Genomic DNA, 110,461 nt, shown 5'->3' with positions numbered 1-110,461 from the left:
GATTCGAACCTCTGACCGCTCGGTTCGTAGCCGAGTACTCTATCCAGCTGAGCTACGGGTGCATAACGATAATTCCAGTCTTTTTTACTCAGAAAGGATAGCTTCTGATAAAGACATACTTGAATGGCGGAGAGTGAGGGATTCGAACCCTCGATGAGTTTCACCCCATACTCCCTTAGCAGGGGAGCGCCTTCGGCCACTCGGCCAACTCTCCAAACAAGTGCGGCGTAGTATATACTGCCAAAAAAACATGTAAAGACTTTTTGAGATTTTTTTTAAAAAAATTACTCTTCGGTATCTTGTCCGTCTTGCTCTTTCTGAATACGAAGATAAATTTCTTCACGATGAACAGAAACATCTTTAGGTGCATTAATACCTATACGAACTTGATTACCTTTCACACCCAATACGGTGACAGATACTTCATCACCAACCATTAATGTTTCACCAACACGACGAGTTAAAATAAGCATAATAATATTTTCCCTGAAATAGCTTCCAACATTTATTTAGATGAATTGCCCTACATGCTATGTAGGGCAATTCCTACAAAATCAATTATAGCTTCTGAATATATATTAAACCATCTCCAAAGACAGGATTTTATGTGTCCAATTGTTACGTCTCGCTCACATCATTTACACAATCACCCAACTTAAAGGCGGAATGTAACGCACGAACGGCCAATTCCATATATTTCTCATCAATAATCACAGACACTTTAATTTCCGATGTAGAAATAAGTTGGATATTTATAGACTCCGCTGCAAGAGCTCTAAACATACTACTCGCCACACCTGCATGTGAACGCATACCCACACCCACAATGGATACCTTCGCTATCTTAGCATCGGAAAGCACTTCAGTAGCGCCCAACTCTTCAGAGATACTATTAAGCGTAGATAAAGCCTGATCATATTCATTACGATGCACAGTAAAAGTAAAGTCCGTTGTGCCATCTACAGAAGATATATTCTGAACGATCATATCGACTTCAATATTAGCATCACTAATAGGCCCTAGAATGCGCGAAGCGATCCCAGGAAGATCAGGAACACCTTTCAATGTTAATTTTGCTTCATCTCTATTGAACGCAATACCAGAAACAGCTGGCTGTTCCATACTTTTATTCCCCTCAGTCGTAATTAACGTGCCTTCACCTTCAACAAAACTCGACAACACCCTTAATGGCACTTGATATTTACCAGCAAACTCCACTGAACGAATTTGTAATATTTTTGAGCCTAAGCTCGCCATTTCCAACATCTCTTCGAAAGTAATTTTATCTAAACGTCGCGCACTGTCGACAACACGAGGATCTGTTGTATAAACACCGTCAACGTCTGTATAAATCTGACACTCATCCGCTTTTAAAGCTGCCGCCAAAGCAACCCCTGTTGTATCAGAGCCACCTCGGCCTAACGTTGTAATATTGCCAAACTCATCCGCTCCCTGAAAACCTGCCGCCACAATAACTCGACCAGCATCCAAATCAGCCCTCATTGCTTCGGTATCTATTTTCTGAATACGAGCTTTACCATGAGCGTTATCAGTCGTAATACGAATTTGCGACCCAGTATAAGAGCGTGCGTCAAGACCGCGCCTCATCAACGCCATAGACAATAGAGCGATGGTTACTTGCTCACCCGTCGACAGCAAAACATCCATCTCTCGAGCACTTGGTGAAGTCGTCACACTTTTCGCAAGATCAATTAGCTTGTTTGTCTCGCCACTCATGGCAGATACAACAACAACGATATCATCGCCCTGCTGTTTATGTTTAAACACCCTATCCGCAACAGCTTCAATACGCTCAACCGTACCAACAGAAGTGCCACCATATTTTTGAACTAACAACGCCATAATCTATCTATTACCTAAATCAAAGCTCAATTAGAGCTGGTCAAGTTAAACTCTTTCAGCAACCCAATCAGGAACTAAAGCAAGCGCTTCTGGCAAGCCATCTGGATTATTACCACCCGCTTGAGCCATATCTGGTCGACCACCGCCCTTACCCTCAACCAAAGGCGCAACCATCTTAATAAGATCGCCTGCTTTTACTTTCTTCGTTAACTCTTTTGTCACACCGGCAATAAGGCTCACTTTACCGTCATGAACTGAAGCTAATAAAACAACTGCAGACTCTAACTTACTTTTCAGCTCATCCAGCAAATCACGTAACTCTTTTGGATCTGCCACATCAACCTGAGCAACCAATAGCTTACCGCCTTCAATATCGACAGCCTGAGACGCCAAATCAGCACCTGCAAGCGCGGCCATTTTACCTTTCAAAAAGTCTAATTCTTTTTGCAAACTACGAGCATGATCATTCAAAGCAATCACTTTATCGAAAGCGTTTTCTTTATTGCCTTTAACCAAGCCTGCAACACCGCCAAGTAAAGATTCAATATGACGAACACTGTCAATTGCCGCTTTACCCGTTAACGCCTCAATTCGACGCACACCAGCAGCAATACCGCTTTCAGCAACTATTTTGAACAAACCTATATCACCTGTACGCTTAACATGCGTACCACCACAAAGCTCAATAGAATAATCCGCACCCATTGTTAGGACACGGACTTCACTGTCGTACTTTTCACCAAACAATGCCATCGCGCCTTTGGCCTTTGCGGATTCAACATCCATAAGGTCAGTTTCAACAGGGCGATTCAAACGAATCTGCTCATTCACCATGTCTTCAATCTGCTCAATCTCAGCTGGCGTTACACCTTCAAAATGAGAGAAATCAAAACGTAAACGTTCAGGATCTACTAAAGACCCTTTCTGAGTCACATGATCACCCAGAATACGACGAAGGGCTTCGTGCATTAAATGCGTGGCAGAGTGATTTAGAGTTGTTGCCATGCGCAAAGAGCGATCGACTTCGCCAGTAACCAAACCACCAACAGAAAGACGACCTTCTTTTAATTCACCCTGATGTAAATGGGCTTTTGCTTGCTTCGTAGTATTCGACACTTTAAAAGCACCTGTTCCACGCAACCAGCCCTTGTCACCAACTTGACCACCTGATTCACCATAGAAAGGCGTGCTTTTCAAAACAACAGCAGCAAACTGACCAGCTTCAATAGAATCGACAGCAACACCGTCAACTAAAATAGATTCAACTTCACACTGAGCATTTAAATTATCGTAACCAGTGAATTCAGTTACGCTATCAATCGTGATGCCGCCAGACATATCCATTGAGAAGTTACTCGCAGAACGCGCACGATTTCGCTGCTCTTCCATGGCTTTATCAAAACCGACTTCATCTATCTCAAGATTATTTTCACGAGCAACATCATTGGTTAAATCCGCTGGAAAACCAAAAGTGTCATACAGCTTGAAAACGGTTTCGCCAGGGATGATTTTTTTATCACCTAGCTGAGAAATCGCTTCCTCAAGGATTTTCATACCTTGATCAAGGGTCTTAGCAAATTGTTCTTCTTCTTTTAGAAGTATAGAGGTCACACGATCTTTAAGCTTACGTAATTCTGGATACGCATCCCCCATTTCAATATCAAGCGCTTCCACCAACTTATGAAAGAAGACTCCTTTTTGCCCCAACTTATTACCGTGACGAACCGCACGACGAATAATACGACGCAATACATAACCACGGCCTTCGTTTGACGGAATCACACCATCCACAATCATGAAAGAACATGAACGAATATGATCGGCAATTACTTTTAATGACTGAGAAGCTAGATCATCTGTACCAACCGCTTTTGCAGAAGCTGCGATTAAATTTTGGAACAAATCGATTTCGTAGTTACTGTGCACATTTTGCAAAATGGCAGCAATTCGCTCTAGCCCCATACCAGTATCGACAGAAGGCTTAGGCAAAGGCGCCATAGTGCCGTCAACAGAACGGTTAAACTGCATGAAAACGACATTCCAGATTTCGATAAAACGGTCGCCATCTTCTTCAGGTGAACCTGGAGGCCCGCCCCAAATATGTTCACCATGATCGTAAAACACTTCAGAACAAGGACCACAAGGGCCGGTATCACCCATCGCCCAGAAATTATCTGACTGGTAACGACCGCCTTTGTTATCACCTATACGAATGATTTTTTCTTTCGGCACACCAATCATTTCATGCCAAAAATCAAAAGCTTCATCGTCGTCTGCATAAACAGTCACAAGAAGCTTCTCTTTTGGTAGTTTCAAAACATCTGTTAGAAACTCCCAAGCATAAGTAATGGCTTCTTTTTTAAAGTAATCGCCAAAGCTGAAGTTACCCAACATTTCAAAGAAAGTATGGTGCCGCGCCGTGTAACCAACATTCTCAAGATCATTGTGTTTACCGCCCGCACGAACACAACGCTGAGACGTCGTTGCACGCGTGTAGGGACGCTGATCTTCACCTAAAAACACATCCTTAAACTGAACCATCCCGGCGTTTGTAAACAGCAAGGTTGGATCATTACCAGGAATCAGAGAGCTAGATTCTACAATCTGATGCTGCTTACTTTCGAAATACGATAAAAATGACTGGCGTAACTCAGAACTCTTCATAATAAGGTGCGTCTCTATCTCTATTTGTCAGGACGAATGGAATTGCGTGAACGGCATATTAACAAGAGCCAATTCTGTGCAACGAAAAGCACAAAATAGTACACTCAAAGGATAGGTGTTTTCAAAAGAAACCGTAGGAATTTAAGGTTATTTTGTACAATTCTTAAACTAAAGCCTCTTTTCCTAATGAATCGAGGCTTTATAAAGAATTATTATTTAATTTCGTGAAGAGTTTGATAACAATAATGAGGGCGAGAAGTCATTCTTGTCACCAACTCATAACCGATTGTACTGGCAAAATCAGCCACCTCTTCTACAGGAACACCTTCTCCCCATAAAACAACCTCTTGACCAATCTCAAGCTGTTGATCTGAGTTTGCCAATTTCACTGTAATCATGTCCATCGAAACTCGCCCAGCCAAAACAGCAGGCATGCCATTTATTTTAAGCGGCGTTCCACCTTGTGCATGGCGAGGATAACCATCACCATAGCCAACGGCAACCGTTGCCAATTGATGACCTTCCGTTGCCACGTAAGATAAACCGTAACCAACCTTGTCTCCCTCTTTTAAGGAACGTACAGAAATAACTTTCGATGACAAAGTCATTGCAGGAACCAAGCCTAGCTGTTGACCCGTCAATTCTGCAAAAGGTGAAATACCATAGAGCATAATTCCTGGACGAATCCACCCACCTTCAGGAACAGACCACTTCATAATGGCTGCAGAGTTCGCAACACTTGCTTCAATTCCACCAATCGCATGACGAGTCCGTTCAAAATACGTTAACTGCTCCATAGTCGTAATATCAGACAAATCATCAGCACAAGCAAAATGAGTCATCAACAACACTTCATCAACTTGACCACTTGCTTTTAGTTTTTCCACCAGCACTTGCGCGCCATCTTTGTCGACGCCCAAACGTCGCATACCAGTATCAAGTTTGACAAAAATCTTTTCAATCTTTGCCTTGCTAGCAAACAACCATTCAAGCTGAATGTCGTTTTCTATTGCTGCCCAAAAACCATGCTGTTCGCACAAAGCCCATTCATCCGCTTCAAAAACCCCTTCGAGCATCATGACAGAAGAAGTAACATTCGAATCACGAAGAGCTATCGCCTCTTCGATTGCCGCAACAGCAAAAGCATCGACTTCATCATCAAGGTGTTGAGCAACTTCAATGGCACCGTGCCCATAAGCATTACTTTTAACAACAGCAAACGCTTTGCAAGTTGGCTGAAGTTTTTTCGCATAACGATAGTTTTGTAAAATCGCATTAAGATCTATCGTTGCGGTTAGTGGTCTTGCCATTTCTAATCCTTACTTCTTATAACGTTCAACAGATAGATCTTGAGAATCAATACCTGTTTTATCGCCTGCTATGATATCTGCAATCACCGCTGCAGAACCACAACTCATTGTCCAACCTAATGTTCCATGCCCTGTATTCAAATACAAACCACCAATACCACTCGCACCAACAACTGGCGTTCCATCGGGTGTCATCGGACGTAATCCTGTCCAATATTCCGCTTCAGCCAAATCACAACCCTGACCAAACAAATCACCTACGACATGGCTAATGGTTTCCGTTCTAGACTTAGGAAGATCTAAATTATAACCCGCCAACTCTGCCGTTCCTGCAGATCGAATACGATCACCAAGACGCGTAACAGCTACTTTGTATGTTTCATCCATAACGGTAGAAATTGGAGCATAGTTAGTATCAGAAATAGGCACAGTCAATGAATAGCCTTTTACAGGGTAAACCGGAATATCAATATCACAGGCTTTTAACAACTCTTTTGAATAACTACCTAAACAAACCAAAACTTTATCAAATTCTTGAAGACCCAATTGAGTCACAACGCCTTCAATCTTATTCGATTTAACACTCAAAGATTTAATGTCCGAATTAAATTGGAAGACAACACCCAGCTCTTCACACGTTTTCTTAAGAGACTGACAAAACAAATAACAGTCGCCTGTTTCATCACCAGTAAGACGCAAACCGCCTTGAAACTTGTCAATCACCGAACTTAACCCTGGTTCAACTTGTGCGATCTGTTCAGGCGTCAACAACTCATGAGGCACACCCAACGCTTTAAGTACCTTGATGTCTTTTTCAGCAGCGTCAACCTGCTCTGCCTTTCTGAACAATTGCAACGTACCACCTTGACCATCTTGATACTGAATACCGATATCTTTTCTCAGCTCAATAAATTGATCTCTGCTATATTCCGCCAACATCATCATTCTGGATTTATTTGTGTTGTAGGCACCATTCGTACACTGGCCCAACATCTTAATCATCCATTCTATTTTCTTAAGCTCAGGTTCTGCACTAATTCTTAATGGAGCGTGCTTTTGCATTAACCATTTAACAGCTTTTAAAGGAACGCCTGGCGCAGCCCAAGGTGCAGAGTAGCCTGGAGAGATTTGCCCAGCATTAGCAAAGCTTGTCTCTAGTGCTACTCCAGCCTGACGATCAACCACCGTCACCTGATACCCCTTTTTAGCCAAATAGTACGCAGAAGTAAGACCAACAACACCAGCCCCTAGCACGCAAATACGCATAACAACGCTCCAAAATTATGTAAAAGTCATATCACCTATATTCACATAAGATATTTAGTTTTATCATCTTATTTATTTAGATATGTTAGAATAAAAAACCACAAAAATAAAAAAATATAGATTTATATAAAATAAATGTAAGTGCGTAATTCAATTGCTAAAATAGCAACATCAAAAAACGCCAAAGGATTAAATATGAAGAGGCAAACATTCTCTATTTTCGACCAAGCCTTGTCATTACTAAGCCATAGAGAACATGCGACAAAAGAACTCGCCAACAAGCTAAAAGTTAAAGGCCATACTGAAGAAGAGATAGCATCAACAATAGAACGACTTCAGGAAATCAATTACCTTAACGATGAACGCTTCGCGGAAATTTTTGTCAGAAGTAGAATAAGCAAACCGCTTGGGGCTAACCGCATTCTACAAGAGCTGATACAAAAAGGCGTAAATAGTACTCTAGCAAAAGAAGCGGTAAATAATGCTGAGGCAGATTGGTTTGAACTGGCAAAACAATTAAAAGAAAGGAGGTTTGGCGAAGAAGCCACCAAAGATTTCAAAGAAAAAGGTAAACAGTCGCGCTACCTTCAATACAGAGGGTTTAACTTTGATGAAATTAAATACGCAATGTCCCCAAAAGACGAATACTAAACTTGGTCCACATAAACTACTTATCTTCTTTTGACATCAGTGCAGTTAAATAACGTTCTTCCATCTCAACGTATTGTTCCTGAATATTTGCAATCTTATCGTCTAATTCATCAACTTTTTTCTGTAATTCAATGAGTTCTTCCGACTGAGTGACACCATCACGTAACTCAGCGTCTAAGCGTTTTCGTTCTGCTTCTAGCTCTTCATTCACTTCTCGTAAGTTTTCAATTTCTTCCAAGTCTCGGTGCTCCATAGCAGTAAAACTGTCATCTATTGACACTTCCGCCAGCTCATTAGTATCAAGCAATCGCCGCTCCAGACTTTCACGTAAAACATGTGCTTTGTCCAAATCTCTTTCTAGCATTTCAACATAGAGCTCAGACTCATTCACCATTAAACGTAAAGCTCCAAGTTTAGATGACTGCTCATTAGCAAAAGCATCTGTTTCTTCTGTAAAAGACTCTTGATGTAATAAATCTTCCATATTCTTCATCGTGCTGCGCTCTGCATCAAACACGCCGTAAATATCTATACCTTGAGCCGCCCTTTCTTCATTTTCTCCGACTTCCAATAAAGCTTCTTTTGTTTTCAGTGCTTTATCACGCTTGGCGATATCAATATTAAGGTTATATTTGATTGTTTGTAGACTCTCTAACTTTCTTTCTAAACGCTTCACGACTCGACCACTTTCCAGTAACGACTTTTCTAACCTGACGATAAAAACATCATAAATACCGACGTGTTTTTCATCCTTTTGACTGTCTTTCGCGTTACGTACTTGTTCTTTTAAGTCAACTATGATGTTTTTTTGGTAAGCGGCTAACTGCTTCAGGTCTAAGACCTTATCATCTAATTCCAAACTCATAGAATCCAAGAAAATAGATTGATCTGTTTCATTTAAAAATGCACTCAAAGTATCTGCATAAGCGCTGCTTTCTCCCTCTTCTTTTACCTCGTCTAGATGCAATTTAAGCCTTTCTGAAAACTCGCACATACTCGCCATTTCTGCACGTAAAGCTGCCAACGATTGATCCAATTCAGGCTCTTGCGCTAACTGCTCTTGAATCTCATTTAGGTGATCATTTAATTCTGACCTAGTATCAACTTGGGAGGAGGCTTTATCTTCAACTTGTTGAATAACACCATTCAACTCATCCAATAAAGATTGATTCACTTTTAATGATTTAAATAGCTCGTCGATCTCTTGAGCTCGATCGATTTTAGCAAGAATTTTTTTGAATGCCTCTAATAACGCAAGCACTTTTGAATCTGGAACAGAGTGCTCAATAATATGAATCTCAACATCTAAAAAAATCGACCAGCATGACAAAGATGCTTTTCCTTGAAAGTCGGAGTTTGGTGAACCTTTCAATAATTCAACGCATATCTTTTTCTGCTGTCGTAACAAGACAAGCCATTGCTCTTTTTCTTCAGAGGAAACGCCTAGTAATTCATCGCCATCACTGTCATCAGTACTCAAAGTGGCGCCTAGGTCAACAGCCGCTTTTCTTACGGATAAATAACGAAAGAAAACCAACATAAAAACTAAGAAGAAAAACACACTTGATGCAATAAGTGCCCATTGCCATAACAACATTTTAGGTAGATCCTATTTAATATTTATACAAAACATCTCAACTCATTTCATTCAATATACTCAATAAAACGTAAAAAGCTATTTAGAACGCAACCAGAAACATCCCAACAATTGCCGCGATGAAACCATACACAATCATAGGAAGAATAGTCTGCTTGATAATATAACCCTCTTTGTTAGCGATACCTAAAATAGTAGAAACAGCGATAATATTGTTGATACACACCATATTACCCATAGCTGCCCCAGCAGATTGCAGAGCTAATATCGCAGATATTGGCAAACCAACTTGTACTGCAATACTTTGCTGAATAGCACCAAATGTTAAATTAGAAACCGTAGCTGAGCCTGAAAAGAAACTTCCTAATGCGCCTAAAAAAGCAGAAAAATAAGACCAATTATCGCCAGTTACACTTGAAAACGCATTGGCGATCAAGAAAATAGGCGAATGCTCGCCACCCAACATCATAAAGTTCACCATGATGAGTGCTGCAGCCAAAGAAACCAACGGCAATTTAATTCGACGACCAGTATCAGAAAACGCCTCAACCACATTACTTCGAGACATTTTCAATAAAGGAATGGAAATAAGCACAACCAATAAAAATGGAATCAAGGCAGGCACATACAAGGCTTTATACGACCAACTGACCGATGTTTGTAAAATATTCTCCACAGACAAAACAAGCGCTTGGCTGACACTAAAATACGTTCCACCAATATCAAAACCAAACCAAACGCTCATGTCGGTTAACAAGCCCTTTATGCCAAGCTGACTAATTCGAGTTACGATTAAAATAACAATCAATAAAACCAATGGAAGCAAGGCAAAAATAAGTGTTTTGAAAGGCACGATTGCCTCTTTATACAGGCCGTTTTCATCACTCTCTTCTTGAGTTTTCTGTAGTCCAATACCTCGTTTGGCCAAAACGATACTAACCATCAAACCAATCGCCCCACCAATCAATGAAGGGAACTCATAATTCCAAGTCGCAATCCAATAATATGGAATAGTACAAGACAAAATACTCAAAAGAATAAACACAATATTCTGACGAATCATCTGCCAACTAACGACAAATTTTAAAGCCAAAACAGGTATAACAAACGCAGCCATTGAATTAATTAATGCCGTTTGCGTTGCGACTTCAAAAATCTGCTCTTGATCTAAATTCAGTGCTTCGAGGCCAAACCAAATAGGCGTACCGACGGCACCAAACGATACAGGCACAGAATTCATAATAAGAGCGAGAATCGCTATTTTTAAAGGATGAAAACCCAAACCCACTAACATAGGTGCTGCAATTGCAGCAGGTGTACCAAAACCAGAAGCCCCTTCCAGCATAAATGCAAACGCCCAACCAATGATCATCAACTGAGCGATGGCATTTGTACTAATGGATTTCAGCCATCTAGCGATAACACTTTCAGCACCTGAAATAGCCAAAACTCGGTTCAATAAAATCGCACCAGCAATAATTGAAATCGGAGTAATAACAGACAACACACCAGAAATAATATTGGCGGCCAATAAACGTCCATCTGCCTGAAAATAAAAAAGCTGAATAACGCCAACCAATAATGCCGATATAGGCAACGCTATATGAGACGGTAACGCTTCTTTTTTGGTCATTAACCAAATAAGCAAAAGAATCGGAAAGGCCGAAATAAGCGTGCCAAAAAATGCCATTAATTTACCCTTAATCTATTTGTAGTATTAATCCAAATTATAAACCTAACTCGGACCAATATGATCGTCTTAGGCATAAATAACTATTTCTTATGACCAAACTCAATAAAAAAGGGATGACTATTGCGATTCGTCATCCCTTTTCAAGTAACACAGAAATTATAAGGCTATTAGGATAAATTCAGTCATCTAAATCGGAGCGGTCAGCTACTTTAAAAAGCATCACCTCAAATACGATTAACCGAGATACCACGCTGAACAGCAGGACGCTGTTCGATCTCTTTCGCCCAGCGTAATAGATGTGTATAACTCGCTACATCAAGAAACTCTGCGGCTTCGTATAAATTGCCCAGCACCAGACTTCCATACCAAGGCCAAATCGCGATATCGGCAATTGAATATTCGTCACCTGCCATATAAAGATTTTTCGCCAAATGCTTATCCAGCACATCTAATTCACGCTTCACCTCTATTGTGAAACGATCAACTGGATACTTCATTCTTACCGATGAATAAAAATAGAAATGACCAAAACCACCACCGAGATAAGGTGCGCAACCCATTTGCCAGAATAACCAGTTACGACACTCTGTTTTCCCGGCATGATCTTTGGGCACTAACGCTTCAAACTTATCGGCAAGATATTGCAGAATAGAACCAGACTCAAACACTCGTGTTGGCGGTGTTGTATCGTGATCCATCAAGGCTGGGGTTTTCGAGTTAGGGTTAATCTCAACAAAACCAGAAGAGAGCTGCTCACCTTTTCTAATGTTAATCAAATGAGCATCGTATTCAGCGTTACTAATACCCTGTTCCAAAAGCTCTTCCAACATGATTGCCACTTTCTGGCCATTTGGCGTTGACATTGAATAAAGCTGTAATGAGCGCTCACCAACAGTTAAAGCTTTTTCATGGGTCGAACCAGAAAAAGGACGATTAACAACCGACAAATTACCAACATTTTCTGGATTCCACTCCCACACCTTTGGTGGAACGTAGTTTTCGTCTGGATTCGTATCTGAACTCATTATTTATTCTCTCTTTTGAAATTCATTGTAAGAAATCTAAGACAAAGCACGTCTAAAGATCAAATGGCGATATTTATCTTAGATAGTACTGCTTACGCCACAATATCATAAGGATAAAATCATTCGTCAACACCCTATTCTTCTATGATGAATGTCTAAAGTAATAGACGACATTAAAAGCACAGAATTAAAGGACAAACCTCTAAACATGGCACATAAAAAGGCACTAAACATGACAAACAATACCTTATTAAAACGTACTTTAGGGTTAGCGACTATTGTGAGCGCCAGCTTATTTACCCATGCAACACTGGCTGCGCCACAAACTTTGATCGTCGCTGGAGGCTGTTTCTGGTGTGTAGAATCCGATTTCGAAGCGGTTGATGGTGTTACCAGTGCGGTATCTGGCTATATTGGCGGTCACGTAAAAAATCCAACTTACCGACAAGTTGCTGCAAAAGGCACAGGACATTTTGAAGCGGTTGAAATCACCTTCGATGATGAAATCGTTTCACTCAAAACCTTAGCAGATTACTTTTGGAAAACCATCGATCCAACGGACGCATACGGACAATTTTGTGATAAAGGCGCGCCTTATAAAACCGCGATGTTTTACCAAAATGAAGAACAAAAAGCTGTATTCGACGCATCACTAAAAAATGTCGAAGAGACAAAACCTTTCACAGATGCAATTGTGACAGAAATACTCCCTGCCAGTGAATTTTACATTGCTGAGGAATACCATCAGAGCTACTACACAAAGAACCCAGCACGATATGGGTTTTACCGTTTAAGCTGTGGACGAGATAGTAGAATTGAAAGCCTATGGGGCGAAGTGGCCAGCAAAGATCATCACTAAAATACACTTTTAAACTTTTTTACCCCCTTATCAAAGGCATCCGTTTTTCCCTTTACGGATGCCTTTCTTTTGCACACACCTTCTCATCAAACTCTCATTTCATTGTAGTGATTCTCTCTAATCGATTTCAGAGAAGACTCTAATTCGAGTATCAACAAAGTCTTTTTTATCTAGATTAAACGCATAGAAGATGAAGAAAATCAGCAACTCCTGCTCAAAACCTAGCCATTTTAAACGCTACCCTCCACAGTGAAAACACGTTTCAAGACGTTCTCGAAAAAGTAACTAAAAGGAGTAATAACATGAAGTTTTTCATTCCCGTCATCGCAGGTAGCATTGCTTTAGCCTCTTTCAGCGTAGCAGTACAAGCAGACAGTTCAATCGATTCAACCGAGAATAACAGCGGCTTTTATGTTGGCGGTAACTATGGTTACCTCAAAGTAGAAAGCGACGACGACTTTGATGATAGCAACGACGTATCACAAGGTATCATCGGTTATCGTCTGAACCCTTTCATTGCACTAGAAAGTAGCTATATCAACTTTGGTCGTTATGGCAGTGATTTGGCAAATGCTGAGACAACAGGTTATACCGCAGCGGTTAAAGGTACGATTCCACTAAGCCAAACCGTAGAAGTCTTTGCGAAAGCAGGTCAGCTTTGGCACGAAACAGATTATAACGTGACGTCCTTTTCCGGCAGCTCAGACGATAAAAGTCTATTTGCAGGCGCCGGCGTTAATTTCAAAGTCACTGAGAACTTCTTAGTGAATGCCCAATACACCTGGTACGACGTAGATTTAGAAGCCGATAATGTTTCATCTGACAGCAAATTTGAAACTGACTTCAATCAAGCAAGTGTCGGGGCGGAGTATCGCTTCTAACACGTTTACTAGTTAGATTTTTCACTTTCAGTCATTCCCTTATGATGACTCCCATTAAGAAGACTTTCTGCCCTTAGGAAGTCTTCTCTTTTTTACGAGTGATAACCACCATCATGTTTGTCATCCTCAAATATTCCACAATAGCGCTTTGACCCTTTAACATGAACTCACTACTATCTATACTTCTTGATTTTAAAAACTTTATTTTCAACAGGCGCTTATTATGAATCCTATTTTGCAAGCCCAAACCGCCCATAAATCCATTCGACAATATACAGATCAGGCCATTGATGAATCATTACTAAAGCAGCTGATTCAATCTGCGCAAGGTGCGGCATCGTCCAGTTTTATCCAGGCGTATTCATTAGTACAAGTGACGAACAAAGACAACCGTCAAAAGCTCGCAACATTAGCAGGCGGACAAAAATGGGTTGAATCTGCAGCCGAATTTCTCGTAATCTGTGCCGACTTAACGCGTGTAGAGCATTGCAGTTTACAACAAGGTTTAGGAAAACTAGAAGGCAACACAGAACATTTTATTGCCGCAACGACAGACGCGACTTTCATGGCGCAAAACCTTATGCTAGGGGCAGAATCGGTTGGATTAGGCGCTGTTTTTATTGGTGGTATTCGTAATGACCCTGCACAGGTAGCTGAACTATTAAACCTGCCAGATCAAGTGTACCCAATCTTCGGACTTTGCCTTGGTTACCCAGATGCTGAACCAGATTTGAAACCACGTTTGCCAGTGGATGTTGTTTTACATATAGACCGTTATGACAACACACGTTGCGCAAGTGACGTAAAAGCTTATGACTCACAAATGCAGGCCTATTATCAGAGCCGTGGCGATAATCAGAAAAGCAGTAATTGGTCTGAACAAACTGCGAATGCTGTACAGAAAAAGACACGCGAACATATGCTAGACTTCTTGCAACAGCGTGGCTTTTTAAAATGCTAAAACCACATTACTTTTTATTTATCTTTAATAGGAAAAAAAATGATAACTAACGTCCCTAATATCACTTTTAAAACACGCGTTCGTAACGATGCTCTTGGTGGTACAAATCCATTTGAATGGAAAGACGTAACAACAGACGATTTATTCAAAAACAAAAAAGTGGTTGTTTTCTCTTTACCTGGCGCCTTCACGCCAACTTGTTCAACATCTCATTTGCCACGTTATGAAGAACTTTACAGCGAATTCAAAGCCCAAGGCGTAGACGCCGTGATTTGTATCTCTGTAAATGACGCTTTTGTTATGTATCAGTGGGGCAAAAGCCAAAACGCTGAAAACGTTTTCCTATTACCTGATGGCAACGGTGACTTCACTCGTCAAATGGGCATGTTAGTGAAAAAAGACAACCTAGGATTTGGCATGCGTAGCTGGCGTTACGGTATGTATGTTGAAAATGGCGTGATTCAGAAAATGTTCACTGAAGCCGGCTACCAAGACAACGCTCCAAGCGACCCATTCGAAGTATCTGATGCTGATACAATGCTGAACTACCTAAAATCTCGTTAATATTTTCTAGCTAGTACTTTCTCTCTCAGACAGTAGCGAGAAAATACGATACAAAAAAAGGATAAGTAGTGAATGCTACTTATCCTTTTTTATGCTCTATTTTTTGGATGCCTCATCCTAAAAAAGGCTAACCGTTAATGTGCCCATCATCTAACACCGCTTTATCTAGCATGCCTTTTTCAACCAAGGAGGTTAATAAGGCTTTCGACCGTTCTCTAAACAAATCTCGTAAAAGACGAACGGTTGGTGTAATGGATTGGCGACTTGGACATACTAACCAAAGTTCACCTTGCTGAATATCGTACTCTGAGAGCAATGGCACAATCCGGCCTTTCAGCAAATCACTGGCGATATCCAGACAAGATTTAATGGCAACGCCTTTTCCGGCAACACACCAGCGCCGAACTAAGTCTCCATCATTCGCAGCGCAGTTCGCTTTCGGTTTCACTTTATGTGATTGATCGCCTTCTGAAAGTAGCCAGGTATCGTTCAATATGCCTTGAAGTTGATAAAACAACCCTTTGTGATTCACCAGATCTTTTGGATGTAAAGGAATTCCATGTTGCTCGATGTATTCTGGGCTGGCTCCGATAATTCTTGGCACATTACAAATTTTGAAGCCATATAAGTTGGAATCTGATGGTGGTCCATAACGCAACGCCATGTCTAAAGCATCGCGATAGAAGTCGACATTGCTGTCACTAATATGCGCTCTTAACGTGACATCTGGATGATGCTCCATAAATTCGTTAATCCATGGAATCGCCAAATTTCGGCCTAAATCGGATGACACAGCAATTCGGATTTCACCGCTGATAATGTCCAAATCATTTCGCATCGTTTGTTTTGCTTGATCCAACATAGACAAAGCGGCTTCACATTGTGGCAAATATCGTTCACCCGCACTGGAAAGACGAAGATGACGCGTGGTTCTGACAAACAACTCAACACCCAATGCTGACTCAACACGCTTTACCGCGGCACTGGCCGTCGCCATTTGCATATCAAGATGCCTTGCGGCTGCGGTAATACTGCGAAACTCTGCCACTTTTAACACAACCTGGAGATCTTCGAGCTGCATTCCTTAAACCTCGTAGAAAATAACAGCCCTATTATCAATTATTTTTTGATAATAATTCAATGAAAGACATGTTTTTTGTTTGATAAAGAATCAATAAGATAACGCCATTCTCTTATTGAAGAGCAAATCTTAAAATTATTTTATATGGAATAAAAAATGACGCACCCAATTATTACTGATCTAGAAAACCGCCACACTGTAAAACATTATGATGCTTCTAAGCCTATATCTGCGGAAGATTTAGAAGTAATCTACGAAGTGTTACGCCTTTCACCTTCTTCAATAAACTCTCAACCTTGGAAGTTTATTGTGATTGAAAGTGACGAAGCGAAACAACGCCTTCATGATACTTTTGAAAATAAATTTCAGTTCAACCAAAAACACGCTAAAACAGCATCGCACACTATTTTGTTCGCTCATAAAACAAACTACGTTCGCGCAGATTATGAAAAAGTCATCGATAAAGACATTCAAGTTGGTCGAACTCAGCCAGAAAATAAAGAACAAGCTTTTGGTGCTTTTGCGTTTGTTGATATGAATACTGACGAGAACGGCAACAACGCAGCTTGGACAAAGGCTCAAACCTACATAGCCTTAGGCAATACAATGAGTGCACTGGCTCGTCTAGGTATTGATTCGACTCCAATGGAAGGCGTAGATCACGAGTTAATCAGCGAATTATTCTCTGAGGAATTAGGCGGTTATCAGTGTGATGTTGCACTGGCTATGGGCTACAACGATAAAGTTCAAGACTATAATGCAGCACTGCCTAAGTCTCGCCTTACAACAAAAGACGTCATCGCAGTACTGTAACGACGCTAGAAAAGTATCAGATTTATAGGTTCAGTCATTATCTAATGCTGAGCTTTAGAGTAAACATGCTTTCCAATAAAAGGGTGCCTTATCCATTCAAGTTTTATTGACTGAATGTGAAAGGCTCTCTTTTTTTGGCATTTAAAAAAACAAAAAAAAGCGACACCTCAATTGAGATATCGCCTAAAAAAAGGAAGTACAAGAATGAATCTTTCACAATTAAAAGAAACATTGGCGCCCTTAAAAAGGACTACTGCCTCTGTCCATCCGACAGAGTAAACACAGATTAATTTTCGAGTGATAATTTCTTATCAAACTCGCGAAAAAAGTACAGCATGAAAATTGCCGCTAACATAGGCCAAGCAGCGAAGAATAAAAGATTTGAAGGCCCCCAAGGGTCCATATAACGTCCAAAAGACACAAATGTTGAAGCAAAATGCATAACCAAAATGATCAATGTTACCCAACGTTTTTGAAAACCTATTAAAAAACTAAGAACAAGAATCAGCTGTAAGCCTCCTAATAGATAAGAGATGCCAGAACTTAACCCAGAAATAGAATAGAACGCTTTGAATATGACTGCGACATGTTCAGGATTAAAAAACTTATCTAATGTCCACATAACCAAGACAATAAATACACCTAAACGTAAACCAAATAAACTCCACTCTAATTTTTCACGTGGTACTGCAACATTGTTGTTCATTCATAAAAGCCTTTTTAAAAGATAAGTGATTTTAAAAAGAAAAATTATGTAAAACAATTGGCTAAGGCTCTCATGACCATTCTTACCATGTTCATGCCTTTATGAATAAATTGATGACTATAAGGAGGAATATGTCATATACATTAAAAAATATATTTGAAAAATACCGATAAGGGAAAGTACAAGTTCGTTTTTAATGCCTCTACTTTTACAAATTCAAAATAATACCATTGAACATAAATGGTCTACCGATCAAGCATTAACGATCTACGGCTAGTACTCGTAATGCAACACCAGCTGCAGACGTTCGATTCTCAACACCCAGTTTTGGAAAAATTTGCTCTAAGTGTTTGTTGACAGTACGCGGGCTCATTTCCAGAATTTCAGCCACTTCTCGATTGGTTTTACCATTTGCAATCCAATGTAAAACCTCAGACTCTCGATCCGTTAAATTCAATTCTATTTTTAGCAATACCGGCCCTTTAGGCTTATCACCGTCTTCAAGCTTTAAAAGCACTTCTTTTTGCTCTGTAAGCCCCATCATTTTTAAAGACAAAGGATAGTCCAATCCTGTCAGCTTCAATACATTACCAACTTCTGGCTCATGGGTTAACCAAAGACGAACTTGTAACGCCAGCTCAACACGTTGCCATTCCGGACTCACACGAGCTTTTGCAAGTAAGGCATAAGTTTGTGGCGTCGCCCACGCAATCGCTCCAGCATCCGTTGTCGTCATCAAATGCTGGCCCATACTATCCAATGCAGACTGCGCATTATTACTTAATCGAGCATTCGACAGATGCACTTTCATGCGAGCAATCAATTCATTTGGCTGGATCGGCTTAGTTAGATAGTCCACACCTCCGGCTTCCAAGCCTCGAACAATGTCATTGGTATCACTCAAGCCTGTCATAAAAATAACAGGAATAGATGCAAGACTTGGGTCAGTTTTTAGCTCACGACACGTCTCGAAACCATCCATGTTAGGCATAATGGCATCAAGTAAAATAATGTCAGGCCGAATTCGCTTTGCAATTGTTAAGGCCTGCTTTCCTTCTAGAGCAACGAGCACATCCATATTAGCCGCTTCCAATGTATCGTGAATCAAACTTAATGCATCTGGCGAGTCATCAACAACCAATACTATGTCGCTCTTATTGCTGGGTTTCATCATGACGTTTTCCATTTTATAAAGCACATCACAAAGAGTGCTGTTTTAAGTACTGAACAATGCCATCGAACTGAAAGTTCTGATATAAACTTTCTAACTGCTGCCTATGCACTGGTGCAATAACATCCGTTTTATCAAGTTGGTCCAGTACACTACGCACACCTTTTTTGTAACCCATTTCAGCGAACGCCATTAATTCACGAACACTTTCATGATCTGGAATCAACGGTATTTCTTGCTTACTATTATTTGAGTTCTTCTCTTCTGAATCATTGTCGTCTGAATCATTACATAGGTTTCGAGCTAAAATTGGTGCATAGGCGGGTGCATGGGATTCCGTTTCTTGATACCCCCACTCCAAATTCAATAAACTCCTAACAGCCTCTAACAGAATGCTGTTATTAATAGGTTTTACCAAATATTGATTAAATGCCGCCTGCTCATCTGGCTCTCGTTGGTTTTCTTGTGCATCCGCTGACAACATAACAATAGGCATCCCTAAACCTCGATCTCGCAGTGTTTTTGCGAGTGTTAACCCATCCATTCCCGGCATAGAAACATCCAAAACAAACAAATCTGGCGAACAAGAATCAAGTTGTTCCAAACAAACTTGGGCATCGTTGGCTTCCAATACATTGAATCCAAGCGGCGCTAAAATATCAGATAACAAACCACGCACCACAGGGTCATCATCAACCACCATTAATGTACGCTGATAACCTCGATAGCTCACTATTCGTTTGTATTCATGAGCTACCACATCACCTTGGCTCACCCATGGCAACATCAGGCTCACCCGAAATTCACTACCTTCTCCAACAACCGATTTTGCTTGCAAATCACCGCCCATAATATCTGTCAGCAATTTCACAATCGTCAGCCCTAAACCTGTGCCGGGTAAATTGCCTGTGCTGATATCGCGCACGCGTTCGAATGGATCAAAGATGCGTTTCAAATGTTCATTCTTGATGCCAAGTCCAGTATCACGAATTACAAATTCAGCGACTTGGTTACGGTAATTTACTTCGAATAAAATTGAGCCTTGAGGTGTATATTTCACTGCATTTGATAGCAAATTAATCAAAATTTGTCGTAGTCGTTTTTCATCGGTCACCACATGCTGTGGCAAAGGTGCAATGATTTTAGATTGAAATTGAACCCCTTTGGCGCGTGCTTGCATCGCAAACATACTGTTTAATTGATCAATCAATTTCGGAAAATCCACTGTATTTCGATACAGATCAAACCGTCCCGCTTCAATTTTAGAAATGTCTAACAGACCTTCAATCAAATCCGCCAAATACAAACCACTGCGATGAATAATGTCTAAACCATTTTGATGACCAGAAGGTGTATTGGCTTTTTCAGATAAAAGTTGGGCATAACCAATAATAGATTGCAGCGGCGTGCGTAATTCATGACTGATACCGGTAAGATAACGACTTTTCGCTTCATTTGCTTGCTCTGCTTGCTCTTTCGCACTTTGTAACGCTCGGTCTGTTTCTTGGTGTGCATCAACCTCACGAATCAATTTTCGTGTTTGACGATTAGATTCCTTTTGCGCCACCACACGGCTTTCATGAGCAAGTAGAAATAGCCAAGACAACACCCCAGAAACGATCAATAATGTAAAAAACAAAGCAAACATGGTGTCTTGTAACAAAGTTTCGCCTTCGATTGAACTGGGTGCCATTTGTCGATAGATCAACATCATCAAGGCGGCATTAATGATATTAATCACAGTCAAAAGAGATAAGAAACGCCCGAATCGTGAATTCAATGCTTTGACTAAACGCTTGGGTAAAAACAATTTAAAGAAATAATCACTTTGTTGGCTAATACTGGCTTGCGGTTTACAGCTGTCTAAGCAGCGAACATCCAGAGAGCAACATAAGGAGCAAATCGGCAGCATATAAGCAGGGCAAAAACTCATATCCTCTGTTTCCAAATTATTCTCACAAATACCACAGGTCAAGGTGACATAACGCGGCTGAGTTTGCTTAGCCAGCTCTATCATTGGCACCAATTCTGGGCTTTGACGGGCAATATAGTATTTCCCTTTCGTGATCCAAGCGATTAAAGGAACGAATACAAAGCAGCTACCAAGCGAAATAAAATGGCACATGCTTTTTGCTACTTCGCCAAAAACACCTAAATAACTCACTAAACCCAATGTTGTGGCAATCAACATAGAACCGGTACCAACAGGATTTATATCGTATAAATGGGCACGTTTGAACTCCACATAATTTGGGCTTAAACCGAGTGGTTTATTAATCAATAAATCAGCCGACAAACTGCCTAGCCAGCTCACCGCACTAATGGCAAAGACACTTAATATGGCACCAAGCGCTTGATAAATCCCTAACTCCATCAGCAACAAGGCAATGGTCACATTGAATACTAACCACACCACTCGCCCAGGATGGGAATGAGTCAAACGAGAAAAGAAGTTAGACCAAGCAATCGAGCCTGCATAAGCGTTTGTTAGATTGATTTTCATCTGGCAGATAAAAACAAATATTGCCGCTAATACCAAAGCCGATGTCGGTGAGTTAGTCAAAAATAAAAAGACTCGCTGATATAAATACGTTGGGTCTGTCGCCTGTATCGTTGTTGCACCATCCGAGATTGCTAAATAGGCTAAGAAAGACCCTAAAAGCATCTTAATCGCGCCAATAAAAACCCAGCCAGGCCCAGCTAAAATCAACCAAAACCACCAACGCTTACGGTTTTGTTTGGTTTTTTCAGGGAGAAATCGTAGGTAATCAACCTGCTCACCAATTTGCGCCATCAATGCAAACAACACAGAAGCCGCCGTACCAAACAACACCCAATCAAAACCGATATTGGCAGGCAAATGCGCAGGAGTGTATTCCGTCCAACCTTCAAACTGCTGATACTCTTGAATAACCTGAGAAATAACAACACCCACCGCCGCAAATTGCAGCACGAGCCAAATCCACTGGGTGCCATTTTGGAATCGACTGATCGCCCGAATACCGTGAGTCACAATCGGAATCACAAAAAAAGCAGACAGTGCATAGCCAATCTGCAAAGGAATACCGAGCAAAACCTCCATAGCAGAAGCCAATATAGCGGCTTCAATAGCAAAAAATATAAAAGTGAAAGAGGCGTAAATCAGCGAAGTAATGGTTGAACCAAGATAACCAAAACCGGCACCACGAGTCAGTAAATCAATGTCTAAACCATGTTTGGCAGAATAGTAAGCAATCGGAAAACCTGTAACAAAGAACAGCGCAAGCACAGTAAGAATGGCTGCAACCGCATTGGTAAAACCATAGCCTAACGTGATAACCGCGGCCAAACCTTCTAAAGCCAAAAACGCCGCCGCACCAAGAGCCGTATGCCCGACACGGTCGATGCTCATAGTACGACCCTGTTTGGAGGTATAGCGTAATGCGTAATCCTCCATTGTTTGGTCGGCGACCCACTTATTATAGTGACGTCGTACTTTAAAAATCTTTTGGGCAGCGGACATACTTACTCGCGGTTACGGATTAAAGCTAAAAAAATCTAACTCCAGAGTTAGATTAAGCAATACTTAGAAAAAGTCCTGCAACAGCAATCATTGATCCGCTAATACGAACCATCAAAGGTGAAGCAAAACGTGTCATTAACTGCCCTAAACCAAGACCAAGGGTATGCAATCCAGCAGTGGCAAATACAAACCCCGATACATAGTGAACACTGTTCGCATTTATTGGCATTTCCATACCATGAGCCGCGCCATGAAATACGGCAAAACCACCAGCAATAACCACAGTAGCTAGAATAGGCAAACGTTTCGCACCGAATACCAAGGCACCCAATACAACAACAGAGAGTAAAATACCCTGCTCGACAAAAGGAACACTCAACCCAGCAACAGCCAAACTACCACCAACCAACATAGTCAGCACAAATGCAGTAGGAACTGCCCATAGAGCACGACCGCCAATACTGGATGCCCAAAGGCCAATCGCAAGCATCGCCAATAAATGATCTAAACCACCCAAAGGATGAGAAAAACCACTCATAAAACTGGAAACATCTTCGTGCCCTGGATGGGCAAACGCCATACCAGAGATCAATATAGACACCGTAGCCGTTAAACCTTTCAAAATAGATAAAGCCATTTTCTTCTCCTAATCATTATTTTCTTAAACGCTACTTTCTTACGGTTACTTTCTTACGGTTACTTTCTTACAGTTAAAGAAAATGGTTTACACCACTGCTTTTGCAGGAGGAAGCTCTTTTGTATCAAGCATGCCTTCCGTGACAATAAACTGGATAATGTCATCCAAACCTTGTGCTTTTTTAAGATTTGAAAATACGAATGGTCGTTCGCCACGCATCATTTTTGCATCACGATCCATCACTTCTAACGACGCGCCAACCAAAGGTGCCAAGTCTGTTTTATTAATAATCAACAGGTCTGATTTCGTAATGCCCGGTCCACCTTTACGAGGAATCTTATCGCCTGCTGAGACATCAATCACATAGATCGTCAGGTCGGACAATTCAGGACTGAAAGTGGCACTCAAGTTATCACCACCGGATTCAACAAACACGATATCTAATTCACCATGACGCGCTAATAACTGATCAATCGCAGCCAAGTTCATCGATGCATCTTCACGAATTGCGGTATGAGGACAACCGCCCGTTTCAACCCCTAAAATACGATCCGCGTCCAAAGCCTGATGCTCTGTTAAAAACTTCGCATCTTCTTGTGTGTAAATATCATTGGTCACAACCGCAATGTTGTAATGTTCACGAAGCGCTGAGCATAAAGAGCGCAGTAACGCCGTTTTCCCTGAACCAACGGGGCCACCCACACCAATACGTAATGTTTGTTTCTTACTCATACTATTTTCCTTAAAAAACTAACCCCGCTTTCTGCTCCTCCCCTTTTTTCTTTTAAAGGAGAGTCTGGAAGAGGGTTAAAAGTCACGAACGAAATAACCTTGAATACTGTGTTTCATGTTGTGCACTGCCAATGGCAATCATAGGTAAGCCAGCGCCAATGCGATCTTCTTCAATCGTCAACGACAGAGAAATGGCTTGATTAATATCACTCTGTAATTCGCCTAATAATTCTTGTGCTTGCGTCTGTCCTAACGGCACTAATTTAGTGGCGGCGGCGATTTGATTTTCTAACCAAGACCAAGCAAAACCCAACGCCGCCACATCAAACCCTATCTTCCAATGGGCCGCAGCAATCGCAAACAAGGGAACAAAACTCATCACATCACCACGTTCAAATGGCGTATTGATGCCTAAACTTCCCATCAAACGAAACAGTGCCTCTCCCATCGCCGTATCGTTTAGGCGCAACTCTTTGGTTTCTCGACAGGCTAATGCTAAGTCGTTTAACTCCACTAACCTTGCTGACCGCGCTACTGAACCTTGTTGTTCAGCTGCCATCATGCAAAGACGTAAAATAGGCAAATCCACCCGCGCGACAGATTGCTGAAGTTGCAAACCAACCCAATCTGAAACATCGGTTTTACGTGCCACCCAGCCTTTATCAATGGCGTATTCCATGCCTTGCGAAAACGCATAACCACCAACGGGCAAGCTCACACTGCTCAACTGCAACAGACGTAATAAACTGGCTTCAGTGGTGACTATGGCCATGGCTATAGGCTCCAGATTCAGGAATAAACACCGCTTCTTCGTGGCTTACAACCAGGCCAAGCAAATGCAGCATATCTTCTAAAACGTGGTCAGGCTTGATTCGTAACCAGCGCTCGCCTACTTGAATCTTGGTATGACGATTTCCTAAGTGATAGCAGGCCTTAGAAAATGCGACCCAATCTTCACAACTGGCATGAGCAACCGCTTCGACAGCACCTACAATCTGAATTGTTTTACCGCATTCAGAACGTAAAAATTCACCTACTAACAACGGCTTACCACGTTCTAAAAAGACACGAATTTCTTCGCCATTTTCACCTTCTAACTTTAAACGACCACGTTCACGCTGCTCATGTGTCAAGATGACCGTGGTATACACCTCATCGTGGCAATGGGTGCCAAGACGCGTATAAATATCTAACATAATTTTTCCACCATAATCTGCTCAAAAGGCTTCTTTAGAATAAATTGTAAAGCTGAGCGAGCGGTAAAGATTCCGCTGGCTCACAGGTTAATAACTCACCGTCTGCATGCACTTCATAGGTCTGTGGATCTACTGTAATATCTGGCATCCAGGCATTATGAATCATGTCTTTTTTGGTTAAGTTGCGCGTATTTTTACAAGCCACTAAAGTACGATCCAAACCTAAGCTTTCTTTGAGGCCATTTTTTAATGCGGCCTTAGAAACAAACGTCACAGACGTCGCTGCTGCCGCTTTGCCAAAAGAGCCAAACATAGGTCGATAATGCACTGGCTGAGGCGTTGGAATAGAGGCATTAGGATCGCCCATTGGCGCGTTCGCAATCATCCCACCTTTAATAATCATCGACGGTTTCACCGCAAAGAAAGCCGGCTTCCACAACACTAAATCGGCCAATTTACCCGGTTCAATCGAACCCACTTCATGACTGATTCCATGGGTAATTGCAGGGTTAATCGTGTACTTGGCAATGTAACGTTTCGCTCGAAAGTTATCCGCACCCAGCGCTTTGTCTTCTGGTAACAAGCCAAACTGTTGCTTCATTTTGTGAGCTGTTTGCCATGTCCGCGTGACCACTTCTCCGACTCGCCCCATGGCTTGGGAGTCAGAAGAAATCATCGAAAACGCACCGCGATCATGGAAAATATCTTCCGCAGCAATGGTTTCCTTACGAATGCGCGAATCCGCAAACGCCACGTCTTCGGCAATATTGCTATCAAGATGATGACAAACCATCAGCATGTCTAAATGCTCATCCACTGTGTTGTGAGTATAAGGACGCGTTGGATTTGTCGACGATGGCAATACATTTGAAAAGCCTGCGGCACGAATAATATCCGGAGCATGTCCGCCGCCCGCGCCTTCTGTATGATAAGTATGGATAACGCGATTTTTGAAAGCCGCTAACGTACTGTCGACAAAACCCGACTCATTCAAGGTATCCGTGTGAATCGCCACCTGCACATCGTATTCTTCGGCAACCGACAAACAACAATCAATACTCGCTGGCGTCGTTCCCCAGTCTTCATGAAGTTTCAAGCCACAGGCACCGGCTTCTAGTTGCTCTTCCAAGGCTTCGGGTAAACTGGCGTTGCCTTTTCCTAGAAAACCCAAGTTCATCGGCATGCTGTCAGTGGCTTGTAACATTTTCTCAAGATACCAAGGCCCCGGCGTACAAGTCGTTGCTTTGGTTCCGGTCGCTGGTCCTGTTCCACCGCCAATCATGGTGGTCACACCGGAAGTAAGTGCTTCTTCAATTTGTTGCGGACAGATAAAGTGAATGTGTGCATCAATGCCGCCAGCCGTAAGAATCGAGCCTTCACCCGCAATGACTTCGGTTCCGGGACCAATAATGATGTCGACATTATCTTGCACATCAGGATTACCGGCTTTACCAACTTTCGTTATCCGGCCATTTTTAACACCCACATCCCCTTTGACGATGCCCCAATGATCTAACACAAGCGCGTTGGTAATCACCAAGTCCACAGCGAATTCATTGGTTACTTGGCTTTGCCCCATGCCATCACGGATCACCTTGCCGCCACCGAATTTCACTTCATCCCCATAGGTAGTGAAATCTTTTTCTACCTGAATCCAGATATCCGTATCGCCTAAACGAACTCGATCACCTGTTGTCGGACCAAACATTTGTGCATAACTATTCCTGTCTATTTTAATCGTGCTCATTGTCCGCCCTCCATTCTCAGTGTTCCCATCACCTCGCCACGGAATCCATAAATGGTTTTAGTACCCGCGTATTCCACCAACTCCACTTCGCGACCTTGACCAGGTTCAAAACGAACCGCTGTACCGGAAGCGATGTTTAAGCGAAAGCCTTTGGTTGGCTCACGTTCAAATGTCAGTGCAGGATTCACTTCATAAAAATGATAGTGGGAACCTATTTGCACAGGACGATCGCCCATATTTTCGACACGGACTTTCAGTGTTTTACGACCTAGGTTCAGCTCAATATCGCCTTCAGCAACCTGTATTTCACCTGGAATCATGATGTTTCTCCTTCCCTCAGGATAAATGAAAAAGGAATTAGTTGATCGGATTATGAACTGTCACCAACTTAGTGCCGTCTGGAAACGTCGCTTCGACTTGCACTTCATGAATCAAATCCACAACGCCGTCCATTACTTGGTCTGCACTCAACAAAGTTTTGCCGTAGCTCATCAATTCCGCCACGGTTTTGCCGTCACGAGCACCTTCAATAATTTCCATCGTGATAAACGCCATGGCTTCAGGGTAATTCAATTTAAGACCACGATTTAATCGACGCTCTGCTAACAACGCTGCCGTAAATACCAATAACTTGTCTTTTTCTCTTGGAAGCAATTCCATATTCTTACCTTTTAAAAATCGTTTTTTAAAGATTACGTTTTAAAACCGAGCTAGGTTGCCCAAATTCTGGGAACACAGGCATTTTTGTTCATTAATGCTGGACGAATATCACGCCAACACTGGATAAATAACTGTTTCATTTGTTCTGAATCATCATGCACACTTCGCACCACAATGTATTCATCCACTAAACTCACACCACTTAAAGAAGAATGGTCACTACAATGCTGGCGGAGTGTGTCAATTAACTCATCCTGATGACTATTCAGATCAAATGGTCCAGCAATCATCAAGCCATTAATCGGCTGACCATCCAAACCGGCTTTGGCGTGAAAAATAGAATGACTGTTATCATCAATAACCAAACGTTCACGAACTTTTAAACGACCATTTTGACGAATCTGAAAACCTTGCTCTGCATGGCCTTCTCCAAAACTTTCTTTGTTGGCAGGCAATCCAAAACACGTTATTTCCCAGCCAATAAATTTAGCGTCATCAGCCAGCTCGATACAGTTTTCGAGGCGAGTGTGAGCATTAGGATAAAGAATGGTTTCCTGTGGAAGCCATTCCATCAGACTATTTTTAGCCACATTTAATTGCGTTATTTGATGTTGTAAGGTTTTATCTTTTCGGGCTCGGTAGACTCGGCCAGCCCCTGGAGTGGTAATTAGAACATGAGTATTTTCAGCCAAATTGGCGGTAATGATTAATTGATCACCAGAGACTAAACCACCTGGCGGATGTAACAAATACACATGCGCTGTCTCTGCACCTTCTGGATAAAAGGGCTTTTGGACATACAAAGGCCCTTTGTGATCGCAGGTTTTCAATACCGTTCCACGAACGGTTTTACTGAATCCTAATGTAAGGAAAGCATGCCAATAAGACGATTCGTCTGCCTTTATTTCTTCTTGTAAGGCTAGGTTTTGTGTTTTCATTTACTTCCTAAAAACATGTCAAAAGAACCTTAAAGCTATACTGCTAAGTACTGTTTAATCAAGCTATCATCAAGGTTTTCCATTTTATCAGATGCCACAACACGGCCTTTTTCCATTAATCGAAACTCTTTTCCAACTCGACGAGCAAAGCCCAGTTTTTGCTCGACCAAGATAACCGTCAACCCTTCTTCTTTATTTAATTTAAGAATCACGTCACCAATTTGCTTAACAATGTTCGGCTGAATACCTTCATTTGGCTCGTCTAAAATCAACACTTTAGGTTCTAATACTAAAGCTCGACCAATGGCGAGTTGCTGCTGCTGACCACCAGACAAATCACCACCTCGTCGATGCAACATGTCTTTCAATACAGGGAACAATTCGAAAATTTTCTCTGGAATGTCTTTTGGGGAATCGGTGGTTCGCTTACTACGAACAGGCAAACCAATACGCAGATTCTCTTCTACAGTAAGCATAGGGAAAATATCACGACCCTGAGGCACATAACCGATACCAGAATAGGCACGTTTCTCAGCACTTTGTTTATTAAGCGCTTGCCCATCCATGGTGATTTCTCCGCTTTTAATGGGCAACAATCCCATGATGGCTTTCAGTAAGGTGGTTTTCCCCACACCATTACGACCCATGATGCAGGTGATCGATCCGGGCACAATGTCTAAATCCAATTCCCAAAGGATCTGGGTACCGCCGTAAAGTTGATCCACTTTGTTAATTGAAATCATGCGTTTTCCCCTTCCACAGCGTCTTCTCCAACTTCACTTTCTCCTGCTTCTTCTCCAAGGTAAACTTCAATCACATCTTTGTTACTTTGAATTTGATCCATTGTCCCTTCCGCCAAGACAGAACCTTGATGCAATACGGTCACGGTTCGCGCAATACTGCGAACAAACTCCATATCATGCTCCACAACAATAACCGTCCTTTCACCCGCTAATGACGTGAGCAATTCAGCAGTTTTTTCGGTTTCTTGTGGCGTCATACCAGCGACAGGTTCATCGATTAATAACAAACGTGGATCCGCCGCCAATAACATGCCGATTTCCAGCCATTGTTTTTGACCATGAGACAAGGCCCCCGCTAACATAAAGCGATGTTTCGCCAAACCAATGATCTTCAAAACTTCATCTATCCGATCAATCTGCGTTGGCGTTAAACGTGAAAATAAAGTCGGCAATACACCTTTGTCGGTTTTTAGAGACAGTTCCAAGTTATCAAACACCGTTTGTTCTTCAAATACCGTTGGCTTTTGGAATTTACGACCAATCCCAAGCTGCGCAATTTCGGCCTCGTCTTTGTTTAATAAATTATGATTTTGACCGAAGAAAACGGTCCCTGAATCACATTGCGTTTTACCAGTGATCACATCCATTAAGGTGGTTTTACCTGCGCCGTTAGCGCCGATCAAACAGCGTAATTCACCGTCATTCACATACAGATTTAAATTATTCAGCGCTTTAAAACCATCAAAGCTGAGATTCAAACCTTCCACGTATAAGATCATTTGATTGTCTACGTTCACCTTAGTTTGAGTGGGCGCAAGAAAAGGCCAAACCTGATCACGACGAAATGTCTCACGTAAGTTTTCTACCGTATTTTCAATGGCACTCATACTTCAGACTCCTTTGTCGCTGATTCTTTGACGGCTGATTCCTCTAAAATACGAGGACGACGTTTTGCCATCATTTGTGCGTATAACCCCATCAAGCCTTTTGGCAAATATAAGGTCACCAAGACAAACATAGCGCCCAAAGCAAATAGCCAAGCATCAGGTAAAATCGCGGTAAATCGCGTTTTCGCGTAGTTCACTAAAATCGCACCAATCACCGCGCCAATTAATGTACCGCGTCCACCAACGGCAACCCAAATCACCATCTCAATGGAGTTAATCGGCGAGAATTCACCGGGGTTTATAATCCCTACTTGTGGTACATACAAAGCACCCGCAATACCGGCAATGACAGCCGAATAGACAAACAACCAAACTTTATAACGATCTGTGCGGTAGCCAATAAAACGCGAACGCGCTTCAGCATCACGAATCGCCAACACCACCTTGCCAAAGCGAGAAGATAAAATACGCTGACTCACCACAAACAATACCGCGAGCAAAAACGCCGTAATCATAAACAAGCTGACACGGGTGGAATCGGCCTGCAAATCAAAACCAAGAATCTCTTTAAAATCAGTTAATCCATTGTTACCGCCAAAGCCCATTTCGTTACGGAAGAAAGCCAACAACAAAGCGTAGGTCAAAGCTTGCGTCATAATGGACAAATATACGCCCGTCACACGGGAACGAAATGCCAACCAACCAAACACAAAAGCCAGCAAACCAGGCACCACCACTGCCATCAACATGGCGAACCCAAAATTGTCCATACCGAGCCAAAACCAAGGCAATTCTTTCCAATCCAAAAACACCATAAAGTCAGGCAATAATGGATCGCCATAGACACCACGATCACCGATTTGACGCATCAAATACATGCCCATGGCATAACCGCCTAACGCGAAAAATGCCCCGTGACCTAAACTTAAAATTCCGCAATAGCCCCAAATAATATCGACCGCCAAAGCGAGCATGGCGTAGCACAAATATTTGCCTAACAAGGTAATAGTATAAGTACTCACATACAGCGCGGAATCTTCAGGTAAAAGCAGATTCGCCCCAGACGCCAACAAAGAAACCACCAAAAGTATCACCACAAATGGCAATGTGTGTTTGCCAGATGAGCGCCCAGCGGAAAACCATTCTGTAAGACGTGTCATTCTGCCGCCCTCCCTTTTTGTGGAAAGAGTCCTTTAGGACGTTTTTGTATAAAGAGAATAATAAACACTAAGACGATAATCGCCGCCAATACCGCACCCGTTGTCGGCTCCAAAAACTTGGTCGCAATCCCTAAAGAGAACGCTGCCACTAAGGTGCCTAATAAATTCCCTACGCCACCAAACACCACGACCATAAACGAATCAATAATATAGGCTTGGCCCAAATTTGGTCCCACGTTGGTTAATTGGCTCAAGGCCACGCCTGCAATCCCTGCGATACCCGATCCAAGACCAAAAGTCATGGCGTCGACCCAATGGGTTTTTACTCCCATGGCTTTTGCCATGTTGCGGTTTTGTGAGACAGCTCGAACATTCAATCCTAACGAGGTTTTTCTCAATACGATGACTAAAGCAAAAAACACCAACAAGGCAAATGCCAATATATACAGACGATTCAATGTCAGAGACAACACAGGGTTAATTTCCCATGAACCGCTCATCCAACTTGGCGTCGACACTTGACGATTCAATGGCGAGAAAATGGAACGTACCAGTTGCTGCAAGATCAAACTGATACCAAAAGTCGCTAATAAGGTTTCCAATGGACGGCCATGCAAATGACGAATGACCAAGCGCTCAATCAAAATACCCATCAAACCAGAGACTAAGAACGCGGCAGGAATCGCTACCCAAATAGAATAATCAATGTAATTCGGCATCATCAGCTGAACCACATAAGTCGTGTAAGCGCCCAGCATGATCATTTCACCGTGCGCCATATTTATAACACCCATCACACCAAAGGTAATCGCCAAACCAATCGATGCCAGCAAAAGCACAGAACCTAGACTTAAGCCAAAAAAGAGTTGATCAATAAACGCAAAACGATTGGCCCGTTGGGCTATTTTCTCTAAGGCGCTAGTCGCCGCTTTTACAATGGCAGGATTTTCGTCTTTCGTTAACGTGGTTAAAAGATTACGAGCGTCACCTTCTAGACTGGAAGACAAACGTTCAATAGCAACCAATCGATTAGGCAGTGTTAATTCAGTAGAAGACGCGGTATGCATAGACAAAGCCAAGCCCATTGCTTCCTTTACCTTGTTATTGGTTTCTTTCGCATACAAGGATTCGATCAGAGCTACTGTGTCTGCATCCAATTTTGATAACAGCTCTCGAACGGCGGACTCACGTACTTTAGGTGACTTCGCTGTCAGTTGAATTTGTGCAATCGCATTTCGTAAATAGCCACGTAAGGTATTATTCACGCGAATTTTTTTCACATCTCGTTTACTTAAATTTGGCACAAGGGTCTGGTTAAAAACGTCTTTATAAACGGTGGCGCCTTGTTCATCAAATTGGCCGACTAAGGATTTATCGGCTTTTATATAATAAAGATCGCCACCTAATAAGGTATGAAAAAGTGGCAGTATCGCTTCACCTTGGATCTCGGCAAGCTGATCTAAAATAGGCACCATGTCTTTAAATTTTGCGCCAGCAAGCTCAGTGAGAAAAGGATCTTGTTGGCTAGATTCAGCGGCTTGTACTGAAAAGGATAAGAGCCCAAAAAGACAGCAGCACAGTGCAATTAAATGTCTCAAGGTCATACTCCAATATTGAAAGGTGTATTGCAAAGAACGCTAAGATCACCGTGTTCTTTAAACGTGTTGTAAAAAATAACGTTAAAAAATTGCGTTAAAATAAGTAGTCTTTAAAAAATCAGATCAAGTTAAAAAGGCTCTCTGACTAAAATAGACAGAGAGCCGATATCAACTCGGGGAAAGAATCAAATTAATAATTCTGACCAGAACACGCTTTTGTTTTCGTGTTGTAGTTACCGCACTTGATAGGTGCTGTCCAATCAGAGATTAAGTCTTTAGAACCTGGCAAGAAATCAGACCAAGCATCACCAGCCACTACGCCGTCTGTTTCCCAAACCACTTCAAACTGACCATCATCTTGGATTTCGCCAATCAGAACAGGTTTGCTCAAGTGATGGTTTTTGTTCATCACCGCAATACCGCCTGTTAGGTTTTCCGTTTCTTGACCAATCATTGCTTGTTCAACCGCATCAACATCCGTAGTACCAGCATCTGTAACTGCATTTGCCCACATTTTGAAACCGATGTAAGTCGCTTCCATTGGATCATTGGTGACGCGATTAGAATCTTTTGTGAAGGCTTTCCACTGAGTAATGAACTCATCATTCGCATCACTCTCTACGCTTTGGAAGTAGTTCCATGCCGCCAAGTGACCAACAAGAGGCGTTGTATCTAGACCAGATAATTCTTCTTCACCAACAGAAAAGGCCACTACTGGAATGTCTTCTGCTGAAATACCTTGGTTACCCAATTCTTTGTAGAAAGGAACATTGGCGTCACCATTGATAGTAGAAACAACCGCGGTTTTCTTACCTTCGCCACCGAATTTTTTCACATCAGAAACAATAGACTGCCAATCAGAATGACCGAATGGTGTGTAATTGATCATGATGTCTTGCGCTGCAACGCCTTTCGCTTTTAGGTAAGCTTCAAGAATTTTATTCGTAGTACGTGGGTAAACATAATCTGTTCCCGCAAGAACGAAACGTTCAACACCCAAATCATTCATCAAATAATCAACTGCAGGAATCGCTTGCTGGTTTGGCGCTGCGCCTGTGTAGAAAACATTTTTAGACGATTCTTCACCTTCATACTGAACCGGGTAGAACATCAAACCGTTTAACTCTTCCAATACAGGCAAAACAGACTTACGAGAAACCGATGTCCAGCTACCAAAAATAACGTCTACTTTTTCTTGAGTTAAAAGCTCACGACCTTTCTCAGCAAACAAAGGCCAGTTTGACGCAGGGTCAACCACAACCGCTTCTAGTTTTTTACCTAGCAAGCCACCTTTTTTATTTTGCTCTTCCACCATCATAAGAACAGTGTCTTTTAGAGTCGTTTCAGAAATCGCCATGGTGCCGGACAAAGAATGCAATACACCAACTTTGATCGTGTCCGCTGCCATTGAAGGAAGCGCGATAAGCGTTGCACCAGAAAGCGCAATCGCAGATACAAGCGTTTTGATTTTCATTTTTAAGCCGTCCTATTGTGATTTTGAATGAGTTTTACGTTGTAATAAGAAACGTTGAAACAAGACGCTTTAAGAAAAGTGATTCCCAAAGCTTCCTATCAGTCACTTCAGTATTCAAAAATTACGGCGGCAAAGGTATGCGCGAAACACCCTAGAGAGGTACGTCATTTGACGTATAGATAACCCCTAAACACAAAGAGAGGCAAACATGGAGTCTGTGCGTTTAAACAAGATTGTCCCGAAGTAAGATATCGATGAAGTTTCACACGATTATTTGTAAGCCATTTTTGTCCTATTTCACACCTCAATGAAATAGATATATATGTCTCTTTAAAAACAATAGACAAAATTGTCTACTTCTGCCAACATACAAATAAATAGAGGTGTATATGAATAAAAAACGACAGCAACTCATTGATATCGCTTCCATGCTTTTTTATAAAAATGGCATTAATTCCATTGGCATCAATGAAATTTTAAACGTCTCTGGCATTGCGAAAAAGACCCTATACAATCACTTCGAAAGCAAAGAAGCCTTGATCATGGCGGTGCTTGAGCAGAGACATAACCATTTTATTAGTTGGATAGAAGAAAAGCTGGAAGGCGTTAACTCAAATAAAGAGTTAGTGAACTGTTTATTCATTGCACTGGAGAGTTGGTTTTTGAATTCTGAGCCCACGCTTGGGGATTTTCATGGTTGTTTTTTCATTAACAGTACCGCCGAATTTAGCGGTTCAAACCATCGTATTTCTATCTTTTGTAGAAAACATAAACATCAAGTAAGACAAGTAATTGCTCGGTCAATGATCAACAAGAGCCCTCTTTTACTCGATGCGATTTGCATCATAAAAGAAGGCGTCATTACGTCAGCGTATGTAGAAAATGACACTAGCACAGCGAGAAAGGGCATCAGTGTGCTTGAGAAATTTGTGTGACCTATCGTATTTTTTCACACTAAGACTTATGACTATCAAATTATGATCGGTCAAAGGATAATACGGTTAATTACATTAATGAAAAAACTAAGTCGTTAATAATTTAAGGGGAAAAATGTTAAATCAAGTTGTCAGTATTTTATTTCCAATACTAGGATTAACATTTGCAGGCTTATGTGTTGGACTTTGGATCAAACCCGACTTTCGACCAATTAACCGAGTTAACATGGACGTTTTCGTCCCTGCGTTAACGTTTTCCTCTCTTGTCATTATGCCACTTGATGCTGGGCAAATCCCTTTATTAAGCGCCGCTCTTTTGGCTGTTTTCATTCCAGCATTACTCATGTTTCCTATTTGTTATTTTTTCAAACTCAAATACAAAGTATGGGCGCCACCACAGATGTTTCGTAACGCTGGTAATCTTGCCATTCCACTGTTTACTTATTCGTTTGGTGACACAGCTATCGCACCAGCTGTGTTGTTGTTTGTCGTATCGTCTTGTCTACACTTTAGTATTGGGTTGGCAATCATCAGTAAGGGCAATCCTTTTAAACAAATTATCCGTATGCCCATCTTTTTAGCTGCAGCATCAGCATTAACGTTAAACCTAATGGGTGTTGGTATTTGGGAGCCATTATATAATGCGACGTCTTTGCTTGGACAAGCGGCGATTCCTATTATGCTTGTGTCTCTGGGCGCTCAGATGTGCAATATGCGCTTGAGTGGCATGAGAACCGGATTATTATGTACTGGGTTATCACTTCTTACTGGCGCTATCGCGTTTACGTTTATTTATCTATTTATCCCTTTATCTACTCTACATCTACAAATGATGTTGTTATTCACCATGTTCCCACCAGCTGTACTAAACTACATGTTTGCGGAACATTTTGATTTAGAGCCAGAAAAAGTCGCGTCAATGGTACTTTTCAGCAACTTCCTTTGTATTGTAACCTTACCAATTATGCTCGCGGTTGCACTGTCATTTAGTTGAATTTTAAAAAAATTTGTTCGTTTTCGAATTACCAAAACTTAATTAGGCGCACCTTCAAACATTCTATTCCGAGCACTGTTAAGGTGATTTCTCATGGCTTCTCTCGCTGCTGAGGGGTTACCTTCTTTAATCGCCATAACAATCTCATTGTGTTCTTTTTGCACTAATTGCAAACGGGACTCTGGGTGTAATAGCGACAAATTCCGCGTTATGTTTATTCCTTCCTTTATACTTTTTCGCAACAGTGATAACACTGTGCTATAAAAATGGTTATTAGCTGCATTCGTAATCGCAATATGAAAATCAAAGTCTTCATCAGTCGCTAACTTATTTGACGCGTTAGCCACATTCATTTTTTCATACGCCCTAACAATTATATCCAACTGAGCGCTAGTCCGACGAACCGCAGCCAACGCAGCGGCTTCAGACTCTAAATTAGAGCGAAATTCAAAACAGCGCTGAATGTCGGCAATGCTGGATAATGGAGAAAATTGTAAAACAAGATTATCTGGTTGCTTAATAACATAGCTACCCGAACCACGACGGGATGCAATCAATTCATCTTCACGTAACCGAGCCAACGCCTCACGCAACACTGGGCGAGACACTTGAAATTCTTGGCACAATACGGTTTCTGCTGGCAATTTTGTATTTAGCCCATATGTGCCGCTCATAATTAACGTCAATATTTGTTCATAAACCACAGCGCCAAGAGACTGCTTAGTTTCTTTGGTTCGAGTAGGAACTTCACTCATAGTGTGCCACCAACTTAATAATAAAAGTGATTTTCAAATCTGGAATGGAGAGAAATGCTCTTTAAAAACTAACTTATTTTAACTTATTTAATTACTAATAGTAGACAACTTCCTCTTAAAAAACCAAAAAAAATGAGAAAAACCACCTATTCAATCAATAATTCATAAGGAATTAGTAAAAAGTTGTAATAATTAGTTTGATTTGTAAAAAATCCACGTGTATTGTTTTTAGGCGTTTCTTATTCAACGGAGATCAAGGTTCATGACTAATAAATATAAAAAATTAGATGAAGCGGTTATCGCTCAACTTCGAAAAGTATCAACTGCAACATTGAATACCGCCCTCTTTAAAAGAGGGCTTCGCAATACCTACATCCAAGGTGTTGGTCGAGTTAACAATGAAAAAATCAAAATGGTTGGACAGGCATTCACGCTGCGCTACATACCTGCACGCGAAGATCTGGATACTGTCGCTGCTTTTAAAGACCCAAAACACCCTCAGCGCCTAGCAGTCGAATCCGTGCCAGAAGGTATGATTATGGTATCTGATTGTCGTCAAGACGCTTCTGCAGCAAGTGCTGGCAGTATTCTTCTTACGCGGTTAGAAGTTCGAAAATGTGCGGGGTTTGTATCTGACGCAGGAATTAGAGACTTTGATAGTGCAGCCGCTATGGACATGCCTATTTTCTGTGCCAAAGAAAGTGCGCCAACAAACCTAACCAAACACCACGGCGTCGATCTTGAAGTGGCAATTGGTTGCGGTGGTGTCGCGGTTTATCCAGGAGATGTTTTGGTTGGTGACGGTGACGGTATTATCGTCATTCCATTAGAAATATCGGAAGAAATCGCAGAAGAAGCAATAAAAATGGAACAATTTGAAGATTATGTAATTCGCAAAGTTCGTTCCGGTAGTCGTGTCATTGGTCTTTACCCACCAAGTGATGAAGCACAAAAGGAATACAACGATTTTGTCGCAAGCTAAATAGAGGACATTAATTACCAAAAAGACTCACGGTTCTATTCAGTACGACTGATTTCAATAAAAATCTTAGTACTTTACTAAGCGTAACTCTCACTAAAAATAAAAAAGAGAAATAGCTATGTTAACTAAAAAAATTAAAAACACATTAATCTGTGCAGTAAGTGCATGCATCCTCAGTTCATCTGTTATCGCAGCAGATTTTCCATCAAAAGACATTCGCTTAATCGTACCTTGGCCTGCCGGTGGCGGTGCCGATGCCATTTCTCGAAAAATCAGTAACATTGCCGAACAATCTTTGCCTAAATCCATCTACGTTGAAAATATCAGCGGTGCGGTAACGGCGACAGGTTTGATGCAAATGACTCGTTCACGTCCAGACGGTCATACCATTGGCGTATTGACTTATGACAGCGTCATTACGCTACCTCGTGGTAAAATGGTGCCTGGCTATTCACTAGAAAAAATGGCGCCTATTGCCCGTATAACGCGAGAAGCTGATGCAATTGTGGTGTCTAAACATTCTGGCTATAACTCCTTTGAAGAGCTAATCAGCGCGGCAAAAGCCAAGCCAAATAGTGTTCGAGTCGGTGTCGCGCCAAAAGGTTCAGGTCCTTATCTTGCTGTTCGCCGTTTAGAGAAAGAAATCAATGTGAAATTTAACGTCATCACTTACCCTGGTTCTTCTAGCGCCGAAGCAGAAGCTTTGCTATCTGGTGAGCTTGATGCGGCAATATCAAGTTTAGGGGATTTCAGTGGCATTCTTAGTTCTGGCGACGCAAAAGGCGTAGTAGAACTGTCTTCTGAGCAAAACCCATCCTACCCTGGCGTTCCACCAATCAAGTCGTTGGGTTATGAGTTAGAAACAGGCAGTTTTATTTTGTTAGCCGCTCCTAAAAACACACCAAAAGACAAAATATCAGCACTTGAAACGGCCTTTAAAACGGCCTTTGATAGCAAAGAGTTTCAAAGCTGGGTCACTACTATTGGTGTGACTCCAAGCTGGTTAGGCTCTACTGATGTTCAAGCTTGGATAGATGAATTGCAATCCAGTACATTTAAAGTAATGGACGATTTAAATCTATAACTCTTAGCGTGCAATAACTGGCTATAACACGCCCCGATATAGTGTCGGGGCGTTTATAAGGTAGATGATGATGTTTTCCAAAAAAAATCCTGTGTTCTTTTTCTTGGTTTTTGTCTTTTCGATTGGCTATCTCGTTACCGCGATAAATCTAGGTAACCCTATTTCCAACAATAGACTAGAACCTTCTTTCTTCCCGTTACTATTGGGTTTTTTCGCCGTCTTATTTAGCAGTATTTTGCTATTAAGAGAGATCACTGCGAATAAAAAACAAACCGAAGATGAAACGTTAAATACAAAAAATCTAGACTCAACGACAGAAACAGAATCCACAACCGACAAAGCAAGCACTGCGCCATCTAAATACGCACCTCTTTTGATTATGTTCTCAATACTGTCGTATATCTTGGCGTTTGCTTTTATTGGTTATTTCATTTCTTCGTTTCTGTTTGTTCTGTCTATTATTATTATTTTTTCCTCTCTGGAAAAAATCATTCAAAAATCAATTATATCTATTGCCATCGTCTTGGTTGGGTATCTGGTATTTGACCAGCTATTCGGCGTTAGACTACCGGCCTTGTGGGGTTAAGTGATGGAATTTATTAGTCTCGTTGCGAGTAGTTTTTCTTTACTGTTCGATCCTTTGATCCTCGCCTATGTCATTTCAGGTTTTATTATTGGAACTATCTTTGCTGCAATACCAGGTTTAACAGCCACTTTGGCGCTGGCGTTGCTTCTCCCGTTGACATACACCTTGGACGTCACAACCGCCCTCATGGCTTGTGCAAGTATTTATATGGCCGGTATGTGTGGCGGTAGCATCACGGCGACTACCATTAACATTCCTGGTGCGCCTTCGTCGATGATGACAGCGCTCGACGGTTATCCATTACAACAACAAGGCAAAGGTGCGTTAGCCCTTGGCCATGCTGCGATCGGTTCTATGATCGGTGGTGCATTAGGTGCCTTATTGCTCATTGCCGTTGCGCCTTTTGTAGCTGAAGCCTCTTTATTAGTAAAAACCACAGGAAAATTTTCCCTGCTGGCCTTTGCCATTGTGGTCATCATTGTTGCTCAACGAGGAAAAATGATTAAAGCTGCCATGGCCGCATGCATTGGTTTAATGCTTGCAACTGTTGGACTGGATGCAATGCAACCCGTTACACGTTTTACGTTTGGATTAAGCGACTTAACCGCTGGACTAGACTTAATGCCAGTAATAATTGGTACCTTTGCAATCAGTGAAATCCTCATTCAAACCAGTTCATCCACCGATGCTAAAAAAGCCGCCGAAGCATTTAGTAAGGTTGCTATAAAACGACGCGACTTTATCCCGCCGCTATCTGCCATTAGAGAAATTGGTGTGGTTTGCTATGTCAAATCCAGCTTGATTGGTTACTTTGTTGGTACTTTGCCGGGAGCAGGCGGCTCTATGGGTAGCTTCCTTGCTTATGCTGAAACAGTACGCACATCTTCTGAGCCTGAAACGTTTGGAAAAGGCAATCCAAAAGGCATAGCTGCATCAGAAAGTGCTAATAATGCAGTTTGTGGTGGTGCATTAGTCCCCATGCTCACCTTTGGTATACCGGGAGACCCAATTACAGCAATCATGCTTGGCGTGTTGGTGATCAACGGAATTCAACCTGGCCCACAACTAATGTCTGGCCAAGCAGAATTAATCGCACCTATGTTGGCTGCCTTACTGTTTAGTGCATTGGTATTGATTCCGTTAACTCTATTTTTACTTGGACCTTACTTCATTAAAATTGTCGCTATTCGCAAAGATATTTTATATGGCGCCATCGCTTTACTTGCGGTCGTCGGTACATATGTCGCAACGTATTCATTTTTTCAAATGATGATGGCGTTAATGATGGGAATATTGGCTTATTACTTAAGAAAGCATGAATTTCCTATTATCACACTGTTATTAGGCTTTATTTTAGGGCCAAATTTAGAAGAGTTTTTACGTCGCTCTCTTGCCCTTTCTAACGGCAATCCAATGACATTTTTTACGAATTTAGACAGTCTATTCTTTATTCTTTTGACTTTAATGTTTGTCTATTTTTTAGCCATTAGAAAACCGCTAAAAAGCCCAATCACCAAGAAAAAATAACACTCACTTTATACAGAGTGTAAGACTCTGACTGAAACATTTCTTAGGAGAAAAGAATGAAATTAACAGGACAACAACTAATTGGACAAGGCAATTTTGATGCTTCAGGTTCTGTGGTCTGGGCGATTAATCCAAGCTCTGGAGAAAAGCTTCAACCAGGCTACCTAAGCGGTGGAAAAGCTGAAGTTGTCCATGCCTGTGAATTAGCAGAAGCGGCCAGCGTCGCCTTTCGCACCACATCACTAGAGGAACGAGCTACTTTTTTAGAAACTATCGCAGAAGAAATCGAAGCAATCGGCGACTCGTTGATAGAACGCTGCACTCAAGAAACAGGATTGCCTGCAGCGCGCATTCAAGGCGAACGCGGCCGGACCTGTGGACAACTACGTTTGTTCGCCTCTGTTGTGCGTTCTGGTGAATGGTTAGATGTTCGTATTGACCCTGCTCTACCAGAAAGACAACCTCTACCACGCGCTGACCTACGTCACCAAAATATCGCGTTGGGCCCAGTTGCAGTATTTGGAGCCAGTAATTTCCCATTAGCCTTTAGTGTTGCTGGCGGTGATACAGCGTCAGCTTTAGCCGCAGGTTGTCCTGTCATTGTGAAAGCACATTCTGCTCATCCAGGCACATCTGAAATGGTTGGACGTGCAATACAAAACGCAATCGCTAAATGCAATCTACCCGAAGGCGTATTCTCACTGTTATATGGTTCAGGCAACGAACTAGGTCAGGCATTGGTGTCTGACCCACGCATTAAAGCCGTTGGTTTTACAGGGTCTCGCAGTGGTGGGACAGCTTTGATGGCGACAGCGCAAGCACGTAAACAACCTATTCCTGTTTACGCAGAGATGAGCAGTATCAACCCTGTTTTTTTGCTACCAACAGCACTAAAAACACGTACTGACCAGCTTGCAGAAAGCTTTATTGCTTCACTCGCTATGGGTGCTGGTCAATTCTGTACCAATCCAGGTTTAGTGTTAGCTGTGCGCGGAACAGCGCTTAATAACTTTTTGAAAACAGCAGAGCAAGCCATTACCAAAGTAGCTGCACAAACGATGCTGACACCTGGTATTTATAAAGCTTACTCTGATGGCATTATTTCTTTGACTAATAACGACGCCGTGCATTCACAGGGTAGTGGCGAACAAGGAGAACAACCGAACCTTTGTCAGAGCCATTTATTCGTGACGCAAGCTAACCACTTCTTAAACGACGAACGTCTTCTCGAAGAAGTATTTGGATCTTGCTCTTTGGTTATCGAGTGCGATGATATTGAGCAAATGCTTTTGGTAACAAGGCAGCTTGAAGGTCAACTAACAGCAACATTACAAATGGACGATGGGGATCTTAAGACTGCAAAAGCTTTATTACCCATTCTGGAAGAAAAAGCCGGGCGCATATTGGTCAATGGTTGGCCAACAGGCGTTGAAGTATGCCATGCGATGGTTCACGGTGGGCCATTTCCAGCGACATCGGATTCACGCAGCACTTCGGTAGGTAGCGCCGCTATTTTTCGTTTTTTACGTCCTGTGTGCTACCAAAATCTACCGCAAACATTATTACCAAATGCTCTTCGTGATAATAACCCAGCGGGTATATCGCACTTATTTGATGGTAAGCGAATGAGCTAACATTAATGTAAAAAGCTAAACTAAAAATCTGACGCCAGTTAGATTTTAGATTGTTAAAAAAAAGTCCTCACCAAATGGCGAGGACTTTTTTATAATAGTAGGACACCTAAAATAAGACGCAATCATCGACGCTACAATATATTGAGGCGGCCAGCTCAACTAAGAATCAAGCCACAGCAAGCAATCAATTGTATCTACTCGCCTAGCAATAATTTGTCATCGTCTAATTCTTCTCCGTCATTCCGTGCTTGTGCAAATAATTGAAGAAGGTCTTTTACTTCGTAACCAGCACGTTTATCTCCGGCCAAATCGAAAATAATCTTACCTTCATGTAGCATGATGGTTCTAGAACCGTGATCCAGTGCTTGTCGCATAGAATGCGTCACCATCATGACGGTAAGTTGCTTCTCTTTAATGATTTGCGAGGAAATATCCATGATGAGCGCTGCTGTTTTCGGGTCGAGCGCCGCAGTATGTTCATCAAGTAATAAAATGCTGCTGGGTTGCAAAGCGGACATCAAAAGACTGACAGATTGTCTCTGCCCTCCTGATAACAAGCCCATTTCAGCACCAAGACGATCTTCAAGACCAAGATTAAGGCGACTTAATTGCTCTTTAAAAATTGCCCGTAAATTATCATTAAGCGCAAAAGATAAGGTCCCTCTTTTACCTCGTCCATAGGCAAGCGACATGTTTTCTTCTACGGTTAAATTTCCACAAGTACCCGCAAGCGGATCTTGAAACACGCGCGCAATGTCTTTAGTCCGACCCGTAGCCGGTATACTTGTCACATCACGATCGGAAAACCAAATTTTCCCTCGTGTGGATTCGATATCACCCGCTATGGTATTTAATAGCGTCGATTTACCCGCACCATTAGAACCAATAACGGTTACAAATTCACCACTTGGAATGGTTAAATCGACTCCACGTAAAGCCAATTTTTCTGTCGGTAAACCATGGTTAAAGGTCACATGTAAGTTTTCACAACGGATCACAGTCTTTCCCCTTTCGCTTTTTTGGCTTTCCATTCACGGCGTAGTTTCGGGAACACTAACGCCAATGTGACTAACACAGCCGTTAAAAAGTTAAGGTCAGACGCTTGAAATCCGAGAAAATCTGCGTTGAGAGCCATAGAAACCGCAATTCGATATAAAACGGAACCAATAATACAACTCATAACAATGACTAAAATTGAACGAGTCGAAAACAATGATTCACCAATAATGACCGCCGCCAAGCCAACAACGATGGTTCCAATCCCCATAGTTGAATCTGCAAAACCATTGGTTTGAGCAAAAAGCGCACCGGCTAAACCAACTAATCCATTAGAAAGCGCTAAACCGACATAGACTTTTTCATTGACGACAATACCATTAGCTTGCGCCATTCGTTTATTAGACCCGACAGCGCGCATCGCCAAACCGTATTGGGTGTTAAGAAACCAGGCAACCAGTAATCCGCCAATAACAGCACACAAAGCAACGAATATAACTTTCATATACATGCTAGGTATTCCTAGTGCTTCAAATGGAGTCAACATCGTTGGCTCCATTATTAAAGCAACATTAGGTTTACCCATAATGCGAAGATTAATCGTATAAAGTGCCGTCATGGTTAATATACTGGCTAATAGATGCAATATATTAAAACGTAAATTCAGCCAAGCAGTAACAATACCAGCACTCGCGGCGGCTAAAGTACCAAGTAATGTTGCTAAATAAGGGTTGAACCCCAGTACGATAAGCGTTGCGGTTAACGCAGCGCCCAAAGTAAAACTGCCATCAACGGTTAAATCAGGAAAGTCTAATATCCGGAAGGTAAGATACACTCCCATAGCGACTAAGCCATAAATAAAGCCGATTTCCAATGTACCCAAAAACGCAAAAAGTGACAAAGTGATGTACCTTATTATTCAATTATTTTAGTAGCGCGAGCCAATACCGCGGCAGGAACTTCGATTCCCATGCGTTTAGCCATTTTAGGATTAACGAACAAGTTGGTTCCTTTCGCCATTTTCACGTCAATATCTCCGGCTTTTTCACCTTTTAATATACGAATAACGATTTCACCAGTTTGACGTCCAAGGTCAAAGTAATCGTAACCAACAGCCGCCACAGCACCACGAGAAACCGTATCAGTATCACCCGCAAACACAGGAATTTGGGCATCCATACCGACTTTAATAATAGACTCTACAGCGCTGATAATAGTGTTATCAATAGGTGCATAAATCGCATCAACCTTACCGACAAGTTGCTTTGCGGCAATCATCACATCTGAGGTTCTTGGCGCTGAAGATTCGACTATTTTAATGCCCATTTCAGCCGCCACTTTTTTTGCTTGCGCTAACATGGAGACTGAATTAGCTTCACCTGGATTGTAGGGAATACCAATCGCCTTTAAATTAGGAACAAACTCTTTAATAAGCGAAAAATGTTCACCGATGTTCGCCATATCTGACAAACCAGTCACATTTCCACCTGGTTTTACTAAATTAGGAATAAGCTTCGCACCAAGAGGATCGGTAACCGCTGAAAAAACAACAGGAATGGAATCACTCACTGTCACCGCTGCTTGAGCCGAAGGCGTCGCTATCGCAACGATAACATCAGGTTCGTCTCCAACCATTTTACGCGCTATTTGAGCGGCAATATCTGTTTTACCCTGCGCACTTTCGTAGGTAAATTTAAGGTTATCACCTGTATAACCATTTTCATTTAATACTTCTTTCACACCGTCACGAATGGCATCAAGCGCCGGATGCTCAACGATTGCAGTAGTCGCAACATAAACAGGTTTCGCTTGAATCGCACAACTTAATATTGTGGTAGAAATGATTACACTTTGGAAAATAGAACGTAATTTCATGTTGAATCCCTTGTGGTAAGTAAGTGCCTGAAGAAGAATATTGTTTTAAAAAATCATCCGCTAAAAATATCATAAGATAGGCGTTAAAAACTAGATATACCTAAATTCAGATAATTAAAGTGCATATTAGCGTTCATAAATAATACTGCTGCTCTTAAACCTCATTTACAAACTAAACGAGGTTTAAGTCCATGCACATAATATGCTGTGGTCCAGATTTTCCACCGTGATATAGGTTTCCAGTATCATAAAAACCAGCGTTCAAATAACTCTTTTGAGCAAGTTTATTTTTGCAGTTCACGGTTAAATATACGTTAGTCTGTTTTGGGAAGTTGGACATTAGATATGTGGGTAGTATTTGCAATGTTTGCTTTGCATAGCCGTTACCTTGGTGTTTATGGTCTATAAAGAAGCTTCGTAACCCAAGACTATTTGATTCAACACAGTCATTGTGATCTGCGTAAGCAGTGTCTATTAAGAAGAAACCAACGACCTCATCATTTGCGATAATCACATGAGGTCGAATTTGAGCATTGGCGCTGGCTAAAATATCATCGATGGTTGCCACATATTGAAGTTGATCGCTTTCAACACTTAATGTGTTCACACGACCTAAATGCAAAGATGTCATTTTTTCTATTTCTATCACAACGCCTCCTAAGGAAATAATTGATTGTCGTGGATTAGAATTACCCCTACTTTTTGTAGTCTTTTTTTCCACGACATTTCCCTTTAAACTACCATTTTTTTGGCATTATGTGTGGCTTTTGAAGCCTTTTAAACAGGAGATTGAGTGTTAGAGCTAACAGCAATAGGGAAGAATTTTAATGTTAGGGACACGATTAAAGGCACTGCTAGAAATGCGGTAAAAAACCGTGTTGTTAAAGCACTTTCAGATATTACTTTAACCATTAACAATGATGAAGTATTTGGCATCGTTGGTAAAAGTGGTGCGGGGAAGTCAACATTATTACGGCTGCTAAGTTTGCATATTCAACCTGATGCTGGCTCTATTCGTATGCTTGATAAAATCATCGATAAGTCCTCTACTTCAGCTCAGAGACGACAATTAGTCCAGCAAACCTCTTTTGTCTTTCAGGGCTTCAGCTTACTTTATAACTATTCAGTGATCGACAACATTGCTCTACCGCTAAAATTACGTGGCGTCGATGAGAAATCCCGTCGAGCCAAAGCTCTCGATTTACTGACTTTTGTTGGTCTGGCAGATAAAGCTGAAAACTACCCTATTACACTATCTGGTGGTGAAGCCCAACGTGTATCTATTGCGCGTGCCTTAATCTCCGATCCGAAAATCATTTTTTTTGACGAACCTACTTCAGCACTTGATGCCCAAACAATGAAAGACATCTTAGATTTACTTAAAAAAGTTCATCGTTCCTATTCAGTGACTATGGTCTTGGTATCTCACCAAATGGATGTTATTCGCTATATGTGTGATCGCGCAGTTTGGTTGGAAGATGGCAAAATCAAAAAAATAGCGGAAGTAAAAAAGATCAAAAAATTCGCGGTCGATCAATTAAATGACTTATGGGTAGACAACCATGCTTAACATTATTATCGATACATTAGATAGGTTCGGTAATCGTATGCTAGCCGACCTGATTGATACTTTCTTCATGGTTTCTGTCGCCTTTTTTGTTGCTTTCGTTTTGGGTACTAGTATTGGATTTTTACTGGCTTTATGCGGTCAAAATCGACCGTATACACATAAAAAAATAGCAATACCCTTATCTTTTTTGGTCAATATCATTCGCTCGGTGCCCTTTATTTTGTTGCTGATTGTGATGGCTCCCTTGGCACGGTTTTTCATTGGTACAGCCTACGGCATTTACGCCTCGATGATCTCTTTATCCGTTGTCGGTGTGGCTATTGTCAGTCGGTTAGTTGAACAAGCCATTATTGATGTGAGCCCACATATTTACGAATCGGCTCATTCTATGGGGGCAACTCGGACTCAATTAGTAACGCAATTTATTCTTGTCGAAGCGCGATCCGCTTTGGTTCTAGGTTATACCTCAGCGATTATCAGTTTAATTGCCTACTCGACCGTGGTTGGCGTAATTGCTGGCGGTGGCATTGGTTATTTAGCACTACAGGAAGGTTTTTACATGTGGAACCAACCGCTTATGTGGATGATCATCATAGTGATGATGATGCTCGTACAGGTAATACAGGTGTCAGGATCTTGGTTGGCACATACACTGGATAAAAAAAGGAAAATAGATTAATCATGAAAAAAATACTCCTGCTCATTACTAGCGTTCTTTTTACATTTACCCTAACGGCTTGTCAGTCAAAAGATGATAATACAATTAAAATTGGTGTTTCATACTATCCATTTTATAGTGCCGACAGCACGAAACCAGACTTGCTGGACATCATAAAAGCCAATGTGGAAGAAAATGGTTTTAACTTGGAAAAAGTAGTCTTTCTCAATTATGCTGAAGCGAATCCGGCATTAGCGAATGGGGAGTTAGATGGCAACTTAATTCAGCATGAACTCTACATGGATATTTTTAATCAGCGTAGCGGTGCCACGCTAGAACTTGTCCAGCCTGTTTATCATGCGACCTTTGCCCTTTATTCGTCGATTTATGCATCAGTTGAAGATATCACAGACGGTGAAACCGTTTATCTACCTAATGATGGCGTCAATACCGCCCGCGCATTATTGCTATTGCAGAGTGCAGGTTTGATTGAACTGAAAAATGGTGTGAACTTCCAAGCCGGTATCGCAGACATTATTAGCAACCCTAAACAACTGAAGTTTATAGAAACGCCATTAACTGCAACTGCCGGTGCTTATGACGAATCTGGTCGTGATTTAGCAGTAATGTACCCAACTTTTGCTCGCTCTTTGAGCTTGTCTGGTAATGATGAACGCATTTACTTAGAAGAGCGCAATGCCGTCAGCGATGCTTATGCAATTAGTTTTGCAACCAGGACTGATAATGCCAATGATGAAAAAACGAAAGTACTCGCTGAAGCCTTAACATCGGATGCGGTTAGAAAATATTTAGAAGAAAACTACGCTTGGGCATCCACCCCAGCGTTTTAATTAAAAGCACCTTGCACCTCGATTAACAACAATAAAACCGTTACGATTCACATTGTAACGGTTTTATTGTTTTATACTTGATAGGCAGATTGCCATATTGATTAACGACCGACATAACGGTACTTTCGTAAATCCTCTCAAGAATACTAAAACAAACACTAAATCTCATTGACCGAAATTCTATACGAAAACCGATCCTCTCCTTCTAATCGAAACCCTGTCTTAATCCCTACTTCTCTAAGCGGTGAACTCGCATTTCGGCTATGAACAACGCCTAAATCAAAGGCCGAAGCAATCGGTTCAATACCCATTGCCTGAAAGCGCTTATTCCAAGGGTAGTAATCTCGTCCTTTGTTTGAATACCATAACAAGCAACTAGGAAATTGCTCAATATTCCATTCAAACACGACTTCATAACCTTCATCGTAGTTTTGAAGCCGTATTCGTCCTTCACTTAGATCCAATAAAATAAGTTCTTCTGTGACGCTTTCTAATGGCAGAGTCGTCATATTTTCGACGCGACCATCCAACCTAAGCACTTGCTCTAAATCCTCTATTTTTTGGTTCGGTTTCAAAATAGAAATACCAGGCTCAACCGTAACAGGATAAGTATAAGCGCCTTTAAACGAATCAATCATCAGTTTTGCCTTACCGGGTTTATTTGGCAATTTAAACGTTCCGTGTAAACCAATCGGCAATTCCACTGGTTGTTCCGTTTCAACCAATAACTCAAATTCTAACTGGTTGTTGTCCGTGACTGAGATTTTTCTATTTAATCCTTTAACTGGGTGTTTAAGTGGATACTCTATGCTGAGCTCTGCTTCTTGTGAGGATTTGGATATATCTTGCCATTCATGATTAGAGCTAAAGCCATGCATAAAAGCTTCATTGACTGACTCAACACTCTCAATATTGCGCAACCATTCTGGTGGTAGATCCCTTCTTGTGCCCGGAGTACCAAAAGGCACGCAAGGCCACTCCCCTCCAAGGTTTTTAAGTATGGGAGGGAGTTTGTCATTTTTACTTTCTTCTTTATTAGCCCAAGGCGCTATCGAAAACGGTTGAATCACTTTATCGTTAGAGAAACGAAATTGAACCGGCCCAACCATAGCACCTAACAGAGAGACTTTCCCTGAGACGTTACCTTTTTGAAAATTAATTGCTTTATTACTCATCCCTAGTATCTAACCGCCCACCTTTTCCAACTCAACACGTAATTCTGTTTTTGGATCAAAAAAGTGAAGACGACGAAGATCAATGGAAAACTCTGTAACCTCTCCTGTGACTACTTCAATGTCTCCACGCATCCGAGTATTCACTGAAATACCTTGTAGTTTTGTCGTGACAAATGTATCTGCACCCGCTGGCTCAACCACCTCGACAACAGATTCAATCGTTAGATACTCACAGCTCTCTAAATCGGCTGACTCAGGATCGGTAATGTGCTCAGGTCGCAAGCCTAATGTGTATCGTCCTGCTGGAAGCCTTTGTCCTTTTAACTCGACAGTTTTAGTGCTCTGCTCGCCCACTTTCAATTCAAACTGACTTCCATCAGTACCGTCTACAACATCAACGGGTAATAGGTTCATTGAAGGAGACCCCATAAAGGTCGCAACATAAAGATTACTTGGCGTGTCGTAAATTTGTTTCGGTGTTCCTAACTGCTGAACATAACCTTGAAACATCACGGCGATGCGCGTTGAAAGTGTCATGGCTTCAATCTGATCGTGAGTTACATAAACCATAGTGGTTTTGAGCTTCTCATGAAGTCGCTTAATTTCAGTACGCATATCAACACGTAATTTAGCATCGAGATTAGACAGTGGTTCATCAAAGAGGAAAACATCTGGGTTACGTACTAACGCTCGCCCCATGGCAACACGTTGTCGTTGACCACCCGATAATTGCCCTGGCCGACGATCTAAAAGCGGTTCAATTTGCAATAGCTTCGCCACATCGGCCAATGCAGATGCACACTCAGACTTAGGCACGTTGTGCATTTCAAGACCAAACGTAATGTTCTTTGCAACTGTCATATTCGGATACAAAGCATAACTTTGAAACACCATAGCGATATTACGTTTAGATGGGTGCACACCATTCATCGTTTTACCCTTGATGGATATCTCACCCGATGAAATCTCTTCAAGGCCTGCGATCATATTTAAAAGCGTTGATTTACCGCAGCCTGATGGGCCAACTAAAACAAGAAACTCACCTTCTTCCACAGCAATATCTATCTTGTGTAGCACTTCAACATCGCCATACGCTTTTGTCGCGTTTTTTATATTTAAAAAGCTCATATTGTTATCCTTTTACCGATCCTGCCATCAACCCACGGACGAAATAACGACCCGCAACGATGTAAACTAATAAAGTGGGAAGCGCCGCTAAAATAGCGCCGGCGAAATGCACATTATATTCTTTAACGCCAGTTGAAGACTGAACAAGGTTATTCAACGCTACTGTCATAGGTTGTTCTTGCCCTGCAAAAGAGGCCCCGAATAAGAAGTCGTTCCAAACATTGGTGAATTGCCATATAACAGACACAACTGTAATAGGGCCAGATATAGGCAACATGATTCTCCAAAATATACGGAAGAAACCCGCGCCATCAATCTGTGCTGCCCGAACCAATTCAGTCGGGAAAACGGCGTAATAATTGCGATAATAAAGCGTGGTAAAACCAATACCATATACCACGTGCACCAATACCAAACCAGGAATGGAACCCGCAATACCAAGCTTACCAAGCACTATTGCCATCGGGATCAGAACAATTTGAAACGGTATAAAACAAGAAAAAAGTAACGCACCAAATATCAGCGTGTCACCACGAAAACGCCACTTAGTTAACACATAACCATTTATTGCACCGATTATGGTGGAGATAAACACCGCAGGTATCACAATAAGCAAGGAGTTGACGAAGTAAGGCTTCAAGCCTGTTGGCTCAATACCAATTTGGGCTTTCGACCACGCTTGTCGCCAAGGTTCGAGCGTCCACACTTCAGGCAATGCCATCATATTGCCACTGGTAATTTCAGACAGTGGTTTTAATGAATTCACAATCATCACAAACAAAGGCATCAGGTAATAGGCAGCAAACAAAATCAGTAAGCCGTATATAAAAATGCGAGTGAAAGTACTGGTGCGAACTGCTGTATCTTGAGTCACATTCGACATTATTTTTTCTCCTTTAATTCGGCGTAAAGATAAGGAGTAATAATGGCGGCGATTGTCATCAACATAATGACCGCACTGGCGGCACCAATTCCCATCGAGTTACGAGTGAAAGTGTACGAATACATAAAGGTCGCAGGTACTTCTGTTGCTCGCCCCGGTCCACCGCCCGTTAGCGCGATAATTAGGTCGTATGATTTCACCGACAAATGCGCCAATATGACAAATGCGGAAAGAAAAGCAGGGCGTAACATGGGAATAACAATCCGACGATAAAGCCGCCAGTTTGAAGCGCCATCGATTTGTGCCGCTTTTAATATTTCATTATCGACACCTCGAAGACCCGCCAAAAACATCGCCATTACAAAGCCTGATGTTTGCCAAACGGCCGCAATAACAACCGTGTATATCGCCATATTTCGATCTTTAATCCAATCGAAATGGAAGCTCTCCCAGCCCCATTGATGCATGGTATTTTCAAGACCTATACCAGGATCAAGAATCCACTTCCAAGCGGTGCCTGTGACGATAAAACTCAGCGCCATAGGGTAAAGATAAATCGGGCGCAGCATGCCTTCGCCACGAATTTTTTGATCCAATAATATGGCTAAAGAAAGCCCAAGCACTGTACAAATACCAATGTAAAGCGTGGCAAAGACAGCCAGATTGGTAATAGAAACCCACCAGTGACTTAATTTCCAAAGCTTGGTGTAGTTCGCTAGACCGATCCAATCATAGCTTGGTAGCATCTTAGAATCTGAGAAACTAATATAAACCGTAAAGGCAATAAAGCCGTAAACAAATACAACCATTGCAGCAATGGATGGGGACAATACAATTTTCGGTAACCAGTTTTGCAACTTAGTTTGAAAGTCGTCTTGCCCAGCGTTATTCGCCATAAATCCCCCTATCCTTTGAAAGGAAAAACCTTACTTCGTCTTAAATTCGACAGAATACCGAAAATAAATATGGAAAAAGAGAGAGTTAATCACTCTCTCTTTTTCAAGACATTTATGACAACTTATTTTGCTGCATCAATCGCGTTAAATAACTCTTCTACCGCTTCTTCTGCATCAAACTCACCATTGAAGTGGTTGGTGACAACATCAAACACTGCATTTTTAATGGCTGCTGGTTGAGCGTGACCGTGCGCCATAGAGCCCACTAAACCACCCGTTGCATTAGCGTATTGAAGGTCTGCAATCCCTTTTTGTCCACAGGCATCAAATTGCTTAGGGTCAATATCTGTACGAGAAGGCACTGATCCTTTTACTTGGTTGAAAGCAATTTGGAAAGTAGGGGCAACAATTGCTGCGGCCATTTTTCCTTGTGCTTCTTGTGCACTTGCTGAGTCTACTTTGAACATAGCAAATTGGTCAGCATTAAACGCCATTGTTCCTTGAGAGCCTGGAACACGGAAACATAGAAAATCTTCGTTTGGCACTTTACCTGCGTTAATAAACTCACCTTTCGCCCAATCACCCATAATTTGGAACGCGGCATCACCATTGATAACCATGGAAGAAGCAAGGTTCCAATCACGACCAGAGAAGTTATCATCAACGAATGAGCGAAGTGTTTCCATGCGCTTAAAGGCTTCAAGCATTTGCGGTCCAGTTAAAGCATCTTCATCAAGTTCTACAAAGGCTTTGTTATAGAAATCGGCGCCGCCAACAGACAGTACAACGCCATCAAACATAGTGGCTTCTTGCCAAGGTTGACCACCATGGGCTAAGCCAATTTTTCCGGCGTCTTTTGCTGCTTGCATAGCGGCAACAAAATCATCCCAGCTATGAGGCTGTGGAAGACCCAAATCATCTAAAACTTTTTTGTTTGCCCAAACCCAGTTTGTGGAGTGCATGTTAACGGGAGCTGCGATCCAGTTGCCGTCATATTTAGAGAATTTTTGTAGCGCCGTCGGCACAACCGCATCCCAATTATTCGCCGCTGCAATGTCGTTAAGGTTCGCAAGCTCGCCCTCAGCAGCCCAATCTTGAATATCGTAGCCTAGCATTTGAACCGCCGTTGGTGAGTTGCCCGCTGTAACACGCGCACGCAATGTCGTCATGGCTGAGCCACCGCCACCACCAGCAACAGGCATATCAACCCAGCCCACGCCATCTTTACTCAAATCGTCTTTGAGTACACTTAACGCAGCGGCTTCACCGCCAGCCGTCCACCAATGAAGGACTTCCACATCTTCAGCCTGTACCGCTGCAGTTGCCATTAATAGTGCGCTTGCTAATACTGTTTTCTTATTTATTTTCATGTTTTCCTCTCTTTTTATTATTTTAACCGCCTAGGGAGTACATCATCGGTTGCGGCTGACCGTTTGATTCTTTTTCAAACTTCCATATCAAACACTAAAAGACCATCGTAATTTGAATTACAAGCGGCGATCAATTTAGCACCAGTTATTTGGTGTCGTGAATTATTTTGGTAAGCATCAAGATCGACCCATGAAGCCAGCGTCAAAACAAAACCATAATTATAACCTTGATCTCGAGTTTCTGGCGTTTGGTTAGGACCGTGTTCAAAACTAATAAAGCCTGAAACAGACGATTCTAAATCTGCGATTTCCTGCATAAGAATATTGAAGTCTGCAGCGGCCACTTCAGGGCGTACTTTGAACAAAACAACGTGTCTAATCATATTATTCATACCCCAGTTGTTTACGACCGATGTCGCTTAAATTTTCGGGCATAAATCGGTTTTTGAAATCAACTTCATAATCTTCAGGTGCAAAATCTGGACTGCTCTTCCCTGCTTCAAACGCTGGGCGAAGCATATCAAGAAAGCGACGATTTTTTTCACAGTCAGGAGCAGAACCTATATACATGACATTGGAGTCTTCATTGCCGAGATGTTCATTATCAACACCGTGAATAATATCAGGGTGCCACCAAACGGTATCGCCAGGATTAACTGCTGGAATCGGCACATAAGCTTGTAATAATAATTCATGAAACTCTTTAAAAACGCCAAGAGCGCGGCCAGGTTTTTGGTTACATAAATCGTTGTCTGCAACATCGTCCATTAGAGCTCGTAATAACAACCACGCCATGGCACGAGCTATGGGTACAACGTTTAATGTCCCATCATTTGGCCCTTGTCGAGTCAATGCTGTCCAACCTTGATAGGTGCGAAACATCTGACAAACCGCTGGTGACGGAATCTCTTTTGTTTTGGTACGTGACTGCGCATTGAACGGCTCGTAAGAGTCTGGATCACCAAATAGAATATCGTGGTAAACCTTATGGAAACTTGGGTCAAGCCAGCGCTCAACAGAACCACCGTCAATGTGCGGACTTAAACCTAATGAGGCGTCGCCAGGTTCGCGTTGTCGAATTCTGTCGGCGTACATGCATTCACGATTTGGGTTAAATTCTGGATCACCACTTTTAGGTTGATACCAAAGATGGTTCAACCAGACGCGTAAATCAGATAATTCTTCTGACTGACGTGCTTCCATTTGAGGTTTCGACCAGTAAAGCCCATAGATCTGCGGTTTACTTGCCGCTAATTCACCAAAGTAAGTATCCAAGCCTGCTTTTTCAGCTTGTTTGGTTAGGTAATCGTTATCAGCCACATAGCTTTTTAGTGTTGTATTCCAGTTGGCGACTCGTACTGGATCAAATACGTTGCGTACCACAATGACGCCACGACGACGAATGCGTTGCATTACATCGTCACTGATTTTACCTGCTTGAATATCTGCGAACTCAATATCAACAATGGCATGGCCAGTTTGCATTTCAGATTTAACGGCCGCGATTTCCTCTTTTAAACGTTCAGTCTCTGCGGCGAAACGAGCAGGCAAGTCCGGAATACGGCTGCGTAAGTCTCGCTTAGCCTCGGTAATCTGCTGTTCAATCGTTTTATGAGACATATAAACCACTCCACCCAATAGGTTGATAATAAATAAGGTTAAGAATTAAATTTTTATTTCACCGGATCTTTTTGGGGTACTGATGTAATTCGATTTTGGCTTACCTTTGAACTGACAAATAAGCGTATCAGCAAGCGCCCAACCATCTTGATAAAGATCTTGATGCAGCAAAAAAACAGATTCTGGTATATGAGATCGACTCCGACCAAACACACGGGTCATAATTTGGGTCGACGTATCAGGTAAAATAGCTGCAACAAGTGCATTCACAATCGCATCGGTATAACTGATCACCGCATCGTATTTATGTGCTTCACGCTTCGCCCAAACACCTATTTCTTCAACCTTCGATTCCGCATTTATTCCAGTAATAATACTGCCGTTAATGTTCGGAAATTCAGACAATACAGTATGAAAAGCCTCGTTCATGAGTGTGGAAAAAGTAAGTTCGGTAGGTGGACAAATTAAAGCGACGTTTTCGCAGTTTGCATTAAGTTCTGCAAAGCAAAGTTGTAAAAAATGTAGATGGTCATAATCCACAGCATCATGCTCAATATTACATCGTGTGTGACCATGGGTAATAAAAGGTAGGTTTTGTTCTTGTAACCAACGCACTCGTGGGTCATCAAGTTTGGTGTGGGTCAGGATAACGCCGTCGCAATCATTACTTTTGCTCAAATACTCCACCGAGCCTATCGGAGAGATTTCAGCCTCTGGCACAATAACAACGTGGTAATCATCTAACAACGCGCGATCGGTAATTCCCAGTAACAATTCACTGACAAACTGAAATGCTGGATCTCGACGATTAAGGATATAAGCAATAACAAACGTTTCCCCGGTGCGCAAACGACGCGCAGCACGGTCCAACTTAAAGCCAAGTTTTTCACTCGCTAAGAGAACCTTCTCGCGCGTACTGGCTTTAACATTGTTAGATTGTTGGTTCAAAACTCGTGAGGCGGTAGCAATACTAACACCAGCCAGTTTGGAAACCTCTTTAAGGGTTGTTTTTACCATAATGTAAACGTTATCTTTTTTATTATTCAGTCAGACTAGCTGATGAAAAAAGACTTGTAAACCTTTTAGAGTGATAAAAATGTATTACATGTAAACGTTTACAGACAATTTTTAACGTCATCCAATACGTTTATATTGCCACATAAACATTTGAGAGAAGCACTTGGAATAGGGAATTTCATATCCATCATGATCAAGTTTTATTATCTTTTATCCGTCATTATGATTGAATAGCCCTAACTAAAATTAAGTATATGAAAGGCGGCAATGAGCGATTTAAGCAGACTGAATTTAACCATATTGGATGGCGGTATTGGTCGAGAACTGAAGCGAATTGGCGCGCCTTTCTCGCAACCATTGTGGAGCGCAAAAGCCTTAATAGAAGCACCTCATTATGTCACTCAAGCCCATCAGAATTTTATTGATGCGGGTGCCGAGATCATCACGGTAAACAGCTATGCTTGTGTGCCTTTTCACCTTGGTGAAACGCTTTATCAGCAACAAGGTACGACACTCGCTCGACAAGCTGCCATCATTGCCAAAGACGTTGCCAGTACAGCCACTCAAACCGTACAGGTAGCAGGCTCGCTGCCGCCACCGCTTGGCTCTTATCGTCCAGATTTATTTGAAAAGCATCAAGCACTCGATATTTTAACGACACTGTATAAAGCACAAGATGAACACGTGGATTTATGGATCGCAGAAACCATCGCCAGTATCGAAGAAGCCAGCGCCATTGCCCATGTTTTAAAAGATTCAACCAAACCCTGTTATTACGCTTTTACTCTAAGCGATGAACTAGGAGTAACGGCAAGATTACGTTCTGGAGAATCTGTCACCCACGCCATAGAAGCGATCTTAAAAGAAGCCACATTGGTAGAAGGAATTGATGGTATTTTCTTTAACTGCTCCATTCCTGAAGTCATGGAAAAAGCCATTCGAGACGCTAAAAGCGTATTAGAAAAGCATTCAAAAACACTCAATATAGGCGCTTATGCCAACAGTTTTAAACCTATATCACAGGGTCATGAAGCCAATTTAACGACACAAAGTTCCCGCGATCTCACGCCAGAAGAATATAAAGACTACGCTCAACAATGGTATAACACAGGCGCCAACATAATCGGCGGCTGCTGCGGCATAGAACCCGCTCATATAAAGGTACTCGAAGAATGGAAAAAGAGCTTAGAAGAAGCCTAGTTCATAAGTTTTAAGCACCACGTCACTTCCAAACAAAAAGCCCTACCCATCGCAGGGCTTTCTATTTTTTATCTATTAACTATGACGTTAAAACTTAATTAACTGTCTTTTAAATTATTAACTAGGAATGGGTGACTCAATATTAGAACTTTCGGCAATAAAACTAACAGCGGAATGCTGCTTTAATTGCGACATGATTTTTGGACTTTGATCGTGTGTAACATCAATAATGACAATCACCTCACCATTGTCTAAGTGCCGATCAAAAGTATCTTTAAAATAGGAATCAAAAGATGCGCAAACAATAGAAGCCAACATTTTTGCCGCGGCGAAAGCAACCCCACAGACCAGAACCAGCCACAATAAATTTTGCATCGTTATATCGACTAACCCAACACCGATAATAGCCACCAGAGCCAATATACAAAAAGCGAATACACCAGCGCGTTTACTCGTGGCAAGCAGACTTGTGTTGTCAAAGCTATTACCACCATGAAGACGGTGGGAAAGAATCCCCTTATCTTCACGAGATAAAACAAAAAAGTGCTGATCATCAATGCCCTGTTTATGAACCTCATCGGATATTAACTCGGCATCATCAAGATCATTTGTGCTATAAAATAAACGTTTCATAGTACCCTCCTGACATTCAGCTATTTAGAATTTTTATTAGCTGCCTGAACTCAGTCTGGTTGAGAATCTGAAATATGCAAAGTTTTTAACGTCATAGATACAAAACTCACACAAAGTGAGAAAGAGAGTTTAGAAAAAGGTTAGCAAGGGATTCCATAACATATAGCAAGACACAGAAGATCAGAAAAATTCAATACATCTGAATTTAGGTTTCTTTGTTTCTATCTAAAACTGGACTTACCAGAGTTTGCTAGACAGTTGTCGTTTCTAAAAAAATCCCTTTAAGACTCTCATCTTAAAGGGATTTCTAATCTCTATTTTATTAATCCAAAAACTAATCTTGGTTGATAAAGTAGTTCACTACATAAGCTGGTAAATCGGCTGCGTTCACAACGATTTGCTCCATTGTGTCGCGATCTCGAACGGTCACAGGTGCACCTTCTTGTTCGATCGAATCGAAATCGACGGTGACACAGATTGGTGTACCTACTTCGTCATGGCGACGGTAGCCTTTCCCTACATTACCTGTGTTTTCATAAAGAATACGACCCAAGCCTAGTTTCTGAAGCTTGTTTTTAAGTTCTTTTGCTAACGCAACGATTTCAGGTTTGTTCTTTTTAAGCGGCATGATAGCGACTTTGATTGGCGCAAGATGTGGCTTGAATTTAAGAACAGTACGAGTCGAACCGTTTTCTAGTTCTTCTTCGGTGTAGGCTTCTGTCATGATCGCAAGCAAACCACGGTCAAGACCAGCAGAGGGTTCGATACAGAAAGGCACTTCCCACTTATTCGCTTCAAGATCACGAATGGCCAATTTCGCCGTAGAATGTTCGTTCTTTTTCACTTTCGCCGAGATACCAAATTCGTCTTGTGCTTTGGTGTGAGAGCCCAAATCGTAATCGGTACGGTTTGCTACGCCTTCTAGTTCTTCAAAACCATGTGGAAACTTGTACAAGATATCCACAGTCGATTTTGAGTAATGAGACAGGTCATCGCCCGTTACGTATTCAAATTGAATGTTTTCTTCTGCTAGACCTTGATCCAACCACCACTGCTTACGAGTGTTCACCCAGAAGTCGTGCCATTTTTCGTCTTCGCCTGGCTTACAGAAAAATTCTAATTCCATTTGTTCGAATTCACGAACACGGAAAATAAAGTTACGAGGCGTGATTTCGTTACGGAAGGATTTACCAATTTGCGCAATACCAAAAGGCAAAGCTCGAGACGTAGAATCCACCACGTTTTTAAAATTGGTAAAAATACCTTGAGCCGTTTCTGGACGAAGGTAAGTATAAGACTCTTCATCGACCATTGGGCCAACGTTGGTTTTAAACATCAAGTTGAAGTCACGAGGTTCCGTTACATTCGTTGAACCACAGTTATCACAGACTTTAATGTCTTTCATGTGATCGGCACGCATACGTGATTTACATTCGTGACAATCCACCATTGGATCGGTAAACGTATCTTCGTGACCTGAATATTTGTAAACGTGTTTGTTTTGAATAATCGCTGCGTCCAAACCTTCTACATCGTCGCGTTCGTAAACCATTGAACGCCACCAAGCCGCTTTGATGTTGTTTTTTAATTCAACGCCTAGCGGACCGTAATCGTAAGCACCTTGCATACCACCGTAGATTTCACTGCCTTGGAAAATAAATCCACGACGTTTACATAGGGAGACGAGTTCATCCATTGTTTTAGCTGGCATTTCTAAACACACCTTAAGCAGAATTTATTAAATAAAGACGCAAAACCAAGCGATTTTACGTTCAAGCAATTGTTATAGCCTTACATTGTACTCTTTGCCTGTATTTCGCTCAATGGCGTTTCGTATGATGTAGATAGCGTAAAGGTATGTAAAAAAACAGAATGAATAGTCCATATAACTGGTATTTGTCACGCCATTCATATAAAACTCTTTAATATACACTTTTTTTGCACATTATTTTTTTACATAGGCACATTAACATGCGAACTTCTACTTCTTTTCTCACGGTGATACTGGCTGCGCTCGGTATGATTCCTTTTGTCTTCGCAACCTATTTGAGCTGGTCAAACCAAGTTTTTTTTGAGAAATCAGGACTTCATTTGTTCATCACTTATAGTGCCATTATTTTGAGTTTCATGGGCGGCACTTTGTGGGGGCAATTCATTCACAAAGATATCGATTCATTGAGTCGATATGTACTTATCACAAGTAATTTCCTTGCGATTGGCGCTTGGTTTTCGTTGTTGATCGACGTGCCAGTACTGTCTATCGGTTTATTATTTCTTGGTTTCATCAGTACATTCTGGGTAGAAGCAAGATCGCTAAAACACAACGAATCAGCCAACGCTCGTTATTTAAACATGCGTTTTATCGTCACCATTGTCGTATGTGTATTGCATTTACTTATTGTATATCCTTATAAATAAACTAAACGCACCGGTATCCAACCGTCACTTTTTAAAGTGCCATTTATCGAGAGTGATCTAACCTTCCTCTTTTTGCGTATCTGTACTCTATATGAAATACAAAACACCGTATGAAATACAAAAGGGTCCAGATCATGCTAACAATTTTTTACGATGGTAATTGTCCGCTTTGCACCGCTGAGATGGATAAGTTACAGCGCTTAGATAACCAGAACCAACTCATACTAGAAGACATCCACAACATCGATTTCAATGAACGCTTCCCTCACATCGACCCAGTTCAAGCGGATAGAATACTCCATGGACAATTACAGAATGGTGAAATTATCAAAGGTTTAGATGTCACGTGTTTGGCATGGAAATTAGTGGATAAACATAAATGGATACAAATTTTACGTTGGCCTTTGATTCGAGTTTTCGCTGATTTTGGATATCTTTTCTTCGCTCGCTACCGTCATTCTATTTCGTCTTTTTCTTTTATTACTAGCAAACTGAACAGCAAACCGAGCGGCAAATCAGGCTGCTCATCGTGCCAAAAAAAGGAGCGTTAATATGTCGTCTTTTTACGCTCTTGTTATTGGTGCCAGCAGTACGATTGCTCAAGCAGCCATTCAACAATTTGAAAAGAACCAAGATTGCCTTGGTGTATTTGCTATTAGTCGTTCTTTACCTGCAGAGATTGGGCAAGAGAACGATCAATCAAGAACGAATAAAGTACACAGGTTAGTCTGTGATAATGTCGAATCTAGCATTGCTGATATATGCCAGCAACTCGCATCCTATTCGGTGAATATTACTAAAGTTTTAATCTGTAACGGCCTTCTACATAATGAAACAATGATGCCAGAGAAAAAACTAGAGGATATCAATGCTGCACAGTTAGAAGCTGTCTTCCATGCTAATACAGTCGTTCCAATGCTTTGGCTAAGTAAATTATTACCTATTTTAAAAGGCAAAAAAGCGACTCAAGTGGCAGTATTTAGTGCTCGTGTTGGTAGTATTTCTGATAATCAATCTGGCGGTTGGTACAGTTATAGAGCATCAAAAGCAGCATTAAATATGCTGGTTCAAAACAGCGCCATTGAGTACGCAAGACGAGCCAAAAACGTTCAGTTAATTGCCTTTCATCCAGGTACAACAGACACACCATTATCGAAGCCTTTTCAGCGAGGTGTTCCGGAAGGAAAATTATTCACAGCGGATTTTGTCGCGTCTCAGTTATTAAATATTATGGATTCTTTTGAAATGACTTCCGTTGAAACAAATTCTATTGAAATAAAGGGCAAGGCGGCGTTTCTAGATTGGAATAACCAAGCAATCGATTGGTGATTGCTTGGTTTTTTCTTGGAGATATTTTCCAGAAGAGAATGAAGAACAGTACTAAACTGACGACTAAGCTCTGTAGCGTCGAGTTGGCTCTGCTGCTTTCGTTGTTTGATATTCATTAATGGTTAATTGCTCAAGTGCTACAGCGATCCAACCACTTACCAACATATCGAACCAAGGCTCAACACCGCTACAAGCGACAACAATGTTGCCGTAAACAAATGAACCGTAAAACAACACATCGCCTTCACGTAATGAAGAAGGATGCATCGTATGGTGGTTAATATTAGCAACCGAATCACGCCACGTTTGTGCTGCTTTATTACGCGCTAATTCATCAAAAGGGGCTGGCCACGTTTCTGGTGTACCTAAAGTGCATTCATGCAAAATGGCATCATCAAAAGAAGCTTCCCATGGTTTCAGCTGTGGGTTCATAATCACGATATGAAGTTCCGCGCGGCATGTTTTAGTAAACAATTGTTCAATGGCTGGTTTGACAAGATTCACAGCTTCAATCGCAAGCGCTTTATTATCCATCGGTTTTTCCTTTCTATTTACATTGCTGTTGAGGCTTTTCGACTGCTATCGTATTTAAAAGCCTATTGTGATTTTTTTGTATGCTTGTGTCTTTGCTTCAAAAGCAAATGACTACGTCAATAATGGATCGTCTTTTGGTAAAATTTTCTGAATCCATAAGGCAAGCTTGTGTTTCATATTCGGCAAGTCTTCTTTGTCTGCAGGTAACGCCACAACCAATTTATCTAAGACTAACAAGCGATAAATCGCTTCTGTTTTTTCATTAGCAGACATGGTTGCAGAAAAACCAGCGTAACCTCGTTTTAGTGCGTAATTTTCACCAACTTGAATGGCTTTTTTACTTAGGGCTACTTCGTTTTTAATTTTTTTCATGACTTCCCTTATTTCTGCTTTTATCTAAACGTCATAACCAACCATCTAAAATAATGGTTAACAACACAGAGTTTATAACTTGATAGTGTTAACCACATAAATTGTCGACCCTTGATAAAAGTACTATTTTGAGTGATTTGTATGACTTTATCAGTTTTTTAGAGATTCTATCGAATAAATCTGAAAAACCTTTTAATAAACACACAGTTAATCATTATTGAGAAAGTCATCAAGGTGCCGTATACGACTAAAGAATAATGAAAATATAGATACATTGTCGACAATCTGGCTTGATTAAGCCTAAAAACAAGTCTATAACTAACTACATTGTCAACAATGAAGTGTTTTATATTTTATGAGCAACCTTATTTCCATCAAGTCGGCCACCTTATCTGAAGACCTTGCGCAGCAGCTTACTAACGCTATTGTGCAAGGTCATATTCCACAAGGCAGTAAAATTTCTGAGCCAGAACTCGCCAAACAATATGGCGTGTCTCGCGGCCCACTTCGAGAAGCCATCGTCAAATTAGAAGGCTTAGGGCTCGTGACTCGCACGGCCAATGTCGGTGCACGAGTAATTCAGCTTAACACCCAAGACATGCTCGACTCTTTTGCCATGCGTGAAGCATTAGAAGGTATGGCAGCAAGATTGGCTGCGACAAGAATGCAAACTGAAGAAGTTAACAATCTGTATGCCCTGCTCGATAAACATCAAGCCTACCTTGATGACAACCAAGACGAACGTTATCTACAACAGGGTGGTAATGACGACTTTCATTTACGCATTATTCACGCCAGCGGTAACGCCAAGCTAATCCGCCTGCTCACTGAAGAATTGTACGCGGTCATTCACATGTATCGTCGCCATACAGCAGATCAACGCAGTGACCCTCGCCAAGCATTACGGGAACACAGGGCCATTTTAGATGCGATAGCAAATCACGAAGGCGATTTAGCTGAATTACTGATGCGTCGCCATATTAGTCGCGCCAGTCATTTATTACAGCAAGCGATGGAGCAAATTGCTCTCATCTCTCGTTAAAACACCATTCAAAATAAACGCTATTAAAAATAAATAAAAAGAGGGAGAAACCATGACAACACATTCTGCAGGTGCTCGTTTTAGACAAGCCGTGGCAACACAATCACCATTACAAGTTGTTGGCGCGGTCAATGCATATTGCGCCATGATGGCTGAACAAACTGGACATCATGCTCTTTATTTATCTGGCGGCGGCGTTGCCAATGCTTCCTACGGTCTACCAGACCTTGGCATGACAGACCTTCACGATGTACTAGAAGACGTACGCCGCATCACTTCAGCGTCTAACCTACCTTTATTAGTTGATATTGATACAGGGTTTGGCGGTGCATTCAACATCGCCAGAACGATCCAACAAATGGAAAAAGCCGGTGCGGCGGCGGTTCACATTGAAGACCAAGTACAGCAGAAACGCTGTGGTCATCGCCCAAACAAAGCCATTGTCAGTCAAGATGAAATGGTCGATCGAGTCAAAGCCTGTGTAGATGCTCGCGTGGATGAGGATTTTGTCATCATGGCACGCACTGACGCCTTGGCCGTTGAAGGCATGGATTCCGCCATTGAACGCGCTATTGCTTGTGTGGAAGCGGGTGCAGACATGATTTTCCCTGAAGCCATGATTACCTTGGATCAATACAAAGAATTTGTCGCGGCTGTAAAAGTACCAGTATTAGCCAACATCACTGAATTCGGTGAGACGCCTTTGTTTAGTAAAGAAGAATTGGCCAGCGCTGGGGTTGATCTCGTGCTGTATCCATTAAGTGCATTCCGCGCCATGAACAAAGCCGCGTTAAACGTGTATCAACATTTGTTAAACGATGGCCACCAGCGTGATGTTGTCGATTCGATGCAAACCCGCAACGAACTCTACAAATTCCTAAATTATCATGACTACGAAGATAAGCTAGACGCGCTTTTCTCTGGGGAGAAATAATCCAGTAAAAGAAAAAGAAAAAGAAAAAGTAAAAACAATTACTTCAATGATTTCTCAGCAAAAAATAAAAATGGAGAATCGAAATGACTAAAATACTATCAGGCGCAGGTCTACGAGGCCAAAGCGCAGGTCAAACTGCACTCTGTACTGTCGGTAAAGCCTCATCAGGATTGACGTATCGAGGTTATGGTATCGATGTATTAGCCAGTAAAGCCAGCTTTGAAGAAGTGGCGTACCTTTTGCTGTATGGCGCCTTGCCAAATCGCACTCAGTTGCACAACTACGAACAAAAACTAATGAGCTTGCGCAGCCTGCCAGAAGAACTCAAAGCAGTCTTGGAGCTGATTCCTAAGGACGCTCACCCTATGGATGTGATGCGCACAGGTTGTTCTTTTCTAGGCAACCTTGAACCAGAGCTCCCTTTCGAAAAACAACCTTCACTTGGATTACACACGGCCGATCGTTTGATCGCCACTTTGCCAGCCATCGTCGTGTATTGGTATCGCTTTAGTCACGATGGCGTGCGTGTCGATACTCATAATATGCACGTACAATCTTTGGCTGGACACTTCTTAACCATGCTTCACGATGTCGAACCAAGCAAGTTGCACACGCAGGTCATGAACGCTTCTCTGATTCTTTATGCCGAGCATGAATTCAACGCGTCCACTTTCACTGCGCGAGTTTGCGCGTCCACCATGTCGGACATGTTTTCCTGCGTTACTGGCGGCATTGGCAGTTTGCGCGGGCCATTGCATGGCGGTGCAAACGAAGCCGCGATGGACATGATCGAACCTTGGAAAACACCAGACGAAGCCGAAGCCGAGTTATTGAAGAAGCTTGCCAATAAAGAAATGGTGATGGGCTTTGGTCATGCGATTTACAGTGAATCCGACCCTCGTAATGAGATCATTAAGCAATGGTCTAAAAAACTCAGTGAAGAAGTAGGCGACACTTGTTTATACGCAGTGTCAGAACGTTGTGAAGCCGTTATGTGGCGTGAGAAAAAACTCTTTTGTAACGCCGATTTCTTCCATGCCAGCGCCTATCGTTTTATGGGAATTCCGACTAAGTTATTCACGCCAATTTTCGTTTGTGCACGCGTCACAGGTTGGGCGGCTCATGTTATGGAACAAAGAGCGAACAATCGAATCATCCGCCCAAGTGCTGATTATATTGGTCCAGACCATGCGGATTGGGTCGCTCTAGATCAACGACCATAGAAGATAAACGAACAACCATAACTCTATTTTACTATTTGAATTTTTATCTAAAGGACATTAAAAATGAGCGCTAATGTAGATGTAAATAATCGCCCTGATTATGACCAAGTCATTCAAGACATCGCTGACTATGTGATTAACTTTAAAGTTGAAAGTCAAGAAGCCTTAGACACTGCACGTAACTGTTTAATGGATACCCTAGGTTGTGGTTTGCTCGCCCTACGCTTCCCAGAATGTACGAAACATTTAGGGCCCGTTGTCCAAGGGACGGTTGTACCTAATGGCGCACGCGTACCGGGCACGTCTTTATCACTCGACCCAGTAAAAGCGGCTTGGGACATTGGTTGTATTATTCGCTGGTTAGACTACAACGACACTTGGCTTGCTGCTGAATGGGGACATCCGTCTGATAATCTTGGTGGTATTTTGGCCGTTGCCGATCACCTTTCTCAGGTTCGTTTGTCTAATGGCGAAGCGCCTCTTTCCATGCGTGAAGTATTGGAAGGAATGATCATGGCGCACGAGATCCAAGGCGTTATTGCCCTAGAAAACTCCTTTAACCGCGTTGGTTTATGTCACGTTTTATTAGTTCGTGTCGCATCAGTAGCCGTCGTCACTAAAATGATGGGCGGTGACAGAGAACAAATCATGGCCGCGATTTCTCAGGCTTGGGTGGATGGTTCAGCGTTAAGAACCTATCGTCATGCGCCAAATGCCGGATCACGCAAATCCTGGGCTGCAGGTGATGCGACATCAAGAGCGGTACGCTTAGCTGATATGTCGATGCGTGGCGAAATGGGAATTCCAAGTGTATTAACCGCACCTCAATGGGGTTTTTATGATGTGTCTTTTTCGAAAACCAACAAAGACCAAGCCATTAAACCCGATGCTCAACGTCAATTTTCTTTCTCTCAAGATTACGGCACGTATGTGATGGAAAACATCTTATTTAAGATTTCTTTCCCCGCTGAGTTCCATGCGCAAACCGCAGCAGAAGCCGCAGTTATCTTGCATCCACAAGTGAAAGACCGTCTAGCAGACATCGATAAAATCGTCATTCGTACTCATGAATCTGCAATCCGTATTATTTCCAAATCTGGCCCATTGGCAAATGCTGCTGACCGCGATCACTGCTTACAGTATATGGCGGCTGTGCCATTGGCGTTTGGAAACCTGATTGCGGAACATTATGAAGATGATTTCCACGCGGCGAATCCGATTATTGATGAACTACGCAATAAGATGGAAATCACTGAAGACAAACGCTTCACAGCAGAATATTTGGAAGCTGACAAACGCTCTATTGCCAATGCCATTCAAGTTTTCTTTAAAGATGGCACAAGCACAGAAGAAGTTGCCGTAGAATATCCTGTTGGTCATCGTCGCCGTCGTGTAGAAGGTATTCCATTACTGGAGCAGAAATTCAAAAACAACTTGGCAACGCGCTTCCCGAATCGTCAATGCCAAACTATTTTCAGCTTATGTAAAGATCAAAAAGCCCTAGAGCAAACCCCTGTAAATCGTTTCATGGATTTGTTTGTTATTGGCTAACCTCTGAGTTTAAGTTTATTTAATCCCCTTTAAACCATTCAAAGCACTCATTTTTTGAGTGCTTTTTTTTATCTGTTTTTTTGCCTGATTTTTTTAACTGCTTTTTTATCTGAGATGAAATGCACTTAAAATTGGCGCGGCCCTTTGATCTCAGTATGATATTGCCATCAAAGGGAGATTTTATGCATTCATCCGACAATTCAGCCAATAATTCAGTAGTCAATTTAGTAGGCAAGAAGCACCGCCATTGTTTTATATTAAAAGGCTCGACCACTGAGGTTTTGTCAGATTTTTTGCAACTGAGTGAACACTTCTCTACACCGTTAATTTGTGCCTATGACGTCAGCGCTTATGACGATTTCCTCAGTAAATCAAAGTCTTTTACCACTCGTACTTTCAAACAAGTTCGTCAAGAGCTTGGCAGTACTCACGATGCCGTTTTGGTGGATTTAACACAAGGCATTTCAGCCAGCGCTTTGGCAATATTATCTGGCACGATTCGCGGCAATGGTCTTTTTGCAATCGCCTTGCCTAAAGGCGATTGGCTGTCTTTTGCGGATCAAGACCTTGCCCGTTATTTACCTTGGCCGTACGAACCAGAACAAATTGATTCTAGCTTCAAACGCTTTTTCTTGAATCATTTAGAAAGCCCAAACTCGCCTTTTCAATCGATAAACCGGAAAGAAATTGTAGCTTTACCAGCACTCATTCCCGTTGAGAAAGGTACTTATCTCACCAAGGAACAGACTAACGTTCAAGCCCGTGTGTTAGATCAGCAAGCAGAGTCATACGTTCTCATTGCACCTCGTGGTCGTGGTAAATCCACATTACTTGGGGACAGTATTGCGAAACTATTATTGGCAGGAAAACGTGTTGCGGTTACAGCGCCGAACAAAGAGGCAATTACTGCGCTAAAATTTCGCTTTGAACAAGCTTTTCAACCAAACCAAGATTTACCATTTTTTGCCCCCGATGCCTTACTTGCAGATAATACACACTGGGATTATTTGTTTGTCGATGAAGCGTCAATGATTCCTGTGCCTTTGCTTATAGCCTTAAACCAAAAAGCCAGCCATTGTGTTTTCAGTACGACTGATTATGGCTATGAAGGTGCTGGAAAAGGGTTCGGCATACGCTTCTGCCGCTATTTAAAACAACACAATACGTCATTAAAAGAACTCTCTTTACAGCAGCCTATTCGATGGGGGGAAAATGACCCACTCGAAAACTGGATCAACGATAGTTTCTTTTTAGGTGCAGTCGATCAAATTGCAGCGTCAAATAATGCTTCAACCTCTTTTGAATATCAGCACATCACAGGCAAGGAATGGTTGAAAAAACCCGAACTATTAGCCAATACCTTCCAGCTATTAGTCAGTGCCCATTATCAAACTTCGCCAGATAACTTGCGTTGGGTATTAGACGACCCTTCTGTTTCAACTTTTCTCTCTTTACAAGGAAACATTCTTAACAGTGTTGCTGTGATTACCAAGGAAGGTGAATTGCCAGACAAACTCTGTCTAGAAGTGATGCAAGGAACCCGTCGCCCTCGTGGACATCTGGTTCCACAATCTTTATTAGCACATGAAGGCATAGAAGACGCAGGACAATACAGTTACTGGCGTATCAGTCGAATCGCAACCACGCAAAGCGAACAAAATAAAGGCTTGGCCAGTCAATTAGTTAACCATATAGAACAAGCCGCGATAGGAAAATATGACTTTCTCTGCACCAGTTTCGCAGCCACGTCCGATGTGATTTCCTTTTGGCTCAAGAACGAATTTATACCTGTTCGCCTTGGCACAGGAAAAGACCAAGCCAGCGGCTGTTATTCATTAATGATGGTAAAACCACTGCATGCCAAGGCTCATGAAACAGCCTCGTTATGGCATCAATATTACCTCGCCAACCTCAGCCTAAACTTACTCAGAGATTATCAAGACATTCCCAATGATCTCGTAATAAAACTTAACTCATCCATGAAGACCGAAAATCTTGCCACAGAGGAACTAAGACAAAAGGATCAGCGAGATCTTAGCTTGTTTGTCCACCACCATAGACCCTACCTTACTATTCGCGCACAACTGACTCGCCTAACAAAAAACCTTATGGCAAATAATCAGCTGGCTGCAACACATCCAGAATTTACTTTATTAAACACCATCATTACCCAACCACATAACAACATAGACTTCGCTAGCTTTGGATTAAAAAGTAAGAAACAAATGGAGAAACACCTGAAAAAAGTAGTAGGTGAATTATTGGAATGCCTTTATGCGAAGTAAAGAACGAAGTTAAGACAAGGTAAAAACAAGAACATACAAGAGCTTATATTAGAAAAACGAAACGAGACTGATATTGAACTGCTTCTTATTTTAAAGAATGGGTGAAAAATCACCCATTTCAAAATATTTCATGTGTGTAATCTCCCCCTTTTTCGCATTCTAGCTCAAAGAATAAATATCAAAACCTTTATCAAAATTGATTTTTATATTAAAAATCAATGCGTTAAGATTTTTATCAATAATTGGCATAGATTGTGTAAACAGTATGATCCTAGTAATACTCGTTTTGCTCAGTCTAATTTAGACTAAACTCATTTCTGATGAGCTCCATTGATGGGCTTTTCTTAAGTGAGAAAGCGAGCACACAATAATAATTCAGTTTTTTGGAGTCTTATAAAAATGAAAAAAATCAGCCTTACTCTAACGTCTCTAGCACTTGCACTTACTGCAGGTACTGCTATCGCCAACTGTGATCCAGGTGAACGCGTTGTAAAATTCAGCCACGTAACTGGCGGTACAACACACCCTAAAGTTGTTGCAGCGAATAGCTTGGCAGAACGTGTAAACACAGAAATGAACGGTAAGTTATGTGTAGAAGTTTTCCCAAACTCAACACTATTTGGTGACTCTAAAGAGCTTGAAGCTCTTCTATTAGGTGATGTTCAACTGCTTGCACCATCACTTTCTAAGTTCGGTTCATACACACCTAAATACGGTGTTTTCGATCTACCTTTCATCTTTAAAGACATGGACCATGCAATCCGCTTTACAAAAACAGAAGAAGGTAAAGATCTTTTGTTAGCAATGGATGACTACGCTGGCTTTGTTGGTCTAGGTTACTGGATGTCAGGTATGAAATACTTTTCAGCTGGCAAAGAGCTTATCGTTCCTAGCGACGCTGAAGGTTTAAAATTCCGTGTACAAACGTCTGACGTTTCTAAACAAATGATTTCAGCAATGGGTGCATCCCCACAAGCAATGGCGTTCTCTGAAGTATACGGCGCATTGCAAACTGGTGTTGTAGATGGACAAGAAAACACTTGGTCAAACATCTACACTAAGAAATTCTACGAAGTTCAAGACAGCACGACTGAAACAAACCACCAGCTTTTAGCTTACTTGTTCATGACGTCTTCTGAATTCCTAGCAAGCCTTTCTAGTGCAGATCGTGCGCAGTTCATTCAAATTGCAGACGAAGTAACGCAAGCAGCAAACTTGAATGTGAAAGTCGCTGAAGCAGCAAACCGTGCAAACATTCTGAAAGCAGGCGGTAAGATCAATTCATTGACTCCAGCTCAGCGCCAACAGTGGGTAGATACAATGAGCCCTGTTTGGAAACAGTTTGAAAAAGACATTGGTAAAGATTTGATTCAAGCCGCTGCTGGCGCTTAATCAATTTTTACATTGCAGTTCGCTGGCTCAGTTCTAAACTGAGCCAGCTTTTTTGATTCACCGTGTACTTTTTGATACTCCCTTCGAATACACACTGCATCTTTCATACTGCTTTTAACTTGTTAAGGTCCATTTCTTTTAGGAGACGACCCCATGGCACTTTGGCCACACCTTTATTTATTAGTATTTATTATTGCCCTTTGGGTATTGGAAAAGTGTTTTCCAAAAGTCATGGAGCGGGCAGAAGAAAACCTCCTAATCATTGTTATCTCTTCCATTATGGCCGTTTCATTTGGGCAGGTTGTTGCTCGTTATGGCTTCAATACCGGTTGGGATGCCGCACTCGAATTTAATACTGTCGCTTTCTCATGGTTAATTCTTTTGGGTATGAGCTACGGTATAAAAACTGGCCTTCACCTTGGTGTCGATATCGTGCTAAATGCGGTTCCTAAACGCATTTCTAAAGCCTTATCTTTGATCGGTGCAACATCAGCCATGTTATACGGGTTGATCTTACTCGACTCAACTTGGTTGGCTATGCTAGGCGTAGACGTTAGAGGCGGTGCGATCGAATACTGGCTAAAAATGTTCAAAATCGGTCTAGGGTCAGAAGAACTTCGTTACCCTGTTTTCTTCCAGGAAATGTTTGATTTACGCCCTCGCCTACATCGTTGGATAGTGCTTGTTATTTTGCCAATCAGTTTGGCTCTGCTTTCTTACCGTTCTTTGCAAGCCTTTATTGATATCGCTCGTGGAAAACGCGACATGTTGATCAGTGGGCATGAAGCCCAAGAACTTGTCGAAGAAAACAAAAACGTCTTGAAAGACTAACGCGGGAGCTTAATCGTGGAATCTATTATTCTATTTTCATCTGTACTAATCCTGCTATTTATTGGCTTACCGGTTGGTATTTCTTTGGGCTTATCGTCCATTTTGTTTATTACTTTTTTCTCACACGACTCTTTGTCATCTGTTGCTATTTCTTTGTTTGGTGCTGGTCAGCATTACACATTACTGGCAATTCCTTTCTTCATCATCGCATCGTCTTATATGTCTACCGGTGGTGTAGCAAAACGTTTAATTAACTTTGCTATTGCCAGTGTTGGTCACTTTAGAGGCGGCCTAGCAATGGCGTCTGTATTAGCCTGTATGATGTTTGCCGCGCTGTCTGGTTCATCTCCAGCAACGGTTGTTGCCATAGGTACGATTGCGATTGCGGGTATGACTCAAGTCGGTTATTCAAAAGAATTCGCAGCAGGCATTATTGCCAACGCGGGTACTTTAGGCATCTTGATTCCACCTTCCATCGTTATGGTGGTTTACGCAGCATCTGTTGATGTTTCAGTTGGCCGTATGTTCTTGGCTGGTGTTATTCCTGGTTTGATGGCTGGCGGCATGTTGATGCTGGCAATTTATGTTGTTGCTCGTATCAAGAACCTTCCATCAGAAGAATGGAAAGGTTTTGGTCATCTTATTCGTGGCGGTAAAGAAGCAGGCTGGGGCTTGTTCCTTGTTGTTATCATCATGGGCGGTATTTACGGTGGTGTATTTACGCCAACGGAAGCAGCGGTTGTTGCCGCGGTTTACTCTATGTTTATCGCCTTGTTTGTTTACCGTGACATGGGGCCTTTAAAAGGCAAAACATGGACAAACGATGACGATGCGCCACACGCTCGTATTGGTTTTAACGGTATGGTTTACGGTGTTTCTTTCTTCCTTGTTTGGGAGATCATGTCTTTCTTCGTTTGGGCCGATAGTGAAACCGTAACTGGCGGAGACCGTGCTTTATGGGGCGCGATCATGTCTGTTATTCTGGCAACCTTCTATGTCTTCAAACGTTCTAGCAAGGTAGAAGAATCTATCGGCGCTTGTTTGGTAGCAGGTATGCCAATTTGGGGACGTAACTTGTCTATGATGTTGCGCGGTTTCTTCCCTTCTTTGTTCGGTGAAGAATCTCGTAAAGTCATGCTAGAAGGCACAAAAACAACGGTTATGTTGATGTTCATCATCGCTAATGCTTTGTTGTTTGCTCATACGCTTTCTGCAGAACGTATTCCACAAATGATCACAGAATGGATGCTAGATGTTGGTTTCAACTGGTTTACCTTCCTGATCGCGGTCAATATATTGTTGTTGATTGGTGGACAGTTCATGGAACCATCTGGCCTATTGGTTATCGTGGCGCCAGTTGTTTTCCCTATCGCGATGCAATTGGGTATTGATCCGATTCACCTAGGTATCATCATGGTAGTCAACATGGAAATCGGTATGATCACACCACCGATTGGTCTGAATCTATTTGTAACATCCGGTATTACTGGAATGAGTCTAGCGCGCGTTGTTAAAGCCGCGATGCCTTTCGTTGCGGTATTGATGGTGTTCTTAGTATTAGTGACTTACATTCCAGCACTTTCTACTGCGTTGCCTTACAGCATCATGGGGCCAGAGATTGTTCAGTAACAACTGAATATTTATTCTCAAATCCAGATACATAAAAAAGCGCCGAAAGGCGCTTTTTTTGTTTTTTTACTTCGAAATATAACCAACCCTTAATTCAAAAACTAACGTGCTAACCAACCACCATCAACGGCGATGGTGTAACCATGCACATAACGTGATGCATCAGAAGCAAGAAATACAATCGGTCCAGCCATGTCATTGGGTGTTCCCCAACGTCCTGCAGGAATGCGGCCTAATATTTCACTGGATCTATTTTCATCTGCTCGTAGCGCTTCAGTATTGTTGGTTTCCATATAACCAGGGGCAATAGCGTTCACATTAATGCCATGTTGCGCCCATTCGTTCGCTAAGGCTTTGGTTAAACCTAACACACCACTTTTCGATGAAGTATAAGACGGCACGCGAATACCTCCCTGGTAAGACAGCATAGACGCAACGTTGATAATGTTCCCTGCGCTCTTCTGAGCCATCACTTGCTTAGCAAAAGATTGAGACATAAAAAACAAGGTTTTCAGATTAACATCCATCACCTCATCCCAATCTTTCTCAGTAAAATCGATGGCATCATTACGACGAATAATACCCGCGTTATTCACTAGAATATCAATTTTACCAAACGCATTGACCGCTTCTTTAATAACAAGGTCCGTGGTTTCTATCTTGCTCATATCCGCAATTACGCTATGAAATTTCCGGCCCGCTTTTTCAATCAAAGCAGCCGTTTCAGAAGGATCACTTCTGTTTACACCCACTATGTCCGCACCGGCTTGTGCCAACGCCAACGCCATGCCTTGGCCTAATCCTGTATTGCAGCCAGTCACGATTGCGACCTTATTGGTAAGATCAAACATTCCATTCATAACAACACCTTATATTTATTAACACACCTGTTTCTATCAGATTTTTATACATTAAATGACCATAAAATTATTGATTGAGAGTAGCACAAAAATGATTATTCGATATTTTCAAAGTGGTGTTTTATCTTTCATTGAACTGTAGCTCTCAGATATAAAAGATATCGAATCTAGTGAAATTCTATCGTTTTATACATTCACCCAAAGACACAATTATGATTAGATAAGAGCCGTACTGCTTTACTTATCACTAAATAAATCAGGATATTTATTATGTTTCATAACTATTCATGGCGTCATTTCTGTACCCTCTTCCCTTTATATTTTCTCAATTCGAGCTTATTAGCAGCCGGGCAAGCGGCCGACGCTGTTGCTCCAGAAGCCGCCACTGGTATACAAGTACAGACCTTAACTCACGCTAACAAATTCATGGTGGCAACAGCAAATCCTGTCGCTAGCCAAGCTGGTTACGATGTATTAAAAGCTGGAGGTTCTGCGATCGATGCCTTAGTGGCTGTTCAAATGACACTTGGGTTAGTAGAGCCGCAATCCTCTGGTTTAGGTGGTGGTGCTTTTGTTGTGTATTACGATGCTAAGGAGCAAAAACTAACCACATTTGATGGCAGAGAAACTGCACCTATGGCCGCCACACCAGAACTTTTTCAAGACGATAAAGGCGAACCTTTATCTTTCTATACTGCTGTTGTGGGTGGTCGTTCTGTTGGAACACCGGGCACAGTAAAACTCATGGGGGAGCTGCACGATAAATATGGCACCTTACCTTGGAAAGACTTGTTAGAGCCTGCTGCGAAAATAGCCCAAGAGGGGTTTATCGTTTCACCACGTTTAGCAGAGGCAATTAAAGGCAGCGCAGAATATTTGTCTCGCTACCCAAAAACAAAATCGTATTTCTTTAATTATGACGGTACTCCGGTAGAAGCAGGTAGTCGAATGACTAATACGGCTTATTATAAAACCTTAAATTTATTAGCTGTTTACGGTCCCGACGAGTTTTACACAGGCCAAATTGCTAAAGACATTGTCTCCCAAGTACAAATTATCGCAGACAACCCTGGTGTATTATCTGAACAAGATTTTGCCAACTACACGGTCAAGGAACGAACACCTGTTTGCTTGCCTTATAAAAAATTCGATGTGTGTGGAATGGGGCCACCAAGTTCTGGCGCGTTAACCGTTGGGCAAATCTTAGGCATCACACAAGAATTCGACCTAGCAAAAATGGGCGCAAATTCTCCAGAAGCGTGGCAAATCATTGGCGATGCATCTCGTCTGGCATTTGCAGATCGTGGTCGCTATATGGCAGATACGGATTTTGTGCCTATGCCTCAAGGCTTACTGGACAAAAACTATCTGGCAGAACGAGCTAAACTTATCACTCCCGGTAAAGCGCTAGAAACCGTCTCTGCTGGTGAACCAGAATGGCGTCATCCAATAACACAAGCCGATGACATTTCTATTGAATTACCATCAACTAGCCATATCTCAATTGTCGATAAGGATGGCAATGCGGTTTCGGTAACCACAACTATTGAGAACGGTTTTGGCTCAAATGTGATGAGTAATGGTTTTTTGCTAAATAACGAACTAACAGATTTTTCCTTCAAATCTCATCAAAATGGTTATCCAATCGCGAATCGACTAGAGCCGGGTAAACGCCCTCGCTCTTCTATGTCGCCCACTATTATTATGAAAGACGACAAACCTTATTTAGTCGTTGGTTCTCCTGGTGGTTCTCGTATTATTGGTTACGTAGCTAAAACTCTGATTGCTCATATTGAATGGGGTATGGACATTCAAGAAGCCATTTCATTGCCGAATATGTTGAATCGATTTGGAACATACGATCTTGAAAAAGGAACTCAAGCCGAACGTTTCGAGAAACCACTGACCGACATGGGATTCAAAGTCTCTATTAAAGATTTAAACTCTGGTATTCAAGGCATTATTATTGAAGATACGGGGTTGCTTGGTGGGGCTGATCCAAGACGTGAAGGCCTTGTATTAGGAGACTAGTCCTCAAAATTAAAGTGCAGAATTATAATGCGAAGACGAAAAACAGCCATTCGCTTTAATCTGCACAACAAAAATACAGATTCACTAAAAATGGCGACCATAATAGTCGCCATTTTTTATGATTATTAGCTTTCAACAAGCCCTTATAAAGGTAAAAAATAGACAAATATCAACCTTCCACATCACCCATTGCAAAACCATTTCTACCTGAACGCTTCACTTTATATAGAGCATTGTCGGCGGCTTTCATTGCCATATCAATTGCATGGCCATCTCTACCGCGAATACTAGCGAAACCGATACTGGCAGCAAACGAAATTGGGAATCCATCAAATTCTACCTTATCAGATCGAACCCGCTCTAAAATTTGCTCCGCGAAATTTTGTGGAACAAATTGAATGGTGTTGTCTAAAAAAATAACAAATTCATCCCCACCTAAACGACCAACAACACTAGGCTCTGGAGCTAATTCAAGTAATACAGCACTAAAGGCAGCCAATACTTGATCGCCAGCAGCGTGACCATATTGATCATTAATGGGTTTTAAGTTATCTAGATCTAAAATGAAAAACCCAGGTAAGTGTTTATTATCTAGATAGTCAATCTGCTCTGAGAGGCTAACATTTTCAAGATCAGGAGGGCTGGATAAAATCCGTTCAACTTTTTGATAAAAATACCCACGATTATAAGTATTCGTTAGGCTATCAACAGTCGCTAACTCAGTCATTTTAACTTCCATTTCATCTATATGGAAAAATAAACCCGCTAAATACCAAGAAAGAAAAGGAGTAACCAAAACCGTAATACTAGAAATTAAAATAAAGTCTTCAAAAGGAATATAAGTAAGATCAAACCACTCTACGAACAGAAAATTAAGCAGATAGGCCAGAGTAGCAGATAAGACTGTTAATGTTACAACTAAACCAACTCGCCCAAGTCTGCGTAGGCAACGTCTAATAAATAATGTCACTTTGTCTCCATACAGCCAGAAAAACGTATTATATAAAATAGAATTTAAGTCCATCGCTTATGAGCGCTATAAACTGGTTTAAAAATTATACAGCAAGCTGACTTTGACACCCAACATTACTAACCTTTAAATCAAGTTTTATAACTTAAAAATATCCTTATCTAGCCCATATTTTCGCATTTTGTCATATAACGTTTTACGCGGCAGACCCAGTGCATCCATGGTGCTTTTTATTGACCCTTTTTGGCGCATTAATTCTTGTTCTAATAAGGTTTTTTCAAAGCGTTCCATTTGCTCAGGCAGAGTCATGACACCAGGGTTATTTTCATTCGTGATGATTTCATCAAACTCAAAAGAGCCCGCCTCTCCCATCAAGACATAACGCTCGGCAAGGTTACGTAATTCACGAACATTCCCTGGCCATTCATAACTCAATAAGCTGTGCATTCGTGCTGCAGAAAGGGGTTCAGATTCACGTTTATATTGCGCTGTCGCCACTAAACAAAAATGCTGCCAAAGCAGTGAAATATCATCTTTTCTTTCACGTAATGGTGGAATATCAACTCGTACTACGTTCAATCGATAGTACAGATCCTCACGGAAAGTATCGCCTTCACTCAACTGTTTTAAGTCAACTTTGGTTGCTGCTAAAATCCGCAAATCCAAATCAATACCAGTATTCGACCCTAAACGCTCTAAACGGCGCTCTTCCAAAACACGCAATAAACGAATTTGCATGGACATGGGCATGCTTTCGATTTCATCAAGAAATAAAGTACCGCCATTGGCGTGTTCTAGCTTACCAATGCGCTGTGTTTTAGCATCGGTAAAAGCGCCTTTTTCATGACCAAAAAGTTCAGATTCCATAATGGAATCCGGTACGGCGCCACAGTTAATCGCCACAAAAGCATGACCCCGACGAGAACTGTGCTCATGAATATAACGAGCAACTAATTCTTTTCCTGTCCCCGTTTCACCTTGAATTAAGATATCCGCACCGGTATCCGCCACATGCAATAACGCCTGACGTAAACGATGAATACCAGACGTATTACCAATAATACGAGGGCCCGGAGCATTTTGCGCCACCAATTCTAAACGCAGGTTTCGATTTTCTAAGGTTAAATGACGTTTTTCCGTGGCACGTCTGACTACTTCAATAAAGTCTTCATTCGAAAAGGGTTTTTCAATAAAATCATACGCGCCATCACGAATGGCATTGACCGCCATACTGATGTCACCATGACCAGTAATAACAATGAAGGGAATCTCTGCATCAATTTTTTTAACGTCTTCAAACAACGCCAAACCACTTTTGCCTGGTAAATTAATATCACTAACAATCACACCAGGAAAATCTAATGATAAACGTTCAACCACGCCTTGCGCCGTGGAAAATTCAGCCACATCAAAATCTTCTAACTGCAACGTCTGAGAAATCGCCATACGGACGGCTTGCTCATCATCAATTAATATTACCTGCTTATTATCTAGCATGAGATTTCCTTTTGAAAAGCGTTATAAAGCATTGTCATAAGCCATAGACGATGGTTGAAAGCGTGGTAGCCTAACACAAAATTCAGCACCACCTGAGGCCATATTGCTCGCACTAATTTGCCCGCCCATTGCGTCGATAATTCGCTGACTAATAGACAAACCAAGCCCTAACCCTAAACCCGATGATTTAGATGTAAAGAAAGGCTCAAACAGGTTTCGGACGGCTTCGTCACTTAATCCACTGCCCGTATCTTGAACACAAATAATTACGCTGTCGTCTGTGCCTTTCTGTTCAATACAAACTCGTCGATCATGGCTAGGCGACTCCAAAATAGCGTCCGCCGCGTTAGCCAATAAATTGACCAACACTTGCTCCAAAAAGACCATATCGCCATTCACGATAAAGCCTTTATCCTCCGTTACCACCAGCTCGATATCGACTTCTTTATAACGCGTTCCCATAATCTTAATAGCACCCATGATCGCCGTCTGAACCGCAATTGGCCCTTGATGCACATCGCCTTTTCGCGCAAACACTTTGAAGCGCGCAATAATGTCGCTCATATGATGACCAAGCTGACTAATGTGCTGTAGATTCGTCTGCGCCTGATCGTATTGTCCACGGTCAAGAAACTTCAAACCATTCCCCGCAAACGCTCGAATCGCCGTTAATGGTTGATTTAATTCATGATTCAAGCCTGCGCTCAATTGACCAAGCACCGCCAGTTTTGCGGTTTGAATAAGCTCTCGCTGAGTGCCTTTGTGCTCTTCAATTTCCTGACGAAGTCGAATGTTTGCCCCTTCCAATTCAAAGGTTCGCTCTCGCACTCGCTCTTCTAAGTCAATTCGTGCCTGAGTGATTTCTTGCTCATAACGCTTCCGTTCAGTCATATCATGGAAGGTCACCAAATAGCTCAAGCGATTAGGCAGCTGCATCTCACACAAGGTCATTTCCACAGGCACAGGCGCTTGCTCGAAATAACACAAACTGCCTTCTCTGGTGAGCACTTTAATACCGAGATTATTAATGGCGTCAAAAAAATCATCCGAAGGTGACGTCATAAACCCTTCGCCATCAGATCGAAACAACACACTCAAGGGTTGCCCAACCAAAGGGGCTAATGGCTGCCCCACTAACCTTTCAACCGCAGGGTTAAAGGATTCAATTTTATGATTCTCGTCTAACGTCACCAAACCGGCCTGCGTATTTTGAATCACTTCACGAATATACGCTTGATTGTGCCGTGTCATCTCATTGGCATCAGAACGCTCTCGTAACATACGTGTGCGTAACATAGCCAAACCAAACAACAAGGCTGTAATCGTTACGCCACCAGCAAAAATAGCACGCCATAAAGCAATGTCTTCGTTAAGAATTTTCAGCGGCGCTAAAATGGACACTTGGAAACCCAAAAGACTAATCGGCCGACTCATCTTAAGATAAGAAACTCGGTTCAAATTATCGCTGTTATTCGTATTTTTATTTTCTAAGATATCAATAATATGAGATTGATCATCAAAGGATTTTTGATAGGTAATTGCCAATTTCTCAATGGCTTTATCTCCATAGCGCTGGGAATCTGCAATGCGTTTTAGCTCCTCGTGGGATAACTCACCCAGTACTCGATAGACCCAATTAGGGCGAGAACCACTGAACACAACATTATCTGGATCTAACAAGACAAACTCGTAATTTTGATTAGCAAAGCGTTTTTCGAATTGTGTTAAATCCACCTTTACAACCGCAACGCCGATAATCGATTCACCTTCATAAATGGGATAAGAAAAATAATAACCACGACGATTCGACATAATACCCAAGGCATAATATCGCCCCGGTTTACCTGCAATAGCATCTTTAAAGTAAGGGCGAAATACATAGTTACTGCCCACAAAACTACTGCCCCCCCCATAGTTAGAAGCCGCTATGGTTAAACCATCGGCATTCAAAATATAACTGTCTGATGCTTCTGTTATGCGGTTAATCTGCTCAAGTTCTCGATTCAGCTGATTGATGTCTGATTCAAAACCATCTCTAAGAGCTTTTTTCACCCGATCATTCGACGCCAACAGAGTCGGCATATGTTGATACTTGGCAATCGCGCTTTCTAGAACATTAGCAAGCTGATTGAGTTCCTCTATGGTGTCCATACGGAGGGTTTTAATCTGCTGATTTTTTAATGCTTCGCCTCCTTTCCAAATCAATAAAACGACCATGAAAAAAGTAAACAGATAAAACCAAATCCATTGTTTAGAAGAGATAAGGCGCTTCGTGCCTAAGCGATATTTTTCCATTAATGAGTTCACTACAAAGCCTTTTTATTTTTACTTTTTTAAGGTCTAAATTAAGTTTATTCCGATATCTAGGCTCTTGAGTGAGCAAAAGACATAACCTCACCAATATGAGATTTTTGACACATTAACATCAGCAAGCGGTCGATTCCCAACGCCACACCAGCGCATTCAGGCATGCCATTTTTTAAGGCGTTTAATAATCGTTCATCAAATTGTCTGTCTGCTCGTTTTAACTTGTTACGGGAAACTTTGTCTTTTTCAAACCGGTGAGTCTGCTCTTCTGCATCCGTTAATTCGTAATAACCATTCGCCAGTTCCATTCCTTGCCAATACAATTCAAAGCGCGCGGCAACCCATTGATCATTATTATCCATATAGGTTTTCGCTAACGCCGCTTGCGAAGCGGGATAACTGTGAATAAAACAAGGTTGCTCTGTACCAATAGCCGCTTCGATAACACTGGCAAAAATCAATTCTAACAAGGTGTCTCTGTCTGTTTCTTGCAAGCCATATTCTGTGTATTGATGAGCGCATCTTTGCAGTTCGCTCAAACTCGCAGTCAAAGGGTCAACGCCCGTATGTCGCAAAAAAGCATCTTGATAACTGAGGCGTTCACACTTTAATGAGTCATCATCAAACAAGGTCACAAGCAAACTTTGAATTTCATCCATTAACTGCCAGTGATCAAACCCCACTCGATACCATTCCAACATGGTAAATTCAATGCTGTGGCGACGTCCAACATCTTCCGCCCGAAAGACTTTACCCAATTGATAAATAGAACCCGAGCCCGCGCAAAGCAAGCGCTTCATCGCGTATTCTGGAGAGGTTTGCAAATAATAGGTTAGATCTTCACCCTTGGAGCGAGTGTGGCTGGTTAGGACTTCAATATGAGGATCGGAGATACTACCCAAAGACAAACACGGTGTATCGACTTCCATCACATCTCGCGCATCAAAAAAACCTCGAACAGCCTTCAACAGCTGAGCACGTTTTTTTAAAACACAGAGGTCAGCACTGGGTTGCCATAAGGATGCGTTGTACATAAGGAAAGCTCTGAAAAATAAAAGCCATCATAGCAAATGCTGAACGATGAAGTTAGTTTAGAAAGCTCAGCTTACTCGTGAGTATTTTAAGACCAGCCAAGCCAAAGAAAACATCTCGAATCCATTTTACAGCAAGGCTTGATTCAAGCGTCCTTGTTCAGTACCTCGAACATGAATCCAACCGGCATGACCTTACCCGTTAAACAAAAACAAACCTTGGCCGCACTCGCCATGCAATATCAAATTCCAATGATAGAAGACGATGTGTATTTTGAGCTGGGCCATCAGAAACAAAATGCCCTGCCCGCAAAATATTGGGACAAAGAAGGCTATATCATTTGGTGTGGGTCTTTTTCAAAAACGTTAGCCGCAGGGCTACGACTTGGCTGGTGTTTACCTGGGCGGTATTTACAGCCTTACTTGAAAAAGCAAGTCGCCACCAACTTTGGCGTCAATGGTTTCATGCAAGCTTGCTTAGCGGAGTTTATTAATACCGGCGAATACCGTGCTCATATCATTAAAACTCGCTTACTTTTGAATCAACAAATTCACCAGTATCGACGCTTTCTTGTAGAGAATTTACCCGCCAACGCCCACATAAGTAACCCAGACGGCGGCATGGTGCTGTGGATTCAAATCCCCAACTTCAACGCAGTACAACTGGAAAAAGACGCTCAAACACAAGGGATCGATATCCGCAGCGGCGCCTGCTTCAGTACCCACAACTTCTATCACGATTGCTTTCGCATCAACTGCGGCTGGCCACTGAACTTCTCTCATCCTGATACGAATGAAATTGTTAATAAAGTGGGACCTTATCAACAGCTTAATGCCTTGTGTGACATCATCAACAATACAATAAAAAGAGTTTCTCACTCTTAACAGCCACAACTCCGATAAATTAATGTTACGATATAACATAATAAATATCGGAGAGAAACATGTCGAATAAAATCCCCGTTACCGTACTGACTGGTTTTCTTGGTAGCGGCAAGACCACACTGCTTAACCGTATTTTGTCAGAGGAGCATGGCCTACGTATCGCTGTCATCGAAAATGAATTTGGTGAAATCGGCATAGACCAAGATTTGGTCATCAATGCGAATGAAGAAATCTTTGAAATGAACAATGGTTGTATTTGTTGCACGGTACGCGGAGATTTAATTCGTATCTTGGCTGAATTAGCGGAGCGTAAAGACAAATTCGACCGAGTTATTTTAGAAACCACAGGCATGGCAGACCCGGGCCCTGTTGCCCAAACCTTCTTCGTAGACCCTTCAATTAGCGAATTATATGAACTCGATGGCATTATCACGCTTGTGGATGCCAAACACATTAGTGCTCATTTAGATGACAGTACAGATGAAGTCATGGCGCAGGTGGCGTTTGCGGATCGCATCATATTAAACAAGGCTGACTTGGTTTCCAAACAAGACATGCTGAGTCTTAAAAAACGTTTACAAGACATGAACCAAATGGCCGGTTTCTATTCTGCCACCATGGCTGATGCACCCATCTCTGAGCTCCTGGACATTGGTGGATTTAACCTTCAGCGCGCCATGGAAATGAAACCCAGTTTCTTAGAGCCAGAATACCCTTTTGAATGGGGCGGCATTTGGCAACTTCCCGCTGGCCAATATCGTTTTCAATTAGCCAATGGCCCAGATCCAGATATGGCGTTTTTATTGTCTGACGTCAGCCAAAATACAGTCGCTTCAGTATTAGAACTCGCAGAGTCTGTGTTTGTTGAATTTTCAAAAGAAGGCGAAGCTGTCTCTCACCAACAAACACTTGTTGATATTGAAAAATGCTATCGTCTTCAACTCAAAGGCCGAAATCAGTATGATTTTCTTTTAGAGCTAACTGAGACTACGCACATAGCGGTGTTTTCTCAGCACACACCAGAAGAATTTGAGATGCTTCTTCTGAACCAAGACGATAAAGTACTCACTCCAATTGCCGAACATTTCTTTAATGCGGAACATGAGCATAACGATGCCGTCACCTCCGTCTCGATTGAATTATCAGGGCGATTTGATGGCGACATCATCAATGCGTGGCTCAGCATGTTTCTACAAGAAAAAGGTGCCGACATCTACCGCATGAAAGGCGTATTCGGTATACAAGACGAAGAGCACCGAATTGTCTACCAAGGTGTTCATATGTTGCTGGGGGCCCAATTCGGCGAACCTTGGGGCGATGAGATAGCCACAAATCGAATGGTCTTTATTGGTAAGAACCTTGATGAAGATTATATTCGCTTCGCACTGGAAAAGTGTTTGTATAAATAATTCATTGAACCCAACGAAAGACCATTTTTAAAATGGTCTTTCGTCGTATCGCCTTTTTATCCTATACAATAGCGCTAACACCATCGTCAAACAGAAACACTTAAAGAGACACTTCGCTTTATGAAAGACATAAAAAACGTTTTCCGTAACCTAGAAAAATTGCTGAGAAACGCAAATTGGTTTGATGATGGTTGGGAAATCTACAATCGTGGTCCATACCTACAACTTTATAAGTCAAATTGGCACAATCAAAACCAAGGTGGTGTTCATTTTGAAACCTACATTGAATCGCCTCAAATTAAGCAAAAGTCTTTCCCTATCTGCATGCACGCCGAAGAAGATTGTCCATCTCAACCAGAGTTTATTGAAAAATTTTTAGCACTTGAAAGCGGTCGTATAAAAAGTTGGAAAGGCTACCAAACCATCGGCAAGGGTTATCATATTTGTGAACGCACACTGCCTCTTAACTTCAAGAATTTAGAACAGCGCATCTTTGAAGAACTTAACCGACTGCGCCAACTTGCAGACGGCGTTGAACAAGCTCTAAACGAAGTCAACGGAGAGCCCGAATGGTAAAACGCCAAAAAAGCCCCTGCGTTGACCTTTGCGACTTCTCAGGGCCAAAAGGCTGGTGCTTAGGCTGTGCCCGTACTCGACCAGAATGCAACCAATGGCAAAAAATGAAACCCTACGACCGCAACAGAATAGAAAAAGAACTGCAAAAACGCATGAACCAAATCAAAAGCTAAAACTGTTAATAAGCACAGTAGTTATCAACAATTGAAGACATTATGTGAATTAATTAGTCTTTAAGAACCAAAATAGCCATAAACAATTGCTACGACACAATTCATATTTACTCCTTAAAAAGGAACCACTAAGTCAGGAACAATACGTTAGACTAATCCCACATTATTTACAGGAGTACAGAATATGTCTTATCGTAAAATCCAACTAATAGCGCGCCCAGAAAAGGAAATCACTGCCGACATTTTCGAGATCACCACTCAAGCTATTCCTCAGCCAAAAGACGGTGAAGTACTCATCAAATTGACACACCTTTCGCTAGATCCTGCCATGCGTGGTTGGGTAAGCGCAGACGAAGACAGCTACATTCCTCCAGTTGCATTAGGCGACACAATGCGCGCCAGTGGCATTGGTGAAGTCGTCGAGTCTAATAACGAGAAGTTCCCTATTGGCACTCGCGTTATGGGCCTTTTAGGTTTAACAGAATACGCGATCAGCGATGGCAACGGCATTAATCCGATCCCAAAAGAGTTACCAGCAGAAGCGATTCTGTCTGTATTGGCGTTACCGGGCATTACCTCTTATCACGGTGTGTTTGAAGTATTAAAACTGAGTGCAGAAGACGCTGGAAAAACCATTATGATCACAGCGGCGGCAGGCTCTGTCGGCTCCTTGGTTGGGCAAATGGCGAAGAACCTCGGTTTAACTGTCGTCGGTGTCGCAGGATCAGCGGACAAATGCCAGTGGTTAACAGAAGAGATTGGTTTTGATCAGGTTGTGAATTACAAAGACGCTAATTTTGCTGAAAAGCTAGTCGAAGCCACACCGGATGGCATCGACTTCTTCTTTGAAAATACCGGTGGCGTAGCACAAGCCCCTATTTTTGAACGTATGAATGCACACGGCCGAATTGCGGTATGTGGCCTTATTGCTGAATATGACAAGGCAACACCAGACCCAGGTCCAAGCTGGTTAAACATTATTAAAAAACGTTTAACCATTCAAGGTTTCACTATGCCAGATCACTTTCATCGTATTCCTGAATACGGCCAAGCCCTTGGCGGCATGCTGAGCAAAGGCGAATTGAAATACCGTGCGCATACGATTGAAGGCATTGAAAGTGCGACGACGGGTATCAACCTTTTGTTCGAAGGCAAAAATACAGGCAAACTTATTGTTCAGCTATAACGATTAACGTTATAAATGTCAGTACTCAACATCGACGCTAATCAACATCAAGCTTCTGTGTCTCGTCCTGAAAAAAGGGGAAATAACCTAATGGTTATTTCCCCTTTTAACATTAATATTCGAAAGGTTTTAAACCAATAACGCCGTCTATTATTTTATCGTAGAAACTGAAATCGGAGATAAAAAACCATCTGGTTTAACAGCCAATACAGAACATTTAATTTGAGAGAGAATCGTTTCTGCTGTGTTCCCAATGATCACACCAGCGACGCCCGATCGGCCAACAGTTCCCATCACCAACAAATCCGCCTCTAAATCACTGGCTAATTTTGGCAGTTCTCTATCTGGCGCTCCCTGTAAAATATGAATTTTTGGCGATAAAAACTGAAACGTTTCATCCCCTAGCTTTTGTTTTAGGGCTTCCATCATTATGTTCATCTGCTGACGACATTTTTTGTATTCATGCTCAAACAGGTCTTTTTCAACCTTGTCCGGTTGATCCACCCATAAACCAATAAAGCCAGCATGAGGAACATCGTAAGCATTAACCACATGGAGAGTCGCCATTTCAGACAAGGCGAGTAGACTAGACAGTTCCAGAATGGTTTGATTTAACTCATAATTACTTTCTCGACTATCAGATTCAAATTCATAACTAAAATCAATCGCTGCAATAATATGTTTGTCTTTGTTTTCTGATTTTTTATTCTTCTTCATTAACCAAACAGGACAAGGGCACTTCCTTAATAAGTGCATATCATCACTGCCAAAAATGCGATCAAGCCAATCAACCCCTTCAGTCTCTTTTATAACTAAATCGTATTTCTTCTCTTGAACAGCTCGAATCACTTCAACGTATTTTTTACCAAACCTTACTTCCACAGTGGCATTAAGCATTTTATCTAAAGAAGAAACAGTCTCATTTAAAATATCTTTCTCATGAGCCAGCACTTTAGCCTTAAAATCGTCATCGGTTAAATTCAAAAAACCAGCCGCCTTAACATCTGGGTGTATCTTCAACAGAGTTAAATTGGCTTGATTCGTTTTCGCCAGATTAATGGCTTGAACGAAAGAGAGTGAAAGTGTATTACTCTCTCCATCAAGTACATAGACGATGTTATTAAATTCTTGCATGACAAAACTCCCTTTATAGGTTGAGATCAAATCACTTGATGATCAAGCCCTTCAAGTAACAGCTCAGTCGCCCGATCTGCTGCATCTTGAAATGGCTCTAGAATAAGATCAACACCAAGAAGATTTAACTCTTCCGCTTCTAATTTACTATGTGATACAACGGCCAATTGCCCGTTAAAATCCGTTATCTTTATGAGCTGTACTATTGTTCTACTGGTGTCTTCAAAAGATACACCAGTATGATGATGTGGAATCGTAGAAACAATCCACTTCGCCTGACGCAAAGGCAATTCAGCGATAAATTCAGCATCTGTTACATCACCATAAGCAGTATGAAGGCCTAATTGCCCCCAATGCTTTGTCGCTGACGGATTGAAATCCACTCCCATGACCCTAATTCCCTGTTCATTTAGTCTAGTCGCAATGGCGGTGCCTAATCGACCTAATCCAAATATAATAACTTCAGGGTGATTATTACCCACTTCCTCAGAACCTTGTTCGCGAGTCGGATTTTTGCGCTCAAAAATCCCAAGTACTGGCTCAAAAAAACCATACAGCTGATGGGAGTAAGTAATCATATAAGTAGATGCAGCAATAGTGATAATGCCAACCAATGTTGCTAAGCCTAAAATATCTTGCGAGACATGCCCTAAGCTAATTCCCATCGCAATAAAAATGAGAGAGAACTCACTTATTTGGGCTACCGTTAACCCAGCTAAAAACCCCGTTCTTTTTCGATATCCCATGCGCCCCATAATAATAAGCACAATTAAAGGGTTACCAATCAAGACAAACAACGAAAAGATAATGGCGCCAGATATATGTGAGCCTAATAATGACAAATCTAATGTTGCGCCCAGAGCGATAAAGAAAAACAAGAGTAAGAAATCACGTAACGGAGCCAATCTGGCCGCGATACTTTCACGATAAGGTGTAGAAGCCAGAGCAACGCCCGCTAACAACCCACCCACTTCCATTCCAAGGCCTACCATGTTGCCTATAGCAGCAAACAGAGCGGCTTGTGCAATGGCATAAATAACCAATAATTCAGGCACTCTTGCTAATAAACCAGTCAACGGATTGGCGATATAGCGAATAAATACCATAACGAACAACACCAAACCTACGCCTGAAGCAGCAACATGCCACACTGATGAATCACTCGAGTCGCCATGTCCTGAACCAATGCCAATAGTCGCTAGTACAATCATTGCCATCACAACAACAAGATCCTGAACGATTAGAAAACCCAGTGCAATTTGTCCATGTAACGAATCAATTTCTCGTTTATCAGATAAGAGTTTTACAATAATAATAGTGGACGAAAACGTAAGAGCAACGGCGAGATAAAGACTTGAAATCGTATCTAGACCTATCATGAGTCCAATCAAATATCCGACAATAGACGTAAAAGCCACCTGCCCAAGACCGGTTAAAACCGACACCCAGCCAATGGATTTAATGAGTTTTATATCCAGCTTTATGCCGACAAGGAAAAGTAAAATAGCAATCCCCAGTTCAGAAAGTAGTTTGATTTGATCTTTGGAATGGACGATATCGAGAGCCGATGGCCCGGAGATTAAGCCAACGACAATAAAACTCACGATAAGAGGCTGTCGGAGCAATAACCCCACAAGACCAACAAGCGCAGCCAATACTAATAATGCTGCCACTTCGTTAAAAGATGACTGAGCGATTAATTCAAACAATTTTGATTCCTCATTTTAATAATCCTTCACTCTAAATAGAGAAAAAATAAAAAGCCGAAGCTCTAAAAGAACACCAGCGCACTCTTAAAAAAATTTCACTTAAAAAATTATGCCTTAATACAAAATGACTGTTTCAGCGCCCCAAAATAACATTTCAGATAAACTGTCGACTGGAAAGAATGGGGCAAGTTCCCTAATTATCTACTAGACAAACTATCTATTGATTTAAGTCATAAAATGACTAAAACCGAGAAATAACCATTCAACTTTTTCTTTCATTTCCAAACCCAAAAACATCTTAAAACATCTACAAATCAAACTGTGAAGGCATGATAACGATATCTCTAATCGTCACATGACGTGGGCGTGTGACCATAAATAACAAAGCCTCAGCGACCTCACTGGCGTCCATCAAGCTACCTGAACGTTTTGCCTCATCCAGCTTTTCGACTGGCCAATCTGACAATAAAGACGTAATCACAGGGCCAGGGGAAACAGAACCAACACGAATACCTTGCTTACAAACTTGGCGACGAACAGTTTGAACAAAACAATTTATCGCCCATTTTGACGATGCATAAACAGGTTCCCAAGGCGTTGGATAATGTCCTGCTAATGAACTTGTGACAAGAATATCGCCAACACCACGCTCGATCATATGAGGAAGAACATCACGCACGTTTTTCATCACCACATTAATGTTCAAATTCAGCATACGATCGATAGCATCATTTTCTGCATCCACCAAATCACCGCCTACATACAGGCCTGCATTCGAGTGAAATATATCAATTACTTTGGTTTTTTCTAAAATTCGGGGAATCAAGGCCGCACAGCTTTCCGTATCAAGTAAGTCCGTAGGTAAGGTGATTACAGCATCGCCATACGTTTCTTGTAATGCCGCTAATGCTGTTTCGTCTCGATCAACAATAACCACCAAGGCGCCTTCCGCCATCATGGACTCAGCGCTAGCAAGACCAATACCCGACGCACCACCAGTAACAACCGCAACTTTCCCCATTAATGACTGAGTCATACTTCACCTTGTTTATTGTTTTTTAATTGATTAATAATGAGCAAGCTAATCACAAGCGAGACGCTTCGTCTATGTTCAATTATTTTGAACTAAAACCTCAAAAACCTCCGTTATTTAACTCGCAATTTATTGGCTATAGTGACTTCAAATTAAATCACTCTCTCAGTTTAAGTAAGGAAAACCAAAATGAAATCTTCTTTAATTCAAACAATTACAAACACGACGTCAGGCATAGCAAGCACAATATTACGTATTCCAGTTGGCATTATTTTAATGGCTCATGGTGCGCAAAAATTGTTTGGTTCTTTTGGCGGTTATGGTTTAGAAGGCACAGGGCAATGGATGGCATCAATTGGCTTAGAACCTGGCTATTTGATGGCGCTTCTAGCTGGTAGCGCAGAATTCTTCGGTGGACTGGCATTAGTCATAGGCTTATTGGTTCGCCCTGCGTCTGTTGTGATTGCTTTCACCATGCTAATGGCCATCTTCACTGTGCATATTTCAAAAGGATTATTTATGTCTAACGGTGGTTACGAATACGCATTGGTCTTGTTCGTTATTGCAGTGTCATTGGCGTTCAGTGGCGCTGGTTCCTATTCTGTGGACAAGATGATCACAGCTAAAAAATAGGACGGGGACACAAAAAAGCCTTCGACTGTTTCCAATCGAAGGCTTTTTATTGTTCGTTCATTGGTAATGAAAGTAAGTTATTACTTACCTGTTGCACGAGAAACGTATTCACCACTACGCGTATCAACACGCAGTATTTCACCAATATTGATGAACAATGGAACACGAACCATAGCACCAGTCACCAAGTAAGCAGGTTTAGAGCCGCCGTTTGCTGTATCGCCTTTAACACCTGGATCAGTGTCTTTTACTTCAAGTTCAATGAAGTTAGGTGGCGTTACTGCCAATGGTGCGCCGTTGTATAAGGTTACAACGTATTTTTCCTGTTCTTTCAGCCAGTTTTTCGTATCAGCAATCGCATTTTCATCTGCTGCGTGCTGTTCGAAAGAACCATCAACAGCCATGAAGTGCCAGAATTCACCGTCGGTGTACAAGTACTCCATATCGGTTTCCATCACGTCCGCGCCTTCTAAGGATTCACCTGACTTAAAGGTACGTTCCCATACGCGACCACTTTTTAGGTTACGTAATTTAAGACGATTAAACGCTTGGCCTTTGCCCGGTCTTACGTGTTCGTTTTCTAAAACAGAACATGGGTCGCCATCGACCATTACTTTAGCGCCACTACGCATATCGCTGGTAGAAATATTAGCCATACATCCTCACACAGTATATTTTTAGAGAAAAGACTCCGACTGGCGTATCATGTCAGTCTTAAGATCATTTATAGGATCTTTAAAAGCCATCGGCCTAATTGGCCAAAATAAGTTGGCGCAATCATAACCTAAATGAACTCAATTTTGCAGATATTTGACGTGATACCTATTCAAACAACGAACAATTTAAGCTGGTCGCAACACCTTTCACAGGCGTTAACCTCCTTACCAGAACTGATTCAACATCTTGGTTTACCTGAATACTTAGCGGAACAAGGTCTAGAAGCGCAGCAAGGTTTCAAGCTTTTGGTGCCTCGTCCTTATCTATCACGTATTGAATACGGCAACCCAAACGACCCTCTATTATTACAGGTTTTACCCAGTGCGGCCGAAATGCAAAAAGTATTAGGCTACAGTAAAGATCCATTAGAAGAAGCCGATCACAACCCACAAAAAGCCATTGTTCATAAATACAAACGCCGCCTGCTCGTCATCACCACTGGCACTTGTGCAGTAAATTGCCGTTACTGTTTCCGACGTCATTTTCCTTATGGCGACAATCAACTGGCACAAGCGGAATGGCAATCTGTCATTGGCTATTTAAAAGTGCATCCTGATGTAAATGAAGTCATCTTGAGCGGTGGCGATCCTTTGATGATGAAAGACGCCCTGCTCGCCGATAAAGTTCGTCAGATCGAAGCCTTACCGCAAATAAAACGCCTACGTATTCATTCTCGATTACCTGTCGTCATTCCTGCTCGAATTTGCGATGACATGCTCGATTGGATAAACAAAAGTCGCCTCGACATTATTATGGTGTGGCATATAAACCACGCCAACGAAGTCGATGAATACGTTGCTCAAGCCGCGCTTAAACTGAAACAAGCTGGCGTCACAGTATTGAACCAAGGCGTGTTACTAAAAGGCGTAAACGATTCCGTAGAAGCGCAAGTCAATTTGAGTGAAGCCGTGTTTAGCGCAGGAATTTTACCTTATTACATGTTCACACTAGATCCAGTAGAAGGCGCAGCGCATTTTGATATAAGCATCGAAGATGCTCAGAGATTAATGGGGAAAGTCGCCGCGGAATTACCGGGTTATTTGGTGCCAAAACTGGCGAAAGAAATTCCTGGGCAAACATCCAAAACGGTATTTGCACCGATTTGTTAAGCTATACATTTTTAAATGTTATAAACAGTAAAAAATAACGACTAACGCGATAAGGCGATTCGACCAACTTTGACTTGCTTACGCTTAATACCAATGTTTGGCGCCAGCTGATAAAGATCGCCATTGCGGCCAATCAGTTGCCTAGGGATATGACTGTACTTAGCGACGTCTGCATTGGCATCTAAATGTTTAGGTTCACCATGAACTGGCACAGCGATTTGCGGTTGTACTAGAGTATAAAGTTGTTTCAGTTCGTCTCGACAAGGGTGTCCACTCACATGAATAGGCAAGTCGGTGTCTTGTTGCTGTAAGGTGCGGATTTTCTGACCTTTGAATTGTTCAACCAAACGCATAATGGCGTCTTCGTTTCCCGGAATCATCATCGCGGAAAAGATCACCAGATCATCGGCTTCTAGCGTTAAATCAAAACAGTTTCCTGCAGCAAGACGATTCAATGTGGCGCGAGGCTCTCCTTGGCTTCCGGTTACCACAGCCAATACCTCTTCACGAGGTAAATAACCAAGATGCGCGGCATCGATCAAGGGTAAATCGTTAGGCCAATGACCTGTTGCCTTTGCAGCACCCACCATATTAGTCAGTGATCGGCCAATCAAAGCCAAATAACGTCCTGTTTCTTGCGCTACTCGACCTAATGCCACCAGCCGAGCCACGTTACTGCTAAAACAACCGACAACAACACGATTTTTCTCGGCAGAAATAGTTTTTAATAAGGCTTCATAACAGTCGCTTTCTGATATGGAATGACCATCTTGTAAGGCATTTGTCGAATCACACACCATAGCCAGAATATTTTCTTTCGCAAGTGCTTTGAAACGTTCTGGCGAAAAACCATCGCCAATGATCGGCTTCTTATCTATCTTCCAATCGCCCGTATGAAAAATTCGCCCAGCGGGTGTGTCTATTGTCATGCCAAAAGGTTCTGGCACCGAATGCGTTAGCGCCAGCCAAGTGACATTAAACACACCTATCTTCTGAGTGTCGTTATCCTTAACGACAATCACGGGCACTTCGTCACTCAAACCAACCTGTATCAATTTACGACGTAGCACTTCTGCCGTAAACGCCGTGGTATAAACGGGGCATTTAAAACGTCGCCATAAAAAAGGCAAGGCGCCCACATGGTCTTCATGTGCATGAGTAATGACGATACCAGCGAGGCGTTCTTTCTGTTCAGAGATGAAATGAGGATCGGCGCAAACCACTTCCGCAGAATGAATATCGTCAGGCTTTAGAGGCTCATTAAAGGACACTCCGCAATCGACCATAAGCCATTGTCCATCATGACCATATAGATTCATGTTCATGCCAATCTCGCCTGTGCCACCTAACGGTAAAAACCATAAATCGTCTTGTGATGGGATCAGAGATGAAATAACAAACTCCTTGTGGATTGGAAATAGAAAGAATCTACATCTTAGACTTTTAGATTAGAAATGTATTGTGGTTGTAAACAGAAGAGCAGAAGTAATAGAAAATAAAACAATAAATATAAACAACACGACCAAAGGGGAAGATCGTGTTGTTTATCCAGCATTACCTGAACTAAATAAAATTAGTAGAAGTAATATGCGCCTAAAGAGAAGCTAGATGTATCATCTGATTTATCATAATCAGCACCAATAGAAAACTCACTATTTACATTATAGAGAGCACCTATAGTCACACCTGTACGTCCACTTTCGTATTCTGTGTGGTAGATAGCAGCCATCAGCTCGACCTCATCAGAAATCATGCTACGAGCGCCTAGCTTCACATTGAAACCCGTATCACTATCTTTTTGCGTAACATACCCTGTCGCTGATTGTGTAATACTTGCTCTTAAGAAAGATACGCTACTAAATAAGTCAGTTGTAGTATTTATTCCTTCACGATATCCAACACCAACAGAGAGAATACTCTGGTCTACATCTACATTAACAGAAGATGAATAGTCGTAATCACCTGATAATGTAGAGAAACCAACAGCAATAAATACATTGTCATTTATTAATTTATTACCCGAAAAGTTTAGACCCGTGTAATCAATATCATCAGATTCTCCTGAGCCATAAGAACCCGATAAAAAATTCCAACGTGGGGCTTCAGCCGCATAAACAGTACTGACAGATAACAATAGTGCAGACGTTAAGATTACTTTTTTCATTTGACAGCTCCGTGTCTTAATAAACATTTAGTAGAATTTGCTAGTTAGACTTCCAGCGAACTAATTCTACATCAAAAGTAAAAATACTGTAAAAATAGATATTATCTCTTATTAAATCATCCCAGAATAAATACACTCAATAACGCCAAGATGTCAGGAACGCCTTGCATGAGAGTAATGGTCAGCTAACAATTTTGTTCCGACCGCCATTTTTAGCTTCGTACAATTTCTCATCCGCTTTATTTATCAAATCTTCAATCTGCATGCTGTCACTACTTTCATGATGCGCAACCCCAAAACTCATTGTGATACGCTCTTTTCCAGCCAACTCTGTATTTTTTAACTCTTGGCGAATCCCATTGAGCCTTTCTAAAACATGATCTAACGACATATTGGAAAACACTAGAATAAACTCTTCACCGCCATATCGAGCAACAATATCAACCCCAGCTCGGCTATACATCTTCAAGCTCTCAGCCACTTTAATAAGAGCTTGGTCTCCTTCACTGTGTCCATATTTATCATTGAATACTTTAAAGTGATCGATGTCGCACAAGACCAGTGTCACACTATTTTTTTGCTCGTTTTCTACTCCCACGACTCGATTAAAACCTTGTTTAAGGCCGCGGCGATTATAGATATTCGTTAACTCATCTTTAATTGAAGATTCCAACAGGGTTTCATTCTCTCCTTGAAGTAAAATCGTTCTTTCTGCTACTTTGGCTTCGAGGTTGTGCATCACATCACTGAGATCATCTGCCATTTCTTTTAGGCCTTGATTCAGAGCGTTTATTTCTTTAACGCTGCTGATTGATTCAGGCAAAGCTTGGATGCTTTCAAGGCGTTTATTGCTCGTTGCCGCACTCAATAATTGAATCGGTTTGCCAATATACCACGCAATTAAAGCGCCCAATAAACTGATAAAAATAAACAATCCGAGGGTAATTAAAACAGAGCTGCGGTTATAGTCACTCAGGAGATTCTCGTGATAAGCCTCTGGAATCAGAACACCCAACAACCAAGTTTCACCGTATTCAAAATTAACAGGGTGTACATAGTACAAATATTCGTTCCCATTGTAAGAAAGGCTATAAGAGCCATCCTCTAAATGGTCACCTGCCAAGCGGAAAAAGTCATTTTGATGCTCATGTAAATTGGCTCTTTTGGATTCTCCATCTTGGGTAAAAAACAATTCCGTGTCACTCGATGTTGCGATCAGATCACCGCTTCCCTCAGCAAGAAAAAGATAGCCACCATCGACAATTTCTAATGATTTCAGATATTCATCTAATGCATTCAAGGCGACACTGGTTGCTGTAATTGCCAATAATTCGTCATTATCGTCATAAATAGCCGCAGACAAAGTCGCTCCCAATGCGTCGTAGCCGTAATATCGTTCTATTTCCCCCCAAACTGGCACTTTGGAACCGACAGCACTTTGATAAAAAGGTCGCAGTCTTGGATCGTATGTGAACTCAGCGTCTTGTTGTCTTTTGTTTCCAATACCTACCATAGGGTCGTATTCAAACCCTTCCATTGTGAGTGGCTTGTGAACAAAATTCGTTGCGATATGGTGACTACGATTCTCAACAGGAGGCTGAACAGAAGTAAGATAACGACCATCGGATGTGGCGATCGAAATAAAGGTCATTTGTCGATAAGGCATTCCTTGCTCGTGAAAACGTATCGCCGCTTTCGACAAATCATTCAGTTCATTTGGGCGCGCTAAAAAAGACTGCTGATTGACTTCAACAATACGCAATAAAGGAGACATAAAGCTACGAACACGTTCTTGAACTCGGCTTTCCACTTCATGAATATATTGCAACCCGACTTTATCGGCGATGTTAGACATCGTTGTCGTCGCCACAAAATACATGGTAATACCAGTGATTAAAGCCAGCGCAAAAAATGGCACTATGATTAATCGACGTAATGAAACAGACATCACGGCCACTCCTTAGAAAAATAGTTAGCGCATAAAATGTAACAATAAACCTTACTTTCTATCAAATTATCCCAGAGTCAACACACTCAAAAGCGCTAAAACTGCTGGCAAACCTTGAATAAAGATAATGGTTTTCTTAACGGTAAAGGTGCCAAATAGTGCGGCAATGATGACACAAGAAAGGAAGAATATTTGCAATTGTTGAGAAAAGATATAATCAGTATGTAACAAGCTAAATAACAGTCCAGCCGCTAGAAAACCATTATAAAGACCTTGATTCGCCGCTAAACTCTTTGTTTTTTCAGCCAACTCTGGCGCAATGCCGAAGGTTTTCAGCGTTCTTGGTTTTGTCCACATGAACATTTCTAAAATCAGGATATATAAATGTTCGAACGCCACTAATCCAACCAGGATTATCGTTAAACAATGCATTTTCTAATCCATTCAAAATATAAAAAATACATTGTATAACAGGTAATTGTGCTTTCTAAGTATTATTCAAAATCAATAAAATCTAAGGTGAGTAATAATCGATTCATATCCACAGGAACCGGTGGAGAACGATGAACAAGTCCACCTCCTTCATTCCCTTCCCAACGTTCGCCTTTTATCAAGGCAACATCGCCACAGTTTAAGCTATGAACATCTCCCCAATTCTTCAGAAGTCCAGATTCTTCATCTTTTTTACCTAGACTTCCCCTGCCTAATTTTGATCGATCAACTAGGTGGTTCGGTATCCATTCTGTGGCTATGCCCTGATACGTGGACACTAAGCGACATGGGATTTTATCCACATGAAATTTTGGGCACATGGCATTGTCCATGATTGTCAGTCTTAACCCTGCGCGTTTCAGATCAAATAAACAGCAAAACATATCGACCAATTGAGCAATATCATCGCTGAATACCTTGCTTATTTTGGTTTCACCAAACGCTTTAACCAATACTTCATGGGTATTTTCAGCGGTGACTGCCAAGGTAGTTTGATTCATCGTATTCGTTTTGATAAAACGGTCTACAGATGATAATAATTCCGCAGATAGGCTTCTCTTCCAGATCGCAATATTAGTCTCATCTTGGTAAATATCTGCCAAAACATCTGGATAAGTATCTTCTCTTGAACTGAGAGGCAAGACACAAGAAGAATAACTTGGAGTCTGATTAAGTTTATTCTCTGTCTTCATGCGCCCTCTCTCCACTCATCAAAAGGATCGCTCAAGGTTTTCCAGAAATCTTTACCTTTGAACAACTCTTCATCAGATAATAAGCAATCATCCAATGTTTGTGTCATGGCTCCTTGGTCTAACTTCTGACCAATAAACACAAGCTCTTGGCGCATGTCGCCAAAAGGCTCAACCCATTGCTCTTTAATAGAAGCCAAGTATTCCTCGTCTGTTGGCCAACGATCTTTTGGCACTGACTTCCAAAACATACCTGCAAATCCATAACTCGCCATGCCACCCGCCTGGCTCCATTGGCCTGCAAACTCAGGACGGGTCGCTAACCAAAAATAGCCCTTGGATCGAATTAATTTACCGTAACGCTCTGTGTTGTGAAGGAATTGATGAAACTTTTCAGGATGAAATGGACGTCGAGCAAGGTAACTAAAACTGCTAATACCATATTCTTCAGTTTCAGGAACGTGTTCGCCACGCATTTCTTTAAGCCAACCTGGCGCTTGTTGCGCACGTTCAAAATCAAACAGCTTAGTATCCAATACAGCATCGATATCCACTTGCCCATTTGAAATAGGAATAATTTCAGCGTGAGTATTAAGCGTCTTTAATATTGCCGTAAGTCGTTCTAATTCTGTTTTTTCAACAAGGTCAGTTTTACTGATTAAGATCACATCACAAAACTCAACTTGCTCAACCAGTAAATCTGCGACGTTACGTTCGTCTTCTTCGCCCAATGACTCTTCTGTGTCTTGTAAGAATTTAGCAGAGTCATAATCTTTAAGGAAATTCATCCCATCTACGACCGTCACCATGGTATCCAATGTCGCTACATCGGATAAAGACACACCATTTTCATCGGCAAAAGTGAAGGTTTCAGCAACCGGTAATGGCTCTGAAATACCTGTTGATTCAATCACTAAATAATCAAATCGTCCTTCATTTGCTAGCTTTCCGACTTCGAGCAAAAGATCTTCACGCAAAGTACAACAAATACAGCCATTGCTCATTTCGACCAATTTTTCATCACTGCGATTTAATGAGACGTCGTTTTTAACGATGGCGGAATCAACGTTAATTTCGCTCATATCATTAACGATAACCGCCACCCTTTTCCCTTGGCGATTATTTAAAATATGACTGAGTACGGTTGTTTTTCCCGCACCAAGAAACCCTGAAAGCACCGTCACAGGTAAACGTTTTGCCTGAATCATAGAAAAGAACCTTATGTTTATTGTCGGAATGTTGACTCGAAGAAATGTTATAACATATCATTATGATTTCCAATGATCATTTCAATTGCATTGAATGTTAATGGCGCTTAACCTGACCACGATATTTTAATCAGAGCCTATGCTTCATTTTCATCTCTATTCAATTTATGGATTAATCCCTTGAGTACTATCGCAAAAAAGTTGAAAGACAACGCCGCGAGTATTGTCGTTGGCTCTATATTAATTTTATGTTTTGCTGTTTTCGGCATCTATGCCATTCAGCATTTTGGAACTAAGTACGCTGAAAAAAAAATCAACGCGCAATTAGCTCAATCGGGTCTGGTGGATTTAATACATTATGAAAGCGTCAACTTCGACCCTTTTACCCTTACTCCTTCCATTGACAATGTTAGTGTAGGTATTGAAAGTGCACCTTGGTTACGATTCGCTCGAATTACCTTTAATAGCTTCTCTCTAAACTATCCAGACCTGGATATAGATTTTTGGATTAAACAAAGTTCAGCGTCTGATTTGTCTCGCGATACAGGAAGATTAATGCGCGCGGCAGGAATTGAAACCTTAATTGGAAAAGGCTCATTTACCTCGGCGATTGATGGCGAAGCAATTTCGTCTCACTTTAAACTAAACGTTAAAGACATAGGTATTATCAGCGTCTCTAGCGAAGTGAATTTACTCGATCATAATATTGTCATGTCAGAGTTCCGTACCGACTTACTCGCTTCATTAGCGTTAGGGCAGCCAGAAGCTATTTTTATTATTTATGGTGAGACACTTGAGTTACGATCTTTAAATATTAACTACACGGATACAGGTTTAATAACCCCTCAGCTTCCTCAATCAGCAGACGCTAAAAACACCTTACGTAGTATGTTAAAGTCCCGCAGCGAATCGTTAGGACTAACAACGAAAAACTCTCTTGAAGCGAATCAGATAACGGATTCAATCATTGGTTTTTTACAAGAACCAAACCAAATAAACCTTTCTTTATTACCACCATCTCCCATTAACTTAAAAGCGTTAGCCTTGTTATTTGGTGACAAGAATTTATATAAAGGAAGCAATATGAGAATATCTCATCAATAACAGATACAGTAGCTAGACTCGAATAACAGGCACTTACCTTTGCTAACCAACTCTTTAGGATAAAAATGACAGACGTAACAATTTTGGTCGATGTTCAAAATGTTTATTACACAGCCCGACACACGTTTGGAAAATCCTTCGATTACAACGCCTTTTGGAAACAAGCCACTGAAGGTAGAAATGTCGTTAGAGCGATTGCTTATGCCATAGACAGAGGCGACGAAAAACAACGACAGTTCCAAAATATCCTTAGAGCAATTGGCTTTGAAGTAAAATTAAAACCCTTTATCCAACGCTCTGATGGTTCTGCAAAAGGTGATTGGGATGTTGGTATTGCCATTGATGGTATTGAATATGGCAAAGACAGTGACGTACTTGTTCTCGTTTCTGGCGATGGTGACTTTGCTTTACTCGCTAATACACTAAGAGAAAAATACCAAACTAAAGTTGAAGTCTATGGTGTTGAGGCCTTAACCGCCCAAGCATTGATTCAATCTGCCGATAATTTTTTCCCTATTGATAACAAATTGTTACTTATATAAGCCTTCTCGAATACAAATAATAACAATATACTATTGCCACTTTGTAATAGCGTAGAAATTTAATGCACAGCATTCAAACGGATATACAATTAGTTAAAACAAAAGCGGCACTGCATAAATACCTTAGCCTTACTACAGGTCTAATTGCACTTGCGTTTAGCGTAGTTAATATCTATCTCCAACAGTATGACATTGCCTGCCTAGATACCGTTCTGGGAACGCTAAACCTTTACTTTTTCTGGTCAGCAAAGCGAACAGGTCTCGTTAAACCTTGGCATATTAACTGTTTGTTACTTTCCATTACTGCTATTGCTTTCTACACCTTTAGCATTGTGGATTTAAGAGCTGGAACCAGTTATTGGCTCCTCATTTTGCCTCCTATCTATTGTATTTTTTCAGGGCCCAAAAAAGGCCTAGCTTATTCAGTACTCGTTCTTATCCCAATATTTTATTTATTTATTACAAAGTCAGATACTGAGAACTTGTTTCTTTACCGCTCTCTTTTGAATTTTTCAGGCGCCTATTTTTTAACTTATACCATTTGCTACCTATATGAAGTGCAATACATAAAAAACAGCAACGTACTTCACCACATGGCTTACAAAGACTCTCTTACAAACGCTAGAAACCGCCATGCTCTCGAAATATTCTTCAGGGAATCTAACAACCCAGGCAATAGCGAAGCACAACAGCCTCAGCTTTTGATCTTGGATATCGACTACTTTAAAAAAATTAACGACAAATTTGGCCATGAAATTGGCGACATTATCCTAACCGAGCTATCACAGCTGATACAAAAACATACCAGCAAGGAAAATGTTTATCGTATAGGTGGGGAAGAATTTCTAATTACCTTAAAAAATACAACGCCAATAGAAGCCTGCGACATGGCAGAAATACTGCGTGAAGCTATTGAAGGTCATGTTTTTGAAGTGGAAAGTAACGCCATAAAAATAACTGTCAGCATTGGTGTTTCTGAATTAAAACAAGGAATGAGTTTCAACGTATTTCTGCGCAATGCAGATAAAAACCTTTATCACGCAAAGAACCAAGGCCGAAACATCGTACATCACGATGAACTCCTTGCCTCCTAAAACGCAAAAATAACGCCTGTGCAAGACAGTTCGTTCTAAAAAACCGCTAACCTAAAAGAACGTTTCTACAAACAACGCTTCAACCTTATCTCGTGCCCAAGGCGTTTTTCGCAAAAACTTCAAACTAGACTTAATAGATGGATCACTTTTAAAGCAATTAATATTGATACGGATAGCCAATTCTTCCCAGCCATAATGCTCGACTAAATCTGTCACGATCTGCTCTAACTTAGCACCATGCAGTGGGTTATTAATTTGCGTTTCATTCATTTCTACGGATTCCTACTCTTCAATTCGTTTTCACTATTTCACGCAGTATACAGTAAGATGAAACAAACTTATCTTTTCTTCAATCGCTCGATAACCCTTATTAAGAGCTCTATTTCAAAGAAAAATCATACGATGGCATTTGACTAATGACACAGTTCACAGAAGAATAGTCTAAGAAATAGTGTCAACCACAGGAGAGCAAGTAAATGAGTATTTTATCCAGCATTAAAGGGTTATTTTCTGGCGGCGAAAGCGCACCAGAAAAAGCAGAAGAATCTATCGAATATAAAGGTTTTATGATTACACCAGCGCCAATGAAAGACGGCGGTCAGTTTCGAGTCGCGGCAACCATTACAAAAGGAGAAGCTGAAGAACAAAAAGTTCATAGCTTTATTCGTTCTGACTTAATAGCTAGTCGTGATGAATGCATCGAAATAACAGTACGCAAAGCCAAACTCACCATAGATCAGCTTGGCGATAATATCTTTCGATAACCCAACACACTAAAAAAATAAGAAGAAGGTCATCATGAGCGAACCAATAGGACAACACTGGAAACAAGTTAACGAACGTGAAGATCTATTGGGTGCTGATTTTGTCGCTCGCACCTTTTCTTTCCCTGGACCAAAAACCCAAGTCCACACTACACTTATCAATCACGTTGGCCGGCCAAGAACCACGAAAGCCATTTTATACGTTCATGGCTATACCGATTACTTTTTCCAAACGGGTTTAGCGGAACATTTCATTAAACTTGGCTATCGTTTTTACGCTGTCGACCTACAAGGTTATGGCCGATCTATTCGTCCATCAACACCACCAAACTGGTGTGACTCTATTGATCAATACGGTCAGGATCTGGATATTGCCCTAGCCACAATGAGACAAGATGGCGTTAAAAAAATCGTCATGTTGGCTCATTCAACTGGCGGTTTAGTGATATCTAATTATCTTGCTCAACCTTACGCGCTGTCTGAACGCGAAAGCCATTATAACAAAGCCTTTCCGGAAGTCGTCGGTGTGATGCTAAACAGCCCTTTCCTTGCTTTGCCATTTCCTCCTGCGCTACTAAACCGCATTCATTGGCCAATTCGGGCTATCGTATCGATCTTTCCGTTTATGGTTTTACGAGCAAGAAAAATCATCATTTACGCAAAAACATTGCATACAGTGTTCGGTGGAGAATGGGATTATCGTCTGGACTGGAAACCAGCAAAAGGGTTTGGTCTTTCCTTCCATTGGCTAAGAGAAATCATTCTTGCTCAGCGCACTTTGGCCAACCAAAAAATCGACATCCCGACATTATTATGTCGTTCTGAAATCAGCACTATTGGGAAAAAAACCGTAGAAGAAACACAAAAAGGTGACGGTGTGCTAAACGTAGACAGCATGGATGCAGCAGCGGAAAAAACCTTCACTAATCTAGAAAAAGCCATTATTCCAGAAGGCTTTCACGACCTATATTTGTCCAAACAACCAGCCCGTGAACTGTATTTATCTGCGATGACAAATTGGTTAAAAGCGCTAAAGTAATTAGCGCTTATTCTACAATATTTAAAGCTAAGCACTTTGTCGACGCATCACCCAATCCAGTAAAAACGTGGGTAAGATTCTTCTCATCAAACCGGCACCATAGGTTGGCATTGTTACGTAATATCGCGCTTTTGGGTGAGGCGATTCTAAGGCATGAATCAGCTTTTTCACAACGGCACTGGCTGGCAAAGTTTGCGATGACGTCACGCCTTCTTTACTTAGTCTCGCCACAGCGTCTTCATAGCCTTTTTTATGACGGCTGTTTTCCATATCAATGTTGGCTTTTAGAGCAACCAAAGCATTGGCTCGAAAACGACTTTCTATTGGGCCAGGTTCAATTAAGCTCACTTTGATCTGTGTATCATGTAACTCTAATCGCATGGTGTCTGTTAAGCCTTCCAACGCAAATTTACTGGCATTGTAAGCACCCCGAAACGGCGCAGCAACCAAACCTAATACCGAGCTGTTATTCACAATGCGGCCATAACCTTGCGCCAGCATGACCTGCAACACTTTGGTTGTCAGTTCATGAGTACCGAAAAAATTACTCTCAAACTGCTCACGTAATACATCAACAGGTAAATCTTCCACAGCGCCCGGCTGTCCATAAGCGCCATTATTGAACAACGCAAACAACTTACCTTGAGTAATGGCTAACGTGTCTTCTAAACCTTTGCCGATAGAAGCAGAATCTGACAAATCCAGCTGCACAACATGTTTGATGCCTTGGGCTTTTAAAGCCTCTACGTCTTCTTCTTTACGACAACTAGCCACGACTAAAAATTGGCGCTCTTGCAGTATCTTAGCCGCTTCTAGTCCAATGCCTGTTGAACATCCTGTGATAAGAATTGCGTACTGCATAATGACCTCATTAAAAATAAGTGGCTTAAGTGTCTAAATCTATTAAAAGCAAAACATAAAATACGACCAAAGCCAAACCAAGTTATCTTTCGTTCACTTTAGATCTAACAGAAAACTTAATCATCGCCAGTAATGACGGCTGCAATAGCGCTATAGCTCCTTATTACCAAAAAACTTAGTGAGATGAATAAGGGAACAGCTGAATCGCTTGTTCAATAATGTCGACTTTCTGGCTTTTCGCCAAATAGATGGCAAAGATTTCTCGGGAATAAACTGGGGCATCTTCAATTATAAACAGCTGATTTTTCTGTACATACTCAAACGTCATCTGCCTTGGTAAGTGAGCACTGCCGCCCGCCTCTAATATGTAGTTGAGTGCAATTCGAGGCTGGCTCATACGGTGCTTTGCCGGTGGCGAATCTTGAAACGCCCGCATATGCTGTATGTTTACCGATTCACCATAATCCACCATGACATAGTCTTCTAACTGACCCACACCATGATAGTCTGGGTCAGTCGTCACCAAATGCAAAGGAACGGTAGCGACTTTTTCAGTGACAAAATCTTCGATAAAAGGCGGTTCAAACACAAACGCGATGTCGATCACTCGACTAATCACTTTTTTGTTCAGTTCAGTCGTTGCATAAGTACTGGTAAATAAGCTTACATCTTCTAAATTCCGATGAATTTTTTGCAACCAGTCTTGTAGCACAATATCCCAAATGGACATCATTGAACCAATGGTTAATTGGTGGGTGTCGTTTTCGGCAATGCCCACATCATGCTTGGCTTTTTGCCACATAAAAACCAGCTCATTGGCGTGCTTTATAAAGCGATTCCCTTCTGGTGTCAGCTTCAAATGTTTATGGCTACGATCAAACAATAGGACCCCTAAATCGTCTTCTAACAACTTTATTCGGGCGCTTACCGCCGATTGAGTAATAAATAGGTTTTCCGCTGCGATTCTGAAATTTAATGTCCGGCTAACTTCCAAACACGTTTTTAGCAATTCAATTTTCATAACACAACTCTCATAACACACTCACCAATCAATTATTTTGATCAAACACACCATAATATATCGTTTTGTTGTTTGGATGATCGACTATACACTGCGCCTCGTCAATCAGACAGCCTTATTTAAGAGGCGAAACTACGCAGGAAAACACTATGAAAATTGCCATTTTATCAAGAGGTCCAAACCTTTATTCAACAAGACGCTTGAAAGAAGCTGGCGAAGCAAAGGGGCATCAAGTTGATATTATCGACACCCTACATTGCTACATGGACATTACCAGTAGTCGCCCAACTGTACGTTATCACGGTGAGGAATTACCCCGCTATGATGCCATTATTCCACGCATCGGCTCGTCTATTACGTTTTACGGAACAGCGGTTGCTCGTCAATTCGAAATGATGGGAACCTTTAACGTCAACGACTCACTGGCTATCAGTCGTTCACGTGACAAACTACGCTCTTTGCAATTGTTATCTCGTAAAGGCATTGGCATGCCAAGAACAGGCTTTGCCAGCAAACCAGATAACATCAAAGACTTGATTAAGAACGTTGGTGGCGCACCGGTTGTGATTAAATTGCTTGAAGGGACTCAAGGAATCGGCGTGGTACTTGCCGATACAACCAAAGCAGCAGAAGCCATCATCGAAGCTTTCATGGGATTAAAAGCCAACATTCTTGTACAAGAATTCATTAAAGAAGCGGGTGGCGCAGACATTCGTTGCTTGGTTGTGGGTGGCAAAATTGTTGCCGCGATGAAACGCCAAGGGGCGGAAGGTGAATTTAGATCAAACCTACACCGTGGTGGCAGCGCTGAAATCGTTAAATTGACTCAAGAAGAACAAGACACAGCGATCAATGCCGCCAAAGCAATGGGCTTAAATTTCTGTGGCGTTGACTTACTTCGCTCTCAAAATGGCCCAATGGTAATGGAAGTAAACTCATCACCGGGATTAGAAGGCATTGAAACAGCAACAGGCAAAGACGTCGCGGGCATGGTTTTCGACTTTATTGAACAGAACGTAGACTTACCAAGAGATCAATAAGCGCCATAGATTATTGAGAAAGTAAGTAGGAGAAGATCATGGCTATATTATCAATAGGCGAATTTGACATAGCGCCTGGGGAAACGAAGAAAATCGAGCTGCCCGTTGCCAAACTTTATACCGGTGCGGATGTTTCTTTACCGGTTTACATTACTCGTGCGAAGAAAGACGGCCCGACTATTTTTATCAGCGCAGCGGTGCATGGGGATGAATTAAATGGCGTTGAAATTATTCGACGCCTGATCAACCAAAAGAACTTCAAACTGACCAAAGGCACCTTAATTGCCGTGCCTTTGGTGAATGTTTATGGTGTGGTGAATCAAAGCCGTTACATGCCAGATCGAAGAGACCTAAACCGTTGCTTTCCAGGTTCAGCAAAAGGCTCCTTGGCTGGCCGTGTGGCTTATACGTTTCTTAATCAAATCGTTAAGCACTGCGATTATGGTATTGATTTGCATACCGGCGCGATTCATCGATCTAACTTGCCGCAAATTCGAGCCGATTTATCGGATGTAGAAACAAAAGAACTGGCTCAAGCGTTTGGCGTCCCTGTGATATTAAACTCAAGCATCATTGATGGCTCATTACGCGAAGCCGCCGAAAAGCACCAAACCAAAGTTTTGCTTTATGAAGCAGGCGAAGCACTTCGCTTTGATGATTTCTCGATTTTGGCAGGCATTAAAGGCATCACCAATGTATTGCAGCATTTAGGCATGATGCGCAAATCGTCAACCCGTAAAAAAGCCATCACCCCTTTTGTTGCCAACGGCAGCCAATGGCTACGAGCAAACGCCAGCGGCATAGTGAACAACCATTTTAAATTGGGTGATCAAATCAAGAAAGGCGATACGCTTGCGGATATTGGAAGTCCATACGGTGACATTATTGATTCTGTTACCGCGAATCGAGCTGGGATATTAATTGGTCAGCAAAACATTCCGTTAGTACAAGAAGGCGAAGCCATGTTTCACATTGCCTATTTCACCGAAGACGATGAAGACATCGCGGAAGAAATAGAAAACGCACAAGATACCTTGTTACCAGAAACTGACGTCTAAATAAAACAAGCCCGTATCAAACGACACGGTTTTTTTTTCAATTGTCTACAAGGGAGACTTATCACCCACAATCCAAGTAGCTCATATTTAATTAATCTTACTATTTTCTGCTGATAGAAATTAGGAACACAGTAACAAAAACCAGAAGGCAGATCTTGATAAGGCAACCTTTCTTTCATGCGAGTCTATAAATTCAAAATGGCAAAACAACTGAATTTACTGGGCTACAGCCATAAAGATGCTTAATTTAATAATTCACATCACAATTATGACTATCAAATTAGGATGGGTGGCCATGTTATTGTTAGTCAATTACAAATTGATTAATGGAACACTAAATTAATATTAACAACTAATGACTCACTTTGACTGAGTAAAGTGAGCCATTAACAGGAATAGTAAATTAGCAAGTAACTGAACGGTTACGCGTAATAAATGCTCTTGTATGGTCATAAGTTAGATTGTAAAAGAATGCATAAATAGTAATAAATATAGTCACGCCAATATCCATCATTAATGCTTGCCATAAACTTACTGCTAAAAATAGTGCAATAACAGGTATTGTAATAATCAGTAAGCCGCCTTGAAATAAAATAGTATGCATAATTCGTAATGACATTGTTCGCTGTGTTTTATCTCCCGTTACAACGCGATCAAAACACCAGTTATAGATGAAATTCCAAGCCATAGCGATAGTTGCTATTATTATCATGATTCCTGATAGTGAAGCAGAGTCGTGATCTGTAAATACAATTAACACTAGGATAGCTAGGCTGACCGCTAATACTTCAAATAAAACAGCGTGGAAAATACGTTCAATCGGTTTCATTTTGTCTTTATCCCTCTATAAATTGATACCTCTACACATGTAGAAAGTGCGATTATAGAGTTCTAAATCGCAAAATAAAGTTAGTAGCTATCACAAGTCGTGATAGCCTGGATTTGTCAATTTAGAGGGGAGGTTTAATGTACAGCCTAGAGCAATTAAAAATATTTGTGACCGTGTGTGAAACAGGATCTTTTTCTGCAGCAGCTCGCCAATTAAAACGTGCACAGTCAGGCGTTAGTCAATCGATTGCTAATCTTGAAATCGCGATTGATAAAACGTTATTTAATCGGGATAAAAATACGCCAACTTTGACTGAACAAGGCATTGCTTTGTTACCTATTGCTAAGTCGATGTTGCACCAGCAACAAAATTTTGATCTAAAAGTGCAATCATTAGCACAAGGTGAAGAGCATGAATTAGTTATTGCTATTGATGAGAGCTTGGTAAACCAGGTCTTAATTAAGATCTTATCGTCTTTGGCTGCGCAGTTTCCAATTACGCATTTCGAACTGGTGGTAGCATCAACGTTTGATGTGGAAAAGATGGTGAGAGAAGGAGAGGCTCAAATTGGTGTTGTGTATGTCGATGGTGAGTTGAAGGTGGATATGGATTTCTTCACTTTAGGCCATGCACGCTTTCTCACTATTGCTTCTCCAACGCATTCTTTAGCTAATTTATCTATCGTAGAAGAAGCAGATCTGAAGTTACATCGGCAATGTGTTCACCGCAGCAATCAGAAAAAAGAGTTATGGTTTAGTTATAAAATTAGCCCAACAGCCTGGTATACGAATACACATAAGGCATTAATTGAATTAGTAAAACAAAATGTTGGTTGGGCTGTGGTACCAGAATTGCTCGCTACTCAATACATTGAGTCTGGAGAGGTTATTTCTTTACCTGTCGCCCATGAATATGATGGCTGGCTTACTGTCGTGGGATGCTTAGTTTCCCGAAGCCGACCATCTGGGCCAGTGTTACTAGCGGTCACTCAATTATTACAACAATATTCTCTCGCTGAAAAACAGTGGATCCAGAGTGAAGTGACCCCATAAAGTTGGAC

105 protein-coding genes, 1 tRNA gene and 1 pseudogene are annotated in these 110,461 nt (G+C 41.6%); 45 read left to right on the top strand and 62 right to left on the bottom strand.

All coding sequences use genetic code 11. From position 1 onward, the window contains the following. Positions 1 to 124: 124 nt before the first annotated feature. The 6 genes from MUS1_RS12395 to MUS1_RS12370 all read right to left on the bottom strand — a co-directional run bounded on the left by MUS1_RS12395 (position 125) and on the right by MUS1_RS12370 (position 7,103). Positions 125 to 214: transfer RNA gene (locus MUS1_RS12395), tRNA-Ser, on the bottom strand. Between the two features lie 70 nt (positions 215 to 284). Next, positions 285 to 473, bottom strand: coding sequence for a carbon storage regulator CsrA (gene csrA, locus MUS1_RS12390; RefSeq protein ID WP_036163053.1), 189 nt, complete (start codon positions 471 to 473; stop codon positions 285 to 287). Positions 474 to 618: 145 nt separating this feature from the next. Further along, positions 619 to 1,863, bottom strand: coding sequence for an aspartate kinase (locus tag MUS1_RS12385; RefSeq protein ID WP_036163052.1), 1,245 nt, complete (start codon positions 1,861 to 1,863; stop codon positions 619 to 621). A 45-nt stretch (positions 1,864 to 1,908) separates the two neighbouring features. Continuing rightward, positions 1,909 to 4,527 carry an alanine--tRNA ligase gene (gene alaS / locus MUS1_RS12380; protein WP_036163051.1) on the bottom strand — a complete coding sequence of 873 codons (2,619 nt, stop codon included), beginning with the start codon at positions 4,525 to 4,527 and terminating at the stop codon, positions 1,909 to 1,911. 212 nt (positions 4,528 to 4,739) lie between these two features. After that, the gene (gene alr, locus MUS1_RS12375; protein WP_036163050.1) at positions 4,740 to 5,837 is read right to left on the bottom strand and encodes an alanine racemase; all 1,098 of its coding nucleotides are present in this window, start codon (positions 5,835 to 5,837) and stop codon (positions 4,740 to 4,742) included. 9 nt (positions 5,838 to 5,846) lie between these two features. Further along, complete coding sequence (locus tag MUS1_RS12370) at positions 5,847 to 7,103, bottom strand: D-amino acid dehydrogenase (RefSeq protein WP_036163049.1); 1,257 nt, start codon at positions 7,101 to 7,103, stop codon at positions 5,847 to 5,849. A 195-nt stretch (positions 7,104 to 7,298) separates the two neighbouring features. Between MUS1_RS12370 and MUS1_RS12365 the strand changes: the two genes are divergently transcribed. Next, positions 7,299 to 7,754, top strand: coding sequence for a regulatory protein RecX (locus MUS1_RS12365; protein WP_036163048.1), 456 nt, complete (start codon positions 7,299 to 7,301; stop codon positions 7,752 to 7,754). Between the two features lie 16 nt (positions 7,755 to 7,770). On the opposite strand, the gene MUS1_RS12360 is transcribed toward MUS1_RS12365, so the two are convergent. From MUS1_RS12360 to yghU, 3 genes are all read right to left on the bottom strand, one after another. Next, positions 7,771 to 9,351 carry a coiled-coil domain-containing protein gene (locus MUS1_RS12360; RefSeq protein ID WP_036163047.1) on the bottom strand — a complete coding sequence of 527 codons (1,581 nt, stop codon included), beginning with the start codon at positions 9,349 to 9,351 and terminating at the stop codon, positions 7,771 to 7,773. Between the two features lie 82 nt (positions 9,352 to 9,433). Beyond that, positions 9,434 to 11,041, bottom strand: coding sequence for an L-lactate permease (locus MUS1_RS12355; RefSeq protein WP_036163046.1), 1,608 nt, complete (start codon positions 11,039 to 11,041; stop codon positions 9,434 to 9,436). A 227-nt stretch (positions 11,042 to 11,268) separates the two neighbouring features. After that, positions 11,269 to 12,069 (bottom strand): glutathione-dependent disulfide-bond oxidoreductase, encoded by an 801-nt coding sequence (gene yghU / locus MUS1_RS12350; protein WP_051436246.1) that lies wholly within the window; start codon positions 12,067 to 12,069, stop codon positions 11,269 to 11,271. Positions 12,070 to 12,301: 232 nt separating this feature from the next. Between yghU and msrA the strand changes: the two genes are divergently transcribed. The 4 genes from msrA to MUS1_RS12330 all read left to right on the top strand — a co-directional run bounded on the left by msrA (position 12,302) and on the right by MUS1_RS12330 (position 15,334). Then, positions 12,302 to 12,928 (top strand): peptide-methionine (S)-S-oxide reductase MsrA, encoded by a 627-nt coding sequence (gene msrA, locus MUS1_RS12345; RefSeq protein WP_036163045.1) that lies wholly within the window; start codon positions 12,302 to 12,304, stop codon positions 12,926 to 12,928. Between the two features lie 302 nt (positions 12,929 to 13,230). Beyond that, the gene (locus MUS1_RS12340) at positions 13,231 to 13,809 is read left to right on the top strand and encodes a porin family protein (RefSeq protein ID WP_036163044.1); all 579 of its coding nucleotides are present in this window, start codon (positions 13,231 to 13,233) and stop codon (positions 13,807 to 13,809) included. A 223-nt stretch (positions 13,810 to 14,032) separates the two neighbouring features. Continuing rightward, complete coding sequence (gene nfsA, locus MUS1_RS12335) at positions 14,033 to 14,770, top strand: oxygen-insensitive NADPH nitroreductase (protein ID WP_036163043.1); 738 nt, start codon at positions 14,033 to 14,035, stop codon at positions 14,768 to 14,770. Positions 14,771 to 14,809: 39 nt separating this feature from the next. After that, entirely contained in the window at positions 14,810 to 15,334 is a 525-nt protein-coding gene (locus MUS1_RS12330) for a peroxiredoxin (protein WP_036163042.1), read from the top strand. 127 nt (positions 15,335 to 15,461) lie between these two features. On the opposite strand, the gene MUS1_RS12325 is transcribed toward MUS1_RS12330, so the two are convergent. Beyond that, positions 15,462 to 16,415, bottom strand: a complete 954-nt coding sequence (locus MUS1_RS12325) for a LysR family transcriptional regulator (protein ID WP_036163040.1) — start codon at positions 16,413 to 16,415, stop codon at positions 15,462 to 15,464. Between the two features lie 156 nt (positions 16,416 to 16,571). On the opposite strand from MUS1_RS12325, the gene MUS1_RS12320 reads away from it, so the two are divergent. Further along, entirely contained in the window at positions 16,572 to 17,228 is a 657-nt protein-coding gene (locus MUS1_RS12320; protein WP_036163038.1) for a nitroreductase family protein, read from the top strand. 286 nt (positions 17,229 to 17,514) lie between these two features. Here the strand turns inward: MUS1_RS12320 and MUS1_RS12315 are convergent, their stop codons facing one another. From MUS1_RS12315 to urtA, 16 genes are all read right to left on the bottom strand, one after another. Beyond that, positions 17,515 to 17,934, bottom strand: coding sequence for a hypothetical protein (locus MUS1_RS12315; protein WP_036163036.1), 420 nt, complete (start codon positions 17,932 to 17,934; stop codon positions 17,515 to 17,517). 259 nt (positions 17,935 to 18,193) lie between these two features. After that, a complete protein-coding gene (locus MUS1_RS12310; RefSeq protein ID WP_036163035.1) occupies positions 18,194 to 19,108 on the bottom strand; it encodes a response regulator transcription factor in 915 nt (304 codons plus the stop codon). A 25-nt stretch (positions 19,109 to 19,133) separates the two neighbouring features. Continuing rightward, complete coding sequence (locus MUS1_RS12305; protein WP_036163033.1) at positions 19,134 to 22,607, bottom strand: hybrid sensor histidine kinase/response regulator; 3,474 nt, start codon at positions 22,605 to 22,607, stop codon at positions 19,134 to 19,136. A gap of 52 nt (positions 22,608 to 22,659) precedes the next feature. Next, a complete protein-coding gene (locus MUS1_RS12300; protein WP_036163032.1) occupies positions 22,660 to 23,244 on the bottom strand; it encodes a HupE/UreJ family protein in 585 nt (194 codons plus the stop codon). Positions 23,245 to 23,331: 87 nt separating this feature from the next. After that, positions 23,332 to 23,976 (bottom strand): urease accessory protein UreG, encoded by a 645-nt coding sequence (ureG, locus tag MUS1_RS12295; protein ID WP_036163031.1) that lies wholly within the window; start codon positions 23,974 to 23,976, stop codon positions 23,332 to 23,334. Between the two features lie 82 nt (positions 23,977 to 24,058). Beyond that, complete coding sequence (locus MUS1_RS12290) at positions 24,059 to 24,748, bottom strand: urease accessory protein UreF (protein WP_036163030.1); 690 nt, start codon at positions 24,746 to 24,748, stop codon at positions 24,059 to 24,061. Beyond that, entirely contained in the window at positions 24,729 to 25,172 is a 444-nt protein-coding gene (gene ureE, locus MUS1_RS12285) for an urease accessory protein UreE (protein WP_036163029.1), read from the bottom strand. Before ureE ends, MUS1_RS12290 begins: the two co-directional genes overlap by 20 nt. Before the next feature lie 34 nt (positions 25,173 to 25,206). Next, positions 25,207 to 26,919: an urease subunit alpha gene (gene ureC / locus MUS1_RS12280; protein WP_036163028.1), complete on the bottom strand. Its 1,713-nt coding sequence runs from the start codon at positions 26,917 to 26,919 to the stop codon at positions 25,207 to 25,209. After that, positions 26,916 to 27,239: an urease subunit beta gene (locus MUS1_RS12275; protein ID WP_036163027.1), complete on the bottom strand. Its 324-nt coding sequence runs from the start codon at positions 27,237 to 27,239 to the stop codon at positions 26,916 to 26,918. The genes ureC and MUS1_RS12275 overlap by 4 nt, the downstream gene beginning before the upstream one ends. Positions 27,240 to 27,276: 37 nt before the next feature. Continuing rightward, positions 27,277 to 27,579, bottom strand: coding sequence for an urease subunit gamma (locus tag MUS1_RS12270; protein WP_036163021.1), 303 nt, complete (start codon positions 27,577 to 27,579; stop codon positions 27,277 to 27,279). 50 nt (positions 27,580 to 27,629) lie between these two features. Next, positions 27,630 to 28,517: an urease accessory protein UreD gene (locus MUS1_RS12265; protein ID WP_036163019.1), complete on the bottom strand. Its 888-nt coding sequence runs from the start codon at positions 28,515 to 28,517 to the stop codon at positions 27,630 to 27,632. 35 nt (positions 28,518 to 28,552) lie between these two features. Continuing rightward, on the bottom strand, positions 28,553 to 29,260 hold the full coding sequence (gene urtE / locus MUS1_RS12260) for an urea ABC transporter ATP-binding subunit UrtE (protein ID WP_036163017.1): 708 nt from the start codon (positions 29,258 to 29,260) through the stop codon (positions 28,553 to 28,555). After that, a complete protein-coding gene (gene urtD, locus MUS1_RS12255) occupies positions 29,257 to 30,147 on the bottom strand; it encodes an urea ABC transporter ATP-binding protein UrtD (RefSeq protein ID WP_036163016.1) in 891 nt (296 codons plus the stop codon). Before urtD ends, urtE begins: the two co-directional genes overlap by 4 nt. Then, positions 30,144 to 31,307 (bottom strand): urea ABC transporter permease subunit UrtC, encoded by a 1,164-nt coding sequence (gene urtC / locus MUS1_RS12250; protein ID WP_036163015.1) that lies wholly within the window; start codon positions 31,305 to 31,307, stop codon positions 30,144 to 30,146. The genes urtD and urtC overlap by 4 nt, the downstream gene beginning before the upstream one ends. Then, entirely contained in the window at positions 31,304 to 32,911 is a 1,608-nt protein-coding gene (gene urtB, locus MUS1_RS12245) for an urea ABC transporter permease subunit UrtB (protein ID WP_036163014.1), read from the bottom strand. The genes urtC and urtB overlap by 4 nt, the downstream gene beginning before the upstream one ends. A gap of 184 nt (positions 32,912 to 33,095) precedes the next feature. Beyond that, a complete protein-coding gene (urtA, locus tag MUS1_RS12240; RefSeq protein ID WP_036163013.1) occupies positions 33,096 to 34,379 on the bottom strand; it encodes an urea ABC transporter substrate-binding protein in 1,284 nt (427 codons plus the stop codon). 389 nt (positions 34,380 to 34,768) lie between these two features. On the opposite strand from urtA, the gene MUS1_RS12235 reads away from it, so the two are divergent. Together MUS1_RS12235 and MUS1_RS12230 are read left to right on the top strand one after the other, a co-directional pair. Then, entirely contained in the window at positions 34,769 to 35,314 is a 546-nt protein-coding gene (locus MUS1_RS12235) for a TetR/AcrR family transcriptional regulator (protein WP_036163012.1), read from the top strand. A 115-nt stretch (positions 35,315 to 35,429) separates the two neighbouring features. Then, positions 35,430 to 36,308, top strand: a complete 879-nt coding sequence (locus MUS1_RS12230) for an AEC family transporter (protein ID WP_036163011.1) — start codon at positions 35,430 to 35,432, stop codon at positions 36,306 to 36,308. A 38-nt stretch (positions 36,309 to 36,346) separates the two neighbouring features. On the opposite strand, the gene MUS1_RS12225 is transcribed toward MUS1_RS12230, so the two are convergent. Beyond that, entirely contained in the window at positions 36,347 to 37,063 is a 717-nt protein-coding gene (locus MUS1_RS12225) for a FadR/GntR family transcriptional regulator (protein WP_036163010.1), read from the bottom strand. A gap of 262 nt (positions 37,064 to 37,325) precedes the next feature. On the opposite strand from MUS1_RS12225, the gene MUS1_RS12220 reads away from it, so the two are divergent. The 5 genes from MUS1_RS12220 to MUS1_RS12200 all read left to right on the top strand — a co-directional run bounded on the left by MUS1_RS12220 (position 37,326) and on the right by MUS1_RS12200 (position 42,876). Next, positions 37,326 to 38,045 (top strand): ribonuclease activity regulator RraA, encoded by a 720-nt coding sequence (locus MUS1_RS12220; protein ID WP_036163009.1) that lies wholly within the window; start codon positions 37,326 to 37,328, stop codon positions 38,043 to 38,045. A gap of 118 nt (positions 38,046 to 38,163) precedes the next feature. Further along, a complete protein-coding gene (locus tag MUS1_RS12215) occupies positions 38,164 to 39,129 on the top strand; it encodes a Bug family tripartite tricarboxylate transporter substrate binding protein (RefSeq protein ID WP_036163008.1) in 966 nt (321 codons plus the stop codon). A gap of 64 nt (positions 39,130 to 39,193) precedes the next feature. Further along, positions 39,194 to 39,715 (top strand): tripartite tricarboxylate transporter TctB family protein, encoded by a 522-nt coding sequence (locus tag MUS1_RS12210; RefSeq protein WP_084035619.1) that lies wholly within the window; start codon positions 39,194 to 39,196, stop codon positions 39,713 to 39,715. Between the two features lie 3 nt (positions 39,716 to 39,718). Continuing rightward, positions 39,719 to 41,242: a tripartite tricarboxylate transporter permease gene (locus tag MUS1_RS12205; protein WP_036163006.1), complete on the top strand. Its 1,524-nt coding sequence runs from the start codon at positions 39,719 to 39,721 to the stop codon at positions 41,240 to 41,242. 56 nt (positions 41,243 to 41,298) lie between these two features. Beyond that, the gene (locus MUS1_RS12200) at positions 41,299 to 42,876 is read left to right on the top strand and encodes an aldehyde dehydrogenase (NADP(+)) (RefSeq protein ID WP_036163005.1); all 1,578 of its coding nucleotides are present in this window, start codon (positions 41,299 to 41,301) and stop codon (positions 42,874 to 42,876) included. A gap of 194 nt (positions 42,877 to 43,070) precedes the next feature. On the opposite strand, the gene MUS1_RS12195 is transcribed toward MUS1_RS12200, so the two are convergent. From MUS1_RS12195 to MUS1_RS12180, 4 genes are all read right to left on the bottom strand, one after another. Further along, a complete protein-coding gene (locus MUS1_RS12195) occupies positions 43,071 to 43,874 on the bottom strand; it encodes an ABC transporter ATP-binding protein (protein ID WP_036163003.1) in 804 nt (267 codons plus the stop codon). Beyond that, positions 43,871 to 44,773, bottom strand: coding sequence for an ABC transporter permease (locus MUS1_RS12190; RefSeq protein ID WP_036163001.1), 903 nt, complete (start codon positions 44,771 to 44,773; stop codon positions 43,871 to 43,873). The genes MUS1_RS12195 and MUS1_RS12190 overlap by 4 nt, the downstream gene beginning before the upstream one ends. A 14-nt stretch (positions 44,774 to 44,787) precedes the next feature. Further along, on the bottom strand, positions 44,788 to 45,747 hold the full coding sequence (locus MUS1_RS12185; protein ID WP_036162999.1) for an ABC transporter substrate-binding protein: 960 nt from the start codon (positions 45,745 to 45,747) through the stop codon (positions 44,788 to 44,790). A 172-nt stretch (positions 45,748 to 45,919) separates the two neighbouring features. After that, positions 45,920 to 46,396 (bottom strand): GNAT family N-acetyltransferase, encoded by a 477-nt coding sequence (locus MUS1_RS12180; protein WP_036162997.1) that lies wholly within the window; start codon positions 46,394 to 46,396, stop codon positions 45,920 to 45,922. Positions 46,397 to 46,540: 144 nt separating this feature from the next. On the opposite strand from MUS1_RS12180, the gene MUS1_RS12175 reads away from it, so the two are divergent. Genes MUS1_RS12175 through MUS1_RS12165 form a run of 3 tightly spaced genes read left to right on the top strand, consistent with a single transcriptional unit; the run spans position 46,541 to position 48,826 of the window. Further along, positions 46,541 to 47,317: an ATP-binding cassette domain-containing protein gene (locus MUS1_RS12175; RefSeq protein ID WP_211236461.1), complete on the top strand. Its 777-nt coding sequence runs from the start codon at positions 46,541 to 46,543 to the stop codon at positions 47,315 to 47,317. Further along, the gene (locus MUS1_RS12170; protein WP_036162995.1) at positions 47,310 to 47,996 is read left to right on the top strand and encodes a methionine ABC transporter permease; all 687 of its coding nucleotides are present in this window, start codon (positions 47,310 to 47,312) and stop codon (positions 47,994 to 47,996) included. Before MUS1_RS12175 ends, MUS1_RS12170 begins: the two co-directional genes overlap by 8 nt. A gap of 2 nt (positions 47,997 to 47,998) precedes the next feature. Further along, positions 47,999 to 48,826, top strand: a complete 828-nt coding sequence (locus MUS1_RS12165; protein ID WP_036162993.1) for a MetQ/NlpA family ABC transporter substrate-binding protein — start codon at positions 47,999 to 48,001, stop codon at positions 48,824 to 48,826. Between the two features lie 158 nt (positions 48,827 to 48,984). Here the strand turns inward: MUS1_RS12165 and MUS1_RS12160 are convergent, their stop codons facing one another. The 8 genes from MUS1_RS12160 to MUS1_RS12125 all read right to left on the bottom strand — a co-directional run bounded on the left by MUS1_RS12160 (position 48,985) and on the right by MUS1_RS12125 (position 56,915). Continuing rightward, positions 48,985 to 50,001, bottom strand: a complete 1,017-nt coding sequence (locus tag MUS1_RS12160; protein WP_036162991.1) for a hypothetical protein — start codon at positions 49,999 to 50,001, stop codon at positions 48,985 to 48,987. 9 nt (positions 50,002 to 50,010) lie between these two features. Continuing rightward, the gene (locus MUS1_RS12155) at positions 50,011 to 51,129 is read right to left on the bottom strand and encodes an ABC transporter ATP-binding protein (protein WP_036162989.1); all 1,119 of its coding nucleotides are present in this window, start codon (positions 51,127 to 51,129) and stop codon (positions 50,011 to 50,013) included. Positions 51,130 to 51,133: 4 nt separating this feature from the next. After that, positions 51,134 to 52,012: a carbohydrate ABC transporter permease gene (locus MUS1_RS12150; RefSeq protein ID WP_036162987.1), complete on the bottom strand. Its 879-nt coding sequence runs from the start codon at positions 52,010 to 52,012 to the stop codon at positions 51,134 to 51,136. After that, the gene (locus MUS1_RS12145; RefSeq protein WP_036162986.1) at positions 52,012 to 52,908 is read right to left on the bottom strand and encodes a carbohydrate ABC transporter permease; all 897 of its coding nucleotides are present in this window, start codon (positions 52,906 to 52,908) and stop codon (positions 52,012 to 52,014) included. The genes MUS1_RS12150 and MUS1_RS12145 overlap by 1 nt, the downstream gene beginning before the upstream one ends. Positions 52,909 to 53,030: 122 nt before the next feature. Then, entirely contained in the window at positions 53,031 to 54,278 is a 1,248-nt protein-coding gene (locus MUS1_RS12140) for an ABC transporter substrate-binding protein (protein WP_036162984.1), read from the bottom strand. A 74-nt stretch (positions 54,279 to 54,352) separates the two neighbouring features. Further along, positions 54,353 to 54,661: a Dabb family protein gene (locus MUS1_RS12135; RefSeq protein WP_036162982.1), complete on the bottom strand. Its 309-nt coding sequence runs from the start codon at positions 54,659 to 54,661 to the stop codon at positions 54,353 to 54,355. Position 54,662: 1 nt separating this feature from the next. Continuing rightward, positions 54,663 to 55,898, bottom strand: a complete 1,236-nt coding sequence (locus MUS1_RS12130; RefSeq protein WP_036162981.1) for a YbiU family protein — start codon at positions 55,896 to 55,898, stop codon at positions 54,663 to 54,665. Between the two features lie 45 nt (positions 55,899 to 55,943). Next, complete coding sequence (locus tag MUS1_RS12125; RefSeq protein WP_036162980.1) at positions 55,944 to 56,915, bottom strand: LacI family DNA-binding transcriptional regulator; 972 nt, start codon at positions 56,913 to 56,915, stop codon at positions 55,944 to 55,946. Between the two features lie 267 nt (positions 56,916 to 57,182). On the opposite strand from MUS1_RS12125, the gene MUS1_RS12120 reads away from it, so the two are divergent. Then, positions 57,183 to 58,115, top strand: a complete 933-nt coding sequence (locus MUS1_RS12120; RefSeq protein ID WP_036162979.1) for a homocysteine S-methyltransferase family protein — start codon at positions 57,183 to 57,185, stop codon at positions 58,113 to 58,115. Between the two features lie 117 nt (positions 58,116 to 58,232). On the opposite strand, the gene MUS1_RS12115 is transcribed toward MUS1_RS12120, so the two are convergent. After that, positions 58,233 to 58,748, bottom strand: coding sequence for a hypothetical protein (locus MUS1_RS12115; RefSeq protein ID WP_036162978.1), 516 nt, complete (start codon positions 58,746 to 58,748; stop codon positions 58,233 to 58,235). Between the two features lie 334 nt (positions 58,749 to 59,082). Then, a complete protein-coding gene (locus MUS1_RS12110; RefSeq protein ID WP_036162977.1) occupies positions 59,083 to 60,459 on the bottom strand; it encodes a glycine--tRNA ligase in 1,377 nt (458 codons plus the stop codon). Positions 60,460 to 60,719: 260 nt separating this feature from the next. On the opposite strand from MUS1_RS12110, the gene MUS1_RS12105 reads away from it, so the two are divergent. The 3 genes from MUS1_RS12105 (at position 60,720) to MUS1_RS12095 (ending at position 62,495) form a co-directional block, all read left to right on the top strand. Then, positions 60,720 to 61,166 (top strand): DUF3429 domain-containing protein, encoded by a 447-nt coding sequence (locus MUS1_RS12105; RefSeq protein ID WP_036162976.1) that lies wholly within the window; start codon positions 60,720 to 60,722, stop codon positions 61,164 to 61,166. 134 nt (positions 61,167 to 61,300) lie between these two features. After that, a complete protein-coding gene (locus tag MUS1_RS12100) occupies positions 61,301 to 61,717 on the top strand; it encodes a thiol-disulfide oxidoreductase DCC family protein (protein WP_036162975.1) in 417 nt (138 codons plus the stop codon). 1 nt (position 61,718) lies between these two features. Further along, positions 61,719 to 62,495 (top strand): SDR family NAD(P)-dependent oxidoreductase, encoded by a 777-nt coding sequence (locus MUS1_RS12095; protein ID WP_036162974.1) that lies wholly within the window; start codon positions 61,719 to 61,721, stop codon positions 62,493 to 62,495. Between the two features lie 63 nt (positions 62,496 to 62,558). Here the strand turns inward: MUS1_RS12095 and MUS1_RS12090 are convergent, their stop codons facing one another. Beyond that, positions 62,559 to 63,029 (bottom strand): hypothetical protein, encoded by a 471-nt coding sequence (locus MUS1_RS12090; RefSeq protein WP_036162973.1) that lies wholly within the window; start codon positions 63,027 to 63,029, stop codon positions 62,559 to 62,561. A gap of 111 nt (positions 63,030 to 63,140) precedes the next feature. Then, positions 63,141 to 63,401, bottom strand: a complete 261-nt coding sequence (locus MUS1_RS12085) for a DUF5062 family protein (protein WP_036162972.1) — start codon at positions 63,399 to 63,401, stop codon at positions 63,141 to 63,143. A 355-nt stretch (positions 63,402 to 63,756) separates the two neighbouring features. On the opposite strand from MUS1_RS12085, the gene MUS1_RS12080 reads away from it, so the two are divergent. From MUS1_RS12080 to MUS1_RS12045, 8 genes are all read left to right on the top strand, one after another. Next, positions 63,757 to 64,443: a GntR family transcriptional regulator gene (locus tag MUS1_RS12080; protein WP_036162971.1), complete on the top strand. Its 687-nt coding sequence runs from the start codon at positions 63,757 to 63,759 to the stop codon at positions 64,441 to 64,443. 52 nt (positions 64,444 to 64,495) lie between these two features. Next, positions 64,496 to 65,377, top strand: coding sequence for a methylisocitrate lyase (gene prpB / locus MUS1_RS12075; RefSeq protein ID WP_036162970.1), 882 nt, complete (start codon positions 64,496 to 64,498; stop codon positions 65,375 to 65,377). Between the two features lie 83 nt (positions 65,378 to 65,460). Continuing rightward, positions 65,461 to 66,600, top strand: a complete 1,140-nt coding sequence (gene prpC / locus MUS1_RS12070) for a bifunctional 2-methylcitrate synthase/citrate synthase (RefSeq protein WP_036162969.1) — start codon at positions 65,461 to 65,463, stop codon at positions 66,598 to 66,600. A 63-nt stretch (positions 66,601 to 66,663) separates the two neighbouring features. Further along, positions 66,664 to 68,151 (top strand): 2-methylcitrate dehydratase, encoded by a 1,488-nt coding sequence (prpD, locus tag MUS1_RS12065; RefSeq protein WP_036162968.1) that lies wholly within the window; start codon positions 66,664 to 66,666, stop codon positions 68,149 to 68,151. 182 nt (positions 68,152 to 68,333) lie between these two features. Beyond that, the gene (locus tag MUS1_RS12060; RefSeq protein ID WP_051436245.1) at positions 68,334 to 70,436 is read left to right on the top strand and encodes a tRNA(Met) cytidine acetyltransferase TmcA; all 2,103 of its coding nucleotides are present in this window, start codon (positions 68,334 to 68,336) and stop codon (positions 70,434 to 70,436) included. A 399-nt stretch (positions 70,437 to 70,835) separates the two neighbouring features. After that, positions 70,836 to 71,828 carry a TRAP transporter substrate-binding protein gene (locus MUS1_RS12055; RefSeq protein WP_036162967.1) on the top strand — a complete coding sequence of 331 codons (993 nt, stop codon included), beginning with the start codon at positions 70,836 to 70,838 and terminating at the stop codon, positions 71,826 to 71,828. A gap of 153 nt (positions 71,829 to 71,981) precedes the next feature. Then, the gene (locus MUS1_RS12050) at positions 71,982 to 72,659 is read left to right on the top strand and encodes a TRAP transporter small permease (protein ID WP_036162963.1); all 678 of its coding nucleotides are present in this window, start codon (positions 71,982 to 71,984) and stop codon (positions 72,657 to 72,659) included. A 15-nt stretch (positions 72,660 to 72,674) separates the two neighbouring features. After that, complete coding sequence (locus MUS1_RS12045; protein ID WP_036162961.1) at positions 72,675 to 74,288, top strand: TRAP transporter large permease; 1,614 nt, start codon at positions 72,675 to 72,677, stop codon at positions 74,286 to 74,288. A 101-nt stretch (positions 74,289 to 74,389) separates the two neighbouring features. On the opposite strand, the gene kduD is transcribed toward MUS1_RS12045, so the two are convergent. After that, positions 74,390 to 75,148, bottom strand: a complete 759-nt coding sequence (gene kduD, locus MUS1_RS12040) for a 2-dehydro-3-deoxy-D-gluconate 5-dehydrogenase KduD (RefSeq protein WP_036162959.1) — start codon at positions 75,146 to 75,148, stop codon at positions 74,390 to 74,392. Between the two features lie 270 nt (positions 75,149 to 75,418). On the opposite strand from kduD, the gene ggt reads away from it, so the two are divergent. Next, positions 75,419 to 77,179 (top strand): gamma-glutamyltransferase, encoded by a 1,761-nt coding sequence (ggt, locus tag MUS1_RS12035; RefSeq protein WP_036162956.1) that lies wholly within the window; start codon positions 75,419 to 75,421, stop codon positions 77,177 to 77,179. A gap of 169 nt (positions 77,180 to 77,348) precedes the next feature. On the opposite strand, the gene MUS1_RS12030 is transcribed toward ggt, so the two are convergent. The 4 genes from MUS1_RS12030 to epmA form a co-directional block, all read right to left on the bottom strand. Next, a complete protein-coding gene (locus MUS1_RS12030; RefSeq protein WP_036162951.1) occupies positions 77,349 to 78,149 on the bottom strand; it encodes a GGDEF domain-containing protein in 801 nt (266 codons plus the stop codon). 138 nt (positions 78,150 to 78,287) lie between these two features. Continuing rightward, on the bottom strand, positions 78,288 to 79,646 hold the full coding sequence (locus MUS1_RS12025) for a sigma-54-dependent transcriptional regulator (protein ID WP_036162948.1): 1,359 nt from the start codon (positions 79,644 to 79,646) through the stop codon (positions 78,288 to 78,290). A 21-nt stretch (positions 79,647 to 79,667) separates the two neighbouring features. Beyond that, positions 79,668 to 81,953, bottom strand: coding sequence for an ATP-binding protein (locus MUS1_RS12020; RefSeq protein WP_036162946.1), 2,286 nt, complete (start codon positions 81,951 to 81,953; stop codon positions 79,668 to 79,670). Between the two features lie 56 nt (positions 81,954 to 82,009). Next, on the bottom strand, positions 82,010 to 82,987 hold the full coding sequence (epmA, locus tag MUS1_RS12015; protein ID WP_036162943.1) for an EF-P lysine aminoacylase EpmA: 978 nt from the start codon (positions 82,985 to 82,987) through the stop codon (positions 82,010 to 82,012). A gap of 138 nt (positions 82,988 to 83,125) precedes the next feature. On the opposite strand from epmA, the gene MUS1_RS12010 reads away from it, so the two are divergent. The 5 genes from MUS1_RS12010 (at position 83,126) to MUS1_RS11990 (ending at position 87,213) form a co-directional block, all read left to right on the top strand. Next, positions 83,126 to 83,869, top strand: coding sequence for an aminotransferase class I/II-fold pyridoxal phosphate-dependent enzyme (locus MUS1_RS12010; RefSeq protein WP_342665497.1), 744 nt, complete (start codon positions 83,126 to 83,128; stop codon positions 83,867 to 83,869). Positions 83,870 to 83,928: 59 nt separating this feature from the next. Beyond that, complete coding sequence (locus tag MUS1_RS12005; RefSeq protein ID WP_036162937.1) at positions 83,929 to 85,278, top strand: CobW family GTP-binding protein; 1,350 nt, start codon at positions 83,929 to 83,931, stop codon at positions 85,276 to 85,278. Positions 85,279 to 85,398: 120 nt separating this feature from the next. After that, the gene (locus MUS1_RS12000; RefSeq protein WP_036162935.1) at positions 85,399 to 85,854 is read left to right on the top strand and encodes a hypothetical protein; all 456 of its coding nucleotides are present in this window, start codon (positions 85,399 to 85,401) and stop codon (positions 85,852 to 85,854) included. Beyond that, positions 85,848 to 86,027, top strand: a complete 180-nt coding sequence (locus MUS1_RS11995; protein ID WP_036162934.1) for a DUF1289 domain-containing protein — start codon at positions 85,848 to 85,850, stop codon at positions 86,025 to 86,027. Before MUS1_RS12000 ends, MUS1_RS11995 begins: the two co-directional genes overlap by 7 nt. Before the next feature lie 184 nt (positions 86,028 to 86,211). After that, positions 86,212 to 87,213: an NADP-dependent oxidoreductase gene (locus tag MUS1_RS11990; RefSeq protein ID WP_036162933.1), complete on the top strand. Its 1,002-nt coding sequence runs from the start codon at positions 86,212 to 86,214 to the stop codon at positions 87,211 to 87,213. 150 nt (positions 87,214 to 87,363) lie between these two features. Here the strand turns inward: MUS1_RS11990 and MUS1_RS11985 are convergent, their stop codons facing one another. From MUS1_RS11985 to MUS1_RS11975, 3 genes are all read right to left on the bottom strand, one after another. Further along, positions 87,364 to 88,347, bottom strand: a complete 984-nt coding sequence (locus tag MUS1_RS11985; RefSeq protein WP_036162932.1) for a universal stress protein — start codon at positions 88,345 to 88,347, stop codon at positions 87,364 to 87,366. A 26-nt stretch (positions 88,348 to 88,373) separates the two neighbouring features. Then, positions 88,374 to 90,056 (bottom strand): cation:proton antiporter, encoded by a 1,683-nt coding sequence (locus MUS1_RS11980; RefSeq protein WP_036162931.1) that lies wholly within the window; start codon positions 90,054 to 90,056, stop codon positions 88,374 to 88,376. 307 nt (positions 90,057 to 90,363) lie between these two features. Continuing rightward, a complete protein-coding gene (locus MUS1_RS11975; RefSeq protein WP_036162929.1) occupies positions 90,364 to 91,092 on the bottom strand; it encodes an SDR family oxidoreductase in 729 nt (242 codons plus the stop codon). A gap of 186 nt (positions 91,093 to 91,278) precedes the next feature. Between MUS1_RS11975 and MUS1_RS11970 the strand changes: the two genes are divergently transcribed. After that, a complete protein-coding gene (locus MUS1_RS11970; RefSeq protein ID WP_036162923.1) occupies positions 91,279 to 91,722 on the top strand; it encodes a DoxX family protein in 444 nt (147 codons plus the stop codon). Positions 91,723 to 91,802: 80 nt separating this feature from the next. Here the strand turns inward: MUS1_RS11970 and efp are convergent, their stop codons facing one another. Then, entirely contained in the window at positions 91,803 to 92,378 is a 576-nt protein-coding gene (efp, locus tag MUS1_RS11965) for an elongation factor P (protein ID WP_036162921.1), read from the bottom strand. Between the two features lie 132 nt (positions 92,379 to 92,510). Between efp and epmB the strand changes: the two genes are divergently transcribed. After that, on the top strand, positions 92,511 to 93,548 hold the full coding sequence (gene epmB / locus MUS1_RS11960) for an EF-P beta-lysylation protein EpmB (protein WP_051436242.1): 1,038 nt from the start codon (positions 92,511 to 92,513) through the stop codon (positions 93,546 to 93,548). A gap of 41 nt (positions 93,549 to 93,589) precedes the next feature. Here epmB and MUS1_RS11955 read toward each other — a convergent pair whose 3' ends face one another. From MUS1_RS11955 to zigA, 6 genes are all read right to left on the bottom strand, one after another. Beyond that, a complete protein-coding gene (locus MUS1_RS11955; protein ID WP_245595807.1) occupies positions 93,590 to 94,873 on the bottom strand; it encodes a ribonuclease J in 1,284 nt (427 codons plus the stop codon). 248 nt (positions 94,874 to 95,121) lie between these two features. Further along, positions 95,122 to 95,712, bottom strand: a complete 591-nt coding sequence (locus tag MUS1_RS11950) for an outer membrane beta-barrel protein (protein WP_036162917.1) — start codon at positions 95,710 to 95,712, stop codon at positions 95,122 to 95,124. Between the two features lie 181 nt (positions 95,713 to 95,893). Next, the gene (locus tag MUS1_RS11945; protein ID WP_245595806.1) at positions 95,894 to 97,660 is read right to left on the bottom strand and encodes a sensor domain-containing diguanylate cyclase; all 1,767 of its coding nucleotides are present in this window, start codon (positions 97,658 to 97,660) and stop codon (positions 95,894 to 95,896) included. A 66-nt stretch (positions 97,661 to 97,726) separates the two neighbouring features. After that, entirely contained in the window at positions 97,727 to 98,092 is a 366-nt protein-coding gene (locus tag MUS1_RS11940) for a DUF1304 domain-containing protein (RefSeq protein WP_036162912.1), read from the bottom strand. Between the two features lie 62 nt (positions 98,093 to 98,154). Next, a complete protein-coding gene (locus tag MUS1_RS11935; protein WP_036162911.1) occupies positions 98,155 to 98,844 on the bottom strand; it encodes a DUF1826 domain-containing protein in 690 nt (229 codons plus the stop codon). After that, complete coding sequence (gene zigA, locus MUS1_RS11930; protein WP_036162910.1) at positions 98,841 to 100,049, bottom strand: zinc metallochaperone GTPase ZigA; 1,209 nt, start codon at positions 100,047 to 100,049, stop codon at positions 98,841 to 98,843. Before zigA ends, MUS1_RS11935 begins: the two co-directional genes overlap by 4 nt. Positions 100,050 to 100,229: 180 nt before the next feature. Here zigA and MUS1_RS11925 point away from each other — a divergent pair, with 180 nt between their 5' ends. The 3 genes from MUS1_RS11925 to MUS1_RS11915 all read left to right on the top strand — a co-directional run bounded on the left by MUS1_RS11925 (position 100,230) and on the right by MUS1_RS11915 (position 102,789). Continuing rightward, a complete protein-coding gene (locus tag MUS1_RS11925; protein ID WP_036162909.1) occupies positions 100,230 to 101,153 on the top strand; it encodes a hypothetical protein in 924 nt (307 codons plus the stop codon). A gap of 65 nt (positions 101,154 to 101,218) precedes the next feature. Continuing rightward, on the top strand, positions 101,219 to 101,695 hold the full coding sequence (locus tag MUS1_RS11920; RefSeq protein WP_036162907.1) for a LabA-like NYN domain-containing protein: 477 nt from the start codon (positions 101,219 to 101,221) through the stop codon (positions 101,693 to 101,695). Between the two features lie 62 nt (positions 101,696 to 101,757). Further along, a complete protein-coding gene (locus MUS1_RS11915; RefSeq protein ID WP_084035615.1) occupies positions 101,758 to 102,789 on the top strand; it encodes a GGDEF domain-containing protein in 1,032 nt (343 codons plus the stop codon). Between the two features lie 51 nt (positions 102,790 to 102,840). Here the strand turns inward: MUS1_RS11915 and MUS1_RS11910 are convergent, their stop codons facing one another. Continuing rightward, complete coding sequence (locus tag MUS1_RS11910) at positions 102,841 to 103,059, bottom strand: VF530 family protein (RefSeq protein WP_036162905.1); 219 nt, start codon at positions 103,057 to 103,059, stop codon at positions 102,841 to 102,843. A 206-nt stretch (positions 103,060 to 103,265) separates the two neighbouring features. On the opposite strand from MUS1_RS11910, the gene MUS1_RS11905 reads away from it, so the two are divergent. Together MUS1_RS11905 and MUS1_RS11900 are read left to right on the top strand one after the other, a co-directional pair. After that, positions 103,266 to 103,553 carry an HlyU family transcriptional regulator gene (locus tag MUS1_RS11905; protein WP_036162902.1) on the top strand — a complete coding sequence of 96 codons (288 nt, stop codon included), beginning with the start codon at positions 103,266 to 103,268 and terminating at the stop codon, positions 103,551 to 103,553. Positions 103,554 to 103,587: 34 nt separating this feature from the next. Next, positions 103,588 to 104,592: an alpha/beta hydrolase gene (locus tag MUS1_RS11900; protein WP_036162898.1), complete on the top strand. Its 1,005-nt coding sequence runs from the start codon at positions 103,588 to 103,590 to the stop codon at positions 104,590 to 104,592. A gap of 27 nt (positions 104,593 to 104,619) precedes the next feature. On the opposite strand, the gene MUS1_RS11895 is transcribed toward MUS1_RS11900, so the two are convergent. Beyond that, positions 104,620 to 105,453 carry an SDR family NAD(P)-dependent oxidoreductase gene (locus tag MUS1_RS11895; RefSeq protein WP_036162895.1) on the bottom strand — a complete coding sequence of 278 codons (834 nt, stop codon included), beginning with the start codon at positions 105,451 to 105,453 and terminating at the stop codon, positions 104,620 to 104,622. A gap of 175 nt (positions 105,454 to 105,628) precedes the next feature. Then, complete coding sequence (locus MUS1_RS11890; RefSeq protein WP_036162892.1) at positions 105,629 to 106,474, bottom strand: LysR family transcriptional regulator; 846 nt, start codon at positions 106,472 to 106,474, stop codon at positions 105,629 to 105,631. Positions 106,475 to 106,623: 149 nt separating this feature from the next. Here MUS1_RS11890 and rimK point away from each other — a divergent pair, with 149 nt between their 5' ends. The 3 genes and pseudogenes from rimK to MUS1_RS16400 all read left to right on the top strand — a co-directional run. Further along, the gene (rimK, locus tag MUS1_RS11885; RefSeq protein WP_036162891.1) at positions 106,624 to 107,514 is read left to right on the top strand and encodes a 30S ribosomal protein S6--L-glutamate ligase; all 891 of its coding nucleotides are present in this window, start codon (positions 106,624 to 106,626) and stop codon (positions 107,512 to 107,514) included. 38 nt (positions 107,515 to 107,552) lie between these two features. Beyond that, a complete protein-coding gene (locus tag MUS1_RS11880) occupies positions 107,553 to 108,572 on the top strand; it encodes a succinylglutamate desuccinylase/aspartoacylase family protein (RefSeq protein ID WP_036162889.1) in 1,020 nt (339 codons plus the stop codon). A 174-nt stretch (positions 108,573 to 108,746) separates the two neighbouring features. Next, positions 108,747 to 108,818: pseudogene (locus MUS1_RS16400) on the top strand (type II toxin-antitoxin system RelE/ParE family toxin); the annotation flags it as partial. A 157-nt stretch (positions 108,819 to 108,975) separates the two neighbouring features. Here the strand turns inward: MUS1_RS16400 and MUS1_RS11875 are convergent. Next, a complete protein-coding gene (locus tag MUS1_RS11875) occupies positions 108,976 to 109,401 on the bottom strand; it encodes a PACE efflux transporter (protein ID WP_036162885.1) in 426 nt (141 codons plus the stop codon). Between the two features lie 137 nt (positions 109,402 to 109,538). Between MUS1_RS11875 and MUS1_RS11870 the strand changes: the two genes are divergently transcribed. Then, the gene (locus MUS1_RS11870) at positions 109,539 to 110,453 is read left to right on the top strand and encodes a LysR family transcriptional regulator (RefSeq protein ID WP_036162878.1); all 915 of its coding nucleotides are present in this window, start codon (positions 109,539 to 109,541) and stop codon (positions 110,451 to 110,453) included. Positions 110,454 to 110,461 lie beyond the last annotated feature (8 nt).

This window comes from Marinomonas ushuaiensis DSM 15871 (assembly GCF_000521805.1).
In the GTDB taxonomy this organism is placed as follows: Bacteria; Pseudomonadota; Gammaproteobacteria; order Pseudomonadales; family Marinomonadaceae; genus Marinomonas; species Marinomonas ushuaiensis.
Note: the sequence above shows the minus strand (reverse complement) of the source record. Positions and strands in the feature narration are given on the sequence as shown.

Excerpts from the sequence above, each read along its gene's own strand:
- csrA (WP_036163053.1), bottom strand. The coding sequence starts at position 473 with ATGCTTATTTTAACTCGTCGTGTTGGTGAAACATTAATGGTTGGTGAT.
- MUS1_RS12385 (WP_036163052.1), bottom strand. The coding sequence starts at position 1,863 with ATGGCGTTGTTAGTTCAAAAATATGGTGGCACTTCTGTTGGTACGGTT.
- alaS (WP_036163051.1), bottom strand. The coding sequence starts at position 4,527 with ATGAAGAGTTCTGAGTTACGCCAGTCATTTTTATCGTATTTCGAAAGT.
- alr (WP_036163050.1), bottom strand. The coding sequence starts at position 5,837 with ATGGCAAGACCACTAACCGCAACGATAGATCTTAATGCGATTTTACAA.
- MUS1_RS12370 (WP_036163049.1), bottom strand. The coding sequence starts at position 7,103 with ATGCGTATTTGCGTGCTAGGGGCTGGTGTTGTTGGTCTTACTTCTGCG.
- MUS1_RS12365 (WP_036163048.1), top strand. The coding sequence starts at position 7,299 with ATGAAGAGGCAAACATTCTCTATTTTCGACCAAGCCTTGTCATTACTA.
- MUS1_RS12360 (WP_036163047.1), bottom strand. The coding sequence starts at position 9,351 with ATGTTGTTATGGCAATGGGCACTTATTGCATCAAGTGTGTTTTTCTTC.
- MUS1_RS12355 (WP_036163046.1), bottom strand. The coding sequence starts at position 11,041 with ATGGCATTTTTTGGCACGCTTATTTCGGCCTTTCCGATTCTTTTGCTT.
- yghU (WP_051436246.1), bottom strand. The coding sequence starts at position 12,069 with ATGAGTTCAGATACGAATCCAGACGAAAACTACGTTCCACCAAAGGTG.
- msrA (WP_036163045.1), top strand. The coding sequence starts at position 12,302 with ATGACAAACAATACCTTATTAAAACGTACTTTAGGGTTAGCGACTATT.
- MUS1_RS12340 (WP_036163044.1), top strand. The coding sequence starts at position 13,231 with ATGAAGTTTTTCATTCCCGTCATCGCAGGTAGCATTGCTTTAGCCTCT.
- nfsA (WP_036163043.1), top strand. The coding sequence starts at position 14,033 with ATGAATCCTATTTTGCAAGCCCAAACCGCCCATAAATCCATTCGACAA.
- MUS1_RS12330 (WP_036163042.1), top strand. The coding sequence starts at position 14,810 with ATGATAACTAACGTCCCTAATATCACTTTTAAAACACGCGTTCGTAAC.
- MUS1_RS12325 (WP_036163040.1), bottom strand. The coding sequence starts at position 16,415 with ATGCAGCTCGAAGATCTCCAGGTTGTGTTAAAAGTGGCAGAGTTTCGC.
- MUS1_RS12320 (WP_036163038.1), top strand. The coding sequence starts at position 16,572 with ATGACGCACCCAATTATTACTGATCTAGAAAACCGCCACACTGTAAAA.
- MUS1_RS12315 (WP_036163036.1), bottom strand. The coding sequence starts at position 17,934 with ATGAACAACAATGTTGCAGTACCACGTGAAAAATTAGAGTGGAGTTTA.
- MUS1_RS12310 (WP_036163035.1), bottom strand. The coding sequence starts at position 19,108 with ATGATGAAACCCAGCAATAAGAGCGACATAGTATTGGTTGTTGATGAC.
- MUS1_RS12305 (WP_036163033.1), bottom strand. The coding sequence starts at position 22,607 with ATGTCCGCTGCCCAAAAGATTTTTAAAGTACGACGTCACTATAATAAG.
- MUS1_RS12300 (WP_036163032.1), bottom strand. The coding sequence starts at position 23,244 with ATGGCTTTATCTATTTTGAAAGGTTTAACGGCTACGGTGTCTATATTG.
- ureG (WP_036163031.1), bottom strand. The coding sequence starts at position 23,976 with ATGAGTAAGAAACAAACATTACGTATTGGTGTGGGTGGCCCCGTTGGT.
- MUS1_RS12290 (WP_036163030.1), bottom strand. The coding sequence starts at position 24,748 with ATGGCCATAGTCACCACTGAAGCCAGTTTATTACGTCTGTTGCAGTTG.
- ureE (WP_036163029.1), bottom strand. The coding sequence starts at position 25,172 with ATGTTAGATATTTATACGCGTCTTGGCACCCATTGCCACGATGAGGTG.
- ureC (WP_036163028.1), bottom strand. The coding sequence starts at position 26,919 with ATGAGCACGATTAAAATAGACAGGAATAGTTATGCACAAATGTTTGGT.
- MUS1_RS12275 (WP_036163027.1), bottom strand. The coding sequence starts at position 27,239 with ATGATTCCAGGTGAAATACAGGTTGCTGAAGGCGATATTGAGCTGAAC.
- MUS1_RS12270 (WP_036163021.1), bottom strand. The coding sequence starts at position 27,579 with ATGGAATTGCTTCCAAGAGAAAAAGACAAGTTATTGGTATTTACGGCA.
- MUS1_RS12265 (WP_036163019.1), bottom strand. The coding sequence starts at position 28,517 with ATGAAAACACAAAACCTAGCCTTACAAGAAGAAATAAAGGCAGACGAA.
- urtE (WP_036163017.1), bottom strand. The coding sequence starts at position 29,260 with ATGATTTCAATTAACAAAGTGGATCAACTTTACGGCGGTACCCAGATC.
- urtD (WP_036163016.1), bottom strand. The coding sequence starts at position 30,147 with ATGAGTGCCATTGAAAATACGGTAGAAAACTTACGTGAGACATTTCGT.
- urtC (WP_036163015.1), bottom strand. The coding sequence starts at position 31,307 with ATGACACGTCTTACAGAATGGTTTTCCGCTGGGCGCTCATCTGGCAAA.
- urtB (WP_036163014.1), bottom strand. The coding sequence starts at position 32,911 with ATGACCTTGAGACATTTAATTGCACTGTGCTGCTGTCTTTTTGGGCTC.
- urtA (WP_036163013.1), bottom strand. The coding sequence starts at position 34,379 with ATGAAAATCAAAACGCTTGTATCTGCGATTGCGCTTTCTGGTGCAACG.
- MUS1_RS12235 (WP_036163012.1), top strand. The coding sequence starts at position 34,769 with ATGAATAAAAAACGACAGCAACTCATTGATATCGCTTCCATGCTTTTT.
- MUS1_RS12230 (WP_036163011.1), top strand. The coding sequence starts at position 35,430 with ATGTTAAATCAAGTTGTCAGTATTTTATTTCCAATACTAGGATTAACA.
- MUS1_RS12225 (WP_036163010.1), bottom strand. The coding sequence starts at position 37,063 with ATGAGTGAAGTTCCTACTCGAACCAAAGAAACTAAGCAGTCTCTTGGC.
- MUS1_RS12220 (WP_036163009.1), top strand. The coding sequence starts at position 37,326 with ATGACTAATAAATATAAAAAATTAGATGAAGCGGTTATCGCTCAACTT.
- MUS1_RS12215 (WP_036163008.1), top strand. The coding sequence starts at position 38,164 with ATGTTAACTAAAAAAATTAAAAACACATTAATCTGTGCAGTAAGTGCA.
- MUS1_RS12210 (WP_084035619.1), top strand. The coding sequence starts at position 39,194 with ATGATGATGTTTTCCAAAAAAAATCCTGTGTTCTTTTTCTTGGTTTTT.
- MUS1_RS12205 (WP_036163006.1), top strand. The coding sequence starts at position 39,719 with ATGGAATTTATTAGTCTCGTTGCGAGTAGTTTTTCTTTACTGTTCGAT.
- MUS1_RS12200 (WP_036163005.1), top strand. The coding sequence starts at position 41,299 with ATGAAATTAACAGGACAACAACTAATTGGACAAGGCAATTTTGATGCT.
- MUS1_RS12185 (WP_036162999.1), bottom strand. The coding sequence starts at position 45,747 with ATGAAATTACGTTCTATTTTCCAAAGTGTAATCATTTCTACCACAATA.
- MUS1_RS12170 (WP_036162995.1), top strand. The coding sequence starts at position 47,310 with ATGCTTAACATTATTATCGATACATTAGATAGGTTCGGTAATCGTATG.
- MUS1_RS12165 (WP_036162993.1), top strand. The coding sequence starts at position 47,999 with ATGAAAAAAATACTCCTGCTCATTACTAGCGTTCTTTTTACATTTACC.
- MUS1_RS12160 (WP_036162991.1), bottom strand. The coding sequence starts at position 50,001 with ATGAGTAATAAAGCAATTAATTTTCAAAAAGGTAACGTCTCAGGGAAA.
- MUS1_RS12155 (WP_036162989.1), bottom strand. The coding sequence starts at position 51,129 with ATGAGCTTTTTAAATATAAAAAACGCGACAAAAGCGTATGGCGATGTT.
- MUS1_RS12150 (WP_036162987.1), bottom strand. The coding sequence starts at position 52,012 with ATGTCGAATGTGACTCAAGATACAGCAGTTCGCACCAGTACTTTCACT.
- MUS1_RS12145 (WP_036162986.1), bottom strand. The coding sequence starts at position 52,908 with ATGGCGAATAACGCTGGGCAAGACGACTTTCAAACTAAGTTGCAAAAC.
- MUS1_RS12140 (WP_036162984.1), bottom strand. The coding sequence starts at position 54,278 with ATGAAAATAAATAAGAAAACAGTATTAGCAAGCGCACTATTAATGGCA.
- MUS1_RS12135 (WP_036162982.1), bottom strand. The coding sequence starts at position 54,661 with ATGATTAGACACGTTGTTTTGTTCAAAGTACGCCCTGAAGTGGCCGCT.
- MUS1_RS12130 (WP_036162981.1), bottom strand. The coding sequence starts at position 55,898 with ATGTCTCATAAAACGATTGAACAGCAGATTACCGAGGCTAAGCGAGAC.
- MUS1_RS12125 (WP_036162980.1), bottom strand. The coding sequence starts at position 56,915 with ATGGTAAAAACAACCCTTAAAGAGGTTTCCAAACTGGCTGGTGTTAGT.
- MUS1_RS12120 (WP_036162979.1), top strand. The coding sequence starts at position 57,183 with ATGAGCGATTTAAGCAGACTGAATTTAACCATATTGGATGGCGGTATT.
- MUS1_RS12115 (WP_036162978.1), bottom strand. The coding sequence starts at position 58,748 with ATGAAACGTTTATTTTATAGCACAAATGATCTTGATGATGCCGAGTTA.
- MUS1_RS12110 (WP_036162977.1), bottom strand. The coding sequence starts at position 60,459 with ATGCCAGCTAAAACAATGGATGAACTCGTCTCCCTATGTAAACGTCGT.
- MUS1_RS12105 (WP_036162976.1), top strand. The coding sequence starts at position 60,720 with ATGCGAACTTCTACTTCTTTTCTCACGGTGATACTGGCTGCGCTCGGT.
- MUS1_RS12100 (WP_036162975.1), top strand. The coding sequence starts at position 61,301 with ATGCTAACAATTTTTTACGATGGTAATTGTCCGCTTTGCACCGCTGAG.
- MUS1_RS12095 (WP_036162974.1), top strand. The coding sequence starts at position 61,719 with ATGTCGTCTTTTTACGCTCTTGTTATTGGTGCCAGCAGTACGATTGCT.
- MUS1_RS12090 (WP_036162973.1), bottom strand. The coding sequence starts at position 63,029 with ATGGATAATAAAGCGCTTGCGATTGAAGCTGTGAATCTTGTCAAACCA.
- MUS1_RS12085 (WP_036162972.1), bottom strand. The coding sequence starts at position 63,401 with ATGAAAAAAATTAAAAACGAAGTAGCCCTAAGTAAAAAAGCCATTCAA.
- MUS1_RS12080 (WP_036162971.1), top strand. The coding sequence starts at position 63,757 with ATGAGCAACCTTATTTCCATCAAGTCGGCCACCTTATCTGAAGACCTT.
- prpB (WP_036162970.1), top strand. The coding sequence starts at position 64,496 with ATGACAACACATTCTGCAGGTGCTCGTTTTAGACAAGCCGTGGCAACA.
- prpC (WP_036162969.1), top strand. The coding sequence starts at position 65,461 with ATGACTAAAATACTATCAGGCGCAGGTCTACGAGGCCAAAGCGCAGGT.
- prpD (WP_036162968.1), top strand. The coding sequence starts at position 66,664 with ATGAGCGCTAATGTAGATGTAAATAATCGCCCTGATTATGACCAAGTC.
- MUS1_RS12060 (WP_051436245.1), top strand. The coding sequence starts at position 68,334 with ATGCATTCATCCGACAATTCAGCCAATAATTCAGTAGTCAATTTAGTA.
- MUS1_RS12055 (WP_036162967.1), top strand. The coding sequence starts at position 70,836 with ATGAAAAAAATCAGCCTTACTCTAACGTCTCTAGCACTTGCACTTACT.
- MUS1_RS12050 (WP_036162963.1), top strand. The coding sequence starts at position 71,982 with ATGGCACTTTGGCCACACCTTTATTTATTAGTATTTATTATTGCCCTT.
- kduD (WP_036162959.1), bottom strand. The coding sequence starts at position 75,148 with ATGAATGGAATGTTTGATCTTACCAATAAGGTCGCAATCGTGACTGGC.
- ggt (WP_036162956.1), top strand. The coding sequence starts at position 75,419 with ATGTTTCATAACTATTCATGGCGTCATTTCTGTACCCTCTTCCCTTTA.
- MUS1_RS12025 (WP_036162948.1), bottom strand. The coding sequence starts at position 79,646 with ATGCTAGATAATAAGCAGGTAATATTAATTGATGATGAGCAAGCCGTC.
- epmA (WP_036162943.1), bottom strand. The coding sequence starts at position 82,987 with ATGTACAACGCATCCTTATGGCAACCCAGTGCTGACCTCTGTGTTTTA.
- MUS1_RS12005 (WP_036162937.1), top strand. The coding sequence starts at position 83,929 with ATGTCGAATAAAATCCCCGTTACCGTACTGACTGGTTTTCTTGGTAGC.
- MUS1_RS12000 (WP_036162935.1), top strand. The coding sequence starts at position 85,399 with ATGAAAGACATAAAAAACGTTTTCCGTAACCTAGAAAAATTGCTGAGA.
- MUS1_RS11995 (WP_036162934.1), top strand. The coding sequence starts at position 85,848 with ATGGTAAAACGCCAAAAAAGCCCCTGCGTTGACCTTTGCGACTTCTCA.
- MUS1_RS11990 (WP_036162933.1), top strand. The coding sequence starts at position 86,212 with ATGTCTTATCGTAAAATCCAACTAATAGCGCGCCCAGAAAAGGAAATC.
- MUS1_RS11985 (WP_036162932.1), bottom strand. The coding sequence starts at position 88,347 with ATGCAAGAATTTAATAACATCGTCTATGTACTTGATGGAGAGAGTAAT.
- MUS1_RS11975 (WP_036162929.1), bottom strand. The coding sequence starts at position 91,092 with ATGACTCAGTCATTAATGGGGAAAGTTGCGGTTGTTACTGGTGGTGCG.
- MUS1_RS11970 (WP_036162923.1), top strand. The coding sequence starts at position 91,279 with ATGAAATCTTCTTTAATTCAAACAATTACAAACACGACGTCAGGCATA.
- efp (WP_036162921.1), bottom strand. The coding sequence starts at position 92,378 with ATGGCTAATATTTCTACCAGCGATATGCGTAGTGGCGCTAAAGTAATG.
- epmB (WP_051436242.1), top strand. The coding sequence starts at position 92,511 with ATGAACTCAATTTTGCAGATATTTGACGTGATACCTATTCAAACAACG.
- MUS1_RS11955 (WP_245595807.1), bottom strand. The coding sequence starts at position 94,873 with ATGAACATGAATCTATATGGTCATGATGGACAATGGCTTATGGTCGAT.
- MUS1_RS11950 (WP_036162917.1), bottom strand. The coding sequence starts at position 95,712 with ATGAAAAAAGTAATCTTAACGTCTGCACTATTGTTATCTGTCAGTACT.
- MUS1_RS11945 (WP_245595806.1), bottom strand. The coding sequence starts at position 97,660 with ATGTCTGTTTCATTACGTCGATTAATCATAGTGCCATTTTTTGCGCTG.
- MUS1_RS11940 (WP_036162912.1), bottom strand. The coding sequence starts at position 98,092 with ATGCATTGTTTAACGATAATCCTGGTTGGATTAGTGGCGTTCGAACAT.
- MUS1_RS11935 (WP_036162911.1), bottom strand. The coding sequence starts at position 98,844 with ATGAAGACAGAGAATAAACTTAATCAGACTCCAAGTTATTCTTCTTGT.
- zigA (WP_036162910.1), bottom strand. The coding sequence starts at position 100,049 with ATGATTCAGGCAAAACGTTTACCTGTGACGGTGCTTTCAGGGTTTCTT.
- MUS1_RS11920 (WP_036162907.1), top strand. The coding sequence starts at position 101,219 with ATGACAGACGTAACAATTTTGGTCGATGTTCAAAATGTTTATTACACA.
- MUS1_RS11915 (WP_084035615.1), top strand. The coding sequence starts at position 101,758 with ATGCACAGCATTCAAACGGATATACAATTAGTTAAAACAAAAGCGGCA.
- MUS1_RS11910 (WP_036162905.1), bottom strand. The coding sequence starts at position 103,059 with ATGAATGAAACGCAAATTAATAACCCACTGCATGGTGCTAAGTTAGAG.
- MUS1_RS11905 (WP_036162902.1), top strand. The coding sequence starts at position 103,266 with ATGAGTATTTTATCCAGCATTAAAGGGTTATTTTCTGGCGGCGAAAGC.
- MUS1_RS11900 (WP_036162898.1), top strand. The coding sequence starts at position 103,588 with ATGAGCGAACCAATAGGACAACACTGGAAACAAGTTAACGAACGTGAA.
- MUS1_RS11895 (WP_036162895.1), bottom strand. The coding sequence starts at position 105,453 with ATGCAGTACGCAATTCTTATCACAGGATGTTCAACAGGCATTGGACTA.
- MUS1_RS11890 (WP_036162892.1), bottom strand. The coding sequence starts at position 106,474 with ATGAAAATTGAATTGCTAAAAACGTGTTTGGAAGTTAGCCGGACATTA.
- rimK (WP_036162891.1), top strand. The coding sequence starts at position 106,624 with ATGAAAATTGCCATTTTATCAAGAGGTCCAAACCTTTATTCAACAAGA.
- MUS1_RS11880 (WP_036162889.1), top strand. The coding sequence starts at position 107,553 with ATGGCTATATTATCAATAGGCGAATTTGACATAGCGCCTGGGGAAACG.
- MUS1_RS11875 (WP_036162885.1), bottom strand. The coding sequence starts at position 109,401 with ATGAAACCGATTGAACGTATTTTCCACGCTGTTTTATTTGAAGTATTA.
- MUS1_RS11870 (WP_036162878.1), top strand. The coding sequence starts at position 109,539 with ATGTACAGCCTAGAGCAATTAAAAATATTTGTGACCGTGTGTGAAACA.